Below are 92,710 nucleotides of genomic sequence, written 5' to 3'. Positions count from 1 at the left end.
AACGCCCGGTCCCATTCCGAACCCGGAAGCTAAGACCCACAGCGCCGATGGTACTGCACCCGGGAGGGTGTGGGAGAGTAGGTCACCGCCGGACATAAATTACGTAGGGCCCTGACAAGGAATGTCAGGGCCCTACGACTTTAACCACAACACCCACAACACAAACCCCGACGCCCCATCACCTCCCGCACCCATACGCCGGACGCCCATCACCTCCCGCCCCCAAACCCCAGATGCTCCATCAGCTCCTGCAGAAGAATCAGGGATCCGTCTGGCCCATGCCGGCGGTTAATTTCTTACTACGCTGAGGGCTCACGGCACGCTAATGTGGGGGCACCCGAAGCAGTGGAGGGCCCGGTGGGCAAAGTGGTCATGTACAGCTCGGTGTCGCTGGACGGCTTCGTCGCGGACGAGAATGACCAGCCCGGATCCCTGTTCGACTGGTTGTCCAACGGTGACGTCCCGTTGGACGAGAGCGGCGAAGTGAAGGTGTTGCAGACGTCCTACGACTACACTCGGCCGTACTGGGACCAGATCGCGGTGACACTTGTCGGCCGCCACGTCTTCGACCTGACGGACGGCTGGGACGGGAAGCCTCCGAGCGGGATCGACCACGTGGTCGTCGTGACGCACCGGCCGCAGCCCGAGGGCTGGGACCCTGAGTCGCCGTTTCACTTCGTCGACGGCGTCGAGGCAGCCATGGCCAAGGCGCAAGAGCTTGCGGGTGACCGCATCGTTGAGGTTGCCGCTGGCGACGTCGGTGGCCAGATGCTTGCTGCGGGCTTGGTCGACGAGGTGCGCATGGACGTCGTACCCGTTGTGTTCGGGTCCGGCAAGCGCTACTTCGGATCGGTCCAATCGCAGCACCTGTTGGAGGGGCCCGATACGGTGATCCAGGGCAACCGGGTGCTTCACCTGCGCTATCGGGTGCGACGTTGACGCGTCGCCAGGGAACCGCCGACAAGTGATGGAGCGTCGCTCGGAATCCTGCGGTAGCTGATAGGGCGTCCCCCGGGAACCCGCGACAAGTGATAGGGCATCCCCCGGGAACCCGCGACAAGTGATGGGGCGTCGCGGGTGAGAGAGCGTCGTCCGGAAACCTGCAGGAGGTGAGAGAGCGTCGTCCGGAAATCTGCAGGATGTGAGAGAGCGTCCCCCGTCATCGGGCGCAGAAGCGCCCGCAGCTAATAGGGCAACTGCGGGGCGCGGGTAGAGTAGAACACCATGAGCAGCCTCTTCAGCCACGGCCAGGACCCCTTCGGCAGCGACAGCCAGTCCGCTCCAGACCCCCTGGAGCCCGTAGTGGAGACGGTTGTTGTTCCCGGCAGCGTGGCCCATGCCTTCGCCGGCTTCACCGACCATACACACCTGTGGTGGCCCCTCGAATCGCACGGCGTCTACGGAGCGGGCTCCTACGTGGAGTTCGAAGAGAACCTCATCCTGGAAACCGCCGATGACGGACGCACCAGTATCTGGGGAACCCTCGATGACTGGCAGCCACCGCTGTCCTTCCATGCCACGTGGCACCCCGGCTCTACAGCCCTCTGGTCCACGGAACTGCTGGTCGTCTTCCGCGCGGTGGACGAAGGCGTGGAAGTGCGCGTCTTCCACGAAGGCTGGGAAGGTGCAGAGGATCCGGCCGCTGCCCGCGCGGAGTACGTCGAGGCCTGGCCGCAGATCCTTGCCAGGTACGCCCGTTTTATGGGTGCTCCTGCAGATGCGGGCCCCAACGGCAACCAGGCGGGCTAACCGTGAGCCGGCTCCGGCGGCACCGCGGTGCTCGTCCGGATCACAAACTCCGTGGGGTACTCCTGGTCCATGGCCACCTGCGGTGCCGGCCCGCCGTCGGAATCATGTCGCGTCTCGCCCAGCAACTCAAGTGCCGTCCTGGCGGCAAGGCGCCCCTGCCCCCGGGGGTCCTGGCTGATGGTGGTCAAACCAAACGTTTCACCCAGCTCGTGCCCGTCCATGCCCACCACTGAAAGATCATAAGGAACCTGCAGCCCGAATTCCCGGGCAGCCAGGATGGCGCCCACGGCCATCTCGTCCGAAGCCGCGAAAACGGCGGTAGGACGTTCACTCGCCGTCCCCAGCATGCGGCGTGCGGCGGCATAGGCTCCCTGGATGGTGAAATCGGCGGCCACACGCCACTCCGGATGCACCGCCAGGCCCGAGGCCCTCATGGCGGCCTCATAGCCCCTTTGGCGGATGCCCGGGAGCTTAAAGTCGCGGTTCAGGTTTGCGTCCCCCGTCATGTGGGCGATCCGGGTGTGCCCAAGCCGGATCAGATGATCGGTGGCCAGCCGTGCCAGCCGCTCGTCATCGATCCTGATGGTGGATGCCCCGGGCAGTGCACCGCCAATACCAACAATCGGACGGTGGACGGCCAGCAGCTGCTGGATCTCGTCCTCGCCGAGCACCAGGGCAACGGCAATGACAGCGTCAAGCCGCTTCCGCAGCAGGAAGTCGCTGAGTACGCTGCGGCGCCGTTCCGGCTGGTCACCCACGTTGTACAGCGTGAGGTCGTAGCCCGCGTCCAGCAGTGCCTCGGATACGCCTTCCAGTACTGAGGAGAAGTACCAGCGGTTCACGGACGGGACCACCAGCCCGATGTTGTGGTTGCGGCCGGAGGCAAGGCTGGATGCGTGGTAGGACGGCACAAACCCCAGCTCCCGGGCGGCTTCTTGGGCCAGCTGCCGGCTCCTCGCGGAGACGTTCGCCTTGCCGCTGAGCGCCCGGGACACGGTGGCAACGGACAGGCCTGCCCTGCTCGCTACTTCTTTGATACCGGCCATGCTCAGTCTGCTGCGGCGTCCGGTCCAAGCTGGAGCCAGGCCGTCTCACCGGAAGCGAGGAAACGGCCGGCGCCTGACGGGTCGCTACGGAGGAGCACATGCCCGGCAGGCATCTCCAGGGGATCGTGGTTCAGGTTCATAAGCACCAGCGTAGTGCCGTTGACGTAGCCCAGGGAGGAACCGGTGCACCAGTCCTCCGCCCACGACAGGGAGCCCCGGCCGAGGTTCAGCCCGCGCCTGAGCCGGAGGATGTCCCGGTACAGCGCAAGGTGCGACGACGGCGAGGCGGCCTGGAGGTCCCGGGCCAGGGCTGCGAACGAGGAAGGAAAAGGCAGCCAGGGGTCGCTTCCGGAGCCAAAGCCAAGGTGGGTCTCGGCGGCCCGCCACGGGAGCGGGATGCGGCAGCCGTCACGGCCCAGGCGTTCCCCGCCAGTACGGGCGAAGGTGGGGTCCTGCCGCAGATGTTCCGGGATGTCGACGCCGTCGGGCAGGCCAAGTTCCTCGCCCTGGTACAGGTAGGCGGCACCGGGAAGCCCCAGCATGAAGAGGGAGGCGGCCGCCGCCCGACGTCGGCCCAGGGCGATATCCGGCTGGGGATCGGCGGGGCCGATGCCGTCCCCGTCGCGGGGACCCTGGCCGTTGTAGCCGAACCGGCTGGCGTGCCGGACCACGTCGTGGTTGGACAGCACCCAGGTGCTCGGTGCGCCGACGGCGTCCAGTGCCTCGAGCGAATCCGTGATCACCCCGCGCAGCCGGTACACGTCCAGCCCGGCATGAAGGTAGGGGAAATTGAAGGCCTGGTGCATCTGGTCCGGCCGGACCCAGTTGGCCAGCCGCGGCAGCGGATCCACATTGGCTTCCGCGCACAGGATGCGGTCCGGGCCGTACTGGTCAAGGATCCGGCGCCAGTTCCGGTAGATGTCGTGCAGGGCGGGCTGGCCGAACATGGGTGCTTCGTGGCCCGGGAACCCTTCGCTGCTGCCGCCGTCTGCGCGTCCGCCCCAGGCGGGCAGGCCGGGAGCTTTGACCAGGGCGTGGGCCACGTCCACCCGGAATCCGGACACGCCGCGGTCCAGCCAGAAGCGCAGCACGCGTTCGAACTCGGCGTGGACGGCCGGGTTGTCCCAGTTGAAGTCGGGCTGGGACGAATCGAAGAGGTGCAGGTACCACTGGTCCGGCTGCCCGTCCGGCCCGGCCACCCTGGTCCAGGCCGGCCCGCCGAAGTGGGACTGCCAGTTGTTGGGCGGCTCGGAGCCTTCCGGGCCTGTTCCGTCCCGGAAGATGAACATGTCCCGCTCCGGGCTGCCGGCCGGCGCCCCGAGGGCGGCCTGGAAGGCTGCGTGCTGGTCCGAGCAGTGGTTCGGCACCAGGTCCACGATGACGCGCAGGCCCAGCCGGTGGGACTCCGCCATCATGACGTCGAAGTCGCCGAGTGTTCCGAAGATCGGGTCCACGTCGCAGTAGTCGCTGACGTCGTAGCCGGCGTCGCGCTGGGGGGACCGGTAGAAGGGTGACAGCCAGACTGCGTCCACACCGAGGTCCGCCAGGTGCGGGAGTTCCTCGGTGATTCCCGCAAGATCGCCCACGCCGTCGCCGTTGAGGTCCCGGAAGGAACGTGGGTACACCTGGTAGATCACGGCAGAGCGCCACCAGCCGGGAGCGTTGTCCGCCTCATGGATGAGCGTCAGCGGCCCGGCGTTCAGGGAAGTGTCGGGAGTCACAGTTTCGACAGACATGAGTGACAGCATAAGCGCGGTGGAGCATAAAAATGAAAACGCTTCCATGATTATTCTCGGTACCCATGGCTTCCGCAGCGCATAACTCCTGGTCAGGACTGGAAGCGCTTGCAGCACCGGGACCGAAGGTTACGCAGGTCCAGCGCGGTCGCCGCCTAAACTGGGAGGACATGTCCGACGGCGGGTGGAGGCCTTGGTGGGAAGCATTGTTGACGAGCTCGAGGGCATCCTGGCTGCGGGCCAGGTTGACGTGGCGGAGACGTCACTGCACCGGTACGCGGTGGACCAGGCGCCGATCATCGACTTTCAGCTGCCCCTGGCGGTGGTGTTTCCCGAATCGGTAGCCGACGTGCAGTCGGTGGTGCGCGCCTGTGCGGACTACGGAGTGGCGGTGGTAGCCCGGGGTGCGGGAACCGGGGTATCAGGCGGCGCGCATGCCACGGAGAACTGCATCATCATGTCGCTCGAACGAATGGACCACATCCTGGCGCTCAACCCGGACGACGAGACGGCAGTGGTGGAGCCGGGAGTAGTAAACGCCGTGCTCAACGAGGCAGCTGCTGTGCACGGCCTGATGTACGCGCCGGACCCTGCCAGCTTCCGCACCTCGACCATTGGCGGCAATGTTGCCACCAATGCCGGCGGCCTGCGCTGCGCAAAGTACGGCGTTACGAGGGACTCCGTGCTTGCCCTCGACGTGGTGCTGGCGGACGGCTCGCTTCTCCACACCGGCCACCAGACCTTCAAGGGTGTGGCCGGCTATGACCTGACCGGGCTGTTCGTGGGATCTGAAGGAACGCTGGGCATCGTGGTGGGTGTTACCGTCCGCCTGAAGTACTTGCCGAAGGAGGTGCACACGGTGGCGGCCTTCTACCCTGACTTCCGCATGGCGGCGGCAGGAGTCCTGGCGGTAGGCAAGGCACGGGTCCAGCCGGCCATCATGGAACTGCTCGACGGCGGCACGCTTGCCCAGCTGGACGAGATCCACGGCTCGGACCTCACCGCCCGCGGACGCTCCCTGCTGCTGGTCCAGACGGACGGGTTCGGCGCCGCCGCCGAGGCGGAGGTGGTGCGGGAAGTCCTGCGGGCAGGAGGGGCTGCTGTCACCACTGAAGCCAGCGCCGAAGCTGAGCGCCTGGTGGAACTCCGGCGGCACAGCAGGGGCGTGGAGGTGGACGACGAATACCGCGTTGGGGAGGATGTGGCGGTGCCGCGCTCACGCCTGGTGGACTACGTCGCGGCTCTGGAAACCATGGCGGCACGCCACGAAGTGCACCTCAAGGTGGTGGCACACGCCGGGGACGGCAACCTCCACCCCACGTTCTGGATCGACAGGCAGGGCAGCACTGTGGATGCTGCGGCGTTGGCGCGGCTTCAGCAGGTCCTGGATGAATCCATCACCGTAGCCCTGGACATGGGCGGCACCATCACGGGCGAGCACGGTGTTGGCCAGTACAAGCTGCGGTGGCTGGGCCAGGAGCAGCCCGAACAGGTCCGGGAGCTGCAGCGCAGGATCAAGGAACTGTTTGATCCTGCCGGCATCCTGAACCCCGGCAAGGCGATCTAGCTTTAGTCGTCCGAGTCCGGATATTCGTCGATGGACTCGTCCTCGCCGTAGCGGGACTCCTCGGTCTCCACCTCAAGGATTTTCAGCAGGCCGGTGTCCGGGTTCAACATGATGGCGGCTTCGTCCCGGCGGTGCCGGAGGATGGAGTCGATGTAGGACTGCACAGCCTCGGCCAAGGGGATGTGCCGTTCCTGCTTTTCGGACATGTACCAGCGGTGCTCCAGGACCTCGTGCACCACTTCGGCGGGCTCCAGCTTTCCGGACAGGTCCCGCGGGATGGACCTGACGATCGGCTCGAAGATCTGGCTGACCCAGAGGTGGGCGCTGTATTCCTCGTCCATGTCCGGGTTGTTGTCCGCACGGAAGGAGTCCATGTCGTTAAGCAGCCGCCGGGCCTGGTTTTCCTGCGCGTCAATACCCGTAAGCCGCAGGAGCCGCCGCTGGTGGTGTCCGGCGTCCACCACCTTTGGCTGCAGCTGGATGGTGGACCCGTTCTGGGTGGTCTTGATGGCGTACTCCTCGACGTCGAAGCCGAGTTCGTTGAGCCGGCGGATTCTGGCGCTGACCCGCCACCGCTCGCCGAGTTCGAAGGACTCCTTCTCCGTCAGCTCCGCCCAGAGGCGCCGGTAGCTGTCCATGATCAGCTCGCTGGTGGCCACGGGATCCACCTTTTCCTCGATCAGCCCGCCGTCCAGCAGGTCCATGAGTTCTCCGGCGATGTTCACCCGGGCAATTTCGAGGTCGTATTCACGCTGCCCGGTGGAGAGGTCCGGGTACAGCTCACCGGTTTCGGCGTCCACCAGGTAGGCGGCGAAAGCGCCCGCGTCGCGGCGGAACAGGGTGTTGGAGAGGGACACGTCGCCCCAGTAGAAGCCGATCAGGTGCAGCCGCACCATCAGCAGCGCCTGTGCGTCGATGAGACGCGTCAGGGTGTCCTTGCGGAGCATCTGGGAGAAGAGGGCGCGGTACGGCATGGAGAACTTCAGGTGCCGGGTGACCAGGACCGGGTTGAGCGGGCGCCCGTCCGGGGTGGTGCGGCCGGTAATCACCGCCACCGGTTCCACACAGGGGACGTCCAGCCGGGCGAGCTTGCGCAGCATGTGGTACTCGTGCCGGGCTACGTGCTCCGAGGTTTCCTTGATGGCGATGACCGATCCGCCAAGGTGGGCGAAGCGCACAATGTGGCGGGAGATGCCGCGGGGGAGGGCTGCCAGGTTCTCGGCAGGCCAATCCTCCAGGGCGATATGCCAGGGAAGGTCAAGGAGCTCCGGGTCGGCCGCCGCCGCGGTGATGTTCAGGGAGCTGGAGACCGAGGCGAGCTTGCCGTCGTCGGCACTTGCGGCCACAAACCGCGGCAGTTTTCCGATCTGCGCGTAGTCGGTGGGTTCATCGTGCCACTGGGCGCTGTATTCCTCGGTCATAACTCAATTCTTCCGTACTTGGGGCAGGCCAGCTAATCTTCCGCCGGCCAGTTAAAAGCCGACGGCGGCCCATCCGTCAGGAGGGCCGCCGTCAGTTGCGTGGGGTGGGCCCACGCCGGCAGGGTTCCCTAACCGAAGCGAAGCGAGGTTAGGGGGCCGGTGGGGACTAGTCGCCCAGGCGCAGGCCGGTCTTGGTGTCGAACAGGTGCACGTGGCCCGACTGCGGACGGACGTAGATGGACTCGCCCTTCATCGGGGGGCGGCGGCCGTCGACACGTGCCACGATGTCGTGGTCCTTGCCGTCGAGCGTGGTGTGGCCGTAAACGTAGGCGTCGGCGCCGAGTTCTTCGACGACGTCCACCTCAACCTTCAGGCCTTCACCGTGCGGAGCGGTTTCGAGGTCCTCGGGGCGGCTGCCCAGTGTCACGGTGGAGCCGTGTGCCTCTTCGAGGACGTCGCGCGGCACGGGGTAGACGGTGCCGCCGAACTGTACACCGCCGTCGACCACGGGCAGTTCCAGCAGGTTCATGGCGGGGGAGCCGATGAAGCCGGCAACGAACACGTTCTTGGGGCGGTCGTAGAGGTTGCGCGGGGTGTCAACCTGCTGCAGCAGGCCGTCCTTCAGCACGGCGACGCGGTCACCCATGGTCATGGCCTCAACCTGGTCGTGCGTCACGTAAACGGTGGTGACACCGAGGCGGCGGGTGAGGGATGCGATCTGCGTACGGGTCTGGACGCGGAGCTTGGCATCGAGGTTGGACAGCGGCTCATCCATGAGGAAGACCTGCGGGTTACGCACGATGGCGCGGCCCATGGCGACACGCTGGCGCTGGCCGCCGGAGAGGGCCTTCGGCTTGCGGTCCAGGTACTGCTCGAGGTCAAGAAGCTTGGCTGCTTCCCGGACGCGCTCGGCGCGCTCTTCCTTGGAAACGCCGGCGATCTTCAGGGCGAAGCCCATGTTGTCGGCCACAGTCATGTGCGGGTACAGCGCGTAGTTCTGGAAAACCATCGCGATGTCGCGGTCCTTCGGCGGAACGTCGGTGACGTCGCGGTCGCCGATCAGGATGCGGCCTGCGTTGACGTCCTCAAGGCCTGCGAGCATGCGCAGGGAGGTGGACTTACCGCAACCGGAGGGTCCAACGAGGACCAGGAATTCGCCATCGGCGATGTCGATGTTGAGCTTATCGACGGCGGGCTTATCTGTGCCCGGGTACAGACGCGTAGCGTTATCAAAAGTAACTGTAGCCACAGTTATCAATCCCTTCACCGGCAGGTACGTGCCGGACGATCCGTTGTGAATGGTTCATGTTTGTTCAGTTTTGTGTTGCAGGCTGCACCCCGGCGAAGCCAGAGTGCAAAGAGTGACGCCGCACGGTGTCTGTGCGCCACATCACAAGCAAGAGTATGTCAGATGCTTCGTTTATTGTCGCAAATGTTACGGACGTCACACGTGGGCTTGCGCACGCCTAGCTTGGCGCGGCCTGCGGATCCTCTTCCGCCACGGCGACGCTCCGCTCCTGCAGGAGGGCCTCCAGCAGCTCCGCCACGTGGACCGGAGCCTCCACGCGGTACTGCGCCTGGGTAAAGTCCAGCCCCACCTTCACGCCCACGTCACCCGGCTCGAGCCGTGCCAGGGCGTCCTCATCCGTGGTGTCATCACCGGCAAACAGCACAGCCGTGGCCCCGGTGATCTGCCGCAGGAACGTGACGCCCTCGCCTTTTGAGGCGTTGACCACCGAGGTTTCGAGGACCCGTTTCCCGTCCTTCAGGAAGACCCCCTTGCGGTCCTGGAGCAGTGAGCGTGCGGCCGCAACCGCGTCCTCAGCCACGTCGTCGGCGGCAAGGCGGGTGTGCAGCACCACGCCGGCAGGCTTGTCTTCCAGCATGGTCCCGGGGGCTTCCTCGACGATTTCCGCGAGGATGGCACGGACCTCGGCCAGCAGCGCCTTCTGCTCTTCGTCTAGGGTCAGCCCGGTTGAGCCCGGTCCCAGCCAGGCTTCGGCACCGTGGCTGCCAATCAGCAGCGAGTCCACCGGCGGCGACGCCACAGCGCGCAGGCTGGCGAGGGCGCGCCCCGAGATGAGCGCCGTCGTCGTGCGTGGCAGCACGGCGAGCCCTGCGAAGGCCGTGGCCGCGCGCGGGAGGGGGCGTGCGTCGTCGGCATGCCCCACGATGGGCGCCATGGTCCCGTCGAAATCCATGGCCACCAGCAGATGGTCGGTGCGGGCGATGCGCCGGACGGCCTCGCGGAGCTCCGGGGACAGTGCCAGCGGACTCTTAAAGCGGCCGTCAGGAGTCATCCCGCACCACCTTTTCGTTCAGTGCGGCCAGGAAGTCTGCGGACCAGTAGTCCACGTCGTGTTCCAGGATCTGCTTGCGCATGGCGCGCATCCGCCGGGCGGCGTCCCGCGGAGACATCTCAACCGCCCGCATGATGGCGCTCTTGAGCCCGTCAATATCGTGCGGGTTCATCAGCAGGGCCTGCTTGAGCTGGTCTGCGGCGCCGGCGAATTCGCTCAGCACCAGGGCGCCGTCGTTGTTGGTCCGGGCCGTGACGTATTCCTTGGCCACGAGGTTCATGCCGTCCCGCAGCGCGGTGACCAGCATGACGTCGGCGGCCAGGTACAGCGCCACCATCTCCTCCACGGGATAGCTGTGGTGCAGGTAGCGGACGGCGGTGTTCTCGATGGTGTCGTAGGTGCCGTTGATGTGGCCCACCGTGCCCTCCACCTCCTCCCGCAGCAGGCGGTACTGTTCAACGCGTTCGCGGCTGGGGGAGGCCACCTGGATCAGGGTGGCGTCTCCCACGGACAGTTTGCCGTCCGCCAGGAGTTCCTCGAACGCCTTCAGCCGGTGCCGGATGCCCTTGGTGTAGTCCAGGCGGTCCACGCCAAGCAGGATGGTCTTGGGGTTGCCCAGGTCCTGGCGGATCTGCCGGGCACGCTCGATGATTTCCGGTTTGGCGGCAAGCTCGCTGATCTGCTGGACATCGATGGAGATGGGGAAGGCCTGCGCCCGGGCGATGTGGGTAATTTCGCCGTCCTGGCCCTTGACGTGCACCTGCTGCTGCTTGACGCTGGCGCCGAGGAACCGGCGGGCCGAGCGCATGAAGTTTCCGGCATCGCTGGCCCGCTGGAAGCCCACCAGGTCAGCGCCGAGCAGGCCGTCGATAATGGCCTGGCGCCACGGCAGCTGGGCGAAGATTTCCGGCGGCGGGAACGGGATGTGGTTGAAGAAGCCGATCCGGAGATCGGGCCGGGCTTCGCGCACCAGCCGCGGCACCAGCTGCAGCTGGTAGTCCTGGATCCACACGGTTGCCTTGTGGTCCGCATGGCGTACGACGGCGTCGGCGAACCTTTGGTTGACCCTGCGGTAGGCGTCCCACCAGGTCCGGTGGAATTCCGGCGGCGCGATGACGTCGTGGTACAGCGGCCACAGTGTCGCGTTCGAGAACCCTTCGTAATACAGCTCCACGTCATCGGTGCTGAGCTGGACGGGGACCAGGTCCATGCCGCCGTGGCTGAAGGGCTCCACTGTCTCGTCCGGCGCGCCGTGCCAGCCCACCCAGGCGCCGTCGGTCTTGGTCATCATGGGCGCGAGTGCCGTCACCAGGCCGCCGGGGGAACGGCGCCAGCCGGAGCCGTCGTCACCGTTCTCACCGGCGGCGACACGGTCAACGGGCAGTCGGTTGGAGACCACCATGAAGTCGTACTTGGTCTCGCCGCCGTGGCCGGAGCCGGCGGCGCCGGGCGCAGCCTTGGCGGCTGGTTTTTCCTGGACAGGTGTTTGCATTGCGGCCCCCTGGGGTTGCTTGTGCCTCTCAGCCCACCCTAACGGGACGGAATCTTCCGTGCTATTCGTCCGTTGGTCAAGCCGGAGGAATACTTGAAAGCGCAAGCTCTCAGCTTTCTCCCCTAAAATGAGGTAGTTGCCACTGAGTGGTCCCCCCACGTCGATCGACCCAAGGAACACATGAGCCCCGCAAACGAAGTACGTAAGTCGAAAGCTGAGCGAACCGCGGAGGCGCGGGAAAAAGCGCGCCTGATCCGCGAAGCCCAGCTTAAGAAAGACAAGCGCAACAAGCTCTTGATCGGCTGGGGCATCGTGGTGGCCGTCGTGGCCATCCTGGCGGTCGTGGCCCTGGTGGTCACCACCAGCATCCGGCAGAACACCCCCATTGCCGACCAGGGACCCGTTCCCGCCAACGGCAACGTCAACGGCGGCGTTACGCTGCTGGCCAACACGGAGGTCAAGGCGACGGACGCCGCCACCGTGGACATTGCCAACGTGCCGGCCAAGCCTGAGACCCTGCCCAGCCCTGTGGTTGCCCCCGGTGCCGAGGCCGAAGAAGGGCAGCCGGTCAAGGTGGTGGCCTACATCGACTTCATCTGCCCCGTCTGCAAACGGTTCGAAGACACTTATAACGACGCCCTGACCGGTCTCCGCAACGAAGGCAAGATTTCCCTGGAATACCGGCCGCTTGGCTTCCTGGACCGCCAGTCCACCACCAACTACTCCTCCCGTGCAGCCAACGCCGCCGCGTGCGTAGCGGACAAGGCTCCCGGGAAGTACGCCGAATACGCCGATCTCCTGTTCACGAACCAGCCCGCCGAGGGCGGCGCCGGCCTTTCCGACGACAAGCTGAAGTCCCTGGCCAGCGACATTGGTGCGGACATCAACAGCTGCGTCGACGACAGGACCTTCCGTCCCTACGTCAAGTACTCCACGCAGCTGGCTTCCAATGTTGGAATCACCGGAACCCCCACCGTCTTCATCGACGGCAAGCAGTGGGACGGCAGCACCGACCTGAACGCCGAGATCCAGGCTGCCATCGACGCCAAGGCCTAGGACCGGCAGGACTTCCTGCTCAAGGCCCGTCCCGGATCTTCTTCCGGGGCGGGCCTTTTTCTGTGGCACCGGGGTGACTTGTTCCCGTCCGGGCTCCCCGCGGCAGCGGGCAGAAGGGCATTTTTACCAGCGGCGGGTGTTGGGCTACCCTTATCTAGCGCCGTTCAGGCGCCCGCCCGCAAGGGTGTGCCTCCTTAGCTCAGTTGGCCAGAGCACCGCTCTTGTAAAGCGGGGGTCGTCGGTTCGAATCCGACAGGGGGCTCCACTGCTTTCCGCACCCGTCCCGGGCGTATCCCTGAATCCGGCATTAAGCTGGTGTCATCCGAATGATCAGCCTGCTGATAAAAGGAGGACGGCTGCCATGCCCAAGACCGGCAAGAACGACCATGCCCGCAAGGATGAGCTTCCCTCGACCCTGCAGCGTTCCGAACAAAAAGCCCAGGATACGTTCGCCAAGACCTACGACTCCGCCCTCGAGTCCTACGATAACGACGAAGGCTGGGCCGCCCGGGCCGCGTACGCATCCCTGAAGCACAGCTACGAGAAGGTGGGCGACCACTGGGAGCCGAAGGAAAAGCGGGGCCCTTCGGACAAGCGTGCGGAGGAAGGCATTCAGTCCTCCGAACCCACCGCGGGCGGCGTCAACGCAAATGCGTCCAAGGAGCACCTCTACAAGCTTGCCAAGGAGCTGGACGTCAAGGGCCGCTCGAAGATGGACAAGGACGAGCTGGTCAAGGCGCTCCAGAAGGCCAACGACTCCGCCACCCGCAAGGCAAGGAAGTAGCCGCGCCCGTAGTCGATCGCCCGGCAGGAAGGGAGCGCCTGCATCCAGGGCCGCCGGCGGTCTTGCCCTAATGCCGCCCAGGGTGTCGAATCAGAGGACACGTTAGGACGGGTTGCACGGCAAAGACGCCAGGAGGATCCCATGTCAGTAAAAGGCACCAAGGACTCAGCGAGGACACCCGGCGGCCGGAATGGAGCTGAGACACGCCGGGCGGATACCTCTGCCGGGATCGCGGCCGAGGACCCCGCGCAGATCCGCAATATTGCGCTTGTAGGGCATTCCGGCGCCGGCAAAACCCTGCTGATCGAGGGCCTGTTGTCCGCCAACGGCATGATCACCCGCAAGGGATCCATCGCCGACGGGACCACCGTCAGCGATTCGGACCCCGCCGCGGTCCACCAGCAGCGGTCCGTAACGCTCTCGCTGGTGCCGCTGCTGATCGAAGACATCAAGGTCAACATCCTGGATACGCCGGGCTATCCCGATTTCATCGGCGAGATGCGTGCAGGGCTGCGGGCAGCGGACGCCGCCCTTTTTGTTGTCTCGGCCGTTGACGGGATCGACGCCACCACCACCGCCCTGTGGGGCGAGTGCGAGCAGGCGAGGCTGCCACGCGCCGTCGTGATCACCCGGATGGACCATCCGCGCGCAAATTACGACGTCGTCCTCGCCGAGTGCAGGAAAGCGTTCGGCGACGGCGTCCTGCCGCTCTACCTCCCGGTCAGGTCCGGCGGGAACGTCACCAGCCTCCTGGGGCTGCTGTCCCGCACGGTCACCGACTACGCCTCCGGGGAGATTCCCGCCACGCGCGAGGGCACCGCCGACGAACTGGCGGCCGCGGAGGCAGCGCGCGGCGAGCTCATCGAGGGGATCATCGCCGAAAGCGAAGACGAGACCCTGATGGACCGTTACCTGGAAGGCGAGGACATCGATACGGGGGTCCTGGTTGACGACCTGGAAACCGCCGTCGCACGTGGGTCCTTCTTCCCTGTCATTCCGACGTCCGCGGTGACCGGCCTGGGTACGGCTGAGCTGCTGGAAGTGCTGGTGCATGCGTTCCCGCCTCCCACCGAGGGGAGCCTGCCCGACGTGACGGACCTGGGGGGCAACCCGGTGGCATCGCTGGCCTGTGACCCGTCGGGGCCGCTGGCGGCCGAGGTGGTGCGCACGTCCATCGACCCGTTCCTGGGCCGGATTTGCCTGGTCCGGGTGTTTTCCGGGACGCTGCGCGAGGACTCGCCGGTGCACGTTGGGGGCCACGGCCTGGCGGACCGCGGCCACCAGGACCACGACACCGACGAGCGCGTCACCCACATCTACTCCCCGCTCGGTGCCACCCTGCGGCCCGTGCCCTACTCCGTGGCCGGGGACATGTGTGCGCTGGCCAAACTGGGAAGCGCCGAGACGGGAGACACCATTTCATCGCGGGACAAGCCGCTCATGCTCGCCACCTGGGAGATGCCAGAACCACTGCTGCCGGTGGCCGTCGAAGCCGACTCCCGGAGTGACGAGGACGCGCTTGCACGGAGCCTGGGCAAAATCGCGGCCGGCGATCCCACGCTGCGGGTGGAAAGGAACGCCGAAACGCACCAGCTGGTGCTGTGGTGCATGGGCGAGGCCCACGCTGACGTGGTGCTGGACCGGCTCCGGGAACAGGGCGTGAAGCTGCATACCGTGGAGGTGGTAACTCCGCTTCGGGAAACATTCGCGGCACCGTCCGCCGGCCACGGCCGCCACGTGAAGCAGTCCGGCGGCCACGGACAATATGCCGTCTGCGACATCGAAGTGGAACCACTGGACCGCGGCGCCGGTTTCGAGTTCGTGGACAAGACGGTGGGCGGCGTTATTCCGGGAACATTCATCCCGTCCGTTGAAAAGGGCGTCCGCGCGCAGATGGAGAAGGGGGTGTCCGCCGGATTCCCGGTGGTGGACGTCCGCGTGCGGCTGGTGGGCGGCAAGGCGCACAGTGTCGACTCGTCGGATGCAGCGTTCCAGGCGGCCGGGGCACTGGCCCTGCGCGAGGCGGCGGCCGCAGGGAAAATCCAGCTGCTGGAACCGGTGTCGGAAGTGAGCATCACCGTGACGGACGAGCATGTGGGGTCTGTCATGAGCGACCTCTCCGGGCGCCGGGGCAGGCTTACCGGCACCAACTCGTCCGGGGACGGACTGACGGAAATCGCCGCAGAGGTGCCGGACCAGGAACTGCTGCGCTACGCCGTCGAACTTCGGGCACTGACCTCCGGAACAGGCCGGTTCACCCGCCGCTACCTGCGGCACGATCCTGTGCCCGCGAGCTACAGCCCGTCCTGAGCCGATAACGCCATGAACCCGGCGGCCCGGAAAATCGAGCGGGTCTACCTGACGCTGACGCTGGGCAACACCCTGGCGACATCGTTTATCTGGGGGATCAACACCCTCTTCCTGCTCGACGCCGGCCTCAGCAACCTGGAGGCCTTCGCCGCCAACGCCTTCTTCACCGCCGGCATGGTGCTCTTTGAGGTGCCCACGGGCGTGGTGGCCGACAGCTGGGGACGCCGCACCTCGTTCCTGCTGGGCACCATTACCCTGGCCGTTTCCACGTTCCTGTACTACCTGCTCTGGCAGATGTCGGCCCCGTTCCTGTGGTGGGCGGTGGTGTCCGTACTGCTCGGCCTGGGTTTCACCTTCTTTTCGGGGGCGGTGGAAGCCTGGCTGGTGGACGCCCTGCGGTTTTCCGGTTACGAAGGCGGGCTGGAAACGGTGCTCGGGCGCGGGCAGATGGTCAGCGGGGTGGCGATGCTCGCCGGTTCCGTGGCAGGCGGGGTGATCGCCCAGGCCACCAGCCTGGGCGTGCCGTTCCTGGTGCGCGTGGGCGTACTGGTGGCCATGTTCGCGGTGGCGTTCCTGCTGATGCACGACGTCGGCTTCACGCCGGAGCGGTCACCGCACCCCCTGCGGGCCACCCGGACGGTCCTCAAAGCCTCGGTGGACGGCGGCCTGAAACATCCGCCCGTGCGGTACATCATGCTGGCCGCGCCGTTCACCGAAGGAGTGGGCTTCTACGTCTTTTACGCCCTGCAGCCGTACCTGCTGCAGCTCTTTGGGGACCCCCGGGCCTACGCTGTGGCTGGCCTGGCAGCTGCCATCGTGGCGGGAGCGGACATCGTGGGCGGATGGATGGCGCCGCGCATCCGGAAGCTGGTCCGGAAACGGACCACCGTGTTGATTGCCAGCAACGTGGTCAGCTCACTGATCCTGGTGGTGCTGCTGTTCACCAGCACGTTCTGGCTTGCCCTGGTGCTGCTGGCCCTGTGGGCCGTGGTGGGCGCAGCAGGCGCACCCGTGCGGCAGGCCTACCTGAACGACATGATTGCCTCAAAACAGCGGGCAACCGTCCTCAGCTTCGACTCCCTGATGGGGTCAAGCGGCGGGGTAGTGGTGCAGCCGCTGCTCGGCCGCAGCGCAGACCTTTATGGCTATCCGGCGTCGCTCGCCGTGAGCGGTGTGGTGCAGCTGCTTGCCGCGCCGTTTATCCTGCTGAGCCGGCGGCAGCGCTCGCAGGCAGACACGGCAACTGACCTGACAGCAACGTCCTAGTGGGTGCCCTGGTGCAGCGGTTGATGTGGTTCAGTCCGCGTCCATCAGCTCAAGCAGCTTCTTTGCTGCATCCCGGATGTCGTCGTGCCCGTACTGGGCAGCCCTGCTTTCCAAAGAGATGACGGCGCAGCGGTGGACTTTGCTGAAGTCGCCAAAGGGAAAGCTGACGCTGCCCTTGGTGCCCTCCGACTTTTCGTCGTCCCGGCCAAGGTGCCATTCCGCGAAGCTGCCAAAGCCGTGCTTGTCGATGAAGGCGTTTTCCTGGTCCGTGGAGGGAGCATGTTCGCTCCAGTCATCCCGGACATCACGTTCAACCTTGCCCGCCTTAATAAGCTCCCGGGCGTGGGCGAATGCAGTGCGGTTCAGCCGTGCCGCCATCATGGTTCCTTTCCTGCGGGTTCCGGCCGCCGGCAGCCGGAGGGCTTCCAGCGTAGGACCGCGCCGGGGAAACCGCCATGGTTAACGCCTGCGAGACCGCCGGGAAACGCGCCCACAACAATCACCGCATACCTTTCAGGGATGACAGCTGATTTCCTTGGCCGGCTCCGTGCATGGCTCACCGACACCTTCACCTATGAGTCCCCGGACGAGGCCGCCGATGCCATGGCCGACGCCACCCGCTGGGGCTGGCTTCCGGCCCTGAGCGGAGTGGCGGTGGGGGCGGGGCACGCCCGAGCGCACCACGTTGGCCAGGAGCTCTAACACCCCGCGGTGTCTGCTTGCACACACTCTTGCGTCCGTTACGGGATCATGCCCTAAACTGCTTCACTGAGGTGCCTGAGATGGCGCTGCGCAGCAACGAAAGTGAACACGCTATGGCTACCGATTACGATGCTCCACGCAAGCAGGAAGAAGAGACTCCGGCGGACTCGCTCGAGGCCCTTCAGGCGTCACGTGGCGGCAACGCCCAGACCGCGGTCATTGACCTTGACGAGAATGACACTGCTGAAGGCATCGACCTGCCCGGCGCCGACCTTTCCAACGAGGAACTGACGGTCATCGTTGTTCCTGAGCAGTCCGATGAATTTACCTGCTCGTCATGCTTTTTGGTCCGCCACCGTTCCCAGGTTGCGCGGGAAAAGAACGGCATGAAGTACTGCCGCGACTGCGAAGGCTAGGCCTCCAGTACGAAGCCCGGCGCCGGCACCCTCCCAGGGTGGCCGGCGCTTCTTCGTCTCCCGCCGGCGTCGTTACCAGCGGTAACGGGCGGATGCAGAAAGGGCACCAAAAGGGTCAAGAAAGGCCGAAATCCGCCCCTCGTTTTATGGCCGCGTGATGCGCGCGGGAGCACCCTAACGGTTGCGCGCCGAAGCGGCCACAGCCCTCGTTTCGGGGCCTTGACGCTCCTAGGCTTGAGCTATCCAATCGCTCCTTCCATGGGTGGCACCACAATGAAAAAACTCTCCATCTGGCTCACGGCTATCCTCATGGCCGTTGGGCTGGGACTCCTGGTTCCGGGGCCCGCCTCGGCAACCACATCGTATTGCGGGCTGGGCTGGGGATCCCTGGCAAAAACCAGTGAAAACCCCACCACCGCATCCGTCACCAACATCCGGACTGGGCAGCACTACTGCTTTGACCGGATGGTGGTGAACCTTAATGGCCCGGCCGCCGGGTACACCGTGCGTTACGTACCGCGGATTGTCCAGGACGGGTCCGGCTTTACCGTCCCGGTCCGTGGCGGCGCACGGCTGCAGGTCACTCTCACAGCGCCGGCCTACGACAACAACAGCGGCAGGCCCACGTATGAGCCCCGCAACCAGGCAGAACTTGCCAACGTTGCGGGTTACCAGACCTTCCGCCAGGTTGCCTGGGCCGGAAGCTTTGAAGGCTACACCAACGTTGGCCTGGGCGTCCGTGCCCGCCTGCCGTTCCGGGTTTTCACCCTGGACGGTCCGGGTGCCGGCTCCCGCCTTGTGATTGACGTAGCGCACTTCTGGTGACATCGGGCCGGCTGCCCAAGGCCGGCACACAACTGAAAGGTGCCGCGCCCCCGGATCGCGGGGGCACGGCACCTTTTGTGCGGGGGCAGTGCCATGGAGGCCTTGGCCTACTCCGGAACCACCAGTGCGGGGGTGTCCCGCTTCAGGGTCTCGCCCCGGAAGAAGCCGGGCCGGACCCGGGCCATGATGAGCATGAACACGGCGCCAAGGGCCAGGATCCCGATGCCCAGGACGAAGACCAACCCGACGCCGAACACCTCGGAACCGCTGCCGAACTCGGGAGCAAGGCTGTCCACGGCGGTCTGGCCGAACACCACGAACAGGCCTACTCCGCCCAGCACCGGGCACAGGAGACGCAGGATGAAGTTGCGGACGCTGCTGAAGACGCTGTGCCGGAAGTACCAGGCGCAGGCCAGGGCGGTCAGCCCGTAGTAGAAGCAGATCATCAGGCCCAGGGCCAGGATGGTGTCATTGAGGACGTTTTCACTGACCACGTGCATCACCGCGTAGAACCCCGCCGACATGACGCCCGCCGCGATGGTGGCGAAGCCCGGCGTCGCGAACTTCCTGCTGACCCGGCTGAACGGCTCCGGCAGGGCACCGTAGTGGCCCATCGCCAGCAGGCTGCGCGACGGCGACATGAACGTGGACTGCAGGGACGCGGCGGAGCTGGACAGCACTGCAAGGGACATCAGGATGGCGAACGGGCCCATGATGGGGGAGGCCAGGGCCGTGAAGATGTTCTCGTGGATTTCGGTATTGTTCAGGCCGTTGCCGGTATCGCCCACGCCGGCGAACATCATGGTGGCGATGCTGACCAGCAGGTAGATGGCCAGGACGATGACGGCGGTGAGGGTGCCGGCCAGGCCGGAAGTCTTCTTGCCGTTCGCCGTTTCCTCGTTCACGGTGAGGCAGACGTCCCAGCCCCAGTACACGAAGATGGACAGTGAAATCCCTGCGGCGATCTGGCCGAAGGTTTCAATCCTGGTCACATCGAACCATTCCCAGCTGAAGGGGATGGCCGTTTCGGAGGTGGACCAGTTGGCGAACGCCATGGCCACGAACAGGCCCAGCACCAGCAGCTGGAACCCCACCAGGCCGTACTGCACCAGTTTGGTGGTGTGCAGCCCGCGGTAGCTGACCCAGACGGCCAGGGCCACGAATACAAAGCAGGTCAGCACGTTCAAGGCTTTGTTGGCCGCCAGGTCTGCCAGTTCCGGGGCTCCGGTGAGCTGCGACAGGAAGAGGTAGAAGAAATCGACGGCAACGCCGGCGAGATTGGACAGCACGATGATGTTGGCGGCCAGCAGGCCCCAGCCGCCCATCCAGCCCACCCAGGGTCCGAAGGCCTTGGTGACCCACGTGAACGTGGTCCCGCTGTCCGGGGAGTCGGCGTTGAGCTCCCGGTAGGCGAGCGAGACCAGGATCATGGGAATGAAACCGATCAGGAAGATGACGGGCAGCTGGAGTCCGGCTTCGTTGACGGTGGGGCCCAGTGCGCTGGTGAGGGTGTAGGCGGGGGCAATGGTGGAAATGCCAAGGACGACGACGGCGAGGAGCCCGAGCTGCCCGCCTTTCAGTCCTTTGGCGGTGATGCCGGCGGCGGAATTGTTGCTGCTGGGGCCGGGGGAGGGCGTGCTGGTGCGGATTGTCTCTGTCATGGCACCACTTTCTGGGAAGACATTATGACGACGGTCACTATATGAATGGCGTTCATTTAGTATGAGGGTGCGGAGCTGCCTGCGCAAGGGGAAATATGAATCACGTTCGTTTATGTCCCTTCAGCGCAAATTAGTAAGCTCACTGAGAAACTGCCCCCGTCCCCGCCGCCGCGCTCTGCAGGGGCTGGTAGGTTCGGGATTACTGGACCAATGAGGAGGACGCATGAAAGCTTCACCGACACTCACCAACAATCTGCAGGCTGTGCTCACGGACCTGATCGAACTGCACCTCCAGGGCAAGCAGGCCCACTGGAACATTGTGGGTACCAACTTCCGGGACCTCCACCTTCAGCTGGATGAAATCGTGGACGCAGCGCGCCAGTTCGCAGATGACACGGCGGAGCGCATGCGTGCACTGCACGCGCTTCCGGACGGCCGCAGCTCCACGGTTGCCGAAGCCACCAGTCTGGCGCAGTTCCCCGAGGGCCTGATCAGCACCAAGGACGCCATTGAGCGGATCGTCGCAGCCCTTGAGGCTGCCGTGGGAACCATGCGAAAGGTCCACGACGAGGTGGATGAGGAAGATCCCACCAGTGCCGACCTGCTGCATGAGTTCATCGCCAAGCTGGAGCAGTTCGCCTGGATGGTGAACGCCGAAACCATGAAGCCCACCGCCAGCGTCACCGCCCCGGACGCCAAGTAGCCCCGCGGGATCAGGCAACAGTCAACAAGGCGCCCGGCGTCGGAGCAATGCTCCGGCGCTGGGCGCCTTTTCGCTGTCTGGTCTGATGTTGCGCGCCGCCTTAGACGGCCTTGGGCACTTTGCGGAGCACGACGGCGGCGAGCACTGCCGCGGTCGCCATCAGTACCAGCCCAATGGCGGCCGTGATGTGAACCCCCGAGTTGAAGGCTGCGGCCGCGGTGTCCCGGACGGCGTCCGCCAGGGGAGCGGGCAGTGCTGAGGCAACTTCCATGGCGCCGGCGAGCGTTTCGCCGGCGTTGTGCGCGGCGGAGGGCGGCGCGGCTTCCAGCAGTCCGGCCGGCAGCCGGAGGTTGTGCTGGTAGGAGGCTGTCAGGATGGAGCCCAGTACCGCCGTGCCCAGGAGCGAACCCACCTCGTAGCCCGTCTCGGAAATCGCTGCCGCCGCACCCGACTTCTCGGGCGGTGCAGCACCCAGGATGAGGTCGTTGGAAATGGTCTCGGCAGTGCCCACGCCCAGGGCAAGGATCAGGAGGGCCGCCAACAGGAGTGCCGGGCCGCCGCTGTGGTTGCCGAAGGTGACAAGGCTGTAGCCGGCGGCGCTGAAGGCCAGTCCTGTTCCCACCACAAATCCGGGCCGCACCCGCCGGACGAGCGGCACAACAACCAGGCCTGCCACTACCGTGGCCACCAGCGCCGGGATCATCGCAATCCCCGCAGAGGAGGGAGACATGCCCTCGAGGAGCTGCAGGTGCTGGGCCAGGAAGAGGATAAAGCCGTTGAACGAAAACAGGGCCAGGACGTTGGCCGCGATGGCCATGCTGAACACCCTGTTCCGGAACAGGGACATGTCCAGGAGTGGGTTGGCCAGCGTCAGCTGCCGGCGCACAAAGACGGCTGCCATCACCAGCCCGAACACCATGCTGCCCAGGCCCGCCGGTCCCGGCCCCTCGGTGGCAATGTCCTTGATTCCGTAAACCACCGGAACCATGACCAGCAGGGAGAGCAGGATGCTGGGAACGTCCACCTTCCCCGGCGACGGGTCCTTCGATTCCGGAATGAACACAGGTCCGAAGGCCAGAAGGGGCAGCATGAGGGGAACGGCGACGAGGAAGACCGCGCCCCACCAGAACTGCTCCACCAGCCAGCCGCCGAAGATCGGTCCCAGGGCGGCGCCCCCTGAGAACCCTGCAGCCCAGATGGCGACGGCCAGCCGGCGGCGGTTGGGCTCCGGGAAGATGTTGCGGATCAGCGACAGCGTGGAGGGCATCAGCATGGCGCCGAAGAATCCCAGGGATGCGCGGCCGGCGATCAGCCACTCCGGGCTCGGTGCGAAGGCGGTGGCGGCGGACAGTGCGGCAAAGCCGATGCTGCCGGTGATCAGCAGCTTCCTGCGGCCGATGCGGTCGCCCAGGCTTCCCATGGACACCAGCAGTCCTGCAAGGACCAGCGGATACGCATCCACGATCCACAGGAGCTGGACTCCGGAGGGGTCCAGTGAGCCTGCGATGGCTGGCAGGGCAAACGTCAGCGCGGTGTTGTCCACCGCGACCAGCAGCACCGGGAACATCAGCAGTCCCAGGGCAAGCCAGTCACGCCACGGCGCCCGGGAAAGCGGGCTGCCGGAAGCAGATGCGGAGGTCCTGGTGGTGCCAGCGGAAATGGTCATACCATAACTGTACCGTCTGGACGGTACAGTTACGAACCGCTGGGGTTTGAGGAATGGTGCGTGGAGGAAGGCATGATTAGAGGCATGCCCCGGAAGCCCGTAGCCCGCGACGCCGTACTTGACGCCTTTGAAGCCCTGCTGATCGACGTGGGGGAGCGTGCAGCCACCCTTGACGCCGTCGCTGCCAAGGCCGGGGTTTCCAAGGGCGGCTTGCTCTACCACTTTCCAAACAAGGAAGCCCTGATCCAGGTGCTGCTGGACCGGCTGGACGAACTGGCCGGAGCCGACGCCGATGCCATGGCCAAGGCGGAGGAGGGGGCCGCGGCATACTTCATCAGGTCCTCCGTCTGGGCTGACACCCCGCTGGACCGGGCGATCGTCGCCGCGACCCGGCTCGCAGAAGTGGCGCACGAGGAAACGCGCCGCCGTTTCGCCGCCATCCAGCAGCGCTGGCTGGACGAGATCGCCGCCGATGTGGGCCCGGGACTGGCCAAAGCAGTGCTCTACATGGGGGACGGGCTCTACTTCAATGCCATGTTGGCCGTCGGCCCCGTGCCGGAAGGCGGAGCCGCCGCGGATGTGGACAATCTCCTTGCTGCCCTGGAGCGCCTGCGCAGGTAGGCCGCCATTTGCCCCAAGGGCTGCGGCGTAGGACAATTGGAGGCTGTGAAGGCCCTCACCGGCCGTTCTCAGCAATCCAAATGAATAGCCTTTGATCTGCGGCGGGAGAGTTCTGCCGAAAGTACAAGCAGGCGCCGTAGGAGCAAACCCTCCCCAGGAATCTCACAGGCCCATGTACCGCCGCGGCGAGGCACCTCTGGAAAGCAGCAGGCAGTCCGCCTGTGCCATCCCGGCTACGGGAGACCAAGGACTGTTGTGCTCACCGACGGTGCAAGCGGGGCCATGCTCAAGCACGGCAACGCGGAAACTCTCAGGTCCAATACAGAGCGGGGAGGAACCCGAATCGATGTGGCGTGCCCTGCGCCACCTGAATTATGGAGTTCCTCGTGACCGTATCTCCGGCCTCCGCCTCCCCGGCCACTGCCACCTTCGTTGACCGTCATATTGGCGCCCGGCGCCAGGCCGACGTCGACGCCATGTTGCAAGCCGTCGGCTTCGACACCGTGGACGCTCTGGTTGATACGGCGGTTCCCAAGGACATCCGTCAGGAAACCCCGCTGAAACTTTCTGCGGCCCTGAGCGAGGTGGAAGCGCTCGCCGAACTGCGCAAGCTGGCAGCCAAGAACAGGACGGCCGTGCAGATGATCGGCCAGGGCTACTTCGACACGGTGACCCCGCCCGTGATCCGCCGCAACATCCTGGAATCCCCGGCCTGGTACACGGCCTACACCCCGTACCAGCCTGAAATTTCGCAGGGCCGGCTTGAGGCGCTGCTGAACTTCCAGACCATGGTCCAGGACCTCGTTGGCCTGCCCATCGCCAACGCGTCCCTGCTCGATGAAGCCACCGCCGTGGCCGAAGCGGTACTCATGATGCGCCGCGCGAACAAGAACAAGGACGCCAGGGATGGCAAGACCGTCCTGGACGCGGACTGCCTGCCGCAGACCATCGCGATCGTCAAGGGCCGCGCTGAGGCGCTCGGCTTCGAGGTTGAAATTGCCGACCTGTCCGCGGGCCTGCCGGAGGGTGCCATCAACGGCATCGTGCTGCAGCAGCCCGGCGTTTCGGGCCGCGTCTTCGACCACTCCGCCGTTATCGGTGAAGCCAAGGAACGCGGCGCGCTCGTGACCGTCGCGGCTGACCTCCTGGCGCTGACCCTGATCACCCCGCCGGGGGAGCAGGGCGCCGATATCGCCGTCGGTTCCGCCCAGCGTTTTGGCGTCCCGCTGTTCTTCGGCGGCCCGCACGCCGCGTACATGGCGGTCCAGAAGGGGCTCGAGCGCTCCATGCCCGGCCGCCTGGTGGGCGTGTCCAAGGACGACGCCGGTGTCCCCGCCTACCGCCTTGCGCTGCAGACCCGCGAACAGCACATCCGCCGCGAGAAGGCCACCTCCAACATTTGCACCGCGCAGGCCCTGCTGGCCATTGTTGCGTCGATGTACGCCGTTTACCACGGCCCCGAGGGGCTGAAGGCGATCGCCCAGACCGCCAACCGCCATGCCCGCACGCTGGCTGCTTCCCTGAAGGCTGCCGGGGCAGAGGTTCTGCACACCTCCTTCTTTGACACGGTCACCGTCCGCGTGCCCGGCAGGGCTGCCGAAATCGTTGCGGCCGCCGAGGCCAAGGGCATCAACCTGCGCGGCGTCGACGCCGACACCGTAGGCATCTCCGTTGATGAAACCACCACGACGGCGGTCGTCGCCGATGTCGTTTCCGTCTTCGGCGCCGAGGCAGTCGGGTCTACCGGCAGTTTTGCGCTGGACCCCGCCGTCGAACGCTCCAGCGGCTACCTGCAGCACCCGGTGTTCAACACTCACCGCTCCGAGACCCAGCTGCTGCGGTACATCCGGAAGCTGTCCGACCGGGACCTGGCGCTGGACCGCACCATGATCCCGCTCGGTTCGTGCACCATGAAGCTGAACGCCACCGCGGAGATGGAAGCCATCTCCTGGCCGGAGTTCGCCTCGATCCACCCGTTCGCCCCGGATTCCCAGACCGAGGGCTGGCGTGAGCTGATTGCTGACCTCGAGGCACAGCTGACCGAGATCACCGGCTACGACCAGGTGTCCATCCAGCCCAACGCCGGATCCCAGGGTGAACTTGCAGGCCTGCTCGCGATCCGCGGCTACCACCTGTCCCGAGGCGACGACCAGCGCAATGTCTGCCTGATCCCGGCCTCCGCGCACGGCACCAATGCTGCCTCCGCCGTCCTTGCCGGCATGAAGGTTGTGGTGGTGGCCACCGCCGCCGACGGAACCATCGACCATGCGGACCTGTACGCCAAGATCGACGCGCACAAGGACGCCCTTTCGGCGATCATGATCACCTACCCGTCCACGCACGGTGTGTACGACACAGACGTCCGCGAGGTCTGCGACGCCATCCACGCCGCGGGCGGCCAGGTCTACATCGACGGTGCCAACCTCAACGCGCTGGTCGGGTTGGCCCAACCCGGCAAGTTCGGGGGCGACGTATCGCACCTGAACCTGCACAAGACCTTCTGCATCCCGCACGGCGGCGGCGGCCCCGGCGTCGGACCGGTGGCAGCCAAGGCACACCTGGCACCCTTCATGCCGGGCGACGCGGCGTCGTGGACCGAAGGCAACGACGTACCGATTTCCGCGTCCCGCTTCGGCTCCGCCGGCGTGCTGCCGATTTCGTGGGCCTATGTGAAGCTGATGGGCGGTGAGGGCCTGACCGAGGCCACGAAGTCCGCGCTGCTGGCGGCCAACTACATCGCCTCCCGCCTCAACGAACACTTCCCGGTCCTGTACACCGGCGAAGGCGGACTTGTGGCGCACGAGTGCATCCTGGACCTGCGCGAGCTGACGGCGAAGACCGGCGTCACGGCCGAGGATGTGGCCAAGCGCCTCATCGACTTCGGCTTCCACGCCCCCACCCTCGCGTTCCCTGTCGCCGGGACCCTGATGGTGGAACCCACCGAGTCCGAGGACCTCGCCGAGATGGACCGCTTCATCGAAGCCATGATCACCATCCGGCACGAAATCGACCAGGTGGCGAACGGCGACTTCACCGTGGCCGACTCGCCGCTGCGCCGCGCACCGCACACGGCAGCCGCCGTCGTATCTTCCGACTGGGACCGCGCCTACCCGCGGGAACAGGCCGCCTTCCCGGTCCACCACCTCAAGCAGGACAAGTACTTCCCGCCTGTGGGCAGGATCGACGGCGCAGCCGGGGACCGCAACCTCATCTGCTCCTGCCCGCCGCTTGAAGACTTCGAGAACTAAGGACCAGCATGCCTGAGAAGTACACCGCTCTCTACGACGAGCACAAAAAACTGGGGGCATCCTTCACGGACTTCGGCGGCTGGCAGATGCCGCTGAAATACAGCTCAGAACTGGCTGAACACCACGCCGTCCGCAAGGGCGCGGGGCTGTTCGACCTGTCCCACATGGGTGAGGTCTGGGTGACCGGCCCCGATGCGGCCGCGTTCCTGGACTATGCCCTGGTGGGCAGGATCTCCGCCATGCCGGTGGGCAAGGCCAAGTACTCGCTGATCTGCAACGAGGACGGCGGCATCATCGACGACCTCATCACCTACCGGCGCCCGGCAGCACCGGACGGGACCGACGTGTTCCTGGTGGTTCCCAACGCCGGCAACGCAGCAGTGGTGGCCGCGGCGCTGGCAGAACGGGCCGCCGGCTTCGATGTCGAGGTCCGGGATGCCTCCGCAGCGACATCTCTGATCGCCGTCCAGGGCCCGAAGGCACAGGAGCTGCTGCTCCGGCTGGTGCCGGCTGCGAACCACAGCGCCGTCACCGAGCTGAAGTACTACGCCGCCGTGGAGGTGCCGTTCCTGGTGGCCGGCACAGGGCAGGAACTCCTGCTGGCCCGCACCGGGTACACCGGCGAGGACGGGTTCGAGATCTTCGTGGCCAACGACGCCGCGGCCTCCCTCTGGCAGGCACTCATCGCCATCGCCGACGACGGCGAGCTCACGCCCGCCGGGCTGGCATGCCGGGACTCCCTGCGCCTTGAAGCCGGGATGCCGCTGTACGGCAAGGAACTGTCCCTGCAGCGTGACCCGTTCGCCGCCGGCCTGGGTCCCGTCGTCGCACTCTCCAAGGAAGGCGACTTCGTGGGCAAGGCGGCCCTGGCAGCCAAGAAGGAAGCCGGCGCCGGCACCACCTCCGGCCGCCGCCTGGTAGGACTCAAGGGCCTGGGCCGCCGCGCCGGCCGCGCCCACTACCCGGTCCTCAAGGACGGCGTCACTGTGGGCGAGGTAACCTCCGGCCAGCCCTCGCCCACCCTCGGCTACCCCGTCGCCATGGCGTACGTGGACGTCGAATACACGGCCCCCGGCACCGCCCTCGACATCGACCTCCGCGGCAAGGCGGAGCCGTTCGAAGTCGTCGAACTGCCGTTCTACAAGCGCTCAAAGTAGCCCTTGCTGCCCTGTGGTCACCTTTGGCCCGTCGGGTCCGGCCTCCTCTGCGTGCTCGGTCGCGAAGACGCCCGCTGGGCGGACGTGACGCTCCCTTAGACGCACGCTGCCGGAGGCCGCACCCGAAGGGGCCCCTGAACGTCACCTTGGGCTTTTGCATGGGTGCCTTGTTGGCGCTGGGTGAACCACTAAGTTCTGGGGATGGGCCGAGTCCTCTGCGGCCCTGGGTGGAGGACTGCCCAATTTTTTAGGAAGTCCCGCCTGCCGTTGGTTCATTCGTTCTTTCGGACCACCCGCCTCGACACGGATTGAGAATGTGCGGGTGGGCGGGTGTTTGTTGCCTTGGAACTGTTGCGCTCTCAAAGGTGACATTGCTTTGGCGGGTGGGCGGATTCCGGAAGCGTACGTCAGAGGCGAGGAACGAGCCAGTACGCGGAGGAATTCGGCCACACGCCACCCAACCCAGCCACCAAAGAGTTTCGCCAGAAAAATTACGTAAGGAAAAAGATATGCCCAAAGTAGCCGCTGAACTTCAGTATTCCGACGAGCATGAGTGGGTGGCCCGGGAGGGTGGGAACCTTGTGGCTGTGGGGATTTCCGCCGTTGCTACGGATGCCCTCGGCGACATCGTGTACGTGGACCTGCCCGAGGTTGGTTCCATGGTGACCGCGGGGGAGACCTGTGGCGAGGTGGAATCCACGAAGTCTGTCTCTGATCTGTACGCCCCGGTGACCGGCGAAGTGGTGGAAACCAACCCGGCCGTCGTGGACGATCCTGCCCTGATCAACAACGATCCCTACGGCGCCGGCTGGCTGTTCAAGGTGGCCGCGGAGTCCGAAGGCCCGTTGCTGTCCGCGCAGGAATACGCGTCGAAAAACGGCGGCGACCTGGACGGCGCCGACGGGGTTGCAAGCGCGTAGCGTTGAACCGGAAGAACAGTCAGCTACCTCCCCGATCGCAGCGTTTTAGTAAGGATTTCCGTCATGGCTGTTGGTGTTTTTGATCTCTTTTCGATTGGGATCGGGCCTTCGAGTTCCCATACTGTGGGGCCGATGCGGGCTGCTGCTGTTTTTGCGGAGGAGTTGAAGGCTTCCGGGGTGCTGGCGGAGGTGGCGGGGTTGCGGGTGGACTTGTATGGGTCTTTGGCTGCGACCGGTCATGGGCATGGGACGATGACCGCGATTTTGTTGGGGTTGGAGGGGTTCCATCCGGAGTTGATCCTGCCCGATGAGGTGGAGGCCCGGCTGGCTGCGATAGCGGAGACCGGTGTGCTGCAGTTGGCCGGGGCGGTGGCGTTGCCGTACGGGGTGAAGGACATGGTGTTGCGGCCGTTGACTGTCCTGCCGCGGCACACGAACGGGATGACGTTCACCGTGACCGGTGCCGAGGGCACGGTGCTGCATTCGGCGACGTTTTTCTCGGTCGGTGGCGGGTTCATCGTGCGTGAGGGTGAGGAGGACGCGGCGCAGCAGGAGCTGGAGGAGTCGAAGAAGGAACTGCCGCTGCCGTTCCGCACCGCGGCCGAGCTCCTGGAGCACTGCCGGGAAACCGGGCTGGGCATCAGCGATGTCATGCTGGTCAACGAGAAGGCCTCCCGCACGGAGGAGGAGATCCGCGCCGGGCTGCTGCATATCTGGTCCGTGATGGAGGACTGCGTGGCGACGTCGTTGAAGCGTGAGGGGGTGCTGCCGGGCGGGCTGAAGGTCCGACGGCGGGCCCCGGACTGGTACGAGCGGCTGAAGAAGGAAAGCTCACGGCTGGAACCTGGCACCCCGGACAGTGACGGGCAGGACCAGGACTTCCATGACCCGAAGTACTGGCAGGAGTGGGTGAACCTGATCGCCCTGGCCGTGAACGAGGAGAACGCCTCGGGCGGGCGGGTGGTGACCGCGCCGACCAACGGCGCGGCCGGGATCATCCCGGCGGTGCTGTTCTACGCGCTGCATTTCGCCCCGGGCATGGACCAGGCCGGTCAGCAGGACCGCGACGACGTCGTGGTGCGGTTCCTGCTGGCGGCCGGTGCCGTGGGGGTGCTCTACAAGGAACAGGCATCCATTTCCGGGGCGGAGGTGGGTTGCCAGGGCGAGGTGGGGTCGGCGTCGTCGATGGCGGCCGCGGGCCTGGCCGAGGTGATGGGCGGGTCCCCGGCGCAGGTGGAAAACGCAGCGGAAATCGCGATGGAACACAACCTGGGCCTGACGTGTGACCCGATCGGCGGGCTGGTCCAGGTCCCGTGCATCGAACGGAACGCGATCGCCGCCGCGAAAGCGATCAACGCCGCGAAAATGGCGCTCTGGGGCGACGGAACCCACCGCGTCTCCCTCGACGAGGTCATCATCACCATGCGCGAAACCGGCAAGGACATGTCCTCCAAATACAAGGAAACCGCCATGGGCGGCCTCGCCGTCAACGTCGTCGAATGCTGATCCCAGGGGCCGCTGTCCGTTGTGGACGGAACCTTAATTGTGGGCGGCGGCCCACCAGTTCAGCGTGGTGGCGAACACCAGCCACGCCACGTACGGCAGCAGGAGCAGGCCGGCCGTCCTGCTGATGGGGCCGAACTGCAGGACGGTGAGGGTGACGGCGGCGATCAGGGCCAGGATGATGGCCAGCGCCAGCCACAGTGCTGCGGGGCCAAGCGTGGGATACAGGCCGAAGAAGACCGGAGTCCAGGCAAGGTTGAGGCCCAGCTGGATGCCATAAACAGTCAGCGCGGCCTTTGTCCTGCCGGTGCGTTTCCGCCACACCAGCCACGCAGCAACCGCCATTGCCGTGTACAGCACGGTCCACACCGGTCCAAAGACGCCGTTGGGCGGCGACCAGGGCGCTTTGTCCGCTGTGGCATACCATCCGTCCACGTTGTTGACGGTGGCCAGTCCACCCAGGGCGGCAACCAGAAAGGATGCCGCCAGGAAGCCGGCCAGGGCTGCCGCCTGGACTCCGGCGCTGTATGTCCGGGCGCTTCCTTCAGGCAGCGGCATCAATTGTTCCCGGTTTGGCTGCATCCTCCCACCCTTGCGAACGCCCCTGCCCGAGTCAAGGCGTGGGCCCTACGGAAACATCGCCGCAGGCTGCACATCCGCCTGCGGCGGAAAGCCGGGACCGCTGCAGGCTTTAGACTTGAGGCTGCATGTCCGCACGCAGCTACGAGTACCGAAACCGCGCATCAACCCGATTGGACACGGCCCCCTTGCGAGAATTCACCGCACGTTTTGCCACAGCCGAGGAAATTGAAAACTGGGACAAGCACGTCACGGCCAATCCGAACGGCGGCAATATGCTGCAGTCGGCGGCCTACGCGTCGGTGAAGAACGGCAGCGGCTGGAAAGTCCGGTTCCTTGTGCTTGAAAGCCCGGGAACCGCCAGTTACAACCTGGTGCTGGAAAAGAAGTTCCCCGTGCTCGGCCGGCTGTGGTACCTCATCAAGGGCCCCGACCTCGCGGCGGCAGACGACCTGAAAGCAGCCCTCGACGCCTGTGCCGCGTTTGCCCGCAGCCGCAAACTGAACGTCTTCACCATCAAGGTGGAACCGGACATCATTGACTCCGGCGATGCCCAGGCACAGATTGCCGCCGCTGGACTGGTCAAGGCACCCAACATCCAGTCCAACGATTCCACAGCACTGCTGGACATCTCCCAGCCTGAAGAAGCCGTATTCAAAGCCATCTCCTCCCGCGCCCGCAACGCCATCCGGCGTGCGGAACGGGAAGGCTGCGAGGTGGTCCGCAAGGAACATGGCCCTGAAACGTACCGGGCACTCTACGACCTGATGGCGGACACTGTTAAGGCCAAGGGGTCCATGCCGCTGCGCAGCTACGACTACTACGCCGCGTTCTGGGACGAGTTCTGCAACCGCGGGCAGGGGCACTTCTTTTTTGCCTACGAGGACGGGAAACCCAGCGTCGGCGCCTTCGTGATCAACTACGGTGCCAAGGCAACCTATAAGGACGGCGGCTCTACGCAGAACCGCAAGCAATACGGCGATTCACACCTGGTGCAGTGGACGGCCATCCGCCGCATGCAGGAACTGGGCTGCACCGAATACGACTTCTGCGGGACGCCGCCGTCCTCCCGCATCAAGGACAAGAGCCACACGCTTTACGGCATGGGGATGTTCAAGACCAGCTTCACCAAAACGGTGACCGACTTTGTGGGGTGCCACGACTACGTCCTGTCGCCCCTCCGGCACAGGCTGTGGGTCAAGGGCGCTGAACGGGTGTTCCGCCGGATTGAAACGGCACGGACCGGCCAGCAGTTCTACTGACCACACGCCGAACCCCAGGCCGTCCTGGAGATCAGCCACACCGCGGCTGCGCCTCCGCCCGAACACCGTCCCGCCCCGCGACTGCCCTGCAGGCCGGAAAGAGATATGAAGAAGGTAATTCCCTTGACTCCAGTTCCTACCGCCACAGACCTTGAGTTCGCGGTCCTCAGCGATGCCGACTTTGAGGCCTTCGCCCTGAAGCATCCGCAGAACAGCTTCCTGCAGTCCGTCGACTTTGCCCGGTTCCAGCGCGCCCGCGGGCAGCAGGTGGAACTCTTCGGAGTCCGGCGCGACGGCGAACTGGTGGCGGCCGGGAAGCTGAACTTCACCACCACCCGCCTGGGATACACGGTGTGTGAATGCGCCAAGGGCCCTCTGATGGACTACGACGACCCCGAACTGGTGCGCGCCGTCGTCGAGCTTCTCCGCAAGCGGGCCGGCGAACGCAAGGCCGCGGAACTGCGGATCTCGCCGAACCTCAAATACATTGCCCGTGACGAGGACGGCGCGGAACATCCCGAGGTGGAGGATAACCGGCCTCTGGTGGCCCGGCTCGAAGGGCTCGGGTTCCAGCACCAGGGCCTGGACATGAACTTCGTCAACGTGAACTGGATGTTTATCAAGAGCCTCGAAGGCATCCAGGACGCGGAGGAGCTCATCATGGGCACCAGCTACCGCACCCGTAAAGCCATCCGCAAGGCAGAGAAGAATGGCGTGTTCCTGGAACAGGCCACCCTGGACACCCTTGATGATTTCTACGGTGCCCTCAGCCACGCCGGCGACGAAAAGGGTTTCGTGTACCGCGAACGCGCGTACTACGAGCACCTGCTGCGCACCACATCACCCGAGTTCACCAAGCTCATGATGGCCAAAATCGACATCCCGGCCTACCGCAAGTCCATTACTGACCGCCTGGCCGCCGAGTCAGCCACGGCCGCGGACCTCCGCCGCGAGGTGGAGGAGACGGGCAGCAAGAAGAAGGCCAACCGGCTCAAGGTGGTCCAGGACCTCGTGGACAGCTACGAACGCAGCCTGAAGGACATCGAACGCTTCCCCGACTCGGTGGGAGTGGCCACCGTGGCAGCCATCCACTTCGTCTGCTACGGCGACGAGGTGGTGTGCGTCATCGGCGGCACCGTCCAGGACTACATCTACTTCAACGGCGCCACCTCGCTGTACTGGGGCATGATGCTGCACGCCCTCGAAAAGGGGTATCCGCGCTACAACTTCTACGGGACATTCGGGATCTCCGGGCAGGACCAGGAAGGCCACGGCGGCTACGCCTTCAAGAAGGGCTTCGGCGGCGAGGTGGTCCAACTGGTGGGCGACTTCGTGCTGCCCGTCCGGCCCGCCGTGTTCCACGCCAATCGGCTGGCCCGCGCGGCCGCCGCAGCGGCCCGCACAGTGCTGGGCAAGCTGCCCGGAAGGCGCTCCGCCTGACCGGCTGCCTGCACCAGCCCACTGATCACACAGCCGAACAGTTCACCTGCATTGGGAGGAGGGAACCATGACAGACCTGCCCGAATACCCCGGGGCCGGGTACCCCAAAGGCAGGCCGCGCACTGACGGCCTGCCCAAGACGGAGCCGCTGACTCCTGCCCAGTTGAGGCAGAACGCCGCCGCCAAGAGGATGCTGCGCCGGCTGGTCCAGAGCGAGAACCCTCCGACGGCGCCGCTGAGCATCGTGGACCGGCTCGCCGGCAGCCCCTACGCCAACCCCACCATCCAGGTGGGCGGTGTGGACACGTCCGCCCGCAAGACCCTGGACTTCGCCCTGCACCTCGCCGAAACCATGTTCCGGTACGGGGCCGGTGCCCTGGAGGTGGAGACGAGCATCATCGCCGTCACCGCCGCGCTGGGACTGAAGAACATCGAGGTGGACATCACCAACCAGTCCGTGGGCATCAACTATGCGCCCAAGGACCAGACGCCGATTGCGCTGCTGCGGGTCGTCCGCTCCTGGACCAACAACTATGCCGGACTGGCCAAAGTGCACCAGTTGGTGACCGACATCGTGGCCGGGGGAGTGGGCCGTGATGAGGCCATCCGCCGGCTTAACGAGGCCATTACCAGCCCCAAGCCGTTTCCCCGCTGGATGGTCACGGTGGCCTTCGGCATTTTCGCTGCCGTGTTCGTGGGCGTCCTTGGAGGCGGGCCGGTGTCGTCAGCCATTGCGTTTGCGGCCAACATCGGCGTGAGCCTGCTGGCCCGGCAGCTGGGCCGTTGGCGCGTTCCGGACTTCTTCATCACGGCCAGCTGTTCCTTCGTGGTGACCCAGCTGGCGCTGCTGCTCTGGCAGTTCGGGCTGACCACCTCGCCGGCCATCGTGGTGGTGGGCGGCATCCTGCTGCTCCTGCCCACGGGCCGCCTCGTTTCCTCCGTCCAGGACGCCATCAACGGCTTCCCGGTCACGGCGGCCGGGCGGTTCCTTTCGACGCTGCTGACGTTCGGTGCCATCGTGGCGGGCATCGCCGTGGCCTTTGTGGTGGGCGAACTGACCGGCATGGAGCGGATCGATGTCACCCAGACCTTCCCGCCCGCCTACGACCTGTGGGTGCTGATCATCTTCGTGGCCGTGGCCGTGATGGCCATCGGCATTACCGAACAGACCAGCTGGCAGCTCCTGCTGCCCACGGCGGCCGTGGGCGTCGCAGGCTATCTCGTCCTGCTCGGCGGCGGCCTGCTGGGCATCGGCGACCGGTTCTCGCCCGCTCTCGCCGCCGTGGTCATCGGGCTGCTGGCGCGCGTCGTGGCGCTTCGGATGGGCGCACCCCAGCTGGTGGTTGCGGTGCCCGCCGCGCTGATCCTGCTGCCGGGCCTCACCATCTTCCGCTCCATGTACGTGCTCACGGTTGAAGAGTCGGAAATCCTGGTTGGTGCCGGGAACATGCTGAGCGCCGGTGCGATCGTCCTGGGCACGGCGGCAGGCATTGTCCTCGGCGACACGCTCGCCCGGCCGCTGACCAGGAGCCTGGCCAGCAACGAGCGGCGCCGCGCCCGCCGCCGCTAGTCATACTTCGGCGGCGCTGTCGCACCGCCGTGGCCAGTCCCGTGGGGGACGCGTCAGATCTGCCCGACCGGCAGTTTCTTCTCGGCCTGGAAGGCGTCCTCCACCCGGCCCTGCGCCCAGTAGCCGGACAGCGACACCTGCCGGCGCTCCAGGCCCCGCTGCGTGAAGAACACGTCCCGCAGTGCCTTCATGTAGCCGCGCTCACCGTGGGCGAAAACGTCCACCGTTCCGCCGGGCCATTCGGCATCCGCTACCGCCTTGACCAGCAGGTCACTGGAACCTGCCGGGACGCCGTTGCGGGCCAGCCAGGTGATCTGCACCCCGGCCGGTGCGGCAATCAGCTGGATGTCGGCGTCGGAATCCACCTCCAGGAACGCCAGGCCGGTGGCCTCCGGCGGCAGGGCTTCCAAGGACGCGGCGATGGCCGGAAGTGCCGCCTCGTCGCCGGCAAACAGGTACCAGTCGGCGTCCGGGTTGGGGTTGTAGGCGCCGCCCGGGCCGGTGAAGGTCAGCGCGTCGCCTGGCCGGGCCTTGGCCGCCCAGGGGCCTGCCAGCCCTTCATCGCCGTGGACCACAAAATCGATGGCCAGTTCGCGGGCCGCCGGATCAACCCAGCGGAGGGTGTAGGTGCGGGTATAGGGCCACTGTTCACGTGGCATGGTCTCCCGGATGGTCCACAGGTCCAGGGGCGCGGGGTATTCCACTCCGGGCTGCGGAAAAATGATCTTGACGTACCGGTCCACGAAGCCGTTGTTGACGAAGTCCCCGAAGCCTTCCCCGCCTGCCACGATCCGGACCATGTGCGGAGAAAGCTCTTCCCTGCGCACTACTTCGAGGTTGATCTGCGGACGGGTCTTCTTGCTGGCGCTGGTTGCTGCGGGAACAATGCTCATAAGGCAAGCCTAAGCTAAGGGGCCGGCGGCAGTTCCCAGGTTACGTCCAGGGCACCCTGCTCCCGCAACAGTTGGTTCACCCGGCTAAAGGGCCGCGAGCCGAAGAAGCCGCGGGAGGCGGACAGCGGGCTCGGGTGGGCGCTGGACACAATCGGTGTGCCGCCCAGGAGCGGGCGGACCGATTCGGCTTCCTTCCCCCACAGCAGCGCAACCAGGGGCACGGGTGACCCGTCCGGAGAGCGGCGGCCGGCAACAGCGGCGACGGCCGCCGTCGTAATTTTCTCCCAGCCTTTGCCGCGGTGGGACCCTGCCGACCCGGCACGCACCGTCATCACCCGGTTCAGCAGCAGCACCCCCTGCTCCGCCCACGCGGACAGGTCGCCGTGGACCCGCGCCGGAATGCCGAGGTCATCCTCCAGCTCCCGGTAGATGTTGGCCAGGCTGCGGGGGATGGGCCGGGTGCGCTTGTCCACGGAAAAGGAAAGGCCCACGGCGTGACCCGGCGTGGGGTAGGGATCCTGCCCCACCACGAGGACTTTCACGCCGGCCAAGGGCTGGCGGAAGGCGCGCAGGACGTTCGACGGCGACGGCAGGACCTGGTGCCCCGCCGCGACTTCTGCGGCCAGGAAGGAAAGGACCTCCCGCAGGTCACCTTCCACGCCGGCCAGCGCGTCAGCCCAGTCTGGCGCCACGAGGTCTGCCAGCGGACGCTGCGCAAGCCCGGCAAAACCGATGGCGTCGGCTGGTTCACGCTCCAGTTCGAACAAGGCGTCTGATTCAAACATCGTCCCATTCTTGCAGGGGAACGCCGCCGGGATGGTTGTCGCGTTGCTTCCTTGCCTGGACCCGGGCGCAAATGACAACGCTGTTATTCGTCCGTAGCATGGGGGTAAGACATTTGCCCCTACCAGCGGAGGAGTGTGCCGTGGCGGAACCGGCCCGGGAACACATGCCCGGACATGTGCCGGAGCAGGAGCCGCGGAACCAGCTCCTGGCCGATTTCACCCTTCGGGACTCGCCGCTGGGTGAGCGCGAGCAGCAGATGCTTGCCCTCGAGCGGCAGTGGTGGAAGTACGCCGGAGCCAAGGAACAGGCCATCCGCGAGCTCTTCGACCTCTCCGCGACCCACTATTACCAGCTGCTCAACGCGCTGATCGACAGTGAGGATGCCCTGGCGCACGATCCCATGCTGGTCAAGAGATTGCGTAGACTACGTACGTCTCGCCACCGTGCACGCACCGCACGGCGCCTGGGGTCCGACGCCTAGGACGCCCCACGCCCTTCAGCAGCAATCACCAAGGATGTCCTTCCACCATGACCAAATACGCCCGCGATGAATTCGACAAGGTCCCCGAGAACTCGTCGCGCCAAGGTGTCCACCGCACGGCTTCCGCCCCGGCCCGGGTGCGGCTGTGGCCCATCCTGGCGGTGGGTCTCGTGGCCCTGGCCATTGGTGTGGTGTCCTTCCTGATCCTTCCCAAGATGGGCTTCGGCGGTACCGGCAGCCAGGCGTCAAGCCTGGCCGCCAGCCCGCTGGCGGACACCGGCGCAACGCAACCCGCCGCCCAGGAAAGCCCGGCAGAGCCCTCCGCCAACACAACACCCTCCGCCGAAGCTGTGCCGTCCGCCTCGAACGAGCCCTCGCCCAGCGCCGAGGCCGAAGCTGAGCCCACTCCCTCGGCCGATGCGCCGGTTTTCCTGGACAGGACCCAGCCGGTAGCCGTCTACAACGCGGCCGGGACGGCGGGGCTGGCAAGCCGCGTGGGCGGTACGGTCCAGGCGGACGGCTGGACGCTGGGACAGGTGGGCAACTGGGCCGGCGCGCCGCAGCAGGGCTCCACCATCTTCTACTCCGGTGCTGACCAGCTGGCGAACGCCCAGGCGCTGGCGGAACTGCTGGGAGTGCCCACCCTGGTGAGCAGTACGGAGTTCCAGGTGCCGCTGGTTGTGGTGCTGGGTCCGGGCTACCGCTAGGGCATTTTCTGTGGCACCGGTCACGCATCAGTAACGTTTGCCGCCCCTGCTCCACGCTGACTGCGGCGCCGGCCCGGCATTGGCTAGAGTAATTTCAGGCTTCGTTCCGGGGCCAGGCAGCAGACAGCGGCGCGGCTTCCCCGGTCTCAACGGAAAGAGTTGGTCATCATGGCACTGGGAACGGTCAAGTGGTTCAACGCGGAGAAGGGCTACGGCTTCATCACCGTGGACGGGTCCGGGGACGACATTTTTGTCCACTGGTCCGCCATCCAGGGTGAGGGCTACCGTGCACTCGACGAGGGCCAGCGGGTGGAGCTCGAAGTCGGCGAAGGCGAGAAAGGCCCCCAGGCCGAAAGCGTTCGGCCAGCCGAGTGAAGCCCCTGTTCCGCCCCGCCGCCCGGATCCGTCCGGCGCTTGCCCTCTCCCTGTGCGCCCTCCTGGCCGCGACGGCGTGTTCCGGCGTGACCGGCAACGCACGCGTCGAAGCAGCGGAGGCGTCCGGGGATGGCATCCTGCGCGTGGGCCTGGTCCTGGACAACACCGGTGACGGCAGCTTCCTCAACGCACCCCAGCTGGCAGCGGCCAGGCTCGCAGTCAAGGACATCAACGACGCAGGCGGCCACAAGGGCCGGCCCGTGGAGCTCCTCCCCGTCGCCACGGACCAGGACGCGGCAGCCCAGGCGCACGCCCTGGTAGCCGGAAAGGCCGACGTGGTGATCGGGCCCACCGATTCCAGCAACGCCGAAGCAACCATCGACGTCCTGTCCAGGGCACGCACGCCGCTGATCTCACCGGCCAACACTGCGGCGGGCCTCACCGGCACCGACTCCGGCGGCTACTACTTCCGGACAGCGGCCGCGGACGTGGCCCAGGCTCCCGTCCTGATCAAACTCGCCAAGGATGCCGGCGCCGCCACCGTCACCGTGCTGTACCAGGAGGGCTCCTACGGCAAGGACGTTTCGACGGCTGTTTCCGACGCAGCCGGGCAGTCCGGACTCAACGTCGCGGCGACGGAGGGGTTCACGCCGGGGGAGGCCGGCGGAGCCGCCGGTGAGGCAGCGAAAGCCGGATCCGATGCGGTGATCCTGATTGCACGCGAGGGTGCGCAGGGCGCGTTGGCAGAACTGAACAATGCCGGAGTAGCCGGGGACCGCATCATCATCAGCGACGGCGGCTTCGCCCGGTACGGGTCCACGCTGGGCGCCAGGGCCCTCGACGGCGCCCGCGCGTTGGTTCCGGGGCAGCTTCCCTCCGCGGGATTCCAGGAGCGGCTGCTGGCAGTCGACGGAAAACTGAAGGACGTATCGTTCGCGGCCGAGACATATGACGCGCTTACCCTTGCCGCCCTGGCCGCCGCCAGGGCGGAGGATGATGCAGGCCGCTCCGTCACGGCGAACCTGATCAGCGTGTCCGGGGGAGTGGCTGGGGCGCAGGCCCCCGCGGCTGCTGCCTGCGCCTCCTACAAGGAATGCCTGGCCGGACTGGCATCGGCGGGCGTCATAAATTACGACGGCGAATCCGGCCCGGTCGCGTTTGACGCCAACGGAGACATCACCACGGCCAACTTCATGGTGTTTACATACGGGGCCGACAACATTCCCGCGCCCAGCGGCCGGGAGACAGCGGGCCGCGCCGCGAGCTGATCGCCCTCGGCGAATACCAGGGCGGACTGCCGGTTGGGGGCCTCTTTCGCTTGCACTCTCACGTGGGGAGTGCTAATTATTGAGTTAGCACTCTGACGTACCGACTGCTAAAGCAAGGCCTGGTTCCGCCGGGCGGCGCACGGCAGCGGTCGAGGAGCGAAGAAACACCTAACTGGAGTGAGATCCCCACCCGGAGGCGTACAGAGGCCACCGGCAAAGGATCGTCCGTCGCGGGCACTGCAGCGAAGGTTCAATCTTAACGACTGTCCCGAAAGGACTACTGCCGTTATGGCCAAGATCATTGCATTTGATGAAGAGGCACGCCGCGGCCTTGAGCGGGGCCTGAACACCCTCGCCGACGCCGTTAAGGTCACCCTCGGCCCGCGTGGACGCAACGTCGTCCTCGAAAAGAAGTGGGGCGCCCCCACGATCACCAACGATGGTGTTTCCATCGCCAAGGAGATCGAGCTGGACGATCCCTACGAGAAGATCGGCGCCGAGCTGGTCAAGGAAGTTGCCAAGAAGACGGATGACGTCGCAGGCGACGGCACCACCACGGCTACCGTGCTGGCACAGGCCCTGGTCAAGGAAGGCCTGCGCAACGTTGCTGCCGGCGCCGACCCGCTGTCCCTCAAGCGCGGCATCGAGAAGGCCGTTGAGGCCGTCACCGCCGAGCTGCTGAACTCCGCCAAGGAAATCGAAACCAAGGAAGAGATCGCCGCTACGGCCTCGATCTCCGCCGGTGACGACGAAATCGGTGCCCTCATTGCCGAAGCCCTGGACAAGGTTGGCAAGGAAGGCGTCATTACGGTCGAGGAATCCAACACCTTCGGCCTGGAGCTGGAACTCACCGAAGGCATGCGCTTCGACAAGGGCTACATCTCCGCCTACTTCGTCACGGACGCAGAGCGGCAGGAAACGGTCCTCGAGGACCCGTACATCCTGATCGTCAACTCCAAGATCTCCAACGTCAAGGAACTGGTTGCTGTCCTGGAAAAGGTCATGCAGTCCAACAAGCCGCTGCTGATCATCGCCGAGGACATCGAGGGCGAGGCCCTGGCCACCCTGATCGTCAACAAGATCCGCGGCACCTTCAAGTCCGTTGCCGTCAAGGCCCCCGGCTTCGGTGACCGCCGCAAGGCACAGCTCGCCGACATCGCCGTCCTCACCGGCGGCCAGGTCATTTCCGAGGAAGTCGGCCTGAAGCTGGAGAACGCCGGCCTCGAACTCCTGGGCAAGGCACGCAAGGTTGTTGTCACCAAGGACGAGACCACCATCGTCGAGGGTGCAGGCGACGCCGACCAGATCGCCGGCCGCGTTTCCCAGATCCGCGCCGAGATCGAGAACTCCGACTCCGACTACGACCGCGAGAAGCTGCAGGAGCGCCTGGCCAAGCTGGCCGGCGGCGTTGCAGTCATCAAGGCCGGTGCCGCCACGGAGGTTGAGCTCAAGGAGCGCAAGCACCGCATCGAGGACGCAGTGCGCAACGCAAAGGCCGCTGTTGAAGAAGGCATCGTCGCCGGTGGCGGCGTGGCCCTCATCCAGGCAGGCGCCAAGGCATTCGCCAACCTGCAGCTGTCCGGCGACGAAGCAACCGGCGCCAACATCGTCCGTGTTGCCATCGACGCTCCGCTGAAGCAGATCGCCTTCAACGCCGGCCTCGAGCCGGGCGTTGTTGTTGACAAGGTCCGCGGCCTGCCCGCAGGCCACGGCCTGAACGCAGCCACCGGCGAATACGTCGACCTGCTGGCTGCCGGCGTCAACGATCCCGTCAAGGTGACCCGCTCTGCCCTGCAGAACGCGGCCTCCATTGCCGGCCTGTTCCTCACCACCGAGGCAGTTGTGGCCGACAAGCCCGAGAAGAACGCCGCTCCCGTTGGCGGCGGCGACGACATGGGCGGCATGGGCGGCTTCTAGCCTTCCTGCCGGGACCTGTCCCGCTGATACGACAAATGCGGCCCCCTCTGCGGAGGGGGCCGCATTTGTCTTTTATGCGGTCAGCGGTTGCCGTACGGTGTGGTGGTCCGGCACTGCCTGGTGGTCCGGTTCTGCAGTGCCTTTGCTACTTCCTGGCGCTGGACAGCATCCCCTCGACTTCCTTCTTGAAGGCCTCCGCCGCAGCCTGCGGGGTGAGGCGGTCGTACAGCACTTCGTCCGTGTAGCGCTTGATCACGTTTTGCACGCTGCCGGCCCCTACCGGCGGAACCGGCGGTGCTTCCTGGATGTCAGGTGAAATGTCCTTGAGGAAGGACACGACGGTGGTGTCCGCAGGCTTCAGCGCAGGAGTAATGCTGTCAACGATCTCGGGGTTGGTGGGCACGCCGCGGTCCGTCATCAGGATGCCGCCGGCCTCCGGGCTATTGGTGAGGTAGTTGATGAAGGTCGCAGCCTCCTCGGGGTGCTTTGAGCGCGACGAGGCGGACCAGAACATGGTGGGCTTGTAGTACATGCCGTTCTTCGCGGCCGAGCCGTCGACACTTGGTGCGCGGAGCATCTTGATGCTGCTGCCGGTGGTGGCTTCCAGCGAGCCGAGCTGGTTGGTCCACCACCAGGCCATGCCCACCCGGTTGGTTCCGAACAGGCTTTCCTCCAGGCCGGCCCCCGAGTCCTCCGTGGCCACCGTTGCCGGCGGGCTGGCCTTCGAGTCCCGCTGCTCCTTCAGCCGCTCCCAGAAGGACGCCGCCGTCGCGGTATCAAAGTCCAGCTTGCCGTCGCTGGAGTACAGGTCCTCGCCGTGCTGCCGCAGCCAGATGATCAAGTCAGCTTCGTTGCTGCCGTAGGCGGCGCCGTAGTTCTTTCCGTCACCGGTAGCGCTGATCTTCGACGCCGTTTCCATGAACTCGTCCCAGGTCCAGGTGGTGTCATCCGGGACAGGTACGTTCGCTGCCTCGAAGACCTTCGTGTTGGCCATAATGACGTAGGCGTTCTGGCCCGTGCTGAGCCCGTACTGCGCGCCGTCGTACTGCCCTGAAGCCAAGGCCTCCTTGTCCAGCTTGGAGGTGTCGATGCCGTCCTGCTTGGACAGATCCAGCAGCGCCCCCCGGCCGCCGTACTCGGCGATGTACTTCTGGTCCATCTGGATCACGTCGGGAGCATCGTTGGCGGCCGTTTTTGTGGCCAGCTTGTCCCAGTAGCTGCCCCATTCGCCGGGCTCGGATTCGATGTTGATGTTGGGGTGCTCCGCCTCGAAGGCTGCGATGACCTTTTCGGTCTGCCCGTTGAGGTACTCGTTGCCCCACCAGGCGAACCGCAGGGTAACCTGCTCATTACCGCCTGACCCGCCGGTTCCCCCGGAGGCGCCACAGCCTGTAGCCAGGATGGAGAGGGCCAGGGCCGCTGCGCCGAGCTGGAACTTGCGCCGGCTTACAGTCCGAATCGTCATTGATGTGCCTTCCTGGTACCGCCTCCCGGCAGGTCGGCATCCGTACCGCCGCCTGAGAAAGCGTTTTCTCATTTCAATAAGAGCGATTGTTCCCTGATCCATCCCTTCCGTCAAGAACTTTCGGTAACCGCTTTCCCGGTTGTTGGGCATAGGCGAGGGCAGGACCAGTCCGGGCGCTCCCGTGGGGCTGCGGGCGATCTGGCAGCAAAGGCCCGCATTGTGGTCCAGGTCTGGCAGGATGGACCGGTGACGATTACTGCAGCGGCTGACGGTTCGGCCTTGGGAAACCCGGGCCCGGCCGGCTGGGCCTGGTACGTGAATGATGATTGCTGGCGCGCCGGCGGGTGGCCCCACGGGACCAACAACCAGGGCGAACTGATGGCTGTCCTGGACCTGTTCCGGGCCACCGCCCACCTCCCGCAGGAGGACTTGCGCATCCTGTGCGACAGCCAGTACGTCATCAACTCGATCACCAAGTGGATGCCGGGGTGGAAGCGCAAGGGCTGGCGCAAGGCTGACGGGAAGCCGGTCCTGAATGTGGAGCTCCTGAAGGAACTGGACCGGGAGCTTGCCGGCCGGAAGTACACCTTCGAGTGGGTCAAGGGGCACGCCGGCCATGAACTGAACGAAGCGGCGGACGAGCGCGCCCGGGCTGCGGCCACCGCCTACCAGCAAGGCGTTGCTGCGCGGTCCGGCCCCGGGTTTCCAGGCTCCCACCTGGTTGCTGCTGGCCATGATGCACGTGGAGTGCCCGCTGCTGCAACACAGCGGGCGGCAGAAATGCCCCAGGCACCAGCCGCCAGGGCAACAACCCCTGGAACAGCCACCCGGACAACCGCCACCCGGACCGCAGGCATCCCGCCCGCCGCGGGTCCGGACGAGCTTGACCTGTTCAGCCAGCTGGAAACCGACCCCTTCGACGTCAGGGACGCGCAGAAGCAGGCCCCCTCGCCTGAAGCCCTGGTGGAGGAGCTGGAGCGGGAACTCCTGGGGCCGCTGGTGCGCGGCGACATCGGGCGGACAGCTGTTTTGCTGCACCCCGACTTCATGGAGATCGGCAGCTCAGGGCGTGTCTGGACGCGTGACGCCATGATGATGGCACTGGAAGAGGATCCCGGGGAACGGACAGACATTGAAATCCTGGGGGTGGACCGCATCGGCACGGGTGCCGTCCTGCTGACATACCGGAGCTTTGCCCGGTCCGGCACCACCCTCCGCAGCTCCCTGTGGGTCCTTGACGGCAACCGGTGGCGGCTGAGGTTCCACCAGGGAACACCCGAAGCGTAGCCGGCCCGGGCATCGCCGCCACTGTGCTGCGCCGCCACTGTCCTGTGCCGCCATTGTCCTGTGCCGCCACTGTCCTGGGCCGCCACTGAGGATGGTGCGGGCCGGCAGCCCCTCAGCTGAAGCGTTGGGTGTTGCCCTGCTCCGCCTGCACGTAGGTTGCGGCGGCCGATGCCAGCGCCGCGTTGATGGAAGCCAAAGATGCCTCCACCCTGCCCTGGGTGAGGGTCCACTCGGCGATCAAAGCCTGGAAGGTGGTGGCTGCCGAACCCCGCCAGGAGCCCTGCAGTTCGTCCAGGCCGTACTTCATGGCCTGGACATCGGCGCTGATCCTGTCCACTGTTGCCTGCACGTTAGCGGACTTCAGCTGAAGCAGTTCGGTATCGACGGAAATGATGCTCATGGCAGTGCCTTTCGCTGAGATGGGCAGCGGTGCGCTTCCCTGCCCGGCTGTTCCGGGCTGCTGCAACGAGCCTATGGATGCCCCTGTTGCCCCTGCCACGGCCGGAGGCTATATGTGGATAACCTCGCCGTCACTGCCTTGGGTGTCCGCCCGCTCCGGCGGGTCGCCGCGGTAGGGGAGGCTGACCACCAGGGTGGCGCCGCCGCCGTCGGTGGTTTCCACCCGCACGGAACCACCGTGGGATCCCACGATCGCAGCCACAATGGCCAGGCCCAGTCCGCTGCCGCCCGTTTCCCGGGTCCGGGAGGTGTCTGCCCGGTAGAAACGCTCAAAGACCTTGGACGCATCCTCGTCGGAAATGCCCGGCCCGTGGTCGCGTACTTCGATAATGGAGCGGGCTTCCCCGTCCACGGTCCGCACCCCGACCGCAAGTTCAATGGGCGAGCCCTCGGGGGTGTAACGCAAGGCATTGCCCACGAGGTTGCCCACCACCTGGCGGAGTTTGGCTTCGTCGCCCAGGACCGGGGCCGGAGTGGCGGTCCCGCCGTCGAGCCCGGTCAACGAAATCACTCTCGAACGGGCGCCGGCCTTGGTGTCCACCACAGCATCGTGGGCAACCAGCTGCAGGTCCACGGGCTTCTGCTGGAGCGGGCGCTGCTCATCAAGCCGGGCCAGAAGCAGCAGATCCTCCACCATGGACCCCATGCGCTTGGCTTCGCTTTCGATCCGGCCCATGGCGGTTGCCACATCCTCGTCCGTGGTCAATGCCCCGTGGCGGTACAGCTCGGAGAAGCCGCGGATGGTCACCAGCGGGGTGCGCAGTTCGTGGGAAGCGTCGGCGGCGAAACGGCGCATCCTTGCCTCGGAAGCGGTGCGAGCCGCGAAGGCGGTTTCGATGTGGGCGAGCATGGCGTTCAACGAACTGCTGAGCCGGCCGAGCTCGGTAGCCGGATTTTCCACCTCCACACGCCGGGACAGGTCGCCGGCAGCAATGGCGGCTGCCGTTTTCTCCACCCGCGCCAGGGGCCGGAAGGACCGGGAGACGGTCCAGCTCGCAATCAACGAGGCCAACAGGAGCGTGAGCAGGCCCACCCCGATGACCACCAGCGTGGCGTGCTTGAGGACGTCATCAACGCTTTGGAGCGGCAGCCCAATAACCACGACGGCGGGACGGTTGTTGGCGAGGACCCTAACGGCAACCACCCGCCAGTTCTCGCCGTCCGTGCCCCTTACCTGGTAAGGCAAACCGCCACGCAACTGGGCCTGCTCCACCGACATGGAGCTGATATCGGGACCGCCCCCGTCAGTGTCCCGGCTGAGTGGGAAGGGCTCCTCGTCGGGAACAAAAAGCGTCAGCGAGTAGTCGGTGGGAACCCTCGGGCTGGGCGCCTGCAGCTGGGTGAAGGAACCCTGCTCTTCGGCGAGGCGCACCGCCGCATTCAGCTTGTCATCCACCTGTCCCTGCAGGAAGCTGTGCAGCAGCGCAAGGGTGCCCGCACCGGTCACCGTCAACGCCACGATCAGCAGGGCCATGATCATGGCCACCAGCTGCGTCCTGAGGGAGGACGACTTCCACCGCTCCAGCAAGGTCAGCGCTTTTCTGCCGTCCGCAGCACGTAGCCCACGCCGCGCTTGGTCTGGATAAGCGCCGGGGCCTCGGGATCGATGTCCACCTTACGGCGCAGGTAGGAAATGTAGGACTCCACAATGGACGCATCGCCGTTGAAGTCGTACTCCCACACGTGGTCAAGGATCTGGGACTTGGACAGCACACGGTTGGGGTTCAGCATGAGGTAGCGCAGCAGTTTGAACTCGGTGGGGGAGAGCTCGATGACGGTGCCGCCGCGGCGGACCTCGTGGGCGTCGTCGTCGAGTTCCAGGTCGCCGACGCGGATGACGGCGTCGTCGTCCAGCAGGGGCTGGGTGCGCCGCAGGACAGCGCGGATCCGGGCCACCACTTCGTCGAGGCTGAAGGGTTTGGTGACATAGTCGTCCCCGCCCACCGTGAGGCCGGTGACCTTGTCCTCGGTGTCATCCTTGGCGGTCAGGAACAGCACCGGGAAGTGCTTGCCCGATGCGCGGAGCTTGCGGGTGACGGTGAACCCGTCCATGTCCGGAAGCATGACGTCCAGCACGGCCAGGTCGGGGGTGTGCGTATCCGCAGCCGCCAGGGCATCCCGGCCGTTGGCCGCCGAAACCACCTCGAACCCTGCGAACCGCAGCGAGGTGGACAGCAGCTCGCGGATGTTGGGTTCGTCGTCGACAACGAGGAGCTTCGCTTCTGGGCCGTTCTTGTTCATGCTCCCATCATGCTCCCAGTCTCTGGGAGTTGTCTGGATGCAGGATGAATGTTTTATGGACGCCAACGGACAGGCGACGTACCACGCACAAGGCAGGGTCCGCGGCCAGTACGCCGCGGACCCTGCCTGTCAGTACTCCATTCGTGATGGGTCGAGCCCGGGGCTTGACCCATCGTCACAACGCGTCTATTGAGGGATGTTCACATTCGAATCGTGATTACCGTAGCTCTTGTCGCCATAGGTGGCTCCACCCAAGGCACACAGCTGAGCGGAGGTAAGCCCCGATGGGGTCGTACCCAGTGAGGTCTTGTCCTCACCGTCCACGGTCACTGTGCTTGAGTACAACGAGTTATCGGCTTCCTTGCAGACCAGCACGATGATCTTGAAGTCGCGCGGATCTACGAACGTGAGGGACACAGTCCCGCCGGCGCCCACAGTCGCAAGTTGAGCAGTTGCGGTGTCATGCCCTGCAGGAGTCGTCGTTTCAACCACCCAGTAACTGCCCTGGACAATGTTCAGGAACGAGCAGGTGCCAGCGTCCGTCGTCGTGCAGGTGAATGCCGTTGCCGCGTCTTCGGCGCCAGGCCCTGTACCACCGGTAGGTGCGGCATCGGCGTACAGCGTGAAGACAGCACCGGCGAGCGGAACGCCGGGAGTGTCGTCATCGGTCTTCAATACATTGATGCGTCCCCTCTGGCTGTTCGTGAACGTGCACTTGACCGTCTCACCGGCCGCTGCAACGAACGTGGCCGTCCGTGTTGCCACATTGCCGGTGCTGTTGGAGTCGTCGCAAGCGATTCCTGTGAGGTCGAACCCCGGCGCCGGGTCGGTTTCCGTCGCCGTGTACGTGCCGGGCAGGATGCCTGCTGCTGTCAACGTTTGACCGTCGCTGATGGATCCGTTCAGCCCGGCAACATCACTCGTAAAGGCGAACGTTCCTGCCGTTCCGTCAGGAACTGTCTGCTTCTCCACGATGATGGTTGCGCGGGCGGTGTTGGTGTAAGTGCAGTCGACGGTGCCCTGGAAGCCGAGCGTGATGTTGATGGTTGCGCTGGTGCCTGATTGTGCCGCAGAGGTCCCCGTGCCCGTCACCGTACAACTGATACTCGTCAGGTCCCACCCTGCAGGAAGGCTGTTTTCGGTGATGGTGTAGGAACCTGGCTGGAGGGCCGAGCCGTAGTCGCGAAGGCCGCCGTTGCTGAGGGTGAAGGTGGCGGGAGTCAAACCGCCGGTAGTGGTGTAACCGAAAGTTCCATCGCCGCCCACTGTAGCCTTACGGATCTTGATGGAGCCGCACTTGGAGAAGTTGAGCGGCACAGGGGCGATGAAGTCTTTCAGCGCTGCGGTGAAAGAGTCCGAGGAACGGCTCTTCAGATATGCACCGCTGAACGTTTCGCAGGTATTTGCAGGAATGATGTTGGAATCAGTCAGGTTGATGGCTGCCTCGCCGAAAGTGCGCACGCTAAGGCTGCGGGGAGCGTCAGGGTTGATCGGATCTACCACCGCTTCCGTGTTGATGGACGCTTCGAAGTTCCCGTCGAGGGGTTGGACTTTGCCCCAGCAAGGAACAGTATTCGACGCTTCACAAACTGAAGCCGGGGCGCCCGTAGTCGTCCACAGATGGTAGCCGAGCACGGGAGTAACGCCGCCCTGGGCAAGATCATACTTAATCAGGACATCACCGTCACTGCGGACAGGGGTGACGCCATTGGCGGAAACAGCGGCGGACTTATTGAACTCGAAGTCCATGTTGGTGGTGCCGTTGGGCTCCTGGACCCGCTCCCACGCTAAGTAGGCGTAATCCTTGCCGTTGGCTTCGGTCTTCAGTTTCGAATAGAAGCGCGTCAAATCGCTCTTGTTGTTTGGGACCTGGCCTGAGACGACAGTCGGTACAGGGGTGTCTTCCTTGGTTCCCTGTCCGAACGAGTTGTCCTGTTGGCCTGTGGGCAGGTCCAGGCCGCAACCAACAATTGTGCCGGTGCAGCTGATCGCCGCATTGGCCCAGTCGTCCTCAACGCCATTCACCAACAGGTTGCCGTCACCGGCGTCGAAGGGACTACCGGGCAGGTTTGCCTGTGCCGATGTAACGCCGGAAAGGATTAGAGCCAGACAGGCGATTCCCGCGCCCCAACGGGCGCGCGTAATGTTTTTCATGGGTGTGTGCTCACTTCAGAGTGGCGAATGATGTTTCGGAGCAGGCAGGTGACCTGCGCCGGCGAAATCCCCAGCATCTCCCCAATATTTGATCGGTCGTGGCCCGCGCAGAGGGGCCCGGCCGGACTACTCCTGTCGTCGCTTCGTCGCGTAACGGAGTCGGTTGGGCAGCACGAAGCCAGCGGTCATTGCTGGTTGTGGCCGGGGCAAAGGATGGTCGATCTGCACATGTGAAGCCGCGTTCTACGAAGCGGACCAGGCCGTCAGCCCAGCCCTCAAGTCCCGATCTGAGTTCGGAACCTGTTGCCTATATGTAACCCAGCGCTCTGAACGTACTGCCGGGAAAGTGCGCGAACAATGTCCTCATCAACTCTTTGCGGTTTCCCGCAGTCTGCGCCTTTTCCCAAGTCGTTATGCTGCACGGACACGGCAGGTAGGAGTCCGCGGGTTCACCAGCCCAAGGTCCCCGGCTCTCCCTTGAACGGACCCACCACCCGGTCCGTGATCCAGCCGCCGTAGAAGCCGCCGGCCTGCGGACGCACGCGCTCGCCGTCCACCTCGCAGGAGTCCATCCTGCCGGGGTAGACCGCCACACGGTCTGCCAGGTCCCCGTATCCCGCGACGGGCTCGGGGTAGAACCAGGCCGCCCTTTCCGCTACAGCGCTGCCGCCCCGGACAGTGAGGTAGCGGGCTGTGCCTTTGAACTCGCAGAAGCTGCTTCCGGGTGCAGGCTCCAGGGCTCCCGGGATGAACGCGGAACGGGGCACGTAGTAGACGGGAGGATGGCTTGTCTCAAGGACACGGAGGGAATCCGTGGTGTCCAGGATCAGTTCGCCGCCGAGAATGATCCTGATCCGTTCCCGGCTCGGCTCGACGCGCGGCGGACGGGGGTAGTCCCAGACCGACTCCTGGCCTGGCAACGGAATGACCGGACGTATTTTCGGACGCATGCCTCCCAGTGTGCACCCATGGCGTGGCCGATGGGGCCGCGGTGCACACTTAGCCGGGCTGCCCCACGTCCTTGGCATCCATGATCCGGTACGCGTAGCCCTGCTCGGCAAGGAATCGCTGGCGCTTCGCGGCGAAGTCCTGGTCCAGGGTGTCCCTGGCCACCAGGGAGTAGAAGCGGGCGGCCCGCCCGTCCTTCTTGGGCCGCAGCAGCCTGCCCAGCCGCTGTGCCTCCTCCTGCCGGGAGCCAAAGGAACCTGACACCTGGATGGCCACGGAGGCCTCCGGCAGGTCGATGGAGAAATTGGCAACCTTGGACACCACAAGGGTCTGGATGTCGCCGGCCCGGAAGGCGTCGAAGAGCTTCTGGCGCACCTTCACCGACGTATCGCCCTTGATCACCGGCGCCTGCAGCCGTTCGCCGAGGTCGTCCAGCTGGTCGATGTACTGCCCGATCACCAGCAGCTGCTCCCCGGCATGCCGGGCCACGAGCTCCTCCACCACCAGGGTCTTGGATTCGGAGGTGGAACACAGCCTGTACTTGTCCGCGTCCTCGGCCATGGCGTAGGCAACCCGCTCGTCCTTCGGCAGGTCCACCCGGACCTCCACGCAATCGGCCGGGGCGATGTACCCCTGGGACTCGATGTCCTTCCACGGCGCGTCATAGCGCTTGGGTCCGATCAGGCTGAACACCTCGCCCTCCCGGCCGTCCTCCCTGACCAGGGTGGCGGTGAGCCCCAGCCGGCGCCGGGCCTGGAGGTCCGCTGTCATCCGGAAAATTGGCGCCGGCAGGAGATGGACTTCGTCGTAGATGATCAGGCCCCAGTCGTGGCCGTCCACCAGCTCCAGGTGCGGATACAACCCGCCGCGCTTGGTGGTGAGGACCTGGTACGTCGCGATGGTCACCGGACGGACTTCCTTCACCGCGCCGGAATACTCGCCGATCTCGTCGTCCGTCAAGGTGGTGCGCTTCAGCAGTTCGTCCTTCCACTGCCGGGCGGCCACGGTGTTCGTGACCAGGATCAGGGTGGTGGTTGATCCCGTGGCCATCGCCGCTGCCCCCACCAGCGTTTTGCCGGCCCCGCAGGGAAGCACCACCACGCCGCTGCCACCGGCCCAGAAATTCTCGCTGGCCAGCTGCTGGTAGGGCCGCAGCTTCCACCCGTCCTCGTTCAGGGCGATCAGGTGCGGGGTGCCGTCCACGTAGCCCGCAAGGTCCTCAGCGGGCCAGCCGATCTTGAGCAGGAGCTGCTTGAGCTGTCCGCGCTGGGAGGCGTGCACCACCACGGTTTCCCCGTCGATCCGGGGCCCCAGCAGGGGCTGGATCTTCTTGGCCCGGATCACTTCCTCCAGGACCGGATAGTCGTCCGTCCGCATGACCAGTCCATGCTGGGGGTCTTTTTCCAGGCGCAGCCGGCCGTACCGCGACATCGTCTCCTCGACGTCGATCAGCAGCGAATGCGGCACCGGGAACCGCGAGTACTTCAACAGCGTGTCGAGGACTCTCTCGGCGTCGAGGCCGGCGGCGCGGGCATTCCACAGTCCGAGCGGCGTCAGCCGGTAGCTGTGCATGTGTTCGGGAGCCCGTTCCAGCTCGGCGAACGGGGCAATGGCGTGCCGCGCCTCGGTGGCCAGCTCATGGTCCACCTCGAGGAGGATGGTTTTATCGCTCTGGACAATCAGGGGTCCGTCGTTCACGCGGGGGAGTCCTTCACTGGTGCAGTTCTTCTGCAGCCTCAATGTCGATAATGCGGTGGATGGACAGGACGCGTTCCGTTTCCTTTGCGGGGTCGAACACCCGCACGCGTCCGCCGCTCACCGATAAGGGAACAACGATTTCCAGGTTGGCATTCCCCAGGCTGTCCACCACGTTCATGCTGATCCGCTGCTTCAGCCTGATGGCGCGCTGCAGGGCCTCAAGCCCCAGCTGGGTGGCCGCCTCGCCTGGGTGGTCCCCTGACGGGGCAGGGCCGCCGTGGGCATGGCGTCCGACGGCGGGAGCGGCGTGCCGCAGCACGGCCAGTTGGGCGTCCACGTCCTCGGCTGCCGGCGCAGTGCGCGGTGCCGTGTAGACCGGCCGAAGGCTTTCCTGGGCGGCAGGAGTTCTGCGCAGCCGGACTGCGGGGTCTTCTGTTCCTTCCACCGTGGGGGAGAGGCCCAGGCTACGCAGGACCTGGGCTGCCTCCCTCGGCGGCGCAGTGGATATCACAACAGTGGGCGCGATGCGGACCAGGCCCAGCCGGGCTGCTTTGGGCCCGGACAGGAGCTCGGCAAGGGCTGATTCGTCGTCGCTCTGGATGAAGCTGGCGGCCGCGCCTACCCGCAGCCTGCCGTGCCGCGACGCCGTGTCCTCCACGAGGTATTCAAGCGGCTGGGGAACGGCGGTGGCGGAGTGTTCCCGCAGGAAGTCCAACAGGCCGGCGGCGTCGTAGCCGGCGTCGAGGGCGCGCCGGATGGAGTTGTCCGAGAACCGGTAGATGGTGGCGGGGCCCTGGCCTTCGGCATCGGCCATCACCAGAAGCTTTTCGGTCAGTTCAGGGGCCAGGTAGCCCGGCGCGACGGCGGTCAGGTCGGCCTGCAGGAGGACGTGGTTCAGCGCGGCAGGCAGGTGCTCGCCCAGGATGTCTAGGGCGGCATCGGGCCGGTCTTCGGCGAAGGCGCTGCCCAGCTGGCTCAGGGCGCCGGATCCCACCAGGCCGAGCAGTTCGGCTTCGGCGAGGACGCCCCGGATCAACGAACTGAACCGCCGCGCCATGCGTGGCTGGGCCCACTCGGCACGCTGGAGGACCGCGGCGGCGTCCAGCACCGGCGCCGTGCCGTCCGCCGCTGCCGCTTCGGTGGTGAGCTGGTGCAGGATTTCCAGGATGCGCTTGCGGATCACGGGAGCGTCGGGGCGCTGGGGCTCGGCGGACAACGCCACGATGGTGCTGCCGGAGGCCGTGCGGTGCCCTCCAGCCCCCTGGGCTCCATTGACGGGCTGGCCTACCAGCGACGGGACGCGTTCGCTGGCCAGCCAGGCGTTCACCAGCCACAGCCACTGTTCCTGGCGGGGGAGGACAAGCCACTCAAGCTGCGGGGGCTGGACCCAGGAGGAGGAATCGACATCGAGCCGGATCAGGCCCGCAAGTCCGCACAGTTCCAGCAGCAGCCCCACGCGTGCCTGGTCCACCCGGAGCTCGTCGGCGAGCCGGCGCATCTCCCGGACCCCCACCCCGCCGCTGCGCAGCGTGGCGAGCGGCTGCTCCCGTACGGCATGCAGCAGCTCACCCACCAGCCGCAGGGTTTCCGAGATGGCACTCATCGCCGCGTTCCTGCGCAGCAGTGCGGTGGTCCGGCCCAGTTCCGGGATGGGCGGTGAGAGCGTGAAATCGTTGATGATGGCTCCGCCACGCAGGGACACCCCTACGCTGTGCGGCAGCTCGACGTGTGCAGCATCCAGCGGCACCAGCAGGCCGCGGGCCAGAAGCCAGTCAACGGGCCCGACGTCGGACCCCTCCGTGGTGATGGAGGCTTTGCGCTGCGCCTGGGGGACGGCACCCATGGCCCAGTTGCGGAACCTGGCGAGCAACGCCGTCGTCCGCTCAGGGGCTCCGGCGAGGATCTCCTGCAGCGCCTCGGGGGAAGAGGTCCAGTGCTGGAGGGCGAGGGCTGCCTCCATGGGGGTAGTGGCGTCGTGGATCGCGACGCCGCTGCGGTGCAGTTCGGAGACCAGCTGGACCGCCCGCTGCGCGAACGCCGGCTGGAGGCGGACCAGCTCGGTGTAGCTCCTGCCCAGGCCTGCCGGGTAAAGGCCCACCACGTCCTTGAGGCAGCCCACCGGAAGGTAGAAGCGCTGCCTGGCGGCGGAGGACGGGGTTCCGTGCGGCGGCGATGCCCGGTGTACCAGGGCCAGTTCCTGCAGCGTTGCCAGGATCCGTTCAACTGCGGCGAGCGTGGCGCCGGAGATCATTTTCCTGAGACCGGCCGCCGAGGCGCTGTGCTCAGTGTCCGTGTTGGTGCACAAATGGAGGGTTTCGAGGACCTGCATCTGCGGCCGGTTGAGCCGTTCGAGGGCCCGCTGGACGCTGACCCGTGCACTTGCCCGTGCGGCGAGGGCGGAAAAATCCGGAACAGTGGGGGAGATGAGGTCCGGCCGCGCGGCGAACAGCGCCCGCAACGAGTCATCGCTGCGTGCCTCAAGGTCCTTGCTGAGCGCGCGAATAAGGGACATCAGTCCAACGTTACCGCTGGTCAGGCTTTCCTGCCCGGCGGCGCCCGGCAACACTGTCCAGAACAAGGAAAAGCATAAGGAGGAACGCCACAGGCAAACCGTACAGTGCGGAATAGGTGACCCACGCCGGCGCCACCGAGCCGGCGAAGGCAAGCGCCATGACGGCTCCCACGGCGGCCAGGGAGAGCACGGCAATGACTGCGGCGACGATCATGATGGGCCGCCGGTATCGCGAGGGTGTCATGGACGTAACGCTACAGCCCCTGCGGCGGCGGGCGTGAACGGCGTTACCTGACGCCGTTGAAAGCAGGATTCGGGCACCGGGCAGGATAACCTTGAAAGATATAGACCAACACGGTTTGCAGCTGCCATACCTTGAACCCGCACAACACTGCGGATGCGGTGGCGGCCGGCCGTGTCTCACGACAGCAGAACGAAGAAGGTTGATTACGTGCCTACCGGCAAGGTCAAGTGGTATGACAAGGACAAGGGCTTCGGGTTCCTCGCAGGCGAGGACGGCCAGGAGGTTTTCCTGCCCAAATCGTCGCTGCCCGAGGGTGTAACGGAGCTCAAGGCCGGCACCCGCGTGGAGTTCGGCGTTGCCGACGGCCGGAAAGGTGCGCAGGCCCTGGGCCTGCGTGTCCTGGACAAGACGCCGTCCATCGCCAAGGCCAAACGGCCCAGCGCAAGGGACCTTGCTCCGCTGGTCCAGGACCTGGTGAGCGTGCTGGACAACCTGTCCGGCACCCTGTCCAAAGGCAAATACCCGGAAGGCAACAAGGGCAAGGCCATCGCCGCTGCCCTGCGTAAGGTTGCCGACGAGCTGGACGTTTAGGCACCGATGACTCCGGAAGCTGAACAGCCGGCGGCACAGGCGCAGGACCAGGCAGGTCCCACTCCGGGGGAGGCCGGGACCGCAGCCCCCGCAGGTGCGAAAAGCACTGCAAAGCGCCCGCCGGCAGGTGTGCCGGTGTGGCGGACCGGCAAGCCTGATGCCTTCCTGGCTGCCGCCGTCGACACCGCCCGCGCCGCCCTGGAAGGCATCACCGCCGCCTCCGACATCGGGCCCCACCTCGCGGCCAAAAGCGAGGGCGACCGCCTCGTGACGCACCTGTTCGAGTCGAAGCTTGCCGGCTACGCAGGGTGGCAGTGGTACGCGGTTCTTACCCGCAACTCCCGTTCCAAAGTGGTTACCGTCAGCGAGCTGGGCCTGCTGCCGTCCGAGGATTCCATCCTGGCCCCGGAGTGGGTGCCGTGGGCGGAGCGGGTCCGGCCCGAGGACGCGCAGGAACAGGAAGCCGAGACTTCGGAACAGGAGACGGCGCCGGCGGACGCCGCCGGACCGGTTTTGGACGGGGTACCGTCGGGGCATGAGGGCGCCGCCCAGGACGTGCAAGCCCCGGACGTGGAGCCTACGGATCTGGAACCAACGGACTCTGATCCGGCGGACACTGATTTTGGAGAGCAGTCTTCCGGGGACGACGCCGGCACGCAGTAAGTGCCGACGTCTCCCAACGGGGGACATGCAAAGCGGGGACACAATAACGGCGCCGCCCGGGCAGGACCCGGGCGGCGCCGTCGAACGTTAAAGGCGTCCCTGCGGCCTACTTCCGCAGCTCGCCCACCACGTAGTCGATGCTGGCCAGCAATGCGGAAACATCAGCCGGCTCGATGGCAACGAATGTTGCGATGCGCAGCTGGTTGCGGCCAAGCTTCCGGTACGGCTCGGTGTCCACAATGCCGTTGGCGCGCAGGACCTTGGCCACCACGGCGGCGTCCACGGACTCGTCAAAGTCGATGGTGGCGATGACGTTGGAGCGTTCATCCGGGTTGGCGACGAACGGGGTGGCGAATTCCGAAGCCTCAGCCCATGAATAGATGCGGCCAGCAGAGTCCGCCGTGCGCTTGGCCGCGAATTCGAGGCCGCCGTTCGAGTTCAGCCACTGCACCTGGGCATCCAGGGTCACCAGGGTGGACAGCGACGGGGTGTTGTAAGTCTGGTTCAGGCGCGAGTTGTCGATGGCGGTCTGCAGGTCCAGGAAATCCGGGATCCAGCGGTCGCTGGCCTTGATCCGGGCGGCGCGTTCCACGGCAGCGGGGGAGAACAGGCCAAGCCACAGTCCGCCGTCGGAGGCAAAGTTCTTTTGCGGTGCAAAGTAGTAGACGTCGCTCTCTGCAACGTCTACGTCCAGGCCGCCGGCAGCCGAGGTGGCGTCCACCAGCACCAGCGCGCCCTCATCGGCACCTGCCACCCGCTGCACGGGAGCGGAAACACCCGTGGAGGTCTCGTTCTGGGGCCAGGCGTAAACGTCCACGCCTGCTTCGGCCGTGGGCACAGGGCGGGTGCCCGGCTCGGACTTGATGATTGAGGAGGCATCCAGGAAAGGAGCCTTGTTGGTTGCGGCCGCAAACTTGGACCCGAACTCACCGAAGGACAGGTGCTGGGCCTTCTTCTCCACGAGTCCGAAGCTGGCAATATCCCAGAATGCCGTGGAGCCGCCCACGCCCAGGACTACTTCATAACCTTCGGGTGCGCGGAAGAACTGGCTCAGGCCTTCGCGGACCGAGCCAACGAGGTTCTTGACCGGGGCCTGCCGGTGGGAGGTACCCAGGATGTTCTTTGATGCCGCGGACAGCGCATCAATCTGCTCCTGCCTGACCTTGGAAGGTCCTGCGCCGAACCGCCCGTCCTGAGGCAGGAGGTCGGCGGGAATAGTGATGCTGGGTTCGCTCACAGGGGCTCCAATTTCGGCGTGGACGTGGCTTTGGTCCGAACGGGTGGATGGTCGCTGGCCGGCAGTCGGCAATGACTGCAACTGAGGCCTTTCCCATTCTGCCTGAACAGCTGTTTCGGCGGGAACCGGACCCGTCATAGTCCAGCCATTGAGACGTCCTGGGGGCAACCGCGAACTATTCGGACAAAGTCAAAATAGGCTAAGCTTGCCACCGGACTACGTCGCAGTGATAGGCGATACGGTGGGACAACGCAAGGTACTGCGCTCGAGGAGCTGAGCTGGATGACGGATCTGATCGACACTACGGAAATGTACCTTCGCACCATTTTGGAGCTTGAGGAAGAGAACATTATTGCCCTGCGGGCCCGTATTGCCGAGCGGCTCCGCCACTCGGGACCCACGGTCTCCCAGACCATCGGCAGGATGGAGCGGGACGGGCTGGTGGTGGTGTCCGGCGACCGGCACCTTGAGCTCACCGAAACCGGCCGCAAGCGCGCCACCGAAGTGATGCGCAAGCACCGGCTGGCCGAGAGGCTCCTGGCCGACGTCATCGGACTCGATTGGGCGTACGTGCACGACGAAGCCTGCCGGTGGGAACACGTCATGAGCGAACGGGTGGAGCGGCGCATCTACGAGATGCTCGACCACCCCACGGAGTCGCCCTACGGCAATCCCATCCCGGGACTCGCTGCCCTGGGCGGCCAGCCCCTGCCGGGCGGTTCCGACGGAGCCGTGAGCCTGCTGGAAGCGATGAAAACGTACGGTCCTGCGTCGACGGTCACCGTCAGCCGGCTGGCCGAACCCATCCAGGTGGAGCCCGAACTGCTGGTCCAGCTTGATGAGGGCGGCATCCGCCCCGGCGCCACCGTGTCGCTCGAACGGGTGGGGGACTACATCTCCGTGCGGGTACCCGGCATCGAAGGTGCGCTGGAGCTTCCTCCGGAAGTGGCCGCCCACGTGTTTGTCACGGTCCGGTAGAGGACCCGCCCGGGCGCGATTACCCTATCGAATGGCATTTAGGCAAAGATAACGGAATTGTTACTTTGGGCTTTAAGCCTCTATAGTTGAACGCGAGCGTTGATACTAAAGCGTTACCTGATCCGGAGCCGAGCTCTGCCAGCGGACCAGGTGCACGAGCAATAACTGGCAGAGGCGGGGGAACCACAAGCGGCAGCGGGGGACTGCCTTGGGGTGAAGTCCGTCAGCAGCAAGCCTCTTCCAGCGAAGGAACCCTTTCCGGGGATATCTCTGTGCCGAAGCTTGCCTACGGCGGACCGGGTCTTTGAACTCTCTGACCCGAATCCGACAGCTAACTTCGCAGGCTTTCAGAGAGGAATCCTTCTTGTCCATGCAGACCTCCAGGGGGCGCCGCCGCGCGGCCAGCCCCGCTTCGACGCCGCGTGTCGTCGAAGTCATCCACACGGAGCGCCCCCGCGATCTCCACCGTGATGCGCGCCGTCGTCGGGGTCCCTTCCAGCAGATCACCGAGTTTGCCTCCGCCAGCGGCATCGGCCAAAAAGCCGGTATTGCCCTTGCCGCCACCGGCCTGGTGCTGACCGTGACTGTTCCGGCCACCAGCCCCGTGATGGCCACCGACGCCGGAGGCACACCTGTCGCTGCCTCGGCAGTTACGCCCCAGCCGGCTGTCACCGCCGAGGCGGGAGCCCAGATTGACTTCAGCCGCTCGGCGGTTGTCACGCAGGCTGACCCGGACGGCAAGCTTAAGCAGCTCCTCAGTGCCCAGTCTGCCGGCGCCGTCTCGAGCGCCGCTTCTGCCGGGAGCCTTGGTGCCCCGCTCGCCACCATGTCCACTGCATCCCCCTTCGGCTACCGTGTCAGCCCCATCACCGGCGGCTCGGGCGACTTCCACCGGGGCCAGGATTATGTGGCACAGTGCGGCACCTCCGTCCTCGCTGCTGCCACCGGCACCGTGACATTTGTTGGCTGGCACCAGTACGGCGGTGGAAACCGCGTTGTGGTGGACCACGGCAACGGCCTGGAGACCACCTACAACCACCTGTCGTCCTTCAATGTGACAGAAGGCCAGACGGTCTCCCGCGGCGACGTTGTCGCGCTGAGCGGGACCACCGGAGCTTCCACCGGCTGCCATCTCCACTTTGAGGTGCAGGTCAACGGCGAAGTTGTCGATCCCACGCGCTGGCTTTAGTCAAATGAGTGCAATGTCTCACTTGGGTGTTACCAGCCGTGACCTGAATGTGACATTGCTGCAAAACTCCTGTACTGTCTAACTCGCGTCAACTTTTCCGAAGTTGACGCTCTTGAGTGGATTGCCTAGCTCTGCCACCGCTCAAGGTCCGTTCGCATTTCATCGTCTGGCAGGGGCGGGGGAACCAATTTTGGCCTTCTTCATGAAGGCCTTGGGGTTAAGTCGCAAAGCTTCCTTGGAAGCCGCGCGGCCGGGTGACTCCCATCCGAATCCGACAGCTCACCTCGCAGGCATTGGGAGAGGCTACCTTCGTGTCTTCACGCCATAATTCTGCGCGCCACCGTGCACAAACGGTTCGTACCAACCCTTTGGATGCCATGTCCAAGGCTGTTAGTGCCAATGCCGGGACAGTAGGTCGCCAGGCAGCAGTTGTCGCAGCTGCTTCCGGTCTTGTTCTTGGTATGGGGCTGCCTGCCACTGCAGCGGACACCACCGCTGGTGTCTCCGCTTCCACCGAGTCGGGTTCCGCGCAGACCGCCCTTGCCGTCACCGCCGAGCCCACCGCGACCGTTTCCTTCGAACGCCCCGTGGTGACCACCATCGCTGCGCCGAAGATCGAGCCGGTCCGTGCCCAGTCCACCGACGCCGACGAAGCCGACGCCGACGATGATTCAGCTGCGGCCACCACTGCATCCACCGCAGAAAAGGCAGTGGCGGCGGTGAGCTCAGCAGCCACCTCCGGCCTCGCGGCCATCGCCTACACCGGCATCGGGAGCCCCTACGTCTGGGGCGGCACCACCCCCAACGGCTGGGACTGCTCAGGCTTCACCCAGTGGGTTTACGCCCAGGCCGGCATCAGCATCCCGCGCGTCAACGCCTGGACGGCCATGACACCCACCTCCACCCCGCAGCCGGGCGACCTGGTCATGCAGAATGGCGGCGCACACGTGGGCATCTACGTTGGCAACGGCATGATGATCAGCGCCCTCAACCCTTCCCAGGGCACGCTGCTGCACTCCGTGGCCGCCACCGGAACCTCCTCCTTCTACACCCTGGGCAAATAGTTCTTGGGAGCTTCGGCCCCGGGAACTATTTCTTTGCCCCCTGTTTTTCGCTAGATCACACATCCCCGTTCGGGGCGCGCCGACATACCCCCAAGATGCCGGCGCGTCCAAAACTCTCGGGCTGCCCACAGGCCCCGAGGAAATCGAAAGAGAGAACTGATGACTACTCGTGCTACCGCACGGCACCGCGCCGAGGTCACCAAAACCAACTCAATCGCCGTCATTGCCAAGGCTGTCGGCGATAACGCCGGCGGCGTGGGCCGCCAGGCCGCGGTTATTGCCGCCGCTTCCGGCCTGGTCCTGACCAGCGGCATTGCAGCCAACGCTGCTGATGCCAACATCCAGCGGGACTCCGCTTCCGCCTCGACGCTGGAAGTCGAGTCCGCTGTTGAAGCCCCCATTTCCGCGGCTTCCACCATCGCCATCACCTACGAAAAGCCCGCCGTGACCACCACGCCGGCCCCGGTTGTTGTCGAGGAAGAGCCCGAGGTTGAGGTTCAGGAAGCCGCTCCGGCAGCCCAGCCTGTTGCAGCTCCGAAGGTCACCGCCACGGTTACCGCTGCTCCCGCCCCCGCAGCTCCGGCGTCAGCCAGCGGCAAGGGTGCGGCCATCCTGTCCGCCGCTTACGCCCAGCTGGGTGTTATGCAGGACTGCACCATGCTGGTGACCAACTCCCTGGCCGCCGTGGGCATCAACTTCCACGACTGGCCTGCAGGCTACCTGTCCCTCGGCCGCACGGTCAGCGCCGCCGAAGCCCAGCCCGGCGACCTGATCTACTACGCCGACGGCGGCGCCGGCATGGCCCACGTTGCTGTCTACGCCGGCAACGGCCAGGCCGTGCACGGCGGCTACAACGGCAACCAGACGGTTGTCTTCAGCGCCAACGTAGGTTCCGGCCCGGTATTCATCCGCGTGAACTGATGTTCCCGACGGGACGCCTGGTTGATCCCCGGCTGACCTGACGGACTGTCCGCTTGAAGGAACATGACCCCTGCCTTTGTGGCAGGGGTCATGTTCGCTTTAACGGACTGGGCGCACCCTGTGGCCCGCCCTGCGCCCCCATGATGCAGGAGGGCGATGCCGGGCAGATTAGCCGATAGTGGACTTCTTTGTTTACTCTTGTGGTGTCGATCCATAGCCCGGACCATGCCGAGGGCAGCCGGCCCTCGTGCCCCTGACGGGTGCGGCCGTGAAGAGGTACGTGCATGCGCACTCTCGTTCTGAATGCTGGATATGAACCGCTGGCGGTTATTTCATTCCGCCGGGCGCTGGTGCTTGTGCTGACCAACAAGGCGAGCGTGGTGGCTGAGGGGGACGATCCCGTGGTGGGTCCCCAGGAGATCCTGGGCCGCCCGTCCGTGATACTCCTGAACCGCTACATCCGTCCCAGATACAACCACGCCACCGCCGTCAGCCGGCGGGGTGTGCTCAGGCGGGACGGGCACAAGTGCGCGTACTGCGGAAAAGCGGCCCACACCATTGACCATGTCCATCCAAAATCCCGCGGTGGTGCCGATTCGTGGGAGAACCTGGTAGCCGCCTGCCTCCGCTGCAATAACGCCAAAGGGGACCATACCCCGGCCGAAATGGGCTGGAAGCTGCGGTTCGTGCCGGAGCCTCCACACGGCACCATCTGGCAGATTAAGGAACTGGAAAAGCCCACGCCGGCTTGGGATCCGTTCCTGTTGCCCGAACGCGCTGCCTGACCTGCCTTCCGCACCCCGCCACATCCGTGACCGCCGGTAGGCTGGGACCGTGGAATCGAACATGCCGTCCTTTGATGCCCTGATCCTGGCGGGGGGCCGGTCCGCACGGCTTGGCGGAGTGCCGAAGCAGACCCTGCAATTCCAGGGCGCCAGCCTGCTGGCGCGCTCCCTTGCTGCCGCTGCAGCGGCCCGGCGCATTGTGGTGGTGGGTCCGCCCGGGCTGATTCCGGAGGGCATCCTGTCCTGCCGCGAACAGCCCGAGTTCGCCGGGCCGGCAGCCGCGATTGCCGCCGGTCTGGACACCCTCGCCGGCGCGGGGGCGGGGTCCGACTACACACTGGTGCTCGCCTGCGACATGCCCCTGGTGACCGACGCGGTCAGTGTGCTCCAGGCGTCCCTGGCAGCCGGGAAACGAACGGGGGCGGAGGCAGTCTTGGCCCGGACTGAAGACGGCACACCGGCAGGCCGGATCCAGCCACTGGCCGGTTTTTACCGCACAGGTGCGCTAAAAAAGGCTGCGCAGGATCTTGCGTCCCGGGGAGCCCTGATTAACGGTTCTGTCCGCTCGCTCCTTGCTAGTCTGGACGTGCAGCTTGTCAGCGTCCCCGCCGCGTCCACAGCAGACGTGGATACGTGGGACGATGCCGCCGCACTAGGGATTGCCGCCGGCAACCAGGACAAGGACCATGGCCGTCCCGGCCGCAGTTAACGTGGGAGGCAGTTCATGAAGAGCCAGGATGAAACGCTGGAGGAATGGTGCAGGTCCCTGCTCCAGGCCTATGAACTCGAGGATGTCCAGGTGGACGTCAACGCCATCCTGTCCCTTGCCGGCGTAGCAGCCCATTCCGTGGTCCGACCGGCTGCTCCGCTCACCACGTTCATTGCCGGCTTTGCCGCGGGCCTGGCCTCAGGTTCCGGCCGCACAACGGATGCCGCGTCCATGGACTCTGCCCTGGCTGTGGCGCGTTCACTCGCTGCCGACTACGACGCTGAAGCCGCCGGGACCCCCGGCGAATGACCGGGGAACCCCAGGGAGAAGCAGGTAGACCCGAAGGGCAGGACACCCCGCACCACCTTGCCCACACATGGGAGGAAGCACGGCAGGCGGCGTTTGATGCTGCCACGCCGATTCCTGCCGGCCCGGTGGCGCTGGAGCTTGCCCTGGGCCGCCGCCTGGACCAGGACATTGTGGCACTGCAGGACATGCCGCACTACGCGTCCTCGGCCATGGACGGATGGGCTGTCAACGGCACCGGCCCGTGGATCCTGGTTGAGCCGGGGGCCAGGCTGGCGCCCCACCAGGCCAGCCCCATCGTGACCGGCGGCCTGATTCCTCCCGGCGGTAAGGCCATACTGCGCAGCGAGGGCGCCGTCCTGGGCAAGGACGACGACGGGCTCCCCATCCTGGAAACCGGTGGAACCGCGCGACCGGGGGAGCCGCGCAACGGCCAGCACATCCGGAAGGCGGGGGAGGAGGCCAGGGAAGGGGACATCCTGGTCAAAGCCGGGGTGGAACTGAATCCCGCGCATCTGGCACTCGCCGCCCTTGCCGGCCACGACGAGGTGCGCGTCCAGGGCAAACCCCTGGTGCGGCTGCTGCTGACCGGCTCCGAAGTCGTGGCGGAGGGCCTTCCGGTTCCGGGCCAGGTGCGCGACACTTTCGGCCCCCAGCTGCCGGCAGTGGTCGCGATGCTGGGCGGCATTGCCGGGGGACAGCAGAAAATCGGCGATTCCTACGAGGAATGGCTCGCGGGCCTGGAGGACGTGGTCCCGGAGGCGCCCGGCGCACCGGACTTGCCGGCCGACGTCGTGATCACCACAGGCGGGACGGGACGCTCCGGCACGGACCACCTGCGCCGCGCGGTTGCCGAGCTGGGCGGGCGGCTGGTCATCGACGGCGTGGCCATGCGCCCCGGACATCCCGCAGTCCTGGCTGAGCTGCCGGACGGCAGGTTCGTGCTGGGCCTGCCGGGAAATCCGCTGGCCGCAATGATGGCGTTGTCAACGGTGGGTGCCCCCCTGCTGGCTGCCCTGGGCCACGGCACCATGCCCGCCGTGCAGGAGGTGCCGTGCGGAACAGTGATCGAACCCGATCCCGGGCGCACCCGGCTGATGCCTTTCCGCCTCCTCTACGGCATGGCATCCCCGGCCCAGCACACGGGTCCGGGGATGATGCGGGGATTGGCTTCTGCCGACGGCGTGATGGTGGTGCCGCCACACGGCGTGCAGCTGGGTGAGCCGGTGCCGGCTTTCGCCTTGCCGTGGGGGCCGCCTATTCCCGCCCCCGCTGAAACCCCGGCCAAGGCCAAGCCCCGCAGTGCGGGCCGGACTGCCCGGACGGGCACCAAACCCGCGGACGGTCCGGTGGACTGGAGTGCCCTTCTTGGCTGAGCGGCGTGCAGGGTTATCGTGCAGGGTTAAGAGGGTTGGTTCAGCGGTGCACCTGGTTGAGCCGGGTCCCCGCGGTTGTCATGATGGAGTTATGAACAGGCAAGGTGGGACATGGGACGCGTAACCCAGCGCCGCAAGGTGCACAAGTATGTTCTGGACGGCTCACCGAACGCCATCGAGTTCCCGGTCCGGTACCGGGAGGACGTCCTGGCTGTCGAGGAACCGCTGGAGATCCGGCTGGGCTCCCTCTCCTTCTCCGTCACCATGCGGACGCCCGGCGACGACTTTGACCTGGTGGCCGGTTTCCTGGTGTCCGAGGGTGTCATCTGGTCTGCTGAACAGCTCGTTTCCCTGCGGTTCTGTGCCGGCGAAGACGAAGACGGAGTCCAGACATTCAACGTGGTGGAGGCGCAGCTGCGGCCGGACGTCCCGCTTCCTGCAACTGGACGCAACGTGTATACGTCCAGTTCCTGCGGCATCTGCGGTACGGACTCCATAGAATCGGTCCGCAAATCCTCGCATTACAGCCCCCAGTCGGATCCCGTGACGGTGGATGCCCAGGTCCTTGCCTCGCTGCCGGCACTGCTCCGCCAGTCCCAGCGCCTGTTTGACGACACCGGGGGAGTGCACGCGGCCGGTCTGTTCAAGGTGGAGGACGACGGCGGTGTGAAGCTTTTGTGCCTCCGCGAGGACGTGGGGCGGCACAACGCCGTGGACAAGGTGGTGGGCTGGGCGCTGCGCGAAGGCCTTCTCCCGCTGCGCGGAACGATCCTCCAGGTATCGGGCAGGGCATCCTTCGAGCTGGTCCAGAAAGCCGCCATGGCAGGAATTCCCGTGCTGGCCGCCGTCAGCGCTCCCTCCAGCCTGGCCGCTGAACTGGCCGAGGCCGGCGGAGTGACGCTGGCGGGATTCAGCCGGGGTACCAGCCTGAACGTGTACGCCGGCAACGCCCGCATCACCGGGCCCGTGGTTCCCGTGCCGTCTGCGTGAGCTTTCCCCGCCGGGAGTTTCCGGGCACGCTCGCAGAAGGGGTTGGATATCAGGCTACTAGCGGGTAGATTTGTCCATCGAATGGACACGATAGTCCACTTTCATACTTTGAAGAAGGCCCATATTGCATGACGACCGCCGGATCACGGAAGTCCGCCTGGAGAGGTTTGTGCGTGAGCGCATCAACCCCGCCGTGTACAGCAGGAGCCTTCCCCTTGCCCTGAGCAGCTGGGACGTGCCGGACGAACCGGTCCCCGCGCTGGAGGCCATGCGGCAGGAATTCCGGCCGCAGGAGCACGGCGCCCCATGGGGAAAGCCGTGGGGCACCAAATGGCTCCGCCTGCAGGGCGAAGTCCCCGAATCGTGGGGTACCGAACCTGACACCACCGTGGAAGTTGTGGTGGACCTCGGCTTCACCATCGAAACTCCGGGCTTCCAGTGCGAGGGCATTGCCTGGCGGCCGGACGGCACCATCATCAAGGCCGTCTCACCGCGGAACCAGTACATTCCCCTGAAACTGCTGGGTGGGGGCATGGCCGTGGATTTCTACGTGGAGGCCGCCGCCAATCCGGATGTGGCCCAGGGCTGGACCTTCGCCGCCACGCCGTACGGTGACAAATCCACCGCCGGAACAGCCCCTCAGTACCGGCTGGGACCCATTGCCATCGCCGAGCTGAACCAGACCGTGTGGGAGCTGCAGCAGGATGTCTGGACCCTGGCAGGACTGATGGAGCAGCTGCCCCTGGAGCTGCCCCGCCGCCATGAAATCCTCCGGGCCCTGGAACGCATGATGGACGTGATGGATCCGGACGATGTTGCCGGAACCGCCGCAGCAGGACGCGATGCGCTCGCCGGGGTCCTGGCCCGGCCTGCCTACGCATCCGCCCACCAGCTGGTCGCCACCGGGCACGCGCACATCGACTCCGCCTGGCTTTGGCCGGTCCGGGAAACAATGCGCAAATGCGCCCGGACGTTTTCCAACGTGGTGTCCCTCATGGACGAGAACCCGGACTTCGTCTTCTCCTGTTCCTCGGCGCAGCAGCTTGCCTGGATCAAGGAGTTCTACCCTGAGCTGTTCAGCCGGATCCGGGAAAAGGTCCGTTCGGGCCAGTTCGTTCCCGTGGGCGGCATGTGGGTGGAATCGGACACCAATATGCCCGGCGGCGAGGCCATGGCACGGCAGTTCGTGGAAGGCAAGAGCTTCTTCCTGGCCGAGTTCGGCATCGAATGCCGGGAAGCCTGGCTGCCCGACTCGTTCGGGTACTCCGCAGCCCTGCCGCAGATCGTGAAATCCGCCGGCAGTCGCTGGTTCCTGACCCAGAAGATCTCCTGGAATCAGACCAACAGGATGCCGCACCACACTTTCAACTGGGAGGGCATCGACGGCACCCGGCTTTTCACCCACTTCCCGCCGGTGGACACCTACAACTCGGAACTCAGCGCACGCGAACTCGCCCATGCCGAGCGGAACTACCGTGACCATGGCCGGGGAACAGTCTCGCTGGTGCCGTTCGGCTATGGTGACGGCGGCGGCGGGCCTACGCGGGAAATGCTGGCCGCAGCAGCCCGCACCGCCAACCTGGAAGGCTCCCCGAAAGTCCGGATTGGATCGGCGGAAAGTTTCTTCCAACAGGCTGAGGAAGACTACCCGGCACTGCCCGTGTGGGTGGGCGAGATGTACCTCGAGTTGCACCGCGGCACGTACACCAGCCAGGCCCGGACCAAGAAGGGCAACCGGCGCAGCGAACACCTGCTGCGGGAAGCGGAACTGTGGTGCGCCACAGCCGCCGTCCGGACAAACGGCGCCTACGCCTACCCCGCGGCAGAACTCAAGCGCCTGTGGCGGCTGGTGCTGCTGCAGCAGTTCCACGACATCCTTCCGGGCAGCTCCATCGCCTGGGTCCACCAGGATGCCGAGCGCAACTACCAGGCGATCGAAACCGCCCTGGAAACACTCATCGGCCAGGCCGCTGCCGCTGTGCTCGGTCCGGGGGAACGGCAGTTCCTGCTGAACGCAGCACCCCACCCGCGGAACGGCGTCCCGGCGCTGGCAGCGGCGGAACCTGCCACCCATCCTGAGGCCGTGCGTGCCACGGCCGATGCCGGCGGCTACATCCTGGACAACGGCATCATCCGCGCCGTCCTGGACGCCGACGGCCTGCTCACCTCGCTGGTGGATTACGCCAGCGGACGCGAAGCGATTGCCCGGGGCGAGCGCGGGAACCTGCTGGAACTGCACCGGGACACCCCCAACGAGTGGGACGCCTGGGATATCGATGAGTTCTACCGGCGCAACGTCACGGCCCTGGCCACCGCACTGTCGGTGAGCCTTGAAGAGCACGGCGGCGCCGCCGTCGTGGTAGTGGAACGGCTGGCCGGTACATCACCGCTCACACAGCGCATCACCTTGGAGCCTGGAAGCCCCTCGCTGTCCATTACCACTGCCGTTGACTGGCAGGAACGCGAGAAGCTGCTGAAGCTCGGTTTCGCCCTGGACGTCCGCGCGGACCGGTCCGCCGCCGAAACCCAGTTCGGGCACGTTTTCCGGCCGACGCACACCAACACCTCCTGGGAAGCTGCCAAGTTCGAGATCTGCGCCCACCGGTGGATCCATGTGGGTGAACCCGGCTACGGGGTGGCGGTGTCCAATGCGTCCACCTACGGGCACGACGTGGGCAGGAGCGTCAGGGCTTCCGACGGCGGCACCACCACCACTGTGCGCCTGTCGCTGCTGCGCGCCCCCAAGTTCCCGGACCCGGAAGCGGACCGCGGCGATCACGAACTGACCGTCACCATCCGTCCCGGCGCCGATATCGCCGACGCTGTCCAGGAGGGCTACCGCACCAACCTGGCTCCACGCCTGGTCCGCGGCGCCTCCCCGGTTGAACCACTGATTGCCGTATCCAATCCCGGGATGGTGATTGAAGCCGTCAAGCTTGCCGAGGACGATTCGGGCGACGTGATCGTCCGGCTGTACGAATCATTGGGGCAACGCTCGGCCGGAAGGATCACTGCAAACTTCGAGGTGGGGGCCATCCAGCCCGTGGATCTCCTGGAGCGCGAAGTTCCCGCTCCGGGCGTGCAGGCGGATGAAACGGGCGCAACACTCCACCTGCGTCCCTTCCAGCTGGTCACCCTGAGGTTCGTCCGCCCGTAGTCCGCCTTCCCGCCGCGGGAATATGCAAACGCATCCAATGCTTGTAGACGCCATGGAACTGGGAATCTTTACCTTCGGCGATATCCACGCGGACCCCGTCAGCGGGGCGGCTGTCTCCCCGGAGCAAAATACGCTTGACCTGCTCGAGCGCGCACGGCTGGCGGACCAGGTGGGGCTGCACTATTTTGGCGTAGGGGAGCACCACCGCCCGGACTACTCGGTTTCCGCACCGTCGGTTGTACTGGCCGCGGCGGCCGCCCAGACGCGGAACATCAAGATCGGCAGTGCCGTGACGGTGCTCAGCACCGAGGACCCCGTGCGGGTGTTCCAGCAATTCGCCACCCTCGACCTCATTAGCCAAGGCAGGGCGGAACTCACCGCGGGCCGCGGCAGCTTCATCGAGTCGTACCCGCTCTTCGGGGCGAAGCTGGAGGACTATGACGCGCTGTACGAGGAAAAGCTGGACCTGCTGCTGAAGCTCAATGCTGCCCGGCGCGTTACATGGAATGGCAGGTTCCGGCCGCCCCTGGACGATGCACTCATCCTGCCCCGGCCCTATCCCGGTCCGGACGGGCAGCGGGCACTGGACATCTGGATCGCCACGGGCGGTACCCCGCACTCCACCGTCCGGGCAGCTGAGCTGGGCAAGAGCGTGATGTATGCCCTGCTGGGTGGTTCAGTCCGCAATTTTGAACGCCACGCGGAGCTGTACCGCGAGACGGCGGCCCGGCACGGGCATGCGCCGGAAGGGCTGAAAGTTGGCGTGAGTACGCCGGGGCTTGTCCTCCGCGACGGGACATCCGGCGTGGCCAGGGCCAAGGAAACCTTCCGGCCCTACTGGCTCGACACGATGCGCCGGCTTTCTGCCGAGCGGGGCTTTCCCACACCCAGCGGACTCACGTACAACATGGAGACTGCCCCTGGCGGTTCGCTCTTCGTGGGCAACGCTGAGCAGGTGGCGGAAAAGATCATCCGGATGCACGGCCACATGCAGCAGCACCGGCAGATCTTCCAGCTGGACTTTTCATCGGTACCTCAGCGCCTGGTGCTTGAGTCCATAGAGCTGCTCGGAACGGAAGTCCTGCCGCTGGTCAGGAAGGAACTGGGTGCCGCGGCGCCGGGAGGATCCGCAGCTGCGGTGAATGCGGCTCAGGCCTGACACGCAGGCAATACCGGGCTTAAATAGGCTGAGTGGGGGCGGTCCCCAACGGCCGCCACCACTCATCCCCCCAATGTCGTGTGAAGGCCCCCGGGGCGGGAGCGTCCAAGAATTTATCCCCGTTCGTAAACGCCCTGCGCCCCACCTTCACACATTCATGATTGTTTCACATTCTAATGATTTTGTGAAAGCGCTTAGGGAGTTACTTTTCGGTATATGTCTCCCTGCCCCCGGCAGTCCTGCCGTTTTTCACCCTCGCCGCCCAAATCAGCGCCAAACCAATCACAAAACACAGCACCGCCGTATAGTTCACCACGAACTCAACCGCGGCCCAGTCCCGCGGGATGACCGGGAAAAGCAGGGTGAGGGCGATGGCGATCCCGCCCACTGCCAGCAGTCCGGCAGCGACGCGCACCAGGCCCGGCAACCGGCTTCCCACGGCGCGGACCATGGCTGGCAGCAGAACCAGCGAAACATAGGAGGGATACGCCCGGCCGGCCGCGCCGTAGTACTCCACCAGCACGCCGTTCCGGGAATCCTTCCTGGCCGGGCCCACAAGCCCCGCCGAGGAGCCTGCCGTGTCCATCATGAAGAACACCGCCACCATGGCCAGGGAGATCAGCAGCAGGACGGCCATTCCGGCCCTTCCCGTGATGAGCCGGTAGGCACCCTCGGCACCAAACCCCTTCGTGACCCGGACGCCCACAAAGTAGATGGCGGCGAAGATGACGAAGCGCAGCAGCAGGTTGGCAATGTTGCTGCCGCCCAGGGCCTGGTCGATGGCAACGTAGGGCGCCTCGATGCTGAGGAGGATGGCCAGGGTCATCAGGGCGAAGATGTAGAAGAGCGACCTGTTCTTCCCGCGCAGCGCACTGGGTATGCGGGCCACCGCGATCAGGCCGCAGACGGCCAATGTGGTCCACTGAAGAATTGCAATCATCCCAGGTTCTCCCAGATCTTTTCTGTCTGCGCTTGGTCGTGCTCCTGCCGGCGCAGGACTTTGCCCAGGGCCTGCAGCCTGTCACCCGCAAGGGCAGTAAGGTCGCCGTCGGACATGCTGTCCAGCGCCGCCTGCCGGGCGTCCGGAGGCCAGCCGGCCTCTTCCTCGGTGATAAGGCCGGTGGCAACCAGGCCGCCCGCCGGTCCCACGCCGGCCGCCAGCGCCGTGGCCACCGCGAGTTCGGGGGACAGCCGGTTGGCGGTCAACTGCGCGGAATAGTTTTGCGGCGCCACTCCTGTGGCGGCCGAGACCCGGTGCCGCACCTCACCGTCGTCGATGGCATCCACCCAGTTCTTGACGGAGGTGGCGTGCGGTGCCGGGCTCAGCGCGGCAGGCTTCTCCCGGGATCGCCGCGCAGGGTCCATCGCCTGCCTGGCCAGCAGGGACCGGAGGAGGTCCGGCGTGGAGATCTGGCTGACCAGCTCACAGCGGGTAGGGGGACGCGGAGGCCCGGCCAGTTCCCGGTACGGCTCGAAGTCAGCCAAGGCCGCCACCGGATTGATGTTGTAGGCGCGGCTGATGCTGACCACGGTACTGACGGAGATCTTGCCCCGGACCAGCTGCTGCGCAAGGGTGGTCCGTTTGATCCCGGAGACCCTGCAGACATCTGCCGTGCTGGCATCGGGGGCGATGCCCTGCAGCCAGCGCTGGAACGCCTTGGCGGGAAGGGTCATGAAGGGCTCTCTGCAGAACGGACGGTTGACTCGATTTTAGCGCGCCGTTGCGGAGCCGATTTTACCGCCGATGGTGTTTCGACTATGCTTGATGGTCGAGCCCGTTGGTCCGTACACCCCCCAAGTCCGGACCAGCGGGTTCTTTTATGTCTTGCGGCCCGGCGGCATTTTCCCTGCTGTTCTGCACGGGCAATGCCGGCACGGTTCCGGCAGGAAACCGGCTGCGGATGCGCCGGTGAAAGGACGGATCGATGACTGCAACCCTTGTTGCCAAGGACGTCGCCGGCGGCCACGACCACCGCCAGCTTTTCTCCCGGCTTTCCCTCACGGTTGCTCCCGGTGACGTGGTGGGAGTGGTGGGTGCCAACGGTGCGGGCAAATCCACCCTGCTGCGGCTCCTCGCCGGCGTCGACCAGCCGCAGGAAGGCTCTGTCAGCCTTGCTCCCGCCGATGCGTTCGTTGGCTGGCTTCCCCAGGAACATGAACGGGTATCCGGCGAGACGGTGGCCGGTTACATCGCCCGGCGCACGGGCTGCGCACAGGCCACCGCGGAGATGGAATCCACGGCAGAAGCATTGGGTGCAGGCGCGCCGGGTGCCGATGACGCCTACGCCCACGCTTTCGACAGGTGGATGGCCTCCGGCGCCGCGGACCTTGACGACCGCATCCCCGCCGTCCTGGCGGACCTGGGACTGGAGGCGGGCCCCGATGCACCCATGACCGGACTGTCCGGCGGCCAGGCCGCGCGTGTCGCCCTGGCGGCGCTGCTGCTCAGCCGGTTCGACGTGGTGCTCCTGGACGAGCCCACCAACGACCTTGACCTGGCCGGCCTCGCCAAGCTGGAGGACTTCGTCAAAGGCCTCCGCGGCGGCGTGGTCCTGGTCAGCCACGACCGCGAGTTCCTGGCCCGCTGCGTCACCACGGTGGTGGAACTGGACCTGGCACAGAACGCGGTAGCCGTTTACGACGGCGGCTACGACGCCTTCCTGGAAGAGCGGGCTGTCGCGCGGCGGCACGCTCGCGAAAAGTACGAGGAGTTTGCCACCACCAAGGCAGACCTTGTCTCACGTGCGCGGACGCAGCGCGAGTGGAGCTCGCAGGGCGTCCGGAACGCCATGAAGAAGAGCCCCGACAACGACAAGATCCGCCGGGCAGCCAGCACCGAGTCCTCCGAAAAGCAGGCCCAGAAAGTCCGGCAGATGGAATCCCGCATTGCCCGGCTGGACGTGGTGGAAGAGCCGCGCAAGGAATGGCAGCTCCAGTTCTCCATCGGCAAGGCCCCCCGCTCCAGCGCCGTGGTGGCAACCCTCCGCGACGCCGTGCTGCGGCAGGGAAGCTTCACCCTGGGACCGGTCAACCTGCAGCTCAACGCGGGGGAGCGGATCGGCATCACCGGCCCCAACGGAGCCGGCAAGTCCACCCTGCTGCGCCTGCTCCTGGGCGCGGCCGAACCCGATTCGGGCAGCGCCTCGATGGGCGCCTCTGTTGCCATTGGCGAGATTGACCAGGCGCGCGGGCTGCTGGCGGGGCACCTTGCCCTGGCAGACGCCGTCGAGGCCGTCCTGGTGGACCAGACCCCGGCGGAGGTCCGTACCCTCCTGGCGAAATTCGGCCTGAAGGCGGATCACACGGCCAGGGCGGTTGACTCCCTCTCGCCGGGAGAACGGACCCGCGCCGCATTGGCCCTGCTCCAGGCGCGCGGCGTTAACCTCCTGGTCCTTGACGAACCCACCAACCACCTGGACCTGCCGGCCATCGAGCAGCTGGAAGAGGCACTGGACAGCTACGACGGCGCACTGCTCCTGGTGACCCACGACCGGCGGCTGCTGGAGAACGTTCGCCTGGATGTACGTTGGGATGTGGACAGCGGGACGGTCACCGAGCAGCGGATCGGCAGCAGTATTTGAATGGAAACGACGGTATGGGCAGTAATGTGAGCGCGGAGCAGCAGCTATGAGCATGGAAGGCGTGGCCTGGAACTCCCTGTACAAGATCACCCGGGCCAAGAGCGGTTCCAAGCCGTTCTCCAAAGAAACCCTGAAACGGGTCCTGGCCTTCGCCCGCCCGCACCGCGGCAAGCTGCTGGCCTTCGTGGCGCTCTCGATCGTGATGGCCTTCCTGGCCGTGGCCACTCCCGTCCTTGCGGGACAGGTGGTGGACGCGATCGTGGCCAAGGCCGGTGCCGGCGAGGTGCTCCGGCTTGCGCTGCTCATCGCCGTCGTCGCCATCGTCGAGGCGGGGGTGGGCCTGGTCAACCGCTGGCTTTCCTCAACCATCGGCGAAGGCGTCATTGTGGACCTTCGCACGCGCGTCTTTGACCACGTGCAGAAGATGCCGATTGCCTTCTTCACCCGCACCCGGACCGGGGCCCTGGTCAGCCGCCTCAACAACGACGTCATCGGCGCGCAGTCGGCATTTGCCGGCACCCTGTCCGGAGTGGTCAGCAATGTGGTGGCGCTGATCCTCACCCTGATCGTGATGCTGGGCACCTCATGGCAGGTGACAGTCCTGGCGATGATCCTGCTGCCCGTCTTCCTCATCCCGGCCCGGAGGATGGGATCCAGGCTGGCGGACCTGCGCCGCGAGGCAGCGGAACACAACGCCGCCATGGGCACGCAGATGACCGAACGCTTTTCGGCGCCCGGCGCCACGCTGGTCAAGCTGTTCGGCCGGCCCGCAGAGGAATCCCGCGAGTTCGCGGTGCGGGCGGGGCGGGTCCGCGACATCGGCATCCGCACCGCGATGCTGCAGTTTACGTTCGTCACCGCCCTGACCCTGGTCTCCGCCCTGGCCCTGGCACTGGTCTACGGGCTTGGCGGCTGGCTGGCGATCACCAACCAGCTCGCACCCGGCGATGTGGTGGTCCTGGCGCTGCTGCTCACCCGCCTTTACGCTCCGCTCACCGCACTGTCCAACGCCAGGGTTGAAATCATGAGCGCCCTGGTCAGCTTTGAACGCGTTTTTGAGATCCTGGACCTGAAACCCCTGATCCAGCAAAAGCCGGACGCCGTCCCTGTCCCGCCGGGCCCGGTGTCCGTGGAGTTCGACGACGTCCGCTTCGCCTACCCCGCGGCGGACAAGGTCTCGCTGGCCTCGCTGGAGGAAGTGTCCACGCTGGACACGCGCGGCGGCGAGGAAGTGCTGCACGGCATCAGTTTCCGGGTGGAGCCGGGCCAGACCGTGGCCCTGGTCGGCTCCTCCGGAGCGGGCAAATCGACCATCGCCCAGCTGCTGGCGCGCCTGTACGACGTGGATTCCGGCGCCGTCCGGCTGGGCGGGGTCATGCCGGGCACCGGACTGGACATCCGGGATGCCACCTTCGACTCCCTTCGCGACACCCTGGGCATGGTGACGCAGGACGGCCACCTCTTCCACGAAACCATCGCCTCCAACCTGCGCCTGGCCCGGCCGGACGCCACCGACGAGGACATGTGGGAGGTCATCCGGCAGGCGCGGCTGGAAACGATGATCCGGTCCCTGCCCGACGGGCTGGACACCGTGGTGGGGGAGCGCGGCTACCGCCTGTCCGGCGGTGAGCGCCAGCGCCTCACCATCGCCCGGCTGCTGATCGCCCAGCCACGGGTGGTCATCCTGGACGAGGCCACCGCCGCCCTGGACTCCACCAACGAGGCCGCCGTGCAGGCCGCCCTGGGCGCCGCACTCGAGGGGCGGACCGCCGTCGTGATCGCCCACCGCCTGTCCACCATCCGTGCGGCGGACGCCATCCTGGTGGTGGAGGACGGCCGGATCGTGGAACGCGGCACCCACACCGAACTGCTGGCTGCCGAAGGCCGCTACGCCGAGCTGTACCGGACGCAGTTCGCCGAGGCCACGGCGGTGGCCCAGGAAGCCGTCCCGGAGCTTTAGGCGTCCGGCTGTGCCCCCAGCTCCGGCAGGATGTAGTCCGTCAGCAGCGGGGCAAGGTCCGGCGGCAGTGCTGCGCCCCGGTCAAGGGCAGCGAGGTCCAGCCAGCGGATCTCCGCGATCTCGGCCGACGGGTGGGCCTGCCACGTCCCCGGCGCACGGAACACGGTGGCTTCAATGTCCGTGGCGGCCTCGTTGGCGGCATCGGCGATCCAGACGCCCATCAGCTCCAGATCCCGGGGATCGATGACGATCCCCACCTCCTCCGCCAGCTCGCGGGCGGCTGCCTGGACTGCTGTTTCGCCGGCCTCGGGCTTGCCCCCGGGGTGCATAAACATGCCGGTGCCGCGCTTCCGCACTGTCAGGAGCCGGCCCGCGGGGTCGAACACGCAGACGGCGGACACAACGATGCGCGCCTTCATCAGGCAGCACTCCGAACGAGGCGGGACGCCAGCAGAAGGTCCTTGCGCGGCCCGGTGACGTCCCAGCTGAAGCTGAACGCGTCCGGCCCCTCGAGCGTGTAGGCCACGCGGTAGGTGTCGGGATCGCACCAGTGATTGTCCAGGTTGGCCTCCGGGGTGAAGCTCATCCGGTGGAACGGACGCCCGTCGGGGAAGAACACATCCAGGGCGTCGGGGCGTCCCGCTGCCGGCTTCAGCAGGTATTCGCGCGAGGCGGGGCCGGTGAAGGAGGGCCAGCGCATGGTGCCTTCTTCGCGGAGCGCCAGGCCGCCGTCGTCCGTTGGAGTGAAAAGTACGACGCCGGAAAAGGTTCCGCGGGTGCCATCAGCACGGTCCAGCAGGTCCCGCTCAAGGGTCCAGCGGCCGGCCGCCGCACCGCCGGCGGTGCCAGGCCGGGCAGCGCCCAGCAGGTAGGCGCGGAGATCAAACTCCGGAGGACGAAGGTTCAAGTGCCCTCGATTGGAATCGAACCAACGACACCGGCTTTAGGAGAGCCGTGCTCTATCCACTGAGCTACGAGGGCGGGCGTCCGAAGATCGGCAGGGCCGGTCCGGCCGGACACGGATACAAGCATACAAGGTGTGGGGCCGTACTACGCTCAAAGCATGAGTTCAGCCGCGTCCGCTACCCCCGCAGTGGCCTTTATTCCGGATACAACCTCCACCCGGCAGTACATCGGGGCGTGGTCCGTGCTGAGCGTGCTGCAGTATTTTGCGGCCGAAGCTGCAGTGATCGGAGCTTGGGCGGGTCCCCGGCCGTACGACCTGCGGACCGGGTACATCAGTGATCTCGGTGCAATCAACTGCGGCATCTATGACGGCCGGGAGGTCTGCTCCCCGCTGAGCTGGCTGATGAACGCCTCGTTCGTGGTCCAGGGCCTGGGGATGCTGCTGGGCGCCCTGCTGCTCAGTTCCGGGCTGCTGTGCGTGGCAGCCCGCGCCGGCGTCCGGGTCCAACCCGGGCAGCGCAACCCGTGGCTGGCGGCCGTCTGGGTCCGGGTGCTGGCCGGGACGGCAGGGGCAGGAACCGTCATTGTGGGACTGGTCCCCGAGGACGTGGGTTCCTTCTGGCACTTTGCCGGAGCGGTCATGTACTTCCTGGCCGGCGCCGTTGCCCTGCTGGTGCTGGGAAGCCTGTGGTTGCGGAAATCCGGGATGGCCTGGTTCATCCTGGTGTGCGGCGGGGTATCCCTGGCGGCGCTGGCCACCGGAGCCCTGACCGGGATGGACGTCCCCGAGCCCGGCACCCTGGAACGGCTGATGGGTTATCCCGTGACGGTGGGGATGGCGGCGGCGGGCCTGGTCATTGCCCGGCGCGTGCACCGGCACCGGAAGCAGGTACGCGCCCCAGCGGCCGTCAGGTAGCGGTTTTTGCCTTCCGCGCCTTGAACACCACAGCCGCGGCTCCGGTGAGCAGGCACAGGACCAGGAGAACCCAGCCGGCAACGGTGAGGCCGGACGCCACGGCCACCTGGCCGGCATCGGGCGCACCGGCAGCGAGCATTCCGTCGATGGCGACGTTGCCCCACAGACGGGCCACCACGAACAGCAGGAGCAGCGCCCACAGCGTCCAGCGCACCGCCCTGCGGGCCACGTTGGTCCCGATCAGCAGCAGCCACGTGAAGCCGAAAATCAGCGGGAAGAGGGTTCCGGCGGTCTTGTGGACGTAGTTGAGCTGCCCGCGCGCGTCAGCGTCCATCGCCGCCTGCAGCTGGCCGACATACCCGGGATCGAAGCCGCCGACCAGGGAATCCGGCATCGCCAGGCCGCCGGACAGCTGCCGGAGCTGGTCCAGGGTCAGCAGGTGCAGGTACCAGAACAGGAAGAGGCTTGCCACCACCCCGGCAACCAGGATGAGGTTGCTGTTGCTTTCCGCTTTCTCCGGCGTGCGGGCCGTGGTGGGGTTGACCACCGGCGGCAGGTGGTGCTGCGGCACCACCGCTTTGGAGCCGTGCTTCTTGATCCGCTGGGCAGGGGTTTTGGCCATGGCACCATTATCCCGCCCCATAAACTGAAGCCATGACCAATGGCCGGCACAGCGCAATAGAACTTGACCCCTCACTGGACGACCACCAGCTTGCGGCGGCACTGGTCCGCGAAGCCGGGCAGCTGGCGCTGCTGATGCGGATGGCCGGGCTGCAGTCCCAGCAGAAGACCTCCATCTCGGATGTGGTGACAGCCGCCGACCATGCCGCAGAAGCCTATGTGCTGGAGCAGCTCCAGCGCTGCCGGCCGGAGGACGGAATCCTCGGCGAGGAGGGGGCCTCGGTCAAGGGCAGCAGCGGCCGGACCTGGGTGATCGATCCCGTGGACGGCACCTACAACTTCCTGCACGGCTCCACCTACTGGTGCTCCGCCATCGCGCTGAAGGACACCTCCGACGTGCTGCTCGGCGCCATCTACCAGCCGGAGGAGGACAAGCTCTGGCTGGGCGGCCGTACGCACCCGGCCACCCTGAACGGGGAGCCGCTCACCGTCTTCCAGGACAACAGGGGAGCGCGGAACGCGACGGCGGTCGCCGAACTGGGTGCCGCCACCTACATCCATCCCCGCTGGCTCATGGACCCGTTGTGCGCCATGCCGTGGCACGCCGCGGCAACGTCCGCCGCGACGCTCCGCATGCTGGGTTCGGGCTCCTGCGACCTGGGCAGGGTGGCGGACGGACAGATGGGCTGCTGGTTCCAGCACAGCTGCCCGGAATGGGACTGGCTGCCCGGCAAGGCCATCGTCCGGGCCGCGGGCGGCGCCGTGGACACGGTCCGGGTCAACGGCCTGGAATGGTTCATGGCAGGAGGAACGACGGCGGTACGGGAGTTGCGTGCGGCCCTTGAGTCCGGCTCGGTCGCCTGAGGATTACTGCCCCGTCCTTCCGTAATCCACAGGCTGGAAGTGCGTGTCGGTCCCACCGCCTAGACTTGTAGGCACCATGGATATGTTGTTTGACCCGTACTCTGACGGACCGTTCAAGGCCGCTCCCGCAGCGGCAACCCGCACCAAAACGCGTCCTGACGGCGTGGCCACCGCGGCCGGTCCGGGCGGCAGCGCGCCCTCCTGGAACCCTGAGGGCACCCGCCATGGGGGCGGCGGGCAACCTGGCGGCCAGCACGGGGACGACCAGTCGGGGAGCCACCGGCAGGGTGCCCGGCGGCCGGACGCGGCCCAGCTGCTGGAGGGACTGAACCCGCAGCAGGAGGAAGCGGTTAAGCATGCCGGCTCCGCGCTGCTGATTGTGGCCGGTGCCGGTTCGGGAAAGACCCGTGTGCTCAGCAACAGGATCGCCTACCTGATCGCCACCGGGCGTGCCCACCACGGCGAAATCCTGGCCATCACCTTCACCAACAAGGCCGCCGCCGAAATGAGGGAACGCATCGAAGCCCTGGTGGGCGGCCGGGCCAAGATCATGTGGATCTCCACGTTCCACTCGTCCTGCGTGCGGATCCTGCGGCAGGAGGCCGCAAACGTCGGCCTGAAATCGAACTTCTCCATCTACGACTCCGCCGATTCCCTGCGGCTCGTCACCCAGGTGTCCAAAGCCCTGGACCTGGATCCCAAGAAGTTCGCGCCCAAAGCCATCCAGCACAAGATCTCTGCGCTGAAGAACGAACTGATCGACGCCGATTCCTATGCCTCGGCAGCGAACTACAACGATCCCTTCGAACAGGCCGTGGCCGAGGTGTACAAGGGCTACACCCAGCGGCTGCGCCAGGCCAACGCCATGGACTTTGACGACCTCATCGCCGAGACGGTCTTTATGTTCCGCGCGTTTCCAGCGCTTGCCGAGTCCTACCGCCGCCGGTTCCGCCACGTCCTCGTGGACGAATACCAGGACACCAACCACGCCCAGTACGCCCTGGTCCGCGAAATCGTGGGGGAGGGGCCCGGCGCATCGGAGCTCACGGTGGTGGGCGATTCCGATCAGTCCATCTACGCCTTCCGTGGCGCGGACATCCGCAACATCGTGGAGTTTGAAAAGGACTATCCGGAGGCCCGCACCATCAAGCTGGAGCAGAACTACCGCTCCACGCAGAACATCCTCAGCGCGGCCAACTCCGTGATCTCCCGCAACCCCAACCGTCCCGAAAAGCGGCTGTGGACCGCGGAGGGCGAAGGCCACAAGATCATCGGCTACGTGGGCGAAAACGAGCACGACGAAGCACAGTTCATCGCCAAGGAAATCGACCGGCTCCAGGACGAGGACAACCTCCGTCCCGGCGACGTCGCCATCTTCTACCGGACCAACGCCCAGTCCCGCTCCATCGAGGACGTGCTGGTCCGCGTGGGCCTGCCGTACAAGGTGGTGGGCGGCACCCGCTTCTACGAGCGCAAGGAAATCAAGGACGCCCTCGCGTACCTCCGGGTCCTGGTCAACCCCGACGACGACGTCAACCTCCGCAGGGTCCTCAACGAACCCAAGCGCGGGATCGGCGACCGCGCCGAAGGCGCCGTGGCCGCCCTGGCGCAGCGCGAGCGGACATCATTCATGGCTGCAGCCCGCCGGGCTGAACACGCGCCGGGCATGGCAACCCGTTCGGTCAACGCCGTCCTTGGCTTCGTGAAGCTGCTGGACGACCTTGCAGAGGTGGCATCCGGTTCCGGCGCCGCCGCGGCACTGGAAGCCGTCCTGGAACAGACCGGCTACCTTGCCGCGTTGCGTTCCAGCACCGATCCCCAGGACGAGTCCCGGGTGGAGAACCTGGCGGAACTTGTCGCCGTCGTCCGTGAATACGAACGCGACAACCCGGAAGGCTCGCTCGCAGCGTTCCTGGAACAGGTGTCCCTGGTGGCTGACGCCGACCAGATCCCCGATGCCCCGGGAGCCGATATCGATTCCGCGGTAGCTGAGGCAAAGCGGCTGGGCGTGGTCACCCTGATGACGCTCCACACGGCCAAGGGGCTCGAATTCCCGGTGGTGTTCCTGACCGGCATGGAGCACGGCCTGTTCCCGCACCAGCGGTCGGCAACGGACCCCAAGGAACTCGCCGAAGAACGCCGGCTGGCGTACGTGGGTCTGACCCGTGCCCGGAAGCGGCTGTACGTCACCCGCTCCGAGGTACGCAGCATGTGGGGCCAAAGCCAGTACAACCCCGCCAGCCAGTTCCTGGAGGAAATTCCCGCCGAGCTGCTGGAGTGGAAGCGTGAAGGTACCAGCCGGCAGGCCGGCGCCTGGGGCGGCGGATCCATCGGTTCGGGCCGCTACAGCGGATCCTTCTGGGGTGCAGGCACTGCCCGCGGCGCGGCAGCTGACTCTTCTGCCGGCTTCAACGCAGACGTTCCCGCCGTCATCGCCCGGAACCGCGTGCAGCCGCAAAAGGAAATCGTGGCCGTCAGCGTGGGGGACAAGGTAAACCACACGAGTTTTGGCAACGGGACGGTCCTGGCGCTGGAAGGCGCAGGGGACAAAACGGTAGCCAAGGTGAAGTTCGACGTCGGCGAAAAGCGCCTGCTGCTGCGGTATGCGCCGCTGACCAAGCTGGACGCGTAGGCGAACGGGGGCGGGCCCTTGCCCGCTTCCGTCATTCGCGGCTACAGTTCAGGAACTTCCCCCAGCAGCGGTACCCGAGGTCGGAGTGGGACCATGAACATCCTGTTCGCGAGCCAGGCAATTGATGGCCACTTCAATCCGATGACCGGTGTGGCCATGAGGCTCAAGGAGCGGGGCCACGATGTCCGCTGGTACACCGGCCCGGTGTTCACGGGAAAGCTGAAGGGCCTCGGGATTCCCCTGATCCCCTTCAAGCGCGCCATCGAACACCGCGCCGACAATCTCTTTGAGCTGTATCCGGAGCGGGCCAGGCTCAAAGGGCCCCGGGCCATCGGCTTCGATGGCGAAAAGATCTTCGCCAGCAACATCAGCAACTTCTTCGAGGACATCCGTGACCTGCAGCAGGAGTTTCCCTTCGATGCCCTGGTGGTGGACAGCTCCATGTTCGTCCAGCGGCTCGTATCGCACCTGCTGGGCAAGCCGGTGGTGAATGTCGCGGTGATACCCAACATGGAGAGCGATCCGCTGGTGCCCCCGCTCTTCTTCGGCTTCCGGCCGCCGCGGAACCCGGCCGGGAAGGCCCTGCAAACCGTGGCCGGTCAGCTGTCGGACAAAATCATCCTCCGCCCTGCGCACCAAAGCTACCGGCGCCAGCACACCTTCTACGGCCAGGACGTGCCCAAAAGGGGCAGGCTCACCGACGATGCGTACCGGTGCTCGGACGCCGTCATCCAGGCCGGCACGCAGTCCCTTGATTTTCCGCGCCGCAACACCAACCCCAAAGTGCACTACGTCGGGGCGCTCCTGCCATACCGCCGCCCCGGCGCCGACGTAGCGGAAGAGCTGCCGCCCGGATACTCCACAACCATCGTGGTCACCCAGGGCACCGTGGACAACGCGGACCAGGACAAGCTCATCATTCCCGCGCTGGAGGCGCTGCAGGACATGGATGCCCTGGTGATTGTGGCAACAGGCGGCAGGGGAACCGCCGAACTGAACCGGCGCTACCCGCAGCCAAACATCCTCATCCGCGACTATGTGGACTTCGCCGCCGTCTTTGAGTCCACGGACGTCTTCGTCACCAACGGCGGGTTCGGCGGCGTGCAGTTAGCCCTGTCCAAAGGCGTCCCGCTGGTGGTGTCCGGCATCAATGAAGGCAAGAGCGATGTCAACGCCCGCGTGGAATATGCCGGTGCCGGCATCAACCTGCGGACCGAGGCTCCCTCGCCGGAGAAGATCCGGAGGGCCGTGCACTCCATCCTTGCCGAGCCGGGGTGGAAAGAACGGGCGCAGCAGATGCGGCAGGACTTCGCCCGGCAGGATCCGGCCGAGGCCGCGGCAGACGTTGTGGAAAGGGTGCTCGCCTCCAGGTGAACCCGGGCATGAAGCATAATGGGGGCCATGCGACGGACTGTTTGGGGGATGCTCGCCGCCCTTGTGCTGGCGGCCGCCACGGGATGCACCGTGACCACCGAGGACCCCGGCTACGTGCCGCCGCCTCCGCCGGCACCGATGGACCAGCTGGAACAGGCGGCGTTGGCCAATCCCGACGATTTTTCCAGCACTGAGGGCGTCCTCTCCTTCATCACCGAGGACCGCACCATTGTCTGTTCGCTGACCTCCGCGCGCGGCGAGCATGTGAACCTCCCCTACGAAACGAACAGCTTCACCGACTTAGCGAACAACAAGCTGGCCATCGTCCCCGTGGCCCACTGTGAACTGGCCAGGTACCCGAAGCCCGCCCACGACGACGTCCGGGATGACTGCGCCGGAACATCGCTCGGCTACCTGGGCGGCGTTGCCTTCCTGACCCCTGACAACGCAACGTACGGTGAGTGCCGTTCCGGCGTCACACAAATGGAGGCAACCTACGGCCCCAACGGCAACAGGGCGGGTGCCCTGGCCCAGCTGCCGGTCCTGGCGGAGGGCCGGAACCTCGAACGCAACGGGCTGCGGTGTTCCGCCTACAACGGCGGCGTGGCATGCGGAAACGTGTCCGCCGGTGTGGGATTCTTTGTTTCCCCGGAGCGTTACGAACTGATCTCCAGGCCGGAAAACGCTGCCCCGCCTCCACCCGCCGAGGCCTCAAAAACCCCGTAATTACGCGGTTTTTCTACGCCTCATAGAATAGTGTCCTTACTCACATAAGAGGTAGTCTGGGACGGCCCGGTCCCTCCAAAGGACTAGAGTTCCCCATGGAGCATCACGCCGCGTGGCTTGTTTCCAACAGGCCTCCGGTGCGTGCAATTCCGCAGCCCGGTCATCGTCTTCGATGGTGCCCGACTGTACAGAAACTACTTCGACGTAGAAGGACACTAAACCGTGGACCTGTTTGAATACCAGGCGCGCGATATGTTCGAGGCGCACGGTGTACCCGTGCTTGCCGGCATCGTGGCGTACACCCCAGAAGAAGCAAAGGCAGCTGCCGAGAAGATCGGCGGCGTTACTGTCGTAAAGGCGCAGGTCAAGGTTGGTGGCCGAGGCAAGGCCGGCGGCGTGAAGGTCGCAAAGTCCGCCGACGAGGCGCTTGAGCACTCCACCAACATCCTGGGCATGGACATCAAGGGCCACACGGTCAACAAGGTGATGATCGCCCAGGGTGCGGACATCGCCGAGGAATACTACTTCTCCGTCCTGCTGGACCGGGCCAACCGAAACTACCTGGCCATGTGCTCGGTTGAGGGCGGCATGGAAATCGAACAGCTCGCCGTCGAACGCCCGGAAGCGCTGGCCAAGATCGCCATCGATCCCGCCATCGGCATCGACCAGGCAAAGGCCGATGAAATCGTCGCAGCCGCTGGCTTCGCTGAGGAACTGCGCGGCAAGGTGGCCGACGTCATCCTCAAGCTCTGGGATGTCTTCAAGAAGGAAGACGCCACCCTGGTGGAGGTCAACCCGCTCGTCAAGACCGGCGCCGGCGAAATCGTGGCACTGGACGGCAAGGTCTCGCTGGACGAGAACGCCGAATTCCGTCACGCCAAGCACGCCCTCCTTGAAGACAAGGACGCTGCTGACCCGCTGGAGGCCAAGGCAAAGGCGCAGGACCTCAACTACGTCAAGCTGGACGGCGAAGTGGGCATCATCGGCAACGGTGCAGGCCTGGTCATGTCCACGCTGGACGTCGTTGCCTACGCCGGTGAAAACCACGGCAACGTCAAGCCCGCCAACTTCCTGGACATCGGCGGCGGAGCTTCGGCCGAGGTCATGGCCGCCGGCCTGGACGTCATCCTGGGCGACGAGCAGGTCAAGTCCGTGTTCGTGAACGTCTTCGGCGGCATCACCGCCTGTGACGCCGTGGCCAAGGGCATCGTCGGCGCGCTGGCCGAGCTCGGCCACACTGCCAACAAGCCGCTGGTAGTCCGCCTCGACGGCAACAACGTCGAAGAAGGCCGCCGCATCCTGAACGAGGCCAACCACCCGCTGGTTACCCTGGCCGCCACCATGGACGAGGGCGCCGACAAGGCCGCCGAGCTCGCCAACGCAGCGAAGTAAAGGGACGCACCATGTCTATCTATCTGAACAAGGACTCCAAGGTCATCGTCCAGGGCATCACCGGCGGTGAAGGCACCAAGCACACCGCCCTGATGCTGAAGGCCGGCACCAACATTGTGGGTGGCGTCAACGCCCGCAAGGCCGGCACCACCGTCCTGCACGGCGACGCCGAGATCAACGTCTACGGCACCGTCAAGGAAGCCATGGCAGAGACCGGCGCTGACGTCTCCATCGTCTTCGTCCCGCCGGCATTCACCAAGAACGCCGTTGTTGAAGCCATCGAGGCCGGCATCGGCCTGGTGGTTGTCATCACCGAAGGCGTCCCGGTCCAGGACTCCGCCGAATTCTGGGCCCTCGCGCAGTCCAAGCTCGACGCTGACGGCAACCAGGTCACGCGCATCATCGGACCGAACTGCCCCGGCATCATCACCCCCGGTGAAGCACTGGTGGGCATCACGCCGGCCAACATCACCGGCAAGGGCCCCATCGGCCTGGTCTCCAAGTCGGGCACCCTGACCTACCAGATGATGTACGAACTGCGCGACCTCGGCTTCTCCACAGCCATCGGCATCGGCGGCGACCCCATCATCGGCACCACGCACATCGACGCCCTGGCTGCGTTCGAAGCCGACCCCGAGACCAAGGCGATCGTGATGATCGGCGAAATCGGCGGCGACGCCGAGGAACGTGCTGCCGACTTCATCAAGGCCAACGTCACCAAGCCGGTTGTCGGCTACGTTGCCGGCTTCACCGCTCCTGAAGGCAAGACCATGGGCCACGCCGGCGCCATCGTCTCCGGTTCCGCCGGAACCGCCCAGGCCAAGAAGGAAGCCCTCGAAGCTGCAGGCGTGAAGGTCGGCAAGACGCCGTCCGAGACCGCCACGCTGCTGCGCGAGGTTTTCGCAGCCCTCTAGGGTTCTCTCCAACAACGCGGGGTCACTTCCCGCCCTTTCCACACTCTGGATTGGCCGCGGAGTGACCCCGCGTTGCTGTTTTAAGTACGACGACGCCAGGTCACCTTCCGCGTGGGAGGTGACCTGACGTCGTCGTACTTTCTGCGTTTCAGGCTTTGGCAGCGGTGAGCAGCTCGTCGAGCCGCTCGTAGCCTTCTGTCATGCCGCCCTCCATGCCGGACTGGGCCATGCCGTCACGTGCCTCCATGCTGGGGTAGACGGAGTGGCCGCGCAGCCTGCACCGGCCGCCGCCGAGGTCCTCGAACGTCATGAACTCGAGGCTGACCACGTCCGGATAACCGCCGAACTCGAAGGTCTGCAGGGCAAACTCGTTTTCACGGACCGTATGGAACACCCCGGTGAATTCGTAAGCCACGCCGTCCGGCCCGGTGTGGATGTATCGGTAGGTGCCGCCGCTGCGGAAGTCGTAGTGGTCCATCTCCATTTTGAGGCCGCGGGGGCCCAGCCACTGCGCAATAAGATCCGGTTCCTTGTGCGCCCGGAATACGTCCGCGACGGGGAAATCGAACTCACGCTCGAAGTCGATGAAGGGAAGGCCTTCGGGGACACTGAGTTTCAGGGGATTGGTCATGGCTTTTCCTTTGCCTTGGCGCCGTGGTGCCCGGCGCTGGATTGAAGCACGGCATCAAGGCTGCGGAACTGCTCCTCGCGGACCAGCCGGTACTGGTTGATCCAGGCGGTGAGTGCCTCCAGCCGTGCGGGGTTCAGGTGGACGGGCCTGCGCTGGGCATCCCTGGTCCGGGTAACCAGTTGCGCCTGCTCGAGTACCTGGATGTGCTTCGAAACTGCCTGCTTGGAAATTTCGAATGGTTCCGCCAACTCATTAACTGTGGCCGGGCCCCGGCTGAGCCGGGCAATGATGCTCCGCCGCACGGGGTCGGCCAGGGCCATAAAGGCCGAGTCCAACGCAGTACTTTCGAAGTTCATGTGCGGCCTCTTGCTAATCAACTAACTTGTTTATCAACCTCTTGGTTGTTTGAGGCTACTCCTTCATCCCGCGTCCTTCAACACCTCTCGGCCTTGTCTCGCCGCTCCCGATATTGTTAGTATGTCAGGACAAACTTCCAGAGGAGCGAAAATGCCACTTGTACGTATTGATGTGAACGAAGGACGCACTCCGGAGGAGCTGCAGCGGCTGAGCCGGGGCATCCATGACGCAATTCTTGCCGAATATGCCATCCCCGAGCGGGACTACTTCCACATCCTCACTGAGCACCCGCAGGGGCAGATCTTCGCCCAGGATGCCGGGCTCGGGTTCGAACGGACCGGGGGAGTGGTGATGATCCAGATATTCACCCAGGGCGGCAGGACGCAGGAGGCGAAGCAGCGGCTGTTCGCGGCGGTTGCCGAAAAGCTTTCCGGGGTGGGGGTCGCGGGCGAGGATGTCTTCATCGGGTACGTGGAAAACACCGCCGGTGACTGGTCCTTCGGGTTCGGGCGGGCCCAGTATGTGACCGGAGAACTTGCCGTACCCCGCAAGTAGGCAGTACCTGCCGCGCGCGGCTAAAGTAGCGCGCTCTAACTTTGCTGTAAGTATGTCAGTACAAACTTTTGACAGGACATGAAATCTGCGGCAAAGTAGTCCCTGTGGCCTCCACCACGGCCTGCCAGTCCCGGAGCTCCTGCACTTCAGAGGTCCAGAGTTCCACACCAGAAAGGTCCGCGATCACCGTGACCCACGAGCTTCTTACGATCGGGCGCATCAGCGTTGATATCTACCCGAACGATATCGGGGTGGACCTGGAGGACGTTTCGTCCTTCGGGAAATACCTCGGCGGTTCGCCGTCCAACGTCGCCGTTGCGGCTGCCCGGCACGGCCGCCGCGCAGGCGTGATCACCCGTACCGGGGACGACGCCTTCGGCAAGTACCTGCACCGGGAACTGCACAAGTTCAACGTCGACGATTCCTTCGTCGCTCCCGTGAAGGAGTACCCCACGGCGGTCACCTTCTGTGCCATCAAGCCGGCGACGGACGAGTTCCCGCTCTACTTCTATGGCCGGTTTCCCACCGCGCCGGACCTGCAGATCCAGGCTTCCGAGCTGGACCTGGACGCCATCCGCGAGGCGGGGATCTTCTGGTCCACCGTGACCGGCCTGTGCCAGGAGCCCAGCCGCAGTGCGCACATTGCAGCGCATGAGGCACGTCCGCGGACCCGCCTGGCCGAGGGGCAGTTCACCATCCTGGACCTGGATTACCGGCCGATGTTCTGGGCATCGGAGGACGAGGCCCGCGCGGAGGTGGCCAGGATCCTGCCGCACGTGACGGTCGCCATCGGCAACGACAAGGAATGCGCCGTCGCCGTCGGTGAGGGCACGCCCGATGAGCAGGCCGACCGGCTGCTCGCCGCCGGCGTCGAGATCGCCGTCGTCAAGCTCGGCCCTGACGGCGTGATGGCCAAGACCCGCACCGAGCGCGTGGTGTCCGCCCCGGTCCCCGTGGAAACCGTGAACGGCCTGGGCGCAGGTGACTCCTTCGGCGGCGCCTTCTGCCATGGTCTGCTGTCCGGCTGGCCGCTGGCCCAGGTCCTGGACTACGCCAACGCCGCCGGCGCGATTGTCGCCTCCCGCGTGTCCTGCGCGGATGCCATGCCGACGCCGGATGAGGTCACCTCACTGCTGGCCGAACGCGGCCGACCGGTTCCGGGTACTGTTCCCGGCGCCCCTGTTCCTGATGCCGCTGCCCAGCTTGCCACCGAAGGAGCAGCACTGTGACCCTCACCCCTATCGCCGCCAACCAGGCTGTCAACGACGATCCCCGTCGCTATGAACACCTGAGCGTCATCCGGCTGGAGGACCCGGACGCGGTGGCCCGTGCCGCCGCGTCCCGCCGCCGCCATCCCGGCGTGAAGTCCGGCCGGCAGAACTTCATCGTGGCAGCGGACCACCCGGCCCGCGGGGCCCTCGCGGTCGGCGCGGACCCGGTGGCCATGGCGGACCGCCGCCAGCTGCTGGACCGGCTGCAGATCGCGCTGTCCAACCCCGCCGTGGACGGAATCCTGGCGTCTCCGGACATCATGGATGACCTGCTGCTGCTGGGCGCACTCGAGGGCAAGCTGGTCTTTGGTTCCATGAACCGGGGCGGGCTGTCCGGACTGGTCAACGAATTCGATGACCGGTTCACCGGCCACACCGCTGCCGCCCTGGAAGCTCTGGGCGCTGACGGCGGCAAGATGCTCACCCGGATCTGCCTGGGTGACCCGGACACGGTGGTGACCCTGGAGGCCACCGCCAAGGCCATCGATTCCCTGGCGGAGCGCAAGCTGATCGCGATGGTGGAGCCATTCCTCTCCGTCCGCGAAAACGGGCGGGTCCGCAATGACCTGTCCACCAACGCCGTGATCAAGTCCATCGCCATTGCCGAGGGCCTGGGTTCCACCAGCGCCTACACCTGGATGAAGCTGCCGGTGGTTGCCGGGATGGAACGCGTCATGGCCGCCACCACCATGCCCACCGTGTTGCTGGGCGGGGATCCGGCCGGTACCCAGGACGAGGTCTTCGCCAGCTGGCAGGCCGCCCTGGCGTTGCCGGGGGTTCAGGGCCTGACCGTGGGCCGCACCCTGCTCTACCCCCAGGACGGGGATGTGGCCGGCGCTGTCGCCACGGCCGCTTCCCTTCTTCACCACACCGCAGAAGTATCGGAGTAGCTTCCCATGGGAACAACAACAGGAACACGCAGGATGACGGTGGCGCAGGCGGTCGTCGAGTACCTTTCGAAGCAGTACACGGTCGATGCCATCAACGGTGTTGCCTACCGTGAGCGGCTGATCCCGGGAACGTTCGGCATTTTCGGGCACGGCAACGTTGCCGGGGTGGGCCAGGCCCTGAAGCAGTACCAGCAGCTGGACCCGGCCATCATGCCGTACTACCAGGGCCGGAACGAACAGGCCCAGGTCCACCAGGCCGTGGGCTACGCCCGGCACACCCGCCGCCGCCAGACCTTCGCGGTCAGCACCTCCATCGGCCCGGGCTCTTCGAACCTGCTCACCGGCGCCGCGCTGGCCACCACCAACCGCCTCCCGGTACTGCTGCTGCCGTCCGACACGTTCGCTACCCGCGCCGCGGACCCGGTCCTGCAGCAGCTGGAGCAGCCCTACGCCTACGACCTGACGGTGAATGACGCGTTCCGGCCGCTCTCCAAGTTCTTCGACCGGGTTAACCGGCCCGAGCAGCTGTTCTCCGCGTTCCACCACGGCCTGCGCGTCCTGACCGACCCCGCCGAGACCGGCGCCGTAACCATCTCGCTGCCCCAGGACGTCCAGGCTGAGGCCTTCGACGTCCCGGAGGAGTTTCTGGCAGAACGGGAATGGCGGATCCGCCGCCCGGACGCGGACGACGACGACATCGCCCGCGCCGCCGAGGCCATCCGGGCCGCGAAACGGCCGCTGATCATCGCCGGCGGCGGCGTCCTGTACGCCTACGCCAACGAGGAGCTTGCGAAGTTTGTCGAGCTGACCGGTATCCCGGTGGGCAACACCCAGGCCGGCGTCGGCGTCCTGCCGTGGGACCACCCGTTCTCCCTTGGCGCGATTGGCTCCACGGGGACGACGGCGGCGAACGCCATCGCTGCCGAGGCGGACCTGATCATCGGCATCGGCACCCGCTACGAGGACTTCACCACCGCGTCCCGCACGGCGTTCCAGAACCCTGACGTGCGTTTCATCAACGTCAACGTCGCACCGATCGACGCCTACAAGCACGGGACCACGCTTCCCATCGTCGCCGACGCCCGCAAGGCACTGGTCAAGCTCAACGCCGCCCTCGGCGGCTACCGCGTGGGCGCCGACCTGGAACAGACGGTGGCTTCTGAGAAGAAGCGCTGGGATGCCACCGTGGACGAGGCCTTCGACACCCGCCACACCCCGCTGCCGGCGCAAAATGAAATCATCGGCGCCACCTCCCGGGCCATGGACGCCCGCGACGTGGTGATCTGCGCGGCCGGGTCCCTGCCCGGGGACCTGCACAAGATGTGGCGGGTCCGGGACCCGTTCGGCTACCACGTGGAGTATGCGTACTCCTGCATGGGTTATGAGATCCCGGGCGGCCTCGGCGTGAAGCGCGCGGCCCTCGCCGAGGCGGCCAGGACGACGGCGGCAGGCGGCGCCGGCGGGACGGAAACCTCCGAGGTGCGGGACGTCGTCGTGATGGTAGGGGACGGCTCCTACCTGATGATGCACACCGAACTGGTCACCGCCGTCGCCGAACGCATCAAGCTGATCGTGGTCCTGATCCAGAACCATGGCTACGCCTCCATCGGCTCGCTCTCGGAGATGCTCGGTTCCCAGCGGTTCGGTACCCAGTACCGGGCGCTGAACGAGGAACAGCACAGCTTCGACGAGGGCGAAACCCTTCCGGTGGACCTGGCCCTGAACGCCGAGTCCCTGGGTGTGAAGGTCATCCGGATCGAGCCGGGGGAGAAGGTTATCGCCGAACTCGAACAGGCCATCCGCGACGCCAAGGCCGCACCGGAACGCGGCGGTCCAATCCTGATCCACGTCGAATCCGATCCCCTGCTGGACGCGCCCAGCTCCGAGTCCTGGTGGGACGTTCCCGTCTCCCAGGTCTCCGAACTGGACTCCACGAAACAGGCCTTCCAGACCTACACCGACCACAAGAACCGCCAGCGCAAACTGCTGGGCTGACGTTCCCCCTTCACCACTCAAGGAAGAGTCCCCATGACTGCCACCACCACTGAGACCACCACGATCCACCACTTCATCAACGGCGCCGAAACTGCCGGGGAGGGTGACCGCACCACGTCCGTCTACAACCCGGCCACCGGGCAGGTCACCGCGGAGCTGCGGCTGGCCAACCGCGCAGACCTGGACGCCACCGTTGCCGCCGCCCGCACGGCCGCCGATACCTGGGGCGACATCTCCCTGGCCAAGCGCACCGCCGTGCTCTTCAAATTCCGCGAACTCGTCGCAGCCCACGTCGACGAACTGGCCGCCCTCATCACCGCCGAGCACGGCAAGGTCCTCTCCGACGCCAAGGGCGAAATCGGCCGCGGCCTGGAAGTCATCGAATACGCCTGCGGCATCCCCACCCTGCTCAAGGGCGACTACTCCGACCAGGTCTCCACCGGGATCGACGTGTTCAACTTCCGTGAACCCCTCGGCGTTGTTGCCGGCATCACGCCGTTCAACTTCCCCGTCATGGTGCCGCTCTGGATGGCGCCGATGGCGATCGCCACCGGCAACGCCTTCATCCTCAAGCCCTCCGAACGGGACCCCTCCGCCTCCATGCTGCTGGCCAAGCTGTGGAAGCAGGCGGGCCTGCCTGACGGGGTGTTCCAGGTCCTGCACGGTGACAAGGAAACCGTGGACGGGCTGCTGACCCACCCGGACGTTGACGGCATCTCCTTCGTCGGCTCCACCCCGATCGCGCAGTACGTCCACGAGACCGCCACGAAGCACGGCAAGCGCGTCCAGGCCCTCGGCGGGGCCAAGAACCACGCCATCGTCATGCCCGACGCCGACCTGGACAACGCTGCCGACCACCTCGCCGCCGCAGCGTTCGGCTCCGCAGGTGAACGCTGCATGGCCATTTCCGTCGCCGTCGCCGTCGGTGACGCCGCGGACCTCATCGTCAAGAAGGTCGAAGAACGCGCCCTGGCTGTCAAGGTCAACAACGGCACCGCGCCCGACGCCGAAATGGGCCCGGTCATCACGCCCGCCTCCAAGGAACGCATCGTGCGAATCGTCACCGAAGCAGAACAGGCCGGCGCCGCCATGGTGGTGGACGGCCGCGACCTGGTGGTCCCCGGCCACGAAGACGGCTTCTGGGTGGGCCCCACCGTCATCGACCACGTCAAGACCGGAATGACCGCGTACACCGAGGAAATCTTCGGACCCGTCCTGGTGGTGGTCCGGGTCGACACCCTCGAAGACGGCATCACGCTGATCAACGCCAACCCCTACGGCAACGGCACCGCCATCTTCACCTCCTCCGGCGCAGCCGCCCGCAAGTTCCAGCGCTCCGTCACCGTCGGCATGATCGGCATCAACGTGCCCCTGCCCGTCCCCGTGGCCTACCACTCCTTCGGCGGCTGGAAAGCCTCGCTTTTCGGTGACAAGCACATCTACGGACCCGAAGGCGTCTCCTTCTACACCCGCGGCAAGGTCATCACCTCCCGCTGGCCTGAAACCCACCACGCCTCCGGCGCCTCCTACAACTTCCCGTCGAACTAATAACCGCCTTGGTTTCG

The 92,710-nt window shown here is 65.9% G+C and carries 81 protein-coding genes, 2 tRNA genes, 1 rRNA gene and 3 riboswitches; of the genes, 54 read left to right on the top strand and 30 right to left on the bottom strand.

Going from position 1 to position 92,710, the window contains the following annotated elements; translation table 11 throughout:
• The 3 genes from rrf to B5520_RS15020 form a co-directional block, all read left to right on the top strand.
• A 5S ribosomal RNA gene (rrf, locus tag B5520_RS15030) occupies window positions 1-94 on the top strand; the annotation flags it as partial.
• A gap of 263 nt (window positions 95-357) precedes the next feature.
• Window positions 358-939: a dihydrofolate reductase family protein gene (locus tag B5520_RS15025; protein ID WP_079597881.1), complete on the top strand. Its 582-nt coding sequence runs from the start codon at window positions 358-360 to the stop codon at window positions 937-939.
• Between the two features lie 285 nt (window positions 940-1,224).
• A complete protein-coding gene (locus B5520_RS15020) occupies window positions 1,225-1,749 on the top strand; it encodes a hypothetical protein (RefSeq protein WP_079597880.1) in 525 nt (174 codons plus the stop codon).
• Here B5520_RS15020 and B5520_RS15015 read toward each other — a convergent pair.
• A complete protein-coding gene (locus B5520_RS15015; RefSeq protein ID WP_079597879.1) occupies window positions 1,746-2,795 on the bottom strand; it encodes a LacI family DNA-binding transcriptional regulator in 1,050 nt (349 codons plus the stop codon). The two genes, B5520_RS15020 and B5520_RS15015, sit on opposite strands and share 4 nt — an antisense overlap.
• Before the next feature lie 2 nt (window positions 2,796-2,797).
• Entirely contained in the window at window positions 2,798-4,531 is a 1,734-nt protein-coding gene (locus B5520_RS15010) for a glycoside hydrolase family 13 protein (protein ID WP_254865588.1), read from the bottom strand.
• 196 nt (window positions 4,532-4,727) lie between these two features.
• Between B5520_RS15010 and B5520_RS15005 the strand changes: the two genes are divergently transcribed.
• Window positions 4,728-6,098, top strand: coding sequence for an FAD-binding oxidoreductase (locus tag B5520_RS15005; protein WP_079597877.1), 1,371 nt, complete (start codon window positions 4,728-4,730; stop codon window positions 6,096-6,098).
• 2 nt (window positions 6,099-6,100) lie between these two features.
• Here the strand turns inward: B5520_RS15005 and B5520_RS15000 are convergent, their stop codons facing one another.
• The 4 genes from B5520_RS15000 to B5520_RS14985 form a co-directional block, all read right to left on the bottom strand.
• Entirely contained in the window at window positions 6,101-7,519 is a 1,419-nt protein-coding gene (locus B5520_RS15000) for a DUF4032 domain-containing protein (protein ID WP_079597876.1), read from the bottom strand.
• 166 nt (window positions 7,520-7,685) lie between these two features.
• The gene (locus B5520_RS14995; protein WP_013599924.1) at window positions 7,686-8,768 is read right to left on the bottom strand and encodes an ABC transporter ATP-binding protein; all 1,083 of its coding nucleotides are present in this window, start codon (window positions 8,766-8,768) and stop codon (window positions 7,686-7,688) included.
• 217 nt (window positions 8,769-8,985) lie between these two features.
• Window positions 8,986-9,819 (bottom strand): trehalose-phosphatase, encoded by an 834-nt coding sequence (otsB, locus tag B5520_RS14990; RefSeq protein ID WP_079597875.1) that lies wholly within the window; start codon window positions 9,817-9,819, stop codon window positions 8,986-8,988.
• Window positions 9,809-11,311: an alpha,alpha-trehalose-phosphate synthase (UDP-forming) gene (locus B5520_RS14985; protein WP_079597874.1), complete on the bottom strand. Its 1,503-nt coding sequence runs from the start codon at window positions 11,309-11,311 to the stop codon at window positions 9,809-9,811. Before B5520_RS14985 ends, otsB begins: the two co-directional genes overlap by 11 nt.
• 180 nt (window positions 11,312-11,491) lie before the next feature.
• Here B5520_RS14985 and B5520_RS14980 point away from each other — a divergent pair, with 180 nt between their 5' ends.
• From B5520_RS14980 to B5520_RS14960, 5 genes are all read left to right on the top strand, one after another.
• Window positions 11,492-12,367: a DsbA family protein gene (locus B5520_RS14980; protein WP_079597873.1), complete on the top strand. Its 876-nt coding sequence runs from the start codon at window positions 11,492-11,494 to the stop codon at window positions 12,365-12,367.
• A gap of 188 nt (window positions 12,368-12,555) precedes the next feature.
• Window positions 12,556-12,632 (top strand) — tRNA-Thr (locus B5520_RS14975).
• 96 nt (window positions 12,633-12,728) lie between these two features.
• Window positions 12,729-13,151 carry a ChaB family protein gene (locus B5520_RS14970; protein WP_079597872.1) on the top strand — a complete coding sequence of 141 codons (423 nt, stop codon included), beginning with the start codon at window positions 12,729-12,731 and terminating at the stop codon, window positions 13,149-13,151.
• A 141-nt stretch (window positions 13,152-13,292) separates the two neighbouring features.
• Complete coding sequence (locus B5520_RS14965; protein WP_079597871.1) at window positions 13,293-15,461, top strand: elongation factor G-like protein EF-G2; 2,169 nt, start codon at window positions 13,293-13,295, stop codon at window positions 15,459-15,461.
• A 12-nt stretch (window positions 15,462-15,473) separates the two neighbouring features.
• A complete protein-coding gene (locus tag B5520_RS14960) occupies window positions 15,474-16,727 on the top strand; it encodes an MFS transporter (RefSeq protein WP_079597870.1) in 1,254 nt (417 codons plus the stop codon).
• A 30-nt stretch (window positions 16,728-16,757) separates the two neighbouring features.
• Here the strand turns inward: B5520_RS14960 and B5520_RS14955 are convergent, their stop codons facing one another.
• The gene (locus tag B5520_RS14955) at window positions 16,758-17,105 is read right to left on the bottom strand and encodes a hypothetical protein (RefSeq protein WP_079597891.1); all 348 of its coding nucleotides are present in this window, start codon (window positions 17,103-17,105) and stop codon (window positions 16,758-16,760) included.
• Window positions 17,106-17,246: 141 nt separating this feature from the next.
• On the opposite strand from B5520_RS14955, the gene B5520_RS14950 reads away from it, so the two are divergent.
• From B5520_RS14950 to B5520_RS14940, 3 genes are all read left to right on the top strand, one after another.
• Window positions 17,247-17,429 carry a hypothetical protein gene (locus tag B5520_RS14950; protein WP_079597869.1) on the top strand — a complete coding sequence of 61 codons (183 nt, stop codon included), beginning with the start codon at window positions 17,247-17,249 and terminating at the stop codon, window positions 17,427-17,429.
• Between the two features lie 113 nt (window positions 17,430-17,542).
• Complete coding sequence (locus B5520_RS14945) at window positions 17,543-17,845, top strand: DUF4193 domain-containing protein (protein WP_079597890.1); 303 nt, start codon at window positions 17,543-17,545, stop codon at window positions 17,843-17,845.
• Between the two features lie 273 nt (window positions 17,846-18,118).
• Window positions 18,119-18,670 (top strand): AMIN-like domain-containing (lipo)protein, encoded by a 552-nt coding sequence (locus B5520_RS14940; protein ID WP_079597868.1) that lies wholly within the window; start codon window positions 18,119-18,121, stop codon window positions 18,668-18,670.
• 107 nt (window positions 18,671-18,777) lie between these two features.
• Here the strand turns inward: B5520_RS14940 and B5520_RS14935 are convergent, their stop codons facing one another.
• Window positions 18,778-20,331 (bottom strand): APC family permease, encoded by a 1,554-nt coding sequence (locus B5520_RS14935; protein ID WP_079597867.1) that lies wholly within the window; start codon window positions 20,329-20,331, stop codon window positions 18,778-18,780.
• Between the two features lie 223 nt (window positions 20,332-20,554).
• Here B5520_RS14935 and B5520_RS14930 point away from each other — a divergent pair, with 223 nt between their 5' ends.
• Window positions 20,555-21,034, top strand: coding sequence for a Dps family protein (locus tag B5520_RS14930; protein WP_079597866.1), 480 nt, complete (start codon window positions 20,555-20,557; stop codon window positions 21,032-21,034).
• Window positions 21,035-21,134: 100 nt separating this feature from the next.
• On the opposite strand, the gene B5520_RS14925 is transcribed toward B5520_RS14930, so the two are convergent.
• The gene (locus B5520_RS14925) at window positions 21,135-22,700 is read right to left on the bottom strand and encodes an MFS transporter (protein WP_079597865.1); all 1,566 of its coding nucleotides are present in this window, start codon (window positions 22,698-22,700) and stop codon (window positions 21,135-21,137) included.
• 84 nt (window positions 22,701-22,784) lie between these two features.
• Here B5520_RS14925 and B5520_RS14920 point away from each other — a divergent pair, with 84 nt between their 5' ends.
• The 5 genes from B5520_RS14920 to B5520_RS14900 all read left to right on the top strand — a co-directional run bounded on the left by B5520_RS14920 (window position 22,785) and on the right by B5520_RS14900 (window position 30,152).
• Entirely contained in the window at window positions 22,785-23,321 is a 537-nt protein-coding gene (locus B5520_RS14920; protein ID WP_079597864.1) for a TetR/AcrR family transcriptional regulator, read from the top strand.
• 92 nt (window positions 23,322-23,413) lie between these two features.
• A riboswitch (glycine riboswitch) is annotated at window positions 23,414-23,511 on the top strand.
• 184 nt (window positions 23,512-23,695) lie between these two features.
• Window positions 23,696-26,569, top strand: coding sequence for an aminomethyl-transferring glycine dehydrogenase (gene gcvP, locus B5520_RS14915; RefSeq protein WP_079597863.1), 2,874 nt, complete (start codon window positions 23,696-23,698; stop codon window positions 26,567-26,569).
• Window positions 26,570-26,577: 8 nt separating this feature from the next.
• Window positions 26,578-27,726 carry a glycine cleavage system aminomethyltransferase GcvT gene (gcvT, locus tag B5520_RS14910; protein ID WP_079597862.1) on the top strand — a complete coding sequence of 383 codons (1,149 nt, stop codon included), beginning with the start codon at window positions 26,578-26,580 and terminating at the stop codon, window positions 27,724-27,726.
• A 509-nt stretch (window positions 27,727-28,235) separates the two neighbouring features.
• On the top strand, window positions 28,236-28,646 hold the full coding sequence (gene gcvH / locus B5520_RS14905; RefSeq protein WP_079597861.1) for a glycine cleavage system protein GcvH: 411 nt from the start codon (window positions 28,236-28,238) through the stop codon (window positions 28,644-28,646).
• Window positions 28,647-28,709: 63 nt separating this feature from the next.
• On the top strand, window positions 28,710-30,152 hold the full coding sequence (locus tag B5520_RS14900; RefSeq protein WP_079597860.1) for an L-serine ammonia-lyase: 1,443 nt from the start codon (window positions 28,710-28,712) through the stop codon (window positions 30,150-30,152).
• Window positions 30,153-30,185: 33 nt separating this feature from the next.
• Here B5520_RS14900 and B5520_RS14895 read toward each other — a convergent pair whose 3' ends face one another.
• Window positions 30,186-30,707 (bottom strand): TspO/MBR family protein, encoded by a 522-nt coding sequence (locus B5520_RS14895; protein WP_254865587.1) that lies wholly within the window; start codon window positions 30,705-30,707, stop codon window positions 30,186-30,188.
• Window positions 30,708-30,856: 149 nt separating this feature from the next.
• Between B5520_RS14895 and B5520_RS14890 the strand changes: the two genes are divergently transcribed.
• The 3 genes from B5520_RS14890 to B5520_RS14880 all read left to right on the top strand — a co-directional run bounded on the left by B5520_RS14890 (window position 30,857) and on the right by B5520_RS14880 (window position 35,000).
• Window positions 30,857-31,990: a lipid II:glycine glycyltransferase FemX gene (locus B5520_RS14890; RefSeq protein WP_079597858.1), complete on the top strand. Its 1,134-nt coding sequence runs from the start codon at window positions 30,857-30,859 to the stop codon at window positions 31,988-31,990.
• Between the two features lie 123 nt (window positions 31,991-32,113).
• Window positions 32,114-33,430: a peptidoglycan bridge formation glycyltransferase FemA/FemB family protein gene (locus tag B5520_RS14885; RefSeq protein WP_079597889.1), complete on the top strand. Its 1,317-nt coding sequence runs from the start codon at window positions 32,114-32,116 to the stop codon at window positions 33,428-33,430.
• Window positions 33,431-33,497: 67 nt separating this feature from the next.
• A complete protein-coding gene (locus B5520_RS14880; protein WP_079597857.1) occupies window positions 33,498-35,000 on the top strand; it encodes a threonine/serine ThrE exporter family protein in 1,503 nt (500 codons plus the stop codon).
• A 53-nt stretch (window positions 35,001-35,053) separates the two neighbouring features.
• On the opposite strand, the gene B5520_RS14875 is transcribed toward B5520_RS14880, so the two are convergent.
• Together B5520_RS14875 and B5520_RS14870 are read right to left on the bottom strand one after the other, a co-directional pair.
• The gene (locus B5520_RS14875; protein ID WP_079597856.1) at window positions 35,054-35,893 is read right to left on the bottom strand and encodes a siderophore-interacting protein; all 840 of its coding nucleotides are present in this window, start codon (window positions 35,891-35,893) and stop codon (window positions 35,054-35,056) included.
• A 14-nt stretch (window positions 35,894-35,907) separates the two neighbouring features.
• Entirely contained in the window at window positions 35,908-36,678 is a 771-nt protein-coding gene (locus B5520_RS14870) for a uracil-DNA glycosylase (RefSeq protein ID WP_079597855.1), read from the bottom strand.
• Between the two features lie 140 nt (window positions 36,679-36,818).
• Between B5520_RS14870 and B5520_RS14865 the strand changes: the two genes are divergently transcribed.
• The 5 genes from B5520_RS14865 (at window position 36,819) to groL (ending at window position 41,427) form a co-directional block, all read left to right on the top strand.
• Window positions 36,819-37,160 (top strand): DUF3263 domain-containing protein, encoded by a 342-nt coding sequence (locus B5520_RS14865; RefSeq protein ID WP_079597854.1) that lies wholly within the window; start codon window positions 36,819-36,821, stop codon window positions 37,158-37,160.
• A gap of 47 nt (window positions 37,161-37,207) precedes the next feature.
• Entirely contained in the window at window positions 37,208-37,867 is a 660-nt protein-coding gene (locus B5520_RS14860) for a LytR C-terminal domain-containing protein (RefSeq protein ID WP_079597853.1), read from the top strand.
• A 168-nt stretch (window positions 37,868-38,035) separates the two neighbouring features.
• Complete coding sequence (locus tag B5520_RS14855) at window positions 38,036-38,242, top strand: cold-shock protein (RefSeq protein ID WP_015936110.1); 207 nt, start codon at window positions 38,036-38,038, stop codon at window positions 38,240-38,242.
• Window positions 38,239-39,510: an ABC transporter substrate-binding protein gene (locus B5520_RS14850; protein ID WP_079597851.1), complete on the top strand. Its 1,272-nt coding sequence runs from the start codon at window positions 38,239-38,241 to the stop codon at window positions 39,508-39,510. Before B5520_RS14855 ends, B5520_RS14850 begins: the two co-directional genes overlap by 4 nt.
• Window positions 39,511-39,798: 288 nt before the next feature.
• Window positions 39,799-41,427 (top strand): chaperonin GroEL, encoded by a 1,629-nt coding sequence (gene groL, locus B5520_RS14845; protein ID WP_079597850.1) that lies wholly within the window; start codon window positions 39,799-39,801, stop codon window positions 41,425-41,427.
• Between the two features lie 145 nt (window positions 41,428-41,572).
• Here the strand turns inward: groL and B5520_RS14840 are convergent, their stop codons facing one another.
• Window positions 41,573-42,892: an ABC transporter substrate-binding protein gene (locus tag B5520_RS14840; protein ID WP_079597849.1), complete on the bottom strand. Its 1,320-nt coding sequence runs from the start codon at window positions 42,890-42,892 to the stop codon at window positions 41,573-41,575.
• Window positions 42,893-43,138: 246 nt separating this feature from the next.
• On the opposite strand from B5520_RS14840, the gene B5520_RS14835 reads away from it, so the two are divergent.
• Complete coding sequence (locus B5520_RS14835) at window positions 43,139-44,179, top strand: ribonuclease HI family protein (RefSeq protein ID WP_079597848.1); 1,041 nt, start codon at window positions 43,139-43,141, stop codon at window positions 44,177-44,179.
• A gap of 112 nt (window positions 44,180-44,291) precedes the next feature.
• Here B5520_RS14835 and B5520_RS14830 read toward each other — a convergent pair whose 3' ends face one another.
• The 8 genes from B5520_RS14830 to B5520_RS14795 all read right to left on the bottom strand — a co-directional run bounded on the left by B5520_RS14830 (window position 44,292) and on the right by B5520_RS14795 (window position 54,435).
• Complete coding sequence (locus B5520_RS14830) at window positions 44,292-44,579, bottom strand: WXG100 family type VII secretion target (protein ID WP_079597847.1); 288 nt, start codon at window positions 44,577-44,579, stop codon at window positions 44,292-44,294.
• Between the two features lie 108 nt (window positions 44,580-44,687).
• On the bottom strand, window positions 44,688-46,166 hold the full coding sequence (locus B5520_RS14825) for a sensor histidine kinase (RefSeq protein WP_176156880.1): 1,479 nt from the start codon (window positions 46,164-46,166) through the stop codon (window positions 44,688-44,690).
• Window positions 46,167-46,168: 2 nt separating this feature from the next.
• On the bottom strand, window positions 46,169-46,879 hold the full coding sequence (locus B5520_RS14820) for a response regulator transcription factor (protein WP_079597846.1): 711 nt from the start codon (window positions 46,877-46,879) through the stop codon (window positions 46,169-46,171).
• Between the two features lie 186 nt (window positions 46,880-47,065).
• Window positions 47,066-49,033 (bottom strand): MSCRAMM family protein, encoded by a 1,968-nt coding sequence (locus tag B5520_RS14815; RefSeq protein WP_079597845.1) that lies wholly within the window; start codon window positions 49,031-49,033, stop codon window positions 47,066-47,068.
• A 449-nt stretch (window positions 49,034-49,482) separates the two neighbouring features.
• Window positions 49,483-49,983, bottom strand: a complete 501-nt coding sequence (locus tag B5520_RS14810; protein WP_079597844.1) for a DUF427 domain-containing protein — start codon at window positions 49,981-49,983, stop codon at window positions 49,483-49,485.
• A gap of 49 nt (window positions 49,984-50,032) precedes the next feature.
• On the bottom strand, window positions 50,033-51,679 hold the full coding sequence (locus B5520_RS14805; RefSeq protein ID WP_079597843.1) for a DNA repair helicase XPB: 1,647 nt from the start codon (window positions 51,677-51,679) through the stop codon (window positions 50,033-50,035).
• Between the two features lie 13 nt (window positions 51,680-51,692).
• A complete protein-coding gene (locus tag B5520_RS14800; protein ID WP_079597842.1) occupies window positions 51,693-54,191 on the bottom strand; it encodes a helicase-associated domain-containing protein in 2,499 nt (832 codons plus the stop codon).
• Between the two features lie 10 nt (window positions 54,192-54,201).
• Window positions 54,202-54,435: a hypothetical protein gene (locus tag B5520_RS14795; RefSeq protein ID WP_079597841.1), complete on the bottom strand. Its 234-nt coding sequence runs from the start codon at window positions 54,433-54,435 to the stop codon at window positions 54,202-54,204.
• A gap of 207 nt (window positions 54,436-54,642) precedes the next feature.
• Here B5520_RS14795 and B5520_RS14790 point away from each other — a divergent pair, with 207 nt between their 5' ends.
• Both B5520_RS14790 and B5520_RS14785 read left to right on the top strand, forming a co-directional pair.
• A complete protein-coding gene (locus B5520_RS14790; RefSeq protein WP_009358151.1) occupies window positions 54,643-55,026 on the top strand; it encodes a cold-shock protein in 384 nt (127 codons plus the stop codon).
• 6 nt (window positions 55,027-55,032) lie between these two features.
• The gene (locus B5520_RS14785) at window positions 55,033-55,689 is read left to right on the top strand and encodes a DUF3027 domain-containing protein (RefSeq protein ID WP_079597840.1); all 657 of its coding nucleotides are present in this window, start codon (window positions 55,033-55,035) and stop codon (window positions 55,687-55,689) included.
• Window positions 55,690-55,795: 106 nt separating this feature from the next.
• On the opposite strand, the gene serC is transcribed toward B5520_RS14785, so the two are convergent.
• Window positions 55,796-56,926 (bottom strand): phosphoserine transaminase, encoded by a 1,131-nt coding sequence (gene serC, locus B5520_RS14780; protein WP_079597839.1) that lies wholly within the window; start codon window positions 56,924-56,926, stop codon window positions 55,796-55,798.
• 282 nt (window positions 56,927-57,208) lie between these two features.
• Between serC and B5520_RS14775 the strand changes: the two genes are divergently transcribed.
• The 11 genes from B5520_RS14775 to B5520_RS14730 all read left to right on the top strand — a co-directional run bounded on the left by B5520_RS14775 (window position 57,209) and on the right by B5520_RS14730 (window position 69,560).
• Window positions 57,209-57,904 carry a metal-dependent transcriptional regulator gene (locus tag B5520_RS14775; protein ID WP_079597838.1) on the top strand — a complete coding sequence of 232 codons (696 nt, stop codon included), beginning with the start codon at window positions 57,209-57,211 and terminating at the stop codon, window positions 57,902-57,904.
• A 116-nt stretch (window positions 57,905-58,020) separates the two neighbouring features.
• A riboswitch (cyclic di-AMP (ydaO/yuaA leader) is annotated at window positions 58,021-58,264 on the top strand.
• A 10-nt stretch (window positions 58,265-58,274) separates the two neighbouring features.
• Window positions 58,275-59,093 (top strand): M23 family metallopeptidase, encoded by an 819-nt coding sequence (locus B5520_RS14770; RefSeq protein WP_079597837.1) that lies wholly within the window; start codon window positions 58,275-58,277, stop codon window positions 59,091-59,093.
• Between the two features lie 122 nt (window positions 59,094-59,215).
• Window positions 59,216-59,400, top strand: a riboswitch (cyclic di-AMP (ydaO/yuaA leader).
• Window positions 59,401-59,470: 70 nt separating this feature from the next.
• A complete protein-coding gene (locus B5520_RS14765; RefSeq protein WP_079597836.1) occupies window positions 59,471-60,157 on the top strand; it encodes a C40 family peptidase in 687 nt (228 codons plus the stop codon).
• Window positions 60,158-60,316: 159 nt separating this feature from the next.
• Window positions 60,317-61,078, top strand: coding sequence for an NlpC/P60 family protein (locus tag B5520_RS14760; protein WP_079597835.1), 762 nt, complete (start codon window positions 60,317-60,319; stop codon window positions 61,076-61,078).
• Window positions 61,079-61,362: 284 nt separating this feature from the next.
• Complete coding sequence (locus B5520_RS14755; protein WP_079597834.1) at window positions 61,363-61,863, top strand: HNH endonuclease; 501 nt, start codon at window positions 61,363-61,365, stop codon at window positions 61,861-61,863.
• Window positions 61,864-61,912: 49 nt separating this feature from the next.
• Window positions 61,913-62,572, top strand: a complete 660-nt coding sequence (locus B5520_RS14750) for a molybdenum cofactor guanylyltransferase (RefSeq protein WP_254865586.1) — start codon at window positions 61,913-61,915, stop codon at window positions 62,570-62,572.
• 15 nt (window positions 62,573-62,587) lie between these two features.
• Window positions 62,588-62,881 carry a DUF6457 domain-containing protein gene (locus B5520_RS22780; RefSeq protein ID WP_176156879.1) on the top strand — a complete coding sequence of 98 codons (294 nt, stop codon included), beginning with the start codon at window positions 62,588-62,590 and terminating at the stop codon, window positions 62,879-62,881.
• Window positions 62,878-64,254, top strand: a complete 1,377-nt coding sequence (locus B5520_RS14745; protein WP_079597833.1) for a molybdopterin molybdotransferase MoeA — start codon at window positions 62,878-62,880, stop codon at window positions 64,252-64,254. Before B5520_RS22780 ends, B5520_RS14745 begins: the two co-directional genes overlap by 4 nt.
• Before the next feature lie 111 nt (window positions 64,255-64,365).
• Window positions 64,366-65,244: a formate dehydrogenase accessory sulfurtransferase FdhD gene (gene fdhD, locus B5520_RS14740; protein ID WP_079597832.1), complete on the top strand. Its 879-nt coding sequence runs from the start codon at window positions 64,366-64,368 to the stop codon at window positions 65,242-65,244.
• A gap of 124 nt (window positions 65,245-65,368) precedes the next feature.
• On the top strand, window positions 65,369-68,401 hold the full coding sequence (locus B5520_RS14735) for an alpha-mannosidase (protein ID WP_079597831.1): 3,033 nt from the start codon (window positions 65,369-65,371) through the stop codon (window positions 68,399-68,401).
• A 37-nt stretch (window positions 68,402-68,438) separates the two neighbouring features.
• The gene (locus tag B5520_RS14730) at window positions 68,439-69,560 is read left to right on the top strand and encodes an LLM class flavin-dependent oxidoreductase (RefSeq protein WP_079597830.1); all 1,122 of its coding nucleotides are present in this window, start codon (window positions 68,439-68,441) and stop codon (window positions 69,558-69,560) included.
• Window positions 69,561-69,762: 202 nt separating this feature from the next.
• Here the strand turns inward: B5520_RS14730 and B5520_RS14725 are convergent, their stop codons facing one another.
• Window positions 69,763-70,500 (bottom strand): hypothetical protein, encoded by a 738-nt coding sequence (locus B5520_RS14725; RefSeq protein ID WP_079597829.1) that lies wholly within the window; start codon window positions 70,498-70,500, stop codon window positions 69,763-69,765.
• On the bottom strand, window positions 70,497-71,234 hold the full coding sequence (locus B5520_RS14720) for a hypothetical protein (RefSeq protein WP_079597828.1): 738 nt from the start codon (window positions 71,232-71,234) through the stop codon (window positions 70,497-70,499). The genes B5520_RS14725 and B5520_RS14720 overlap by 4 nt, the downstream gene beginning before the upstream one ends.
• Window positions 71,235-71,485: 251 nt before the next feature.
• On the opposite strand from B5520_RS14720, the gene B5520_RS14715 reads away from it, so the two are divergent.
• Both B5520_RS14715 and B5520_RS14710 read left to right on the top strand, forming a co-directional pair.
• Entirely contained in the window at window positions 71,486-73,141 is a 1,656-nt protein-coding gene (locus B5520_RS14715; RefSeq protein WP_079597827.1) for an ABC-F family ATP-binding cassette domain-containing protein, read from the top strand.
• Window positions 73,142-73,187: 46 nt separating this feature from the next.
• A complete protein-coding gene (locus B5520_RS14710; RefSeq protein ID WP_079597826.1) occupies window positions 73,188-75,101 on the top strand; it encodes an ABC transporter ATP-binding protein in 1,914 nt (637 codons plus the stop codon).
• Here B5520_RS14710 and B5520_RS14705 read toward each other — a convergent pair.
• The 3 genes from B5520_RS14705 to B5520_RS14695 form a co-directional block, all read right to left on the bottom strand.
• Complete coding sequence (locus tag B5520_RS14705) at window positions 75,098-75,520, bottom strand: NUDIX hydrolase (RefSeq protein WP_079597825.1); 423 nt, start codon at window positions 75,518-75,520, stop codon at window positions 75,098-75,100. The genes B5520_RS14710 and B5520_RS14705 overlap by 4 nt on opposite strands.
• A complete protein-coding gene (locus tag B5520_RS14700) occupies window positions 75,520-76,008 on the bottom strand; it encodes a DUF6314 family protein (protein WP_079597824.1) in 489 nt (162 codons plus the stop codon). The genes B5520_RS14705 and B5520_RS14700 overlap by 1 nt, the downstream gene beginning before the upstream one ends.
• 1 nt (window position 76,009) lies before the next feature.
• A tRNA-Arg gene (locus B5520_RS14695) sits at window positions 76,010-76,082 on the bottom strand.
• Window positions 76,083-76,164: 82 nt separating this feature from the next.
• Here B5520_RS14695 and B5520_RS14690 point away from each other — a divergent pair.
• Window positions 76,165-76,923, top strand: a complete 759-nt coding sequence (locus B5520_RS14690) for a DUF998 domain-containing protein (RefSeq protein WP_079597823.1) — start codon at window positions 76,165-76,167, stop codon at window positions 76,921-76,923.
• Here the strand turns inward: B5520_RS14690 and B5520_RS14685 are convergent.
• Window positions 76,916-77,545: a hypothetical protein gene (locus tag B5520_RS14685; protein ID WP_079597822.1), complete on the bottom strand. Its 630-nt coding sequence runs from the start codon at window positions 77,543-77,545 to the stop codon at window positions 76,916-76,918. The two genes, B5520_RS14690 and B5520_RS14685, sit on opposite strands and share 8 nt — an antisense overlap.
• Before the next feature lie 32 nt (window positions 77,546-77,577).
• On the opposite strand from B5520_RS14685, the gene B5520_RS14680 reads away from it, so the two are divergent.
• The 6 genes from B5520_RS14680 to sucD all read left to right on the top strand — a co-directional run bounded on the left by B5520_RS14680 (window position 77,578) and on the right by sucD (window position 85,446).
• Entirely contained in the window at window positions 77,578-78,408 is an 831-nt protein-coding gene (locus B5520_RS14680) for an inositol monophosphatase family protein (protein ID WP_079597821.1), read from the top strand.
• A 76-nt stretch (window positions 78,409-78,484) separates the two neighbouring features.
• Window positions 78,485-81,040 (top strand): DNA helicase PcrA, encoded by a 2,556-nt coding sequence (pcrA, locus tag B5520_RS14675; protein WP_079597820.1) that lies wholly within the window; start codon window positions 78,485-78,487, stop codon window positions 81,038-81,040.
• Between the two features lie 93 nt (window positions 81,041-81,133).
• Window positions 81,134-82,414 carry a glycosyltransferase gene (locus B5520_RS14670; RefSeq protein ID WP_079597819.1) on the top strand — a complete coding sequence of 427 codons (1,281 nt, stop codon included), beginning with the start codon at window positions 81,134-81,136 and terminating at the stop codon, window positions 82,412-82,414.
• 18 nt (window positions 82,415-82,432) lie between these two features.
• Window positions 82,433-83,140 carry a hypothetical protein gene (locus B5520_RS14665; RefSeq protein ID WP_254865585.1) on the top strand — a complete coding sequence of 236 codons (708 nt, stop codon included), beginning with the start codon at window positions 82,433-82,435 and terminating at the stop codon, window positions 83,138-83,140.
• Window positions 83,141-83,362: 222 nt separating this feature from the next.
• The gene (gene sucC, locus B5520_RS14660) at window positions 83,363-84,532 is read left to right on the top strand and encodes an ADP-forming succinate--CoA ligase subunit beta (RefSeq protein WP_079597817.1); all 1,170 of its coding nucleotides are present in this window, start codon (window positions 83,363-83,365) and stop codon (window positions 84,530-84,532) included.
• 11 nt (window positions 84,533-84,543) lie between these two features.
• Window positions 84,544-85,446, top strand: coding sequence for a succinate--CoA ligase subunit alpha (sucD, locus tag B5520_RS14655; protein ID WP_079597816.1), 903 nt, complete (start codon window positions 84,544-84,546; stop codon window positions 85,444-85,446).
• Window positions 85,447-85,594: 148 nt separating this feature from the next.
• On the opposite strand, the gene B5520_RS14650 is transcribed toward sucD, so the two are convergent.
• Both B5520_RS14650 and B5520_RS14645 read right to left on the bottom strand, forming a co-directional pair.
• A complete protein-coding gene (locus tag B5520_RS14650; RefSeq protein WP_079597815.1) occupies window positions 85,595-86,077 on the bottom strand; it encodes an SRPBCC family protein in 483 nt (160 codons plus the stop codon).
• Window positions 86,074-86,433 (bottom strand): ArsR/SmtB family transcription factor, encoded by a 360-nt coding sequence (locus B5520_RS14645; RefSeq protein WP_079597814.1) that lies wholly within the window; start codon window positions 86,431-86,433, stop codon window positions 86,074-86,076. The genes B5520_RS14650 and B5520_RS14645 overlap by 4 nt, the downstream gene beginning before the upstream one ends.
• 151 nt (window positions 86,434-86,584) lie before the next feature.
• On the opposite strand from B5520_RS14645, the gene B5520_RS14640 reads away from it, so the two are divergent.
• The 5 genes from B5520_RS14640 to B5520_RS14620 all read left to right on the top strand — a co-directional run bounded on the left by B5520_RS14640 (window position 86,585) and on the right by B5520_RS14620 (window position 92,693).
• Window positions 86,585-86,989 (top strand): tautomerase family protein, encoded by a 405-nt coding sequence (locus B5520_RS14640; RefSeq protein WP_079597813.1) that lies wholly within the window; start codon window positions 86,585-86,587, stop codon window positions 86,987-86,989.
• Between the two features lie 188 nt (window positions 86,990-87,177).
• On the top strand, window positions 87,178-88,218 hold the full coding sequence (iolC, locus tag B5520_RS14635) for a 5-dehydro-2-deoxygluconokinase (protein ID WP_079597812.1): 1,041 nt from the start codon (window positions 87,178-87,180) through the stop codon (window positions 88,216-88,218).
• Window positions 88,215-89,150, top strand: coding sequence for a Cgl0159 family (beta/alpha)8-fold protein (locus tag B5520_RS14630; RefSeq protein WP_079597811.1), 936 nt, complete (start codon window positions 88,215-88,217; stop codon window positions 89,148-89,150). Before iolC ends, B5520_RS14630 begins: the two co-directional genes overlap by 4 nt.
• A 6-nt stretch (window positions 89,151-89,156) precedes the next feature.
• Window positions 89,157-91,145, top strand: coding sequence for a 3D-(3,5/4)-trihydroxycyclohexane-1,2-dione acylhydrolase (decyclizing) (gene iolD, locus B5520_RS14625; RefSeq protein WP_176156878.1), 1,989 nt, complete (start codon window positions 89,157-89,159; stop codon window positions 91,143-91,145).
• A gap of 33 nt (window positions 91,146-91,178) precedes the next feature.
• Window positions 91,179-92,693, top strand: coding sequence for a CoA-acylating methylmalonate-semialdehyde dehydrogenase (locus B5520_RS14620; RefSeq protein ID WP_079597809.1), 1,515 nt, complete (start codon window positions 91,179-91,181; stop codon window positions 92,691-92,693).
• The last annotated feature ends 17 nt before the right edge of the window (window positions 92,694-92,710 follow it).

It is taken from the genome of Arthrobacter sp. P2b (assembly GCF_900168295.1).
Taxonomy (GTDB): domain Bacteria; phylum Actinomycetota; class Actinomycetes; order Actinomycetales; family Micrococcaceae; genus Arthrobacter.
Note: the sequence above shows the minus strand (reverse complement) of the source record. Positions and strands in the feature narration are given on the sequence as shown.

Coding starts and splice junctions, on each gene's coding strand:
- B5520_RS14730 (WP_079597830.1), top strand. CDS start 68,439: ATGCTTGTAGACGCCATGGAACTGGGAATCTTTACCTTCGGCGATATC.
- B5520_RS14810 (WP_079597844.1), bottom strand. CDS start 49,983: ATGCGTCCGAAAATACGTCCGGTCATTCCGTTGCCAGGCCAGGAGTCG.
- B5520_RS15015 (WP_079597879.1), bottom strand. CDS start 2,795: ATGGCCGGTATCAAAGAAGTAGCGAGCAGGGCAGGCCTGTCCGTTGCC.
- B5520_RS14900 (WP_079597860.1), top strand. CDS start 28,710: ATGGCTGTTGGTGTTTTTGATCTCTTTTCGATTGGGATCGGGCCTTCG.
- B5520_RS14795 (WP_079597841.1), bottom strand. CDS start 54,435: ATGACACCCTCGCGATACCGGCGGCCCATCATGATCGTCGCCGCAGTC.
- B5520_RS14690 (WP_079597823.1), top strand. CDS start 76,165: ATGAGTTCAGCCGCGTCCGCTACCCCCGCAGTGGCCTTTATTCCGGAT.
- B5520_RS14855 (WP_015936110.1), top strand. CDS start 38,036: ATGGCACTGGGAACGGTCAAGTGGTTCAACGCGGAGAAGGGCTACGGC.
- B5520_RS14815 (WP_079597845.1), bottom strand. CDS start 49,033: ATGAAAAACATTACGCGCGCCCGTTGGGGCGCGGGAATCGCCTGTCTG.
- gcvT (WP_079597862.1), top strand. CDS start 26,578: ATGCCTGAGAAGTACACCGCTCTCTACGACGAGCACAAAAAACTGGGG.
- B5520_RS15000 (WP_079597876.1), bottom strand. CDS start 7,519: ATGACCGAGGAATACAGCGCCCAGTGGCACGATGAACCCACCGACTAC.
- gcvP (WP_079597863.1), top strand. CDS start 23,696: ATGGAGTTCCTCGTGACCGTATCTCCGGCCTCCGCCTCCCCGGCCACT.
- gcvH (WP_079597861.1), top strand. CDS start 28,236: ATGCCCAAAGTAGCCGCTGAACTTCAGTATTCCGACGAGCATGAGTGG.
- B5520_RS14685 (WP_079597822.1), bottom strand. CDS start 77,545: ATGGCCAAAACCCCTGCCCAGCGGATCAAGAAGCACGGCTCCAAAGCG.
- B5520_RS14980 (WP_079597873.1), top strand. CDS start 11,492: ATGAGCCCCGCAAACGAAGTACGTAAGTCGAAAGCTGAGCGAACCGCG.
- B5520_RS14760 (WP_079597835.1), top strand. CDS start 60,317: ATGACTACTCGTGCTACCGCACGGCACCGCGCCGAGGTCACCAAAACC.
- B5520_RS14940 (WP_079597868.1), top strand. CDS start 18,119: ATGAAAAAACTCTCCATCTGGCTCACGGCTATCCTCATGGCCGTTGGG.
- B5520_RS14925 (WP_079597865.1), bottom strand. CDS start 22,700: ATGACCATTTCCGCTGGCACCACCAGGACCTCCGCATCTGCTTCCGGC.
- B5520_RS14870 (WP_079597855.1), bottom strand. CDS start 36,678: ATGTTTGAATCAGACGCCTTGTTCGAACTGGAGCGTGAACCAGCCGAC.
- B5520_RS14955 (WP_079597891.1), bottom strand. CDS start 17,105: ATGGCGGCACGGCTGAACCGCACTGCATTCGCCCACGCCCGGGAGCTT.
- B5520_RS14945 (WP_079597890.1), top strand. CDS start 17,543: ATGGCTACCGATTACGATGCTCCACGCAAGCAGGAAGAAGAGACTCCG.
- B5520_RS14665 (WP_254865585.1), top strand. CDS start 82,433: ATGGGGGCCATGCGACGGACTGTTTGGGGGATGCTCGCCGCCCTTGTG.
- B5520_RS14930 (WP_079597866.1), top strand. CDS start 20,555: ATGAAAGCTTCACCGACACTCACCAACAATCTGCAGGCTGTGCTCACG.
- B5520_RS14785 (WP_079597840.1), top strand. CDS start 55,033: ATGACTCCGGAAGCTGAACAGCCGGCGGCACAGGCGCAGGACCAGGCA.
- B5520_RS14800 (WP_079597842.1), bottom strand. CDS start 54,191: ATGTCCCTTATTCGCGCGCTCAGCAAGGACCTTGAGGCACGCAGCGAT.
- B5520_RS14765 (WP_079597836.1), top strand. CDS start 59,471: ATGTCCAAGGCTGTTAGTGCCAATGCCGGGACAGTAGGTCGCCAGGCA.
- B5520_RS14725 (WP_079597829.1), bottom strand. CDS start 70,500: ATGATTGCAATTCTTCAGTGGACCACATTGGCCGTCTGCGGCCTGATC.
- B5520_RS14720 (WP_079597828.1), bottom strand. CDS start 71,234: ATGACCCTTCCCGCCAAGGCGTTCCAGCGCTGGCTGCAGGGCATCGCC.
- B5520_RS14775 (WP_079597838.1), top strand. CDS start 57,209: ATGACGGATCTGATCGACACTACGGAAATGTACCTTCGCACCATTTTG.
- pcrA (WP_079597820.1), top strand. CDS start 78,485: ATGGATATGTTGTTTGACCCGTACTCTGACGGACCGTTCAAGGCCGCT.
- groL (WP_079597850.1), top strand. CDS start 39,799: ATGGCCAAGATCATTGCATTTGATGAAGAGGCACGCCGCGGCCTTGAG.
- B5520_RS14755 (WP_079597834.1), top strand. CDS start 61,363: ATGCGCACTCTCGTTCTGAATGCTGGATATGAACCGCTGGCGGTTATT.
- B5520_RS22780 (WP_176156879.1), top strand. CDS start 62,588: ATGAAGAGCCAGGATGAAACGCTGGAGGAATGGTGCAGGTCCCTGCTC.
- B5520_RS14880 (WP_079597857.1), top strand. CDS start 33,498: ATGACAGACCTGCCCGAATACCCCGGGGCCGGGTACCCCAAAGGCAGG.
- B5520_RS14840 (WP_079597849.1), bottom strand. CDS start 42,892: ATGACGATTCGGACTGTAAGCCGGCGCAAGTTCCAGCTCGGCGCAGCG.
- B5520_RS14830 (WP_079597847.1), bottom strand. CDS start 44,579: ATGAGCATCATTTCCGTCGATACCGAACTGCTTCAGCTGAAGTCCGCT.
- B5520_RS14640 (WP_079597813.1), top strand. CDS start 86,585: ATGCCACTTGTACGTATTGATGTGAACGAAGGACGCACTCCGGAGGAG.
- B5520_RS14620 (WP_079597809.1), top strand. CDS start 91,179: ATGACTGCCACCACCACTGAGACCACCACGATCCACCACTTCATCAAC.
- B5520_RS14895 (WP_254865587.1), bottom strand. CDS start 30,707: ATGCCGCTGCCTGAAGGAAGCGCCCGGACATACAGCGCCGGAGTCCAG.
- fdhD (WP_079597832.1), top strand. CDS start 64,366: ATGGGACGCGTAACCCAGCGCCGCAAGGTGCACAAGTATGTTCTGGAC.
- B5520_RS14710 (WP_079597826.1), top strand. CDS start 73,188: ATGAGCATGGAAGGCGTGGCCTGGAACTCCCTGTACAAGATCACCCGG.
- B5520_RS14650 (WP_079597815.1), bottom strand. CDS start 86,077: ATGACCAATCCCCTGAAACTCAGTGTCCCCGAAGGCCTTCCCTTCATC.
- B5520_RS14985 (WP_079597874.1), bottom strand. CDS start 11,311: ATGCAAACACCTGTCCAGGAAAAACCAGCCGCCAAGGCTGCGCCCGGC.
- B5520_RS14715 (WP_079597827.1), top strand. CDS start 71,486: ATGACTGCAACCCTTGTTGCCAAGGACGTCGCCGGCGGCCACGACCAC.
- B5520_RS14770 (WP_079597837.1), top strand. CDS start 58,275: ATGCAGACCTCCAGGGGGCGCCGCCGCGCGGCCAGCCCCGCTTCGACG.
- B5520_RS14745 (WP_079597833.1), top strand. CDS start 62,878: ATGACCGGGGAACCCCAGGGAGAAGCAGGTAGACCCGAAGGGCAGGAC.
- B5520_RS15020 (WP_079597880.1), top strand. CDS start 1,225: ATGAGCAGCCTCTTCAGCCACGGCCAGGACCCCTTCGGCAGCGACAGC.
- B5520_RS14970 (WP_079597872.1), top strand. CDS start 12,729: ATGCCCAAGACCGGCAAGAACGACCATGCCCGCAAGGATGAGCTTCCC.
- B5520_RS14705 (WP_079597825.1), bottom strand. CDS start 75,520: ATGAAGGCGCGCATCGTTGTGTCCGCCGTCTGCGTGTTCGACCCCGCG.
- B5520_RS14965 (WP_079597871.1), top strand. CDS start 13,293: ATGTCAGTAAAAGGCACCAAGGACTCAGCGAGGACACCCGGCGGCCGG.
- B5520_RS14960 (WP_079597870.1), top strand. CDS start 15,474: ATGAACCCGGCGGCCCGGAAAATCGAGCGGGTCTACCTGACGCTGACG.
- B5520_RS14950 (WP_079597869.1), top strand. CDS start 17,247: ATGACAGCTGATTTCCTTGGCCGGCTCCGTGCATGGCTCACCGACACC.
- B5520_RS15010 (WP_254865588.1), bottom strand. CDS start 4,531: ATGTCTGTCGAAACTGTGACTCCCGACACTTCCCTGAACGCCGGGCCG.
- B5520_RS14820 (WP_079597846.1), bottom strand. CDS start 46,879: ATGAACAAGAACGGCCCAGAAGCGAAGCTCCTCGTTGTCGACGACGAA.
- iolD (WP_176156878.1), top strand. CDS start 89,157: ATGGGAACAACAACAGGAACACGCAGGATGACGGTGGCGCAGGCGGTC.
- B5520_RS14890 (WP_079597858.1), top strand. CDS start 30,857: ATGTCCGCACGCAGCTACGAGTACCGAAACCGCGCATCAACCCGATTG.
- B5520_RS14680 (WP_079597821.1), top strand. CDS start 77,578: ATGACCAATGGCCGGCACAGCGCAATAGAACTTGACCCCTCACTGGAC.
- B5520_RS14935 (WP_079597867.1), bottom strand. CDS start 20,331: ATGACAGAGACAATCCGCACCAGCACGCCCTCCCCCGGCCCCAGCAGC.
- B5520_RS14860 (WP_079597853.1), top strand. CDS start 37,208: ATGACCAAATACGCCCGCGATGAATTCGACAAGGTCCCCGAGAACTCG.
- otsB (WP_079597875.1), bottom strand. CDS start 9,819: ATGACTCCTGACGGCCGCTTTAAGAGTCCGCTGGCACTGTCCCCGGAG.
- B5520_RS14670 (WP_079597819.1), top strand. CDS start 81,134: ATGAACATCCTGTTCGCGAGCCAGGCAATTGATGGCCACTTCAATCCG.
- B5520_RS14920 (WP_079597864.1), top strand. CDS start 22,785: ATGCCCCGGAAGCCCGTAGCCCGCGACGCCGTACTTGACGCCTTTGAA.
- sucD (WP_079597816.1), top strand. CDS start 84,544: ATGTCTATCTATCTGAACAAGGACTCCAAGGTCATCGTCCAGGGCATC.
- B5520_RS14875 (WP_079597856.1), bottom strand. CDS start 35,893: ATGAGCATTGTTCCCGCAGCAACCAGCGCCAGCAAGAAGACCCGTCCG.
- B5520_RS14645 (WP_079597814.1), bottom strand. CDS start 86,433: ATGAACTTCGAAAGTACTGCGTTGGACTCGGCCTTTATGGCCCTGGCC.